This window comes from Erwinia psidii (assembly GCF_003846135.1).
Lineage (GTDB): Bacteria > Pseudomonadota > Gammaproteobacteria > Enterobacterales > Enterobacteriaceae > Erwinia > Erwinia psidii.
In genome coordinates, this window is record NZ_RHHM01000007.1 from 173,015 (window position 1) to 268,284 (window position 95,270).

81 protein-coding genes, 3 pseudogenes and 1 riboswitch (1 of these 85 cut by a window edge) are annotated in these 95,270 nt (G+C 53.8%); of the genes and pseudogenes, 38 read left to right on the forward strand and 46 right to left on the reverse strand.

The features are described from left to right. From EB241_RS10660 to ompX, 5 genes are all read right to left on the reverse strand, one after another. A protein-coding gene (locus EB241_RS10660; protein ID WP_124233155.1) for a DHA2 family efflux MFS transporter permease subunit crosses the window boundary here: on the reverse strand, positions 1–1,371 show its 5' portion. It extends 198 nt beyond the left edge of the window; only the first 1,371 of its 1,569 coding nucleotides appear in the window; its start codon is at positions 1,369–1,371; its stop codon lies off the left edge, out of view. Continuing rightward, positions 1,368–2,474, reverse strand: coding sequence for an HlyD family secretion protein (locus tag EB241_RS10665; RefSeq protein ID WP_407644268.1), 1,107 nt, complete (start codon positions 2,472–2,474; stop codon positions 1,368–1,370). Before EB241_RS10665 ends, EB241_RS10660 begins: the two co-directional genes overlap by 4 nt. Before the next feature lie 116 nt (positions 2,475–2,590). Beyond that, complete coding sequence (locus tag EB241_RS10670; RefSeq protein ID WP_124233157.1) at positions 2,591–3,706, reverse strand: SLC13 family permease; 1,116 nt, start codon at positions 3,704–3,706, stop codon at positions 2,591–2,593. Between the two features lie 25 nt (positions 3,707–3,731). Further along, complete coding sequence (mntR, locus tag EB241_RS10675) at positions 3,732–4,184, reverse strand: manganese-binding transcriptional regulator MntR (RefSeq protein WP_124233158.1); 453 nt, start codon at positions 4,182–4,184, stop codon at positions 3,732–3,734. A 337-nt stretch (positions 4,185–4,521) separates the two neighbouring features. After that, entirely contained in the window at positions 4,522–5,034 is a 513-nt protein-coding gene (gene ompX, locus EB241_RS10680) for an outer membrane protein OmpX (RefSeq protein WP_124233159.1), read from the reverse strand. A gap of 351 nt (positions 5,035–5,385) precedes the next feature. On the opposite strand from ompX, the gene rhtA reads away from it, so the two are divergent. From rhtA to glnQ, 5 genes are all read left to right on the forward strand, one after another. After that, positions 5,386–6,279: a threonine/homoserine exporter RhtA gene (rhtA, locus tag EB241_RS10685; protein ID WP_124233160.1), complete on the forward strand. Its 894-nt coding sequence runs from the start codon at positions 5,386–5,388 to the stop codon at positions 6,277–6,279. A 1,348-nt stretch (positions 6,280–7,627) separates the two neighbouring features. Next, positions 7,628–8,131 carry a DNA starvation/stationary phase protection protein Dps gene (gene dps / locus EB241_RS10690; RefSeq protein ID WP_034941403.1) on the forward strand — a complete coding sequence of 168 codons (504 nt, stop codon included), beginning with the start codon at positions 7,628–7,630 and terminating at the stop codon, positions 8,129–8,131. 377 nt (positions 8,132–8,508) lie between these two features. Beyond that, positions 8,509–9,255 (forward strand): glutamine ABC transporter substrate-binding protein GlnH, encoded by a 747-nt coding sequence (glnH, locus tag EB241_RS10695; RefSeq protein ID WP_124233161.1) that lies wholly within the window; start codon positions 8,509–8,511, stop codon positions 9,253–9,255. 76 nt (positions 9,256–9,331) lie between these two features. Beyond that, a complete protein-coding gene (gene glnP, locus EB241_RS10700; protein ID WP_124233162.1) occupies positions 9,332–9,991 on the forward strand; it encodes a glutamine ABC transporter permease GlnP in 660 nt (219 codons plus the stop codon). Next, positions 9,988–10,710, forward strand: coding sequence for a glutamine ABC transporter ATP-binding protein GlnQ (gene glnQ / locus EB241_RS10705; protein ID WP_124233163.1), 723 nt, complete (start codon positions 9,988–9,990; stop codon positions 10,708–10,710). Before glnP ends, glnQ begins: the two co-directional genes overlap by 4 nt. 844 nt (positions 10,711–11,554) lie before the next feature. Here the strand turns inward: glnQ and rlmF are convergent. Beyond that, positions 11,555–12,487, reverse strand: a complete 933-nt coding sequence (gene rlmF, locus EB241_RS10715) for a 23S rRNA (adenine(1618)-N(6))-methyltransferase RlmF (RefSeq protein ID WP_124233164.1) — start codon at positions 12,485–12,487, stop codon at positions 11,555–11,557. Between the two features lie 120 nt (positions 12,488–12,607). Between rlmF and EB241_RS21465 the strand changes: the two are divergent. The 4 genes and pseudogenes from EB241_RS21465 to EB241_RS10735 form a co-directional block, all read left to right on the forward strand. Beyond that, a pseudogene (locus EB241_RS21465) lies at positions 12,608–13,084 on the forward strand (flavin reductase family protein); the annotation flags it as partial. A 227-nt stretch (positions 13,085–13,311) separates the two neighbouring features. Continuing rightward, positions 13,312–13,833, forward strand: a complete 522-nt coding sequence (locus EB241_RS10725; protein WP_124233165.1) for a 5' nucleotidase, NT5C type — start codon at positions 13,312–13,314, stop codon at positions 13,831–13,833. Positions 13,834–14,146: 313 nt separating this feature from the next. Continuing rightward, complete coding sequence (locus tag EB241_RS10730; protein ID WP_124233166.1) at positions 14,147–15,304, forward strand: M20 aminoacylase family protein; 1,158 nt, start codon at positions 14,147–14,149, stop codon at positions 15,302–15,304. Positions 15,305–15,377: 73 nt separating this feature from the next. After that, a complete protein-coding gene (locus EB241_RS10735; protein WP_124233167.1) occupies positions 15,378–15,953 on the forward strand; it encodes a flavin reductase family protein in 576 nt (191 codons plus the stop codon). A 31-nt stretch (positions 15,954–15,984) separates the two neighbouring features. On the opposite strand, the gene ybiB is transcribed toward EB241_RS10735, so the two are convergent. The 4 genes from ybiB to EB241_RS10755 form a co-directional block, all read right to left on the reverse strand. After that, positions 15,985–16,953: a DNA-binding protein YbiB gene (ybiB, locus tag EB241_RS10740; RefSeq protein WP_124233168.1), complete on the reverse strand. Its 969-nt coding sequence runs from the start codon at positions 16,951–16,953 to the stop codon at positions 15,985–15,987. A gap of 32 nt (positions 16,954–16,985) precedes the next feature. Beyond that, positions 16,986–19,148 carry an ATP-dependent DNA helicase DinG gene (gene dinG / locus EB241_RS10745; RefSeq protein WP_124233169.1) on the reverse strand — a complete coding sequence of 721 codons (2,163 nt, stop codon included), beginning with the start codon at positions 19,146–19,148 and terminating at the stop codon, positions 16,986–16,988. A gap of 736 nt (positions 19,149–19,884) precedes the next feature. Continuing rightward, complete coding sequence (locus tag EB241_RS10750; protein ID WP_124233170.1) at positions 19,885–20,460, reverse strand: Ail/Lom family outer membrane beta-barrel protein; 576 nt, start codon at positions 20,458–20,460, stop codon at positions 19,885–19,887. A gap of 423 nt (positions 20,461–20,883) precedes the next feature. Then, positions 20,884–21,411: a GNAT family N-acetyltransferase gene (locus EB241_RS10755; protein ID WP_124233171.1), complete on the reverse strand. Its 528-nt coding sequence runs from the start codon at positions 21,409–21,411 to the stop codon at positions 20,884–20,886. Positions 21,412–21,599: 188 nt separating this feature from the next. Between EB241_RS10755 and EB241_RS10760 the strand changes: the two genes are divergently transcribed. The 7 genes from EB241_RS10760 (at position 21,600) to EB241_RS10790 (ending at position 27,120) form a co-directional block, all read left to right on the forward strand. After that, the gene (locus EB241_RS10760; protein WP_124233172.1) at positions 21,600–22,334 is read left to right on the forward strand and encodes a MerR family transcriptional regulator; all 735 of its coding nucleotides are present in this window, start codon (positions 21,600–21,602) and stop codon (positions 22,332–22,334) included. 8 nt (positions 22,335–22,342) lie between these two features. Beyond that, on the forward strand, positions 22,343–22,774 hold the full coding sequence (locus EB241_RS10765; protein WP_124233173.1) for a nuclear transport factor 2 family protein: 432 nt from the start codon (positions 22,343–22,345) through the stop codon (positions 22,772–22,774). Continuing rightward, positions 22,771–23,487: an SDR family NAD(P)-dependent oxidoreductase gene (locus tag EB241_RS10770; protein WP_124233174.1), complete on the forward strand. Its 717-nt coding sequence runs from the start codon at positions 22,771–22,773 to the stop codon at positions 23,485–23,487. The genes EB241_RS10765 and EB241_RS10770 overlap by 4 nt, the downstream gene beginning before the upstream one ends. Positions 23,488–23,489: 2 nt before the next feature. Continuing rightward, positions 23,490–24,767 carry an NAD(P)/FAD-dependent oxidoreductase gene (locus EB241_RS10775; protein WP_124233175.1) on the forward strand — a complete coding sequence of 426 codons (1,278 nt, stop codon included), beginning with the start codon at positions 23,490–23,492 and terminating at the stop codon, positions 24,765–24,767. Beyond that, on the forward strand, positions 24,764–25,477 hold the full coding sequence (locus EB241_RS10780; protein ID WP_124233176.1) for a DUF1365 domain-containing protein: 714 nt from the start codon (positions 24,764–24,766) through the stop codon (positions 25,475–25,477). Before EB241_RS10775 ends, EB241_RS10780 begins: the two co-directional genes overlap by 4 nt. A 3-nt stretch (positions 25,478–25,480) precedes the next feature. Next, entirely contained in the window at positions 25,481–26,713 is a 1,233-nt protein-coding gene (locus EB241_RS10785) for an SAM-dependent methyltransferase (RefSeq protein WP_124233177.1), read from the forward strand. A 302-nt stretch (positions 26,714–27,015) separates the two neighbouring features. Next, positions 27,016–27,120: a protein YohO gene (locus EB241_RS10790; protein ID WP_124233178.1), complete on the forward strand. Its 105-nt coding sequence runs from the start codon at positions 27,016–27,018 to the stop codon at positions 27,118–27,120. Positions 27,121–27,408: 288 nt separating this feature from the next. On the opposite strand, the gene EB241_RS10795 is transcribed toward EB241_RS10790, so the two are convergent. From EB241_RS10795 to upp, 6 genes are all read right to left on the reverse strand, one after another. Continuing rightward, positions 27,409–29,304, reverse strand: coding sequence for a methyl-accepting chemotaxis protein (locus EB241_RS10795; protein WP_124233179.1), 1,896 nt, complete (start codon positions 29,302–29,304; stop codon positions 27,409–27,411). A 125-nt stretch (positions 29,305–29,429) separates the two neighbouring features. Further along, the gene (locus EB241_RS10800) at positions 29,430–30,296 is read right to left on the reverse strand and encodes an oxygenase MpaB family protein (RefSeq protein ID WP_124233180.1); all 867 of its coding nucleotides are present in this window, start codon (positions 30,294–30,296) and stop codon (positions 29,430–29,432) included. Positions 30,297–30,391: 95 nt separating this feature from the next. Next, complete coding sequence (gene bglX / locus EB241_RS10805; RefSeq protein ID WP_124233181.1) at positions 30,392–32,689, reverse strand: beta-glucosidase BglX; 2,298 nt, start codon at positions 32,687–32,689, stop codon at positions 30,392–30,394. A gap of 572 nt (positions 32,690–33,261) precedes the next feature. Further along, positions 33,262–33,975 (reverse strand): HAD family hydrolase, encoded by a 714-nt coding sequence (locus EB241_RS10810; protein WP_124233182.1) that lies wholly within the window; start codon positions 33,973–33,975, stop codon positions 33,262–33,264. Between the two features lie 38 nt (positions 33,976–34,013). Next, a complete protein-coding gene (locus tag EB241_RS10815) occupies positions 34,014–34,946 on the reverse strand; it encodes an EamA family transporter (protein WP_124233183.1) in 933 nt (310 codons plus the stop codon). Continuing rightward, the gene (gene upp, locus EB241_RS10820; RefSeq protein WP_124233184.1) at positions 34,939–35,604 is read right to left on the reverse strand and encodes a uracil phosphoribosyltransferase; all 666 of its coding nucleotides are present in this window, start codon (positions 35,602–35,604) and stop codon (positions 34,939–34,941) included. Before upp ends, EB241_RS10815 begins: the two co-directional genes overlap by 8 nt. A 287-nt stretch (positions 35,605–35,891) precedes the next feature. On the opposite strand from upp, the gene EB241_RS10825 reads away from it, so the two are divergent. The 4 genes from EB241_RS10825 (at position 35,892) to EB241_RS10840 (ending at position 41,448) form a co-directional block, all read left to right on the forward strand. Continuing rightward, the gene (locus EB241_RS10825; protein ID WP_233592585.1) at positions 35,892–36,227 is read left to right on the forward strand and encodes a MarR family winged helix-turn-helix transcriptional regulator; all 336 of its coding nucleotides are present in this window, start codon (positions 35,892–35,894) and stop codon (positions 36,225–36,227) included. Positions 36,228–36,378: 151 nt separating this feature from the next. Further along, positions 36,379–40,269, forward strand: coding sequence for an amino acid adenylation domain-containing protein (locus EB241_RS10830; RefSeq protein WP_199737349.1), 3,891 nt, complete (start codon positions 36,379–36,381; stop codon positions 40,267–40,269). After that, on the forward strand, positions 40,259–41,197 hold the full coding sequence (locus EB241_RS10835) for a pseudouridine-5'-phosphate glycosidase (protein WP_199737350.1): 939 nt from the start codon (positions 40,259–40,261) through the stop codon (positions 41,195–41,197). The genes EB241_RS10830 and EB241_RS10835 overlap by 11 nt, the downstream gene beginning before the upstream one ends. A 17-nt stretch (positions 41,198–41,214) precedes the next feature. Then, positions 41,215–41,448, forward strand: coding sequence for a tautomerase family protein (locus tag EB241_RS10840; protein ID WP_124233187.1), 234 nt, complete (start codon positions 41,215–41,217; stop codon positions 41,446–41,448). Positions 41,449–41,582: 134 nt separating this feature from the next. On the opposite strand, the gene EB241_RS10845 is transcribed toward EB241_RS10840, so the two are convergent. The 3 genes from EB241_RS10845 to EB241_RS10855 form a co-directional block, all read right to left on the reverse strand. Next, on the reverse strand, positions 41,583–44,021 hold the full coding sequence (locus EB241_RS10845; protein WP_124233188.1) for a DUF3772 domain-containing protein: 2,439 nt from the start codon (positions 44,019–44,021) through the stop codon (positions 41,583–41,585). Positions 44,022–44,120: 99 nt separating this feature from the next. Then, positions 44,121–45,062 carry a D-alanyl-D-alanine endopeptidase gene (pbpG, locus tag EB241_RS10850; RefSeq protein ID WP_124233189.1) on the reverse strand — a complete coding sequence of 314 codons (942 nt, stop codon included), beginning with the start codon at positions 45,060–45,062 and terminating at the stop codon, positions 44,121–44,123. Positions 45,063–45,420: 358 nt separating this feature from the next. Then, a complete protein-coding gene (locus EB241_RS10855) occupies positions 45,421–45,867 on the reverse strand; it encodes a hypothetical protein (RefSeq protein ID WP_124233190.1) in 447 nt (148 codons plus the stop codon). 1,028 nt (positions 45,868–46,895) lie between these two features. Between EB241_RS10855 and EB241_RS10860 the strand changes: the two genes are divergently transcribed. From EB241_RS10860 to EB241_RS10870, 3 genes are all read left to right on the forward strand, one after another. After that, a complete protein-coding gene (locus tag EB241_RS10860; protein WP_124233191.1) occupies positions 46,896–47,486 on the forward strand; it encodes a DedA family protein in 591 nt (196 codons plus the stop codon). Positions 47,487–47,551: 65 nt separating this feature from the next. Beyond that, positions 47,552–49,366 carry a glycoside hydrolase family 15 protein gene (locus EB241_RS10865; protein ID WP_124233192.1) on the forward strand — a complete coding sequence of 605 codons (1,815 nt, stop codon included), beginning with the start codon at positions 47,552–47,554 and terminating at the stop codon, positions 49,364–49,366. Positions 49,367–49,550: 184 nt separating this feature from the next. After that, positions 49,551–50,759: a L,D-transpeptidase family protein gene (locus tag EB241_RS10870; protein ID WP_124233193.1), complete on the forward strand. Its 1,209-nt coding sequence runs from the start codon at positions 49,551–49,553 to the stop codon at positions 50,757–50,759. A 102-nt stretch (positions 50,760–50,861) separates the two neighbouring features. Here EB241_RS10870 and EB241_RS10875 read toward each other — a convergent pair. The 6 genes and pseudogenes from EB241_RS10875 to EB241_RS10900 all read right to left on the reverse strand — a co-directional run. Beyond that, positions 50,862–50,972: pseudogene (locus EB241_RS10875) on the reverse strand (IS200/IS605 family transposase); the annotation flags it as partial. Positions 50,973–51,237: 265 nt separating this feature from the next. Next, positions 51,238–52,812, reverse strand: coding sequence for a methyl-accepting chemotaxis protein (locus EB241_RS10880; protein WP_124233194.1), 1,575 nt, complete (start codon positions 52,810–52,812; stop codon positions 51,238–51,240). A gap of 436 nt (positions 52,813–53,248) precedes the next feature. Next, positions 53,249–54,430: an MFS transporter gene (locus tag EB241_RS10885; RefSeq protein ID WP_124233195.1), complete on the reverse strand. Its 1,182-nt coding sequence runs from the start codon at positions 54,428–54,430 to the stop codon at positions 53,249–53,251. 163 nt (positions 54,431–54,593) lie between these two features. Continuing rightward, entirely contained in the window at positions 54,594–55,541 is a 948-nt protein-coding gene (gene dusC / locus EB241_RS10890; RefSeq protein ID WP_124233196.1) for a tRNA dihydrouridine(16) synthase DusC, read from the reverse strand. A gap of 60 nt (positions 55,542–55,601) precedes the next feature. After that, entirely contained in the window at positions 55,602–57,008 is a 1,407-nt protein-coding gene (gene rhlE / locus EB241_RS10895; protein WP_124233197.1) for an ATP-dependent RNA helicase RhlE, read from the reverse strand. A 277-nt stretch (positions 57,009–57,285) separates the two neighbouring features. Then, positions 57,286–57,675, reverse strand: a complete 390-nt coding sequence (locus tag EB241_RS10900) for a YbhQ family protein (RefSeq protein ID WP_124233198.1) — start codon at positions 57,673–57,675, stop codon at positions 57,286–57,288. A 182-nt stretch (positions 57,676–57,857) separates the two neighbouring features. Here EB241_RS10900 and EB241_RS10905 point away from each other — a divergent pair, with 182 nt between their 5' ends. From EB241_RS10905 to EB241_RS10915, 3 genes are read left to right on the forward strand one after another with little or no spacing between them, the layout of a single operon-like run. Further along, positions 57,858–58,619, forward strand: coding sequence for an endonuclease/exonuclease/phosphatase family protein (locus EB241_RS10905; protein WP_124233199.1), 762 nt, complete (start codon positions 57,858–57,860; stop codon positions 58,617–58,619). A gap of 2 nt (positions 58,620–58,621) precedes the next feature. Beyond that, positions 58,622–59,857, forward strand: a complete 1,236-nt coding sequence (clsB, locus tag EB241_RS10910; protein WP_407644269.1) for a cardiolipin synthase ClsB — start codon at positions 58,622–58,624, stop codon at positions 59,855–59,857. Then, positions 59,857–60,819 carry a lysylphosphatidylglycerol synthase domain-containing protein gene (locus EB241_RS10915; protein ID WP_124233201.1) on the forward strand — a complete coding sequence of 321 codons (963 nt, stop codon included), beginning with the start codon at positions 59,857–59,859 and terminating at the stop codon, positions 60,817–60,819. The genes clsB and EB241_RS10915 overlap by 1 nt, the downstream gene beginning before the upstream one ends. A 54-nt stretch (positions 60,820–60,873) precedes the next feature. On the opposite strand, the gene EB241_RS10920 is transcribed toward EB241_RS10915, so the two are convergent. From EB241_RS10920 to moaA, 7 genes are all read right to left on the reverse strand, one after another. Next, positions 60,874–61,584, reverse strand: a complete 711-nt coding sequence (locus EB241_RS10920; protein ID WP_124233202.1) for a Bax inhibitor-1/YccA family protein — start codon at positions 61,582–61,584, stop codon at positions 60,874–60,876. Positions 61,585–61,709: 125 nt separating this feature from the next. Next, positions 61,710–62,801 carry a DUF1615 domain-containing protein gene (locus EB241_RS10925; protein ID WP_124233203.1) on the reverse strand — a complete coding sequence of 364 codons (1,092 nt, stop codon included), beginning with the start codon at positions 62,799–62,801 and terminating at the stop codon, positions 61,710–61,712. A gap of 56 nt (positions 62,802–62,857) precedes the next feature. Continuing rightward, positions 62,858–63,310 (reverse strand): molybdopterin synthase catalytic subunit MoaE, encoded by a 453-nt coding sequence (gene moaE, locus EB241_RS10930; RefSeq protein ID WP_124233204.1) that lies wholly within the window; start codon positions 63,308–63,310, stop codon positions 62,858–62,860. A 1-nt stretch (position 63,311) separates the two neighbouring features. Continuing rightward, the gene (gene moaD / locus EB241_RS10935; RefSeq protein ID WP_124233205.1) at positions 63,312–63,557 is read right to left on the reverse strand and encodes a molybdopterin synthase sulfur carrier subunit; all 246 of its coding nucleotides are present in this window, start codon (positions 63,555–63,557) and stop codon (positions 63,312–63,314) included. Then, positions 63,550–64,035: a cyclic pyranopterin monophosphate synthase MoaC gene (gene moaC, locus EB241_RS10940; protein ID WP_124233206.1), complete on the reverse strand. Its 486-nt coding sequence runs from the start codon at positions 64,033–64,035 to the stop codon at positions 63,550–63,552. The genes moaD and moaC overlap by 8 nt, the downstream gene beginning before the upstream one ends. A gap of 3 nt (positions 64,036–64,038) precedes the next feature. Continuing rightward, positions 64,039–64,554, reverse strand: coding sequence for a molybdenum cofactor biosynthesis protein B (moaB, locus tag EB241_RS10945; RefSeq protein ID WP_124233243.1), 516 nt, complete (start codon positions 64,552–64,554; stop codon positions 64,039–64,041). 17 nt (positions 64,555–64,571) lie between these two features. Then, positions 64,572–65,561, reverse strand: coding sequence for a GTP 3',8-cyclase MoaA (gene moaA / locus EB241_RS10950; protein ID WP_148089645.1), 990 nt, complete (start codon positions 65,559–65,561; stop codon positions 64,572–64,574). Then, a riboswitch (molybdenum cofactor riboswitch) is annotated at positions 65,548–65,680 on the reverse strand. Its footprint overlaps the gene before it by 14 nt. A 181-nt stretch (positions 65,681–65,861) precedes the next feature. On the opposite strand from moaA, the gene EB241_RS10955 reads away from it, so the two are divergent. Together EB241_RS10955 and EB241_RS10960 are read left to right on the forward strand one after the other, a co-directional pair. Beyond that, positions 65,862–66,770 (forward strand): gluconeogenesis factor YvcK family protein, encoded by a 909-nt coding sequence (locus EB241_RS10955; RefSeq protein WP_124233208.1) that lies wholly within the window; start codon positions 65,862–65,864, stop codon positions 66,768–66,770. A 278-nt stretch (positions 66,771–67,048) separates the two neighbouring features. Next, positions 67,049–67,276 (forward strand): hypothetical protein, encoded by a 228-nt coding sequence (locus tag EB241_RS10960; RefSeq protein WP_233592586.1) that lies wholly within the window; start codon positions 67,049–67,051, stop codon positions 67,274–67,276. Between the two features lie 151 nt (positions 67,277–67,427). Here EB241_RS10960 and EB241_RS10965 read toward each other — a convergent pair. Together EB241_RS10965 and uvrB are read right to left on the reverse strand one after the other, a co-directional pair. After that, positions 67,428–68,594: pseudogene (locus tag EB241_RS10965) on the reverse strand (IS4 family transposase). 107 nt (positions 68,595–68,701) lie between these two features. Then, positions 68,702–70,726, reverse strand: coding sequence for an excinuclease ABC subunit UvrB (gene uvrB / locus EB241_RS10970; protein WP_124233209.1), 2,025 nt, complete (start codon positions 70,724–70,726; stop codon positions 68,702–68,704). A gap of 464 nt (positions 70,727–71,190) precedes the next feature. Between uvrB and EB241_RS10975 the strand changes: the two genes are divergently transcribed. Together EB241_RS10975 and EB241_RS10980 are read left to right on the forward strand one after the other, a co-directional pair. After that, positions 71,191–71,469, forward strand: a complete 279-nt coding sequence (locus tag EB241_RS10975) for a hypothetical protein (RefSeq protein WP_124233210.1) — start codon at positions 71,191–71,193, stop codon at positions 71,467–71,469. A 145-nt stretch (positions 71,470–71,614) separates the two neighbouring features. Next, on the forward strand, positions 71,615–72,334 hold the full coding sequence (locus tag EB241_RS10980) for an ABC transporter ATP-binding protein (protein ID WP_124233211.1): 720 nt from the start codon (positions 71,615–71,617) through the stop codon (positions 72,332–72,334). A gap of 264 nt (positions 72,335–72,598) precedes the next feature. Here the strand turns inward: EB241_RS10980 and EB241_RS10985 are convergent, their stop codons facing one another. From EB241_RS10985 to bioB, 5 genes are all read right to left on the reverse strand, one after another. Continuing rightward, positions 72,599–72,976: a hypothetical protein gene (locus tag EB241_RS10985; protein ID WP_124233212.1), complete on the reverse strand. Its 378-nt coding sequence runs from the start codon at positions 72,974–72,976 to the stop codon at positions 72,599–72,601. Between the two features lie 414 nt (positions 72,977–73,390). Then, positions 73,391–74,065: a dethiobiotin synthase gene (gene bioD, locus EB241_RS10990; protein ID WP_124233213.1), complete on the reverse strand. Its 675-nt coding sequence runs from the start codon at positions 74,063–74,065 to the stop codon at positions 73,391–73,393. Then, positions 74,058–74,816: a malonyl-ACP O-methyltransferase BioC gene (bioC, locus tag EB241_RS10995; RefSeq protein WP_124233214.1), complete on the reverse strand. Its 759-nt coding sequence runs from the start codon at positions 74,814–74,816 to the stop codon at positions 74,058–74,060. Before bioC ends, bioD begins: the two co-directional genes overlap by 8 nt. After that, positions 74,800–75,954 carry an 8-amino-7-oxononanoate synthase gene (bioF, locus tag EB241_RS11000; RefSeq protein ID WP_124233215.1) on the reverse strand — a complete coding sequence of 385 codons (1,155 nt, stop codon included), beginning with the start codon at positions 75,952–75,954 and terminating at the stop codon, positions 74,800–74,802. The genes bioC and bioF overlap by 17 nt, the downstream gene beginning before the upstream one ends. After that, positions 75,955–76,986: a biotin synthase BioB gene (bioB, locus tag EB241_RS11005; RefSeq protein WP_124233216.1), complete on the reverse strand. Its 1,032-nt coding sequence runs from the start codon at positions 76,984–76,986 to the stop codon at positions 75,955–75,957. Between the two features lie 88 nt (positions 76,987–77,074). Between bioB and bioA the strand changes: the two genes are divergently transcribed. The 4 genes from bioA to EB241_RS11025 all read left to right on the forward strand — a co-directional run bounded on the left by bioA (position 77,075) and on the right by EB241_RS11025 (position 81,234). Continuing rightward, positions 77,075–78,361 carry an adenosylmethionine--8-amino-7-oxononanoate transaminase gene (gene bioA / locus EB241_RS11010; protein WP_124233217.1) on the forward strand — a complete coding sequence of 429 codons (1,287 nt, stop codon included), beginning with the start codon at positions 77,075–77,077 and terminating at the stop codon, positions 78,359–78,361. Positions 78,362–79,007: 646 nt separating this feature from the next. After that, positions 79,008–80,051, forward strand: a complete 1,044-nt coding sequence (locus EB241_RS11015) for an NADP-dependent oxidoreductase (RefSeq protein ID WP_124233218.1) — start codon at positions 79,008–79,010, stop codon at positions 80,049–80,051. Between the two features lie 10 nt (positions 80,052–80,061). Beyond that, positions 80,062–80,742 (forward strand): type 1 glutamine amidotransferase domain-containing protein, encoded by a 681-nt coding sequence (locus tag EB241_RS11020; RefSeq protein WP_124233219.1) that lies wholly within the window; start codon positions 80,062–80,064, stop codon positions 80,740–80,742. A 15-nt stretch (positions 80,743–80,757) separates the two neighbouring features. Further along, positions 80,758–81,234, forward strand: coding sequence for a kinase inhibitor (locus EB241_RS11025; protein ID WP_124233220.1), 477 nt, complete (start codon positions 80,758–80,760; stop codon positions 81,232–81,234). An 80-nt stretch (positions 81,235–81,314) separates the two neighbouring features. Here the strand turns inward: EB241_RS11025 and pgl are convergent, their stop codons facing one another. Continuing rightward, positions 81,315–82,310 (reverse strand): 6-phosphogluconolactonase, encoded by a 996-nt coding sequence (gene pgl, locus EB241_RS11030; RefSeq protein WP_124233221.1) that lies wholly within the window; start codon positions 82,308–82,310, stop codon positions 81,315–81,317. Positions 82,311–82,454: 144 nt separating this feature from the next. On the opposite strand from pgl, the gene EB241_RS11035 reads away from it, so the two are divergent. Continuing rightward, positions 82,455–83,273, forward strand: coding sequence for a pyridoxal phosphatase (locus EB241_RS11035; RefSeq protein WP_124233222.1), 819 nt, complete (start codon positions 82,455–82,457; stop codon positions 83,271–83,273). Between the two features lie 5 nt (positions 83,274–83,278). On the opposite strand, the gene modC is transcribed toward EB241_RS11035, so the two are convergent. The 5 genes from modC to EB241_RS11060 form a co-directional block, all read right to left on the reverse strand. Beyond that, entirely contained in the window at positions 83,279–84,337 is a 1,059-nt protein-coding gene (gene modC / locus EB241_RS11040; protein WP_124233223.1) for a molybdenum ABC transporter ATP-binding protein ModC, read from the reverse strand. Continuing rightward, positions 84,331–85,026, reverse strand: coding sequence for a molybdate ABC transporter permease subunit (modB, locus tag EB241_RS11045; protein ID WP_124233224.1), 696 nt, complete (start codon positions 85,024–85,026; stop codon positions 84,331–84,333). Before modB ends, modC begins: the two co-directional genes overlap by 7 nt. After that, positions 85,023–85,796, reverse strand: coding sequence for a molybdate ABC transporter substrate-binding protein (modA, locus tag EB241_RS11050; RefSeq protein WP_124233225.1), 774 nt, complete (start codon positions 85,794–85,796; stop codon positions 85,023–85,025). Before modA ends, modB begins: the two co-directional genes overlap by 4 nt. A 147-nt stretch (positions 85,797–85,943) precedes the next feature. After that, positions 85,944–86,099: an AcrZ family multidrug efflux pump-associated protein gene (locus EB241_RS11055; protein WP_124233226.1), complete on the reverse strand. Its 156-nt coding sequence runs from the start codon at positions 86,097–86,099 to the stop codon at positions 85,944–85,946. Positions 86,100–87,059: 960 nt separating this feature from the next. Further along, entirely contained in the window at positions 87,060–87,374 is a 315-nt protein-coding gene (locus EB241_RS11060) for a hypothetical protein (RefSeq protein ID WP_124233227.1), read from the reverse strand. A 932-nt stretch (positions 87,375–88,306) separates the two neighbouring features. On the opposite strand from EB241_RS11060, the gene macA reads away from it, so the two are divergent. From macA to EB241_RS11075, 3 genes are read left to right on the forward strand one after another with little or no spacing between them, the layout of a single operon-like run. Then, on the forward strand, positions 88,307–89,425 hold the full coding sequence (gene macA / locus EB241_RS11065) for a macrolide transporter subunit MacA (protein ID WP_124233228.1): 1,119 nt from the start codon (positions 88,307–88,309) through the stop codon (positions 89,423–89,425). After that, positions 89,422–91,386, forward strand: a complete 1,965-nt coding sequence (locus EB241_RS11070; protein WP_124233229.1) for an ABC transporter permease — start codon at positions 89,422–89,424, stop codon at positions 91,384–91,386. Before macA ends, EB241_RS11070 begins: the two co-directional genes overlap by 4 nt. Further along, positions 91,383–92,777 (forward strand): TolC family protein, encoded by a 1,395-nt coding sequence (locus tag EB241_RS11075; RefSeq protein WP_124233230.1) that lies wholly within the window; start codon positions 91,383–91,385, stop codon positions 92,775–92,777. The genes EB241_RS11070 and EB241_RS11075 overlap by 4 nt, the downstream gene beginning before the upstream one ends. Positions 92,778–93,679: 902 nt before the next feature. Here EB241_RS11075 and EB241_RS11080 read toward each other — a convergent pair. Continuing rightward, a complete protein-coding gene (locus EB241_RS11080; protein WP_124233231.1) occupies positions 93,680–94,672 on the reverse strand; it encodes an ADP-ribosyltransferase in 993 nt (330 codons plus the stop codon). Positions 94,673–95,270: the final 598 nt, after the last annotated feature.

The following is a 95,270-nucleotide window of genomic DNA, read 5'->3' on the forward strand; positions in this document are numbered from 1 at the left end:
CCCCTGTGCCCACCGTTCCACCGTCAGGTTAAACGGCTCATTCAGCGGCGTCATGTTATGGATCATATGCGCACTGCGTGCCTGGGCACGTTCGGTAATCATCGCGGTGGAGAGTGATATGCCGATTGAACCAGCCACGTTACGACACATGGTGAACAGCGCCGACGCATCCGCATTCAGCCGCTGTGGAATGGTGACAAACGCGATGGTGGTCAGCGGCACAAACAGGAAGCCCAGCCCGATGGTTTGTGCACTGCGCATCAATACCAGCGTGGTAAAGTCGGCATTGGGCGTTAACGTTGCCGAATAAAGGAGAGACAAAAACAGGCAGGTAAAGCCAAAGGCGATAATCCAACGCGTCTGTACCACCGGCATCAGCTTCAGCACCAGCGGGATGGTCAGGACTATCAGTACCGCACCGGGCGAGAGCACCAGCCCCGCCCAAGTCGCGGTATAGCCAAGATCCTGTTGCGCCAGCTGCGGGATCACCACTGAGCTGCCATAAAGTATCATCGCCATGCCGGACATCAGCAAACAGGCTACCCAGAAATTACGATCCCTGAGCACGTACAAATCCACCACGGGCTTTTTGGCATACAGCAACCAGTAGACCGCCCCAACAAGGCCAATGATCGTCAGAATGGCAAAGGTAATAATGAAATGGGAGCTGAACCAGTCATCGTCCTCACCGCGATCCAGCATCACCTGCAGGCAACCCAGCCCCAGCGTAATCAGACTGATACCAATGTAATCAATCTTCAGTGTGCCTTTCGCCCATTTACGCTCCCAGGGTGGATCTTCCAGCAGCTGATAGATGGCCAGTACACTGATGATCCCGACGGGGATATTAATAAAGAAAATCCAGCGCCAGCTGTAATTATCAGTGATCCAGCCGCCCAGCGTGGGACCGAGAACCGGCGCCACAATAATCGCAATGGAAGAAAGACCAAATGCTTTGCCGCGGTCTTCAGGTTTGAAATAATCCAACAGCACCGACTGCTGCACCGGTTGCAGGCCACCACCAAAAAATCCCTGTAATACCCGGAACAAAATAATCTGCCAAAGCTCAGTGGCGATCCCGCACAGGAAAGAGCAGACGGTAAACATAACAATACAGATCAGGAAAAACTGTTTGCGACCAAACAGTCGGCTGAAGAATGCCGAAATGGGCAGCACGATCCCGTTAGCCACCAGATAAGATGTCAGCACCCAGGTAGATTCATCGTAGCTGGAAGAGAGTGAACCAGCGACATGGGGTAAGGCCACGTTAACAATGGTGGTGTCGAGAACCTCCATAAACACCGCCAACGTGACCGTCATGGCCACCAGCCACGGATTGCTGGCCGGTCGCCAGCTTTCGCTGTGGCTCATTCAACCGTCACCTCAGGCTCGACTGACAGCCCCAGCGGCAGCGGTCTGTTTGGATCCAGCCCTTCATCAATAACAATTTTCACCGGAACGCGCTGCACAATTTTCACAAAATTGCCGGTGGCGTTTTCAGCGGGAAAGGTGGAAAAGCGCGAGCCTGAACCCATTTGGATGCTGTCCACATGACCATGCAGCTTCCTGTCCGGCCAGGCATCGATGGTTATCTCAACTTTGTTACCCGGCTTCATGCGGGAAAGCTGGGATTCGTTGAAGTTCGCCGTGATCCAAATCTGTGGCGACACCAGCGAGAACAGAGAACTGCCCGCCTGTACCAGGGTGCCCACCTGCACATTACGTTTAGTAACAAACCCATCGTAAGGTGCACGTACTTCGGTATAAGAGAGATTCAGATTGGCGGTGTTCAGCTGTGCCTGCGCCTGCTGCACCTGCGACTGTCGCGCTTCCACATTGGTTTTTTGCTGACGGATTTGCAGTGCAATCTGCGAAGCGACCGCAACCTGGGCTTTTGCGCTTTCCAGCTCGGCTTTGGCACTGCGGAGCTGCGCGCTGGCGGCATCAATGTTGCGCTGCGATGTGGCACGGGGATCGACACCACGCTGACGCTTATAATCTTCCTGTGCGTTAAGCAGGTTAGCCTCCGCTTTCGCCTGCTGAGCCAGGGCCTGATCTTTCTGTGCCGGATACTGAACCTGCGACAGCGACAGCTGAGCCTCTGCCTGATGCAACTGGGCTACCGCCAGGGCCAGCTGCGCCTGCGCCTGATCGCGCTGTGCACTGGCATCACGCGGGTCAATCACCACCAGCAGGTCCCCTTTCTTCACCCGCTGATTATCGCCCACCAACAACTGGGTGACGTAACCGGATGCCTTGGGGGCGATAGTTACCGCATCTGCTTCGGTGAAAGCATCATCGGTGGATTCGATATTGCGGGTACTAAGCCAGAAGCAAAGCGCAATAATCAGGGTAATCAGCACAACGATTGCCAGGATCACCAGCGGTTTTTTACCGGGCCGCTGACGTTCAGATTGTTCAGAATTGTCCTGCTGCTGTTTATCATCAGGGTGGGAGGTTGAATGGTTGTCCATAGTTCTCATCAGTTTGCTGTGTAGGCGCGGCTGGCCCACAGATTTGCACAGCACTAACAATAAGACGTAAACTGACAAAATCCAGTATTACTTTACCAACCACCAGAATAATTCTTTTACGCCGCATTTAATGCTAAAAGCAGTCCCCATCCCACCAGCACCGCCCAGACCAGCAACGGCAGGGAAAAGAGATGGAAATGCCACCAGATCGCGCGATCCTTCGCCATCCGCAATGCAATCAGATTGGCCAGAGAACCAGGCAACAGACCAAAACCACCAATATTTACCGCCCATGCCAACAGCGTGCTGGCAGGCAGGCTGTGAAGCAACAGTATCGTCGCCGGCACATTACTGATGACCTGTGACAGACCAATCGCCACCAGATAATGTGCGCCAGTGGGTAGCTGAGTAATCTGCTGCAAAAGATGCTGAAGCGCCGGTATTTTTGTCAGCAGAAAGACATCAACAAACATAACGATAAACACCGCCAACAGGCTCCAGTCGATAGTCAGTAAAATCCGTCGCGCCATGACCAGCATGACCACGGCCACCGCCAGCAGTCCCCAGCCAGCAAACTTCAGCTCCAGGGCGACAATAAAAAGTACATACAGTAGCACGCTGGTGAACAGTAACGGGCGCCGCCAGCGCTCTGCCTGCCGATCGGATGAGAGTTCAATTTTACGACGGGGAAAGCAGATGAGGGTTAACAGCATCAGGCTCAGGATCAGTACGGCCGCCAGTGGCAACATTTGCCAGACAAACCCACCAAAGCCCACTGCACCATGCCGCCACAGAAGAATATTTTGTGGATTGCCAATCGGCGTTAACAGTGAACCGGCATTGACCGCCAGCGCTTCAAAGATAATCAATCTGGAAAGGGGCAAATCTGAATACTGACGCAATGACAGCGTAAGTGGCACCAGAATAAACAGCGCCACATCATTGGTTAAAAAGGTGGAAAGCGCCGCCGCCGCCGCGACAAAAAACAGCGCCAGCCCTCGCTGATAATGAAAATGCTGCACCAGCCGTCGCCCCAACACATCAAAGTAACCGCTGGCTTCAATCGCCTTGGTCAGCATCAGCAGCCCACAGAGTGTCATCATGGTCTGCCAGTCAACGGCTCCGGGCAGTTCAGTCAGTGAAAATGGCGCAAAACAGGCCAGCAACAGGCCAAGTAACACTAACAGATGCAGAAAACGATCGTGCAGAAAGGATCTGAGCAAGGTTGTCATTTGAACTCACAGAAATCAGACAGTGTTATTGTCGGCTTTCATAAAACTGCTGAAAAATGGCCAGGGTCTCGTCGCTGACGTGATGCTCCAGCCCTTCGGCATCACGGCGCGCCGTATCCGGGCTTATTCCTAACGCCAGCAGGAAAGTTTCCACAATATAGTGGCGCTTGCGGCTCTCTTCAGCCAGCGCTTCACCCTCAGCGGTCAGAAAGACGCCGCGATAAGGGACCTGCTCAATCAACCCTCCGCCGGCCAGCCTTTTCAGCATTTTAGCCACGGTGGGCTGAGAGACACCAAGGCGTGCCGCCATATCAACCTGGCGGGCTTCACCAAACTCACGGATCAAATCAGAAATCAGCTCAACATAATCATCAATAAGCTCCCGGCGATGCGCTTCACGCACCTGGCGGAAACCTTCGACATGCTCTTCGATATCTTTCAGTGGCGTGGATACTGCCGTTTTTGCGCGACGACTCATTCAGCTTCCTCATAATTATCACTGACGCACAGACACAGCCGCATCAACCTGGTGGTGCCATATTGTAAACGAAGCTCAAAGAAGCACAAATTTTCACGCAACAGCACTGGCTATGAAGTATAGCCTGTGCTATATGTGTGGATAAAGTGAACGGAGGGATTCACCATGAACAAGCCAATTTTGTTGCGACTGCTCTGCCGGTCACCGTTTACTTTGCGGCTTCAGCTGCTGGAAATGCTGACCGCCAGGTCAGCTGTGCCACCAGACAGCCATAAAAAAATCCGCCACTGAGAGCGGATTTTTTTCTGCCAGCCGGAGCTGGCAAAGCCGGAGCTGCTTAGAAGCTGTAACCTACGCCAGCAATCCAGGTGCCAACGTCAACGCTACGAATGCGGCTCTGCTCATAGCCAACGTCCAGTGCAACGTTTTCGATGCCTGGGTTGAACTGCATACCTGCACCATAAGAGAAGCCAACATCGCTGTTATCCGATTTGTTACGATCGATGCTGTTAGCCTGGTACTTGCCGTAACCGATACCGACCACGCCGTAGATGCTTGCCCAGTCGTTCAGACGGAACGCAGGACCACCGGTCACACCGTAGTACTGAGCTTTGTTGTATACGCCGGCATCGCTGTTGTTTTTAGCGGTGTAAGTCAAAGAACCGATCCAACCCAGTGGGTTGCTACCGTCTTCATAACGGTATTTCAGGTTGAAACCGTTAGCTTTGTTCATTACGCCCTGCATATCGCTCTGAGCGTAGCCACCGGAAACAGTGCTTTGTGCCATTGCTGAACCAGCAGTTAAGGCCAGCACACAAGCCAAAGCGGAAAGACATGCAATTTTTTTCATAACCACCTCAAATGTGAAAATATTTATTCTCCTGACAACCCTGAAAATATAACAAAAATCAGAAAGAAACTCTGCCCCGATTTTGTTGTCCAACACAAAGTTTGGTGTAACAGGACGTTAATGAAGTTTCGTATGTCATTATTTTAACTTATATTTTGAGAGTTCAATCCAGTTTGAATGAGAATGTAAAAAAATGTTCATCAGGAAAATTCCTAATTGATATTGACGCTTCTTTACTAAAAAAAGCCTGTTTCTGACTTTTTTTCAGCTGATCCGAACCGTTTGTCTGCGCTCTCCGTTACACTGTAGACATATTTCTGCCAATGGAAAAAAATAAGGTTGGTCTACAGGATGTTATCTTCTTCACGTTCCCCACTTTGGCTGTCTGTTCTGGTTTTGCTCATCGCCATGACCTCAATTCAGGGCGGTGCTGCACTGGCTAAAACCCTCTTCCCCGTTGTCGGCGCACCGGGTATAACCGCACTGCGATTAGGGCTGGGTACGATAATCCTTTGTATTATCTTCAGGCCCTGGCGTTTACGTTTTCACCGTCAACAACTTCTGCCACTGCTATTTTATGGTGTTGCCCTGGGCGCGATGAACTACTCCTTTTATCTGGCGATCCGCACGGTTCCGTTGGGTGTTGCGGTGGCGCTGGAATTTGTCGGACCACTGACACTGGCACTGGCAGGTTCACGCCGACCGTTGGATTTTGTCTGGGTATTAATGGCATTGTGCGGACTGTGGTTTTTGCTACCGCTGGGAAATAACATTTCCAGCATTGACCCTCACGGTGCATTGCTGGCGCTCCTCGCGGGTGCCTTTTGGGCAGTTTATATTTTGTGCGGCCAGCGCGCCGGTGCCGGGCATGGCCCGGCGACAGTGGCGGTCGGTTCACTGATCGCCTCACTGATTTTCGTTCCTCTCGGGCTGGTTTTTGCCAGCAGTAGCGTCTGGAGCCTGTCGCTGTTGCCTGCTGCACTGGGGATTGCTTTGCTCTCCAGCGCGCTGCCCTACTCGCTGGAAATGGTGGCGCTTACCCGCCTGCCGGCCAGAGTTTTTGGCACGTTGATGAGTCTGGAACCAGCACTGGCGGCACTTTCTGGCATGCTGTATCTGGGGGAAATGCTGACACTGGTACAGTGGCTGGGATTACTGGCCGTGGTGATCGCCTCCGCCGGTTCGACGCTGACCATGCGACCAGCTAAAACGACAGTTGCTCCGGTCAGTGAGTCGCAGGAATGACCTTCAGGCTGGGTATAACATACTGGTATAATTAATTTAACTCTGCATCATCAACCTTGTATCTCACAGGTTGCCACTTCGCTAACATTCCGTTCACGGCAAGAAATGCGGCAGAACGGTGGCTGCCACCACGATGCAGCCACCACCCAATGCCGGATTTTCCGATTGGCTGCCCGTTTTGGCATGGCTGTTTCCCTCTCCGACGGTGCTTCACACCAATAATTTTACGCACTAAACCAGGCAGCGCTTGCAGGGCACAGCTCCGTGCCGAAGTTTTAAGGATTGCGCCCTGTGTCACATGAACAGAATAACAACACTTTCAGCTCATGCCGCCGGTTTATTTCTGTTTTTAATCCCTGTAACGCGGTATGAAATGACAACGGCCGCGACCGTGCTGCCAGTCAGACAGGCACTGCGTCGGTGGATACTTTTTTAAAATTAAATCCATGGCAATTCGGATTACCATTACCCTTGTGACCGGTCTGATTAACGGTATCTTGTTACATAGTCTGAATAATAAATTATTATCAGCCAGCTGATAAACCGCAAAAAAAATATTCAACGAAAGTTAAATGCGTATTATCAGGATATGATTTTTTGCTTTGACGGAATACGCCTCTGAAATACCCCCCAACAGGCACTGTATTATCTGTGAATCAGCGGGTAAAAAATAGAAAAATATTAATGAAACAAGACCGTTTTATGGTGATTTTCTCACAACATCAGGGTTCACCGCTTTCCTGCAGGCTATTCTCCCGGCAATTAAATTAAACGCGGTATTGATATCACAGTAATTATGCGTAACTGTGTCAGTTACCTGCCGGTGCCCGTTCTGGAATAGTGCCAACGAGGCAGCAAACACTTATAAGGGCAATTTTACAATTATTTATCATGGTATTTTCTGCGAAGCAGCATAACGAATGGGACAGGCTTTGGTTGCCATGCCCTCATCACCGCAGCCAGTCGCATGGTGTCGATTCTCAGCTGGCAGCGGGACATAAACAAAGTGATATGACCCAGCACATGTAACCGTTCCGCTCAGTTTCGTTAATTAATCACACTGCTGACGTCATTTTTATCGTTTTATCATCATATAGTTATTAACTGGAAGGAAAAATATTTTTAAGCAACCGCCCGATAACACCACAAATCAGTCAAATGCCGGGAAAAATTAAGTGATAATTCTTATCATTATTATTTACATTGCTCAATAAGTCAGAGTTTTTTTACAGAAAATTCAAAGAGAAATGCTATTCGACCAATAGGCAGTAACTTTACAGCAGAATTAAAAACCAGTGCTATACTTAATTTCTCTTTTCAGGACAACGTTTATTATGAGGACAAAACCATGAGTACCGCTAAACTGGTTAAAACGAAATCTTCTGATTTGATTTACACCCGTAACAACGTGGCTGACGATGAGAAAAGAGCCACCATTGAGGTGCTCAACCGTCTGGTTACGGAATTTATCGACTTATCCCTGATTACTAAGCAGGCGCACTGGAATATGCGCGGCGCAAACTTCATCGGTGTCCATGAAATGCTGGATGGCTTTCGCACCGCCATCACTGACCACCAGGACACCATCGCTGAACGCGTGGTGCAGCTGGGCGGTGTTGCGCTGGGTACCACTCAGGTCGTTAATGACAGAACGCCACTGAAAAGCTATCCACTTAATATTCACACCGTGCAGGATCATCTTAAGGCTCTGGCGGAACGTTATGCCGTGGTCGCCAATGACACCCGTAAAGCGATCGGTGAAGTGGAAGACGAAGATACGGCAGATATCTTTACCGCCGCATCACGGGATCTGGATAAATTCCTGTGGTTTATCGAATCCAATATTGAATAATGCCCCGACAGGCCCCCCACAGTGGCCTGTCATCAAATTTTCGACGGCAGAGGATAAATATTCTCTGTCGTCGAGGATTTATTGTCTCACCATTGCCGTTTTTTATACCCAAAGCCGCCTTTATCTATTCAACCCTGCCCAGCCCTGGGCAAAAAATATCTCTTTATTTTGTTCCTGGCTACGACGCATTTGCACCGTAGTGAAATCCACGCAGGCGTCTCTTACGGTACAAAACACTTCCTTCGCCAGCCTATTTCAGAGGAAAATTGACTTAAAGTGCGATTTTAAATATATTCCGAAGCAATGGCATAATTTTTTCATATGGACAATGACATTCAATTGGGTGCCATTCCTGCTTGATATATAAGGATAAAATAATGAATTCGATTGTGAAATGCTCTCTTGCAGCGCTGACGCTGGCGTTTGCCCTCTCTTCCTCTGCCGCAGAAAAAAAACTCGTTGTTGCAACAGATACCGCTTTTGTCCCTTTTGAATTTAAGCAGGATGGTAAATATATTGGTTTTGATGTCGATCTGTGGGATGCAATCGCCCGGGAGCTGAATATCGATTACACCCTCAAACCAATGGATTTCAGCGGTATTATTCCGGCCCTGCAAACCCGTAATATCGACGTGGCAATGGCAGGTATTACTATTACCGACGAGCGTAAAAACGCCATTGACTTCTCTGATGGCTATTACAAAAGTGGCCTGCAGGTGATGGTTAAAGCCAATAACGATAGAATTAAAAGCATTGATGATCTGAATGATAAAGTGGTGGCGGTGAAGAGTGGCACCGGTTCCGTTGACTATGCAAAACAGCACATTAAGACGAAAAGTTTGCGTCAGTTCCCAAATATCGATAATGCTTATATGGAACTGGGTACCGGCCGTGCAGATGCCGTGCTGCACGATACGCCAAATATTCTTTATTTTATTCAGACAGCTGGCAAAGGCCAGTTCAAAGCAGTAGGTAAATCACTGGAAGCCCAGTACTACGGTATCGCCTTCCCGAAAGGCAGCGATGACCTGCGGGAAAAAGTGAACGGCGCCCTGAAAAAACTGCATGAAAACGGCACCTATAACGCACTGTATAAAAAATGGTTTGGCGCTGAACCTGAATAATCTTTTGTGTTGACTTCGCAGGCTTTGCGCCCGCTTTTGTCGATGCCTTAAATATTTTTGAACCGGAGAAACAATAATGCAGTTTGACTGGAGCGCTATCTGGCCTTCAATTCCAGCCCTGCTCGAAGGTGCAAGGCTGACGCTGTGGATTTCAGTGCTGGGCCTGATTGGCGGCCTGCTCATTGGCCTGCTGGCGGGCTTTGCCCGCGCCTATGGCGGCTGGCTTTCCCGCAATATCGCCCTGGTGTTTATCGAACTGATCCGGGGAACCCCTATTGTTGTGCAGGTGATGTTTATCTACTTCGCTCTGCCCATGGCCTTCAACAGCCTCAGGATAGATCCTTTCAGTGCCGCAGTGGTCACCATTATGATCAATTCCGGCGCTTATATTGCGGAAATCACCCGCGGGGCCGTTCTGTCAATCAACAAGGGGTTCCGTGAGGCGGGTCTTGCTCTGGGACTGTCCCGCGGTGAAACCCTGCGCTATGTGATCATGCCTCTGGCCCTTCGCCGTATGCTGCCCCCATTGGGTAATCAGTGGATCGTCAGTATTAAAGACACATCGCTGTTTATTGTGATCGGCGTGGCCGAACTGACCCGCCAGGGCCAGGAAATTATTGCCGGTAACTTCCGTGCGCTGGAAATATGGAGCGCCGTGGCCGTTATCTATCTGATTATCACGCTGGTACTGAGCTTTATTCTGCGCCGCATTGAAAGAAGGATGAAAATCCTGTGATTGAATTTAAAAATGTTAGTAAGCATTTTGGCCCGACCCAGGTATTACATAATATCGATCTGACTATCAACGAAGGTGAAGTCGTGGTCATTATCGGCCCTTCAGGCTCCGGCAAATCCACCCTTTTACGTTGCATTAACAAACTCGAAGAGATCTCCAGCGGCGAGCTGATTGTGGATGGTCTGAGGGTCAACGATCCAAAGGTTGATGAGCGCCTTATTCGCCAGGAAGCAGGGATGGTGTTCCAACAGTTTCATCTTTTTCCACAGATGACCGCGCTGGACAACGTGGCATTCGGTCCGATCCGGGTCCGTGGTGCAAAGAAAGAGGATGCGCAACGGCTGGCAAAAGAACTGCTGGGCAAAGTCGGTCTGGCTGAACGCGCTCATCATTTTCCTTCTGAATTATCGGGAGGACAGCAACAGCGCGTGGCAATAGCCAGAGCGCTGGCGGTGAAACCCAGGATGATGTTATTTGACGAGCCAACGTCAGCCCTCGACCCGGAACTGCGTCATGAGGTGCTGAAAGTAATGCAGGATCTGGCGGAAGAAGGCATGACGATGGTGATCGTGACCCATGAAGTTGGCTTTGCAAAGAAAGTGGCCTCACGACTGATCTTTATCGACAAAGGGCGTATTGCTGAAGACGGTCACCCGGATCGGCTGATTGATGACCCTCCGAGCGATCGTCTGCGGGAATTTTTGCAGCATGTTTCTTAAATAAACGGCCTGTCCGGGATCCTCCGGTCAGGCTTGTTCGGCGGCTGGCGTTGTCGCCGTCAGTCAGTCAGTCAGTCAGTCAGTCAGTCAGTCAGTCAGTCAGTCAGTCAGTCAGTCAGTCAGTCAGTCAGTCAGTCAGTCAGTCAGTCAGTCAGTCAGTCAGAAAATAATCCCCCACGCTGATGGCATGTCATTGACCTTTTACCGCAGCGATAAAACTGCCGATATTCACTTCTGCATCAGCCATAGCCCCACCAGCACACCGCATAAAAAATGAACCGACGGAGACAGAGAAGACCGCTGCCAGGCCCGCCCTCAGCGATCTTTTGCAGGACGACAGATTATGCCCGCAGTTAACTGCCCCGTGCACAACGCTGCTGACTGGCCAGACTCCTTTCCGACCCCGCAGAAGATAAAACCGTGCCGTAGAGGGTCACCGACATTAGCTGACATTTTCCATTGGCTAACTTGCCAGGCGCTATCACCGCTTTCGCGTCGTTCTGGTGCTGATTCCACCAGTTCTGTTTACCGGTCAGATATCGGTCGCCGGGTTAACGCCAGGCTCCAGGTGGTAGATGGTGAACTGATGCAGGATAAGAACATTCACGGGATGGTATCGGTAAACCGTCATTTGCCGGGCTGGTCGGGCTGACCAGCCCGGACTTTACCGTGCGCGCCCTCTGCATCACGCCACCGCTAAAGAGTAGGCGAAAGGTTTTGCGCTGGACAAGATGGTGAAGCGACATTCTGACGCCGCCGGGATCAAAGCCCGGCATCAGACCGTGCAGGTGAGGCAAACCGGCAGGGAAGCTGACGGGGCGCCCGGCGCATTGTCCGCACCAGGTTAAATATGGGACATCCGTCGCTCACGCTGCGGTTTTTCCTGAAAGGTCCAGGCGATAAAACGGCTCTGCTTCTGGCCCTGGGCCATATCGACAGTGCGTACCGCGGTAGCCCCGGCCTGTTCCAGCATTCGCCAAAGCTCCGGCAGGTTTTCTTTCCGCGAGACCAACGAGGTAAACCAGATGCACTGACGGGCAAAGCGCACGCTCTCGGTAATCATCCGGGTGATAAAAGCTTTCTCACCACCGTCGCACCAAAGTTCAGACTGCTGGCCACCAAAGTTGAGTGGGGCATGGCTGTTCAGCCCAAGATTACGCACTTTACGCTGACTGCCCTGCTCTGCCTCGCTGGCAGACGCGTGAAACGGCGGGTTACAGATCGCCGCATGATAATGCTCGTTTTTGTGGATGATACCGCTGAATATTGCCTGCGGATCTTTTTGTCGACGCAGACGCACGAGGCGGTTCAGCCCCGGATTAGCTGCAACAATGGCGGTGGCTGAATGCATGGCCACTTCGTTAACTTCGCTACCGGTAAAACGCCAGCCATACTCATGCTGGCCTATCAGCGGATAAATACAGTTAGCACCACAGCCGATATCAAGCACACTGATATTGCGTGGCGGCACTGAGTCGTTATCTTCAGCCAGCAAATCCGCCAGATGGTGAAGATAATCAGCCCGCCCCGGCACGGGAGGACAGAGGAATCCATCGGGAACAGACCAGTGCACAATCTGGTAGAAGTGACGAAGCAGTGCCTGATTGAGCGCCCGTACCGCCGCCGGATTGGCAAAGTCAACGGACTCATCGCCATACGGGTTAACTGCCACGAACGCTGCCAGCGGAGGATGACTGGCGATAAGCGCAGCGAAATCATAGCGGCCACGATGGCGATTGCGGGGATGCAGCTGGTTTTTTTCGGCGGTGTTTTTCATGGAAGGCTCTCTTGTCTGAAGGCGCGTAAGATACCTGCTGTACCATCAATCGTAAACCACTGTTGTTTTCCTCTTTCTGACATTTAACGCCGGGTTGAGCGACCCCACTGAGGTGCAGGCATGACACCATCCCATTATTTTTATCAGACCCGGCCCGGTCACGGTCTGCCCCACGATCCGCTGAATGCTATCATTGGTCTGCGGCCAATTGGCTGGATCAGCTCACAAAACGATCGGGGCGATCGTAACCTGGCCCCCCTGGAGTTTCTTTAACTGTTTTAATTATCATCCCCAATCATCGGTTTTTCCCGCCAGGGATGGAAGCACAGCGTGGCCTATATTGCCCAGACCGGCGAATTTGTCTGGAATCTGGCGACGCGGGATCTGGCCTTAGCGATGAATGAAAGCGCCGCCTCAGTACCGCACGATGTAGATTAATCTGAACTGACGGGGGTTACCGCCATGCCCGCCAGTCAGATTAACGTCAGTATGGTGGCAGAAAACCCGATAAAGGTTGAGTGTCGGCTGAGCCAACTGATCCAGCTACAGGAGGTGGCGGGAGCCCTGCTGGATCAGTGGCTGGTCCCTGGAGAGGTTTGCCATTGCTACTGACAAAATACCAGACGGTATAACCGCATCAGCAGACAGCACCGAATGATGGACAAAAACACGCGGGTTATTATTTCTGCATGTCCGTATCGCAGCACCATGGGATCCCCGCCAGGATTTGCTGACGCTTTCTACGTTTCCCGGCGGGATCTGTCAGGATGGCCGCCATTATCTGTTATGATGCCGACTCTTTTACGTCAGTCATGGAGAGATTAATGAAAAGGATAGCCATCGACATGGATGAAGTTATTGCAGACTTTCATCCCAAAATGGTCAGAACGGTTAACCAGCACTTCAACGCCACATTCAGCGATCAGGATCTGAACCTGTTCAGTCTGCGGCAAGAAAAACCGGAGATGACACAACGGATCATGACGCTGCTCCACGACCCGGACTTTTTTGCCGATCTTGACGTTATTAGCGACAGCCAGGCAGTTATCACCGCCTTAAGCCAACGCTATGAGATATTTATTACCACGGCGGCAATGGAGGTTCCCAGCGCCTTCAATGCTAAATTTCAGTGGTTAAAACAGCATTTCCCGGCGATCGAACCCGCCAACATCGTGTTTTGCGGTAATAAAAGCATTATCAATGCTGACTATATGATCGATGATAACGCGATAAATTTTAAAGATTTTTGTGGCGAAGGTATTCTTTTTTCTGCCCCCCACAACCAGCAGGTAACCGGTTACCGGCGGGTGGAAAACTGGCAGGAGGTCGCCGGCCTGCTGCTCTGAGCAGGCTTCGTTGGCAAAACAACGTCGCGGCGTCCCTTCCCTCTCTCCGGCGGCTGGCAGGACCGACATAAAGAATGCCGTCTTTTGCACCATCAGGCACGGTCGCAATCTGCATATCGCGGGCGTTTGCAGGAACCGACCTTCAGCGGTGTCGGGTCAAATACCGTCGCAGCTCCCGTGCTCTTTGCCAGTACGGCCAGCGAAAGAGACGCTGCTGATACCGTCCGGTAAAGCGGTTGGCGTATTCCCTCTTCCTTTTTATGTTATTTTAAGACACCTGTTTTCCTGAACAGCCGTCCGAAGAGGAGAGAAGATGACTATTCCCGTTTCGCTGATTGAAGAAGCTATCGGCTGGCGCCGGGCGTTTCATGCGCAACCTGAACTGGGCTATCAGGAACATTCCACCTCATGCCGGGTGGCGGATCTGCTGCGGACATTCGGGCTACAGGTCCACACCGGACTGGCGGGCACCGGCGTGGTGGGCACGCTGGTTAACGGTGCGGGACCGACCATCGGTTTTCGTGCCGATATGGACGCGTTACCGCTGACTGAGCTGGGTGATGCGCCGTGGCGTTCAACCCGGCCGGGGGTCATGCATGCCTGCGGTCACGACGGCCACACTGCGATGTTGCTGGCAGCAGCCTGCCATCTCAGCGCCACCCGTCATTTCAACGGCACCTTGCATTTTATTTTTCAGCCTGCGGAAGAAAACCTGGGCGGCGCACGCAAAATGGTGGCCGACGGCCTGTTCGAACGTTTCCCAATGGATGCTATTTATGGCATGCACAACTGGCCAGGACTTCCGGTGGGCCATCTGGCAGTAAACAGCGGCGCGATGATGGCTTCGCTGGATGCGTTCTCCATCACTTTACGCGGTAAAAGCTGTCACGCCGCGATGCCAGAAAACGGAGCCGACCCGATTGTGGCGGCCGCACAGCTGATCCTTGCGCTGCAAACCATCCCGGCGCGACGCCTGTCGCCGCTTGCCTCGGCGGTGGTCAGCATTACGCAAATCAACGGCGGTGAGGCCATCAACGTGATCCCGGAAAAGGTGGTATTGCACGGCACGCTGCGCTGCCTGCAGAGCGATGTACGGGTGAAAGTCCGTAAGATGATCGACGCGTTTGTCACCACGCTGACCGCACCGTTGGGCGTAACCGGCAGCATCACTTATCTGACTGATTATCCGGTCACCTGCAATCACGCCGCAGAGGCGGAGAACGTTCGGGAGTGTGCCCTCGCGCTGTTGCCCGCCGAACAGGTACACCGGGAAGTCAAACCTTCAATGGCCTCAGAAGATTTTGCCTGTATGCTGGAGGCCTGTCCCGGCGCCTATTTCTGGATTGGTGCCGATGGCACTACCCCTTCCAACCCGTTGCATAACGCGCATTATGATTTCAATGATGAAATCATCGCGAACGGTGTGGCCTTCTGGGTATCGCTGGCAGAACGCCTGCTCGCTGTCAAATAACGCCCACGCCGTATCAATCGTTGCCACAGCACGGAATAACACCTCAGCAGGATAATGACGTGAGGATAAATCAATGAACACCATTGCCCCGGTTGAACTGGCAAAAGCGTACCGTCTGATTAATCACGGACCGACCATTTTACTCTCAGCGCGTGATAATGGTTGCGACGACGTAATGGCAGCAGCCTGGGCATGCGGGCTGGATTTCTCTCCGCCCAAACTCACCGTGGTTATCGATAAAATGGCGAAAACCCGTCAGCTGATTGAAGCCAACGGAAGCTTTGTTATTCAGGTGCCCTGCGTGGCACAGATTGAGCTGACCCACGCGGTTGGCACCCGAAGTCTGTTCAACGAGCCAGACAAACTGGCTGCCTGCGGCGTGGAACTGTTCAGTTTTGATGGCTTTGATCTGCCCTTTGTCAGTGGCTGTACAGCATGGCTGGCCTGCCGCACGCTGGCGGAGCCTGATAACCAGCAGAGACACGACCTCTTTATTGGTGAAGTGGTGAGCGCCTGGGCTGACACCCGGGTTTTCAGCGACGGGCACTGGCATTTTGAACAGGCAGATCCGTCGCTACGAAGCCTGCACTATGTGGCTGGAGGACAATTTTATGCCACCGGTGAATCACTGAACGTGCTGACGCCATAGCGATACCCCTCCACAGCGAGGTATCAGGCGCTCAGTATCCCTGCTGTTCCAACAGGTCCACCCCCTCTGCCACGCTTGCTGCCCGACCGGTTGCCACACAGCAGCAGGCAATTTGCAGGCGCAGCGACTGAGGCACGGCCACTTCGCGCCGCATGCAGCGGACAATCCACGCCGCGGTAGTCTGTGCATCTTTCCCTTCCGGTAGCCCGCCCGGCGGAAAAGCGCACTCCGGCTGGCGAGGCAGCAGCTGCTGGGGTTGCGCACCGGCGATCAGGCTGACTGAAGGGCAACGCTGCGGACTGGCATAGACCTCACCTTCCGTGCCATTGAGCAGAAGCGCACGGCCCGCAATGGTCTGGAAAAATTTCCCTACGCGGGGAATGTACTCCGGGTGCGATACGCTGGAGAGACGAAGCGCGGCATCTTCCGCAAAGGGCGTGAGCAGTTTCGCCAGCGTGTGAGCACTGTTGCGCACCCCCATCCGCCAGCGCAGCGCCAGCTGTTTCTCCAGCGGCGGACAGAGAGAACCAATCGGGATAAACACCGGTTCGCCGAGATCGAGCCGGGCCTGTGCCTGATGTGTATCGGTGGCCTGAATACCCAACGCGGCAAAAATCGCTTCGCTGGTTACCCGCGTTGGATCGTCACTGACACCATGTACCACTACCGGGAAACCCAGTGCAGACAGCAACAGCGCCAGCAACGGCGTCAGGTTACCCTGTTTACGTGCCCCATTGTAGCTGGGGATCACCACCGGCATCGGCAAACCGGCTGGCGGTATGAGCTTCAACACCCGCTCCTGCATTGCCCGGTAGAATCCGGGCATCTCCTCTTCACCCTCGCCTTTAATGCGCAGGGCAATCAGGATACTGCCCAGCTCCAGCTCCGGGACATCGCCGTCCAACAGGCGCGCATAGAGCCGGTATGCGGTATCGAAATCAAGATCGCGGGCGTGATTTTTTCCGCGCCCGACTTCTTTAATGATTTTTTTGTATTCCATCGCCTTGCTCAGTCAGAAAATGAGTGACGGGTTCAGCGCCGTCGTCGGGGGGATGCTTTTTTCCCTGAGCCAGCAACGCTGGCCGTGGGCAGTTCACCCTCTGGCAGCGGCGGTTGCTCAATCGGGAACACCGGCAGTGCCTCAAGCAGCCGTGCACCGTAGCTTTTACTCAGTAAGCGCCGGTCATAAATCACAATTTCGCCAAAACATTCGTGGCTACGGATCAGCCTGCCGACCTGCTGAATCAGATTGAAAGAAGCGCTCGGCAAACTTTGTACCTCAAACGGATAACGCTTAAGGCTTTTCAGCCACTCACCTTCGGTCAGAATAACCGGGCTGTCCACCGGGGGAAACGCTATTTTATGAATATGCACCTGCGACAGCAGCTCCCCTTTCAAATCCAGCCCTTCAGCAAAAGATTGCAGGCCAACCAGAACGCTGGTTTTCCCCTGCTCAACCTTTTTGCGGTGCAGGGCAATCAGCGCCGGACGGGGTTTATCCCCCTGCACCAGCATGATCAGCCGCTGATCGGGCAGATAAGCAATAAACTGCTGCATCGCCCGCCCGCTGGCAAACAGCACCAGAATACCCTTGTGCATGTTGGCTTTCATCTGCTGACGAAAAAAATTCGCCATTTCAGCAAGATGTGAACTTTCACTGGCCAGCGATGGCTCATGACGCATCTGTGGAATAATCAGTTTGCCCTGTGCCAGGTGGTTAAACGGCGAATCCAGGGCCACGAAGCGGTCTCCCTCTTTTTCGCTTAACCCGGACATCTCCTGTAAACGTTGAAAACTTCTGAGAGAGCGCAGGGTGGCTGAGGTTAATACCACATGCGGGATTTTGCGCCACAGCAGCTTTTCCAGCTGTTCGCTGACGCGAATGCCGGCACAGTGAAACATCAGATGCGCCGTTCCCTCACGACTATTCCGTGTGACCCACTTGGAGACTGGCGCACCGGAGGCCTGCTCCATCTCCGCCAGCCGCCAAAGCCTGCTGCTGGCCTCAAACCAGCCCAAAGCACGGTTCATCTGCAACAGGGTGCGGTGCAAACGTACCACGTCGAACTGCCCGGTTTTGTCGCTCAGATCGTTGACCAGTGCTTCCGCCAGACCGCGCAGGGCATCACAGAGTCTGAACAATCTGGCACAGAGTAATTGAACCTCTTCCGGCAAACGCCCCATTTCAAAACGGTATTCCCCTTCCTCGTTGCCAGACGGCAGCCACTGCGTGAGGATCTGCGACAGCTGCCGGAGTTGCTCCCGCACGTCCTCGCAGTGCGCTGTCAGCCGCGCTGACTGAGCCAACGGCGGCGGCCTTTTGGGCCGGAACTGGGCCATACACTGTTCAACCAGACGACAGAACAGATCCAGCTGCACACCGCACCAGTCGGGGGTGATATCACCGTTCATCTCCAGCGCATCCCGCGCCACGTCGGGCAGATGGTGCCCTTCATCCACCACCAGCAACAGGTTTTTCGGCGGCGGTAGCACCGATTCCGTTTCCAGCGCCGCCATCACCAGCGCGTGGTTCGCTACCACCACGTCTGCGTGCTCGATTTCACGCCGCGCCACAAAAAATGGGCATTCCCGGAACCAGTGACAATTGCTGCCCAGACAGTTCGCCTTATCGGTGCTGAGACGCTGCCAGAGCGAGTCCTCTATCGACTCTTCACAATGATCGCGCAGGCCGTCCCACTGGTAGCGTTTCAGATCGCTCTCCAGCCGGGTACAGCGCTCCCGTTCATCCTTGCTGGCCGTCATCGCATCGTCATAAAACAGCAGTAAATCTCCCTGCTTTTCCTCATCGGTTGCCAGCGCCGAGAGGTTGCGTGGACAAACATAGCGCCCACGACCAAAGGCAGCGGTAAAGCGCAGATCGGGAATAATTTTCTTCAGCAGCGGCAGGTCTTTACTGTAAATCTGGTCCTGTAACGCCACATTGGCAGTGCTGACCACCAGTGGCTTCTCCTGTGCACGGCTGATCGCAATGCCGGGGATCAGATAAGAGAGGGTTTTGCCCACGCCGGTCGGTGCTTCAATCGCCAGATGCCGGCCATCGTCCCCTGCCAGCGTCTTCGCCACTTCGGCGATCATCTGCCGCTGTGGCGCACGGGGAATAAAATCCGGGATCTGCTGTTGGAGGGCTTTGTACCAGCCTGTTATTTGCGCTCTCAACGCGGTATTCAGCGCCATAAAAACCACTTTTGATTAAAACGGCCTGTATTTTTACACAGTATTCTGTCTGCGTCAGCCTGTTCCGCTTAATCTTACGGCACGGCGCGCAATTTGATCCGGTTGCACAAAGCAACGATCGGCGTTTACCGGTAGCGACCAAAACGAAAAATCAGTGAAAACAGTGTCCATATTGATGCCCTTCCCGACCGCAAGGATGAGATGTTCAGCAAAAAATGGCGCCTGGGACACGGCTGGCGGGTGATTAGTGGCTGTCAGGCACATGATTCTTACCGGCCGGGCAGGCACAGGGCTACGTCAGTGAGAGGTCATATTGAGCGCCGGGCAGGGTTCTCATCTGCTTGCGGCAAAAATTGCTGGTATCCGTGGCGCCCCCCCTGATGGTTTAACCTGCGTTAGCGAATGGGCCATCCGGTCTGTTTCTCTGATGCGCTCAACGGTGTCCGGTCTGGACGCCGGGATCGGGCGATACTCCCCCCGGTTCAGGGACTGCAAATCGTACAGGGTTGCCGTGACCTGCATCTGGTCGGGGCTGATTCAGTTGACGTTAACTCCGTCATACGATTTCAGCGGCACCCCCACGCAACTGTGCCTGCTGAAATGCACGACGTGAACGACAATTGACGCCATGGGGCGACAGCCAGATGAAAACCGCAATCAACCGTGTAGCGATTCAGTGTGGCACGACATGACGCATGCCGATCCGGCGGTTATTCTGTACCGCCAGCGGCCCCGATCAAAACGAGTAGCCCATGCCGATATTGAAGCCGCTCATAGTGTATTGTTTGCCGTGAATGCTGCCACGTGTTCCTTCATAGCCCAGATCCAGCACCAGATAATCGAGCGGATTAATTTGCAGGCCACCGCCCCAGGCAAACCGGGTTTTGTGCTTCATCATGGAGAGAGTATCGTCACCGGCATAGGGACGCCTGAGCGATTCATCACGCAATGGAGCGTAGCTGACCTGGGCATTATTTACCCCAACCAGCCCGTAAATACTGACATGGCGGTTTATCCGATAAGCGGGGCCGGCCAGTATGCTGGTGGTTTTCACCCGGAGATTGTTTTTCACCGTATTGCCCGTGCTGCTGAGGGCCTGGTAAGGGTCGCTACCGGAGATAAAACTGAATGAGCCAATCAGGCCATATCTGGCATTGAATTCGTAGCGGTATTTCAGATTAATACCCGCGAAGTGGTTGAAATGCTTTACTTCCTGATAAGCGTAACCAGCTGAAAGAGAATGCGTTTCTGCCTGAGCAGCCCCCACCAGCAGAGTGGCAGAAAGTACGGCTCCTGAAAGCGTCTTCAACATGTGCAATATCCTTATTCTTTAATCCATTCATCCGGGCTGCATCCCCTTACCTGAGGCAATACAGCACTGTGCTGCCAGCAAGGTTAAATAACTGTCCCGAATAGCGCTACACCTGAACAAACTGATTATAAATCAACCAATTTAATCAACTGAATGTCATGCCCTGGTATGCCTGCACTCCATGGCGGTCATGAGCAACGCCTTATGTGGCAAGGCCAGATACAAAGTGAAGCACGATCAGGAACGCTTATTTAATAAACGGTCATCGCTGACCGCGGTGCGGGAACTCTAGGGAATATATTCGATTCACGCAATGGTTTTTGCACATTTTTCAGACAACAGCCCACTAACCCAGTCCCGCGATACTGCTTTGGATGAAGGCGTGAACAGGCGGTTTACAATGCACACAGGGCTTAAGCCCTGTTACACCGGGGCTAATTGCTTGAACATTACCGTGGTGGCATCGAGTGCGCCTTCAGTGGAAAGCGCATAGGCGGGGATGCTGCCACTCATCTGCCAGCCCTCAGTCAGGTAAAGCTGTTCTGCCACATCACCACTACGCGTATCAAGCACCAGCAACGTTACGCCCGCCGCTTTCGCCAGATCTTCAGCCCGCTTCAACAGCTCTCTGGCGATCCCCTGCCGCCGTGCATCAGGATGCACCAGCAGTTTACAAATTTCAGCACGGTGCTGGCCATTGGGCGTCATCACCCGCGCCACAATAACCGTGCCCACTACCGTGCCGTTCTGGCGGGCAACCAGCAGCTGTTTTTCTCCACTGACAAGACTGTCAATCGCACCCAGCCAGAACTGGCGCATAGGTTGCGGATCCATGCTGATAAATCCCACGCTGGCCCCTTCCTCAACACAGCCGCCGAGCACATGGAGCAATGACGGAAGTTCGTTTTGAGCCTGGTCAGTATCCAAACGTTGATAAGAAAGATCACGCATTATTGAGCCTCATAGCAGATGGTATCCTGTGTTAAGAAAACGAGGGGTTGACGGCTCGGAGTGAAAGCACAGCATGCCAGTTATATCCTGAAATTCTGCTGCTGATAACCTGTACACAAAAATAATAGTTGTACACTTTCATCGAGTCGGCTACGGTTAAAACAGTAATCTGAGTTCAGAGGATTTTCATGACACTTTACAGTATTGGCGATGTTGCCGAACGCTGTGGCATCAACCCGGTTACTCTTCGCGCCTGGCAGCGCCGCTACGGCTTGCTAAAACCTCAGCGCACTGAGGGTGGACACCGGCAATTTGACGATGAGGATATTCAGCGCATTGAAGACATTAAGCGCTGGATCGAAAGCGGTGTCCCCGTTGGAAAAGTAAAAGCCCTTATCGAGGGAGAAAGCATTAGCAGAAGTGATGAATGGGTAAAAATCCAGGATGACATGATCACCGTTTTACGTCATGTCAAACCGGCCAAACTGAGAGCCAAAATTGCGTCACTGGGCCGTGAAACACCGGCAGATTTGCTTATTGACCGTGTTTTTATTCCTGTAAGACAGCGCCTTGGGCTGGATCAAAAGACTGCCCGTATGATGTGCAGTTTGTTTGATGGTGCTTTAATTGATTATGTCGCCTTTTGTTTAACCGGCAGCAGGAAAAAGTCCGGTCAGGATGCACTGATTATTGGCTGGGGTACAGAAGACAGGACGCGGATCTGGCTTGAAGCATGGCGTCTCTCCCAACAGGGGTGGCGAATGGACGTTCTGGCTGAACCACTGGAACTTCCCCGACCTGAACTGTTTCCGGGCCAGCATGTTTTCATTTTTACAGGAAAACCGCCGACGCGACGTCAGGAGGAACAGCTCAGCCAGTGGCAGGAACAAGGGCTACAGGTGGTATTTCAGGGTACTCCCTGAGGAGAAATATGACGCAGCAGGCAACATTAAACAAACTGGTGGCATTCTATCAGTCTCTGGACACTGTTGACCTCTCGCGGCTGTCGGAAATTTATCACCCGGATATCTGCCTTACCGACCCCGTTGCTGAACACCACAGTCTGCGGGTTGTGGAAGTTTATTTCACTTCGCTGTTGAAAAACCTTCATTACTGCCGGTTTGAGGTGGACGAATGTCACCTTTTTAACGGAACCGCATTACTTATCTGGCAAATGATTTATGCCCATCCTGCGTTACAACGTGGGCGACAGCAGAAACTGGCTGGCAGCAGTCATCTGCTGTTTCGCGACGACAGGATCATTTTTCAACGGGATTACTATGATATGGGCGCGATGTTGTACGAAAAAATTCCGGTGCTGGGCGCGGTAGTCAGACAGCTTAAAAAGAGGTTACAACCATGAAAAGAGTTCTGATTACCGGTGCAAGCTCCGGGATCGGCCATCAGCTGGCCCTCGACTACGCCAGCGAGGGCTGGCACGTCACCGCCTGTGGCCGCGACAGTAGCAAGTTACAAAGCCTGCTTGAAAAATTCAGCAGCATCAGAGTGTGTGAATTTGACATTACGGACCTTACAGAAACTCGCAGGGCGTTAAGCAGCAAAAGCGCCGATTTGGTGATCCTCTGTGCAGGGACCTGTGAATACATTGATCATGGCGAAGTGGAAGCAGAGAAAGTGCATCGGGTGATGAACATCAATTTTAACGGGCCGGTCAACTGTCTTGATGTGCTGCTACCGCAGCTTTCACCGGGTAGCCGGGTTGCGCTGGTAGGTTCCAGCGCCAGTCTGGTGCCCCTACCCCGCGCCGAAGCCTACGGCGCATCCAAGGCCGCGCTGGCTTATTTTGCCCGCAGTCTGGCACAGGACCTGAAACGAAAACAAATTGCTGTCAGCCTGGTACTCCCCGGTTTTGTGGATACGCCGCTTACCCGGCGCAATGACTTTGCCATGCCGATGATAATGAGCGTTGAGCAGGCGTCGCGCTGCATTCGTCGGGGGCTGGCTAAGGGCAAAGCCGAATTTGCCTTTCCGCGTCTCTTTTCAATTATTTTGCGTATTACTTCGCGGCTGCCCTATGCCTTACAGCGTCTTCTCACTCAGCAGATAGCGAGGTAATAGTGAAAATAGCTATTATCGGCAGCGGTATTGCCGGGTTAAGCTGTGCATGGAAGCTGGCCTCGCGGGCAGATGTTCACCTGTTTGAAGCAGATGCAAGACTGGGAGGACATACTGCCACGGTGGATGTCGACGTTGATGGCCATAGCTACGCCATTGATACCGGGTTTATCGTTTTTAATGACCGCACCTATCCACATTTTCGCGCCCTGTTGGCCGAGCTTGGGCTGGAAGGCCAGCCTACCGAAATGAGTTTTTCGGTTCGTAATGTTGAGAGTGGTCTGGAATACAACGGTCATTCGCTCAACAGTCTGTTTGCCCAGCGCAGCAATCTGTTGCGGCCGCACTTCTGGCGATTTCTGGCCAATATCATGCGCTTTAATCGCCGCGCGAAGCAGTGGCTACAGCAGCCGGAAAGCCCCCACGCACATCAGCACACCCTGGAAAACTTCCTGCAAACAGAGTGCTTTAATTCTTTTTTTACCGATCACTACATTCTGCCAATGGGGGCGGCTATCTGGTCATGCTCACTCAGCGAGATCCGTCAGATGCCGCTGACGCTGTTTTTACGCTTTTTCGATCACCACGGCCTGCTGGATATAACTCATCGTCCGCAATGGTATGTGATCCCCGGCGGCTCCCGTGAATATATCCGCAGGCTGATGGCGCGGATTGATGACAGGCTAACCGTTAACCTCAACACACCGGTTCTGCGGGTTGAACGCCATGCCAGTGGCGTGACATTGCATAGCACCGCGGGCAGTGACACTTTCGATCAGGTGATTTTTGCCTGTCACAGCGATCGTACTCTTGAGTTACTCAGCGATGCCAACGACGAAGAGCGGCAGATGCTGACCGGGGTTCTCTGGAGCGCCAGCGAGGTTGTGCTGCACACTGACACCCGCCTTCTGCCAGAAAATCCACGCGCCTGGGCCAGCTGGAATTACCATCTTGATACCGCGCAGCCGGAGTGCGGTCATGCCGGCGCGACAGTAACCTACAACATGAACAGATTACAGGGCCTTGACGCGCCAACAACCTTCTGCGTCACGCTGAATGCCACCCCCTTGATTGACGCTGATAAAATTCTCGGACGCTATGTCTTTCATCATCCCCAGTTTGGTTTGCAAAGTCTGCTCGCACAGCGCACACGCCTGTTACTGAATGGTGTCAACCGTAGCTGGTACTGCGGCGCCTGGTGCTACAACGGTTTTCATGAGGATGGCATACGCAGTGCCCTGGACGTGGTAGCAGGGATGGAGCGGGCGGGTCTGCTGTGAACAGCGCCATTTATTGCGGCCATGTTCGGCACCGCCGCTTTACGCCTGTCGATCATCAGTTCAGCTACCGTATTTTTATGTTAATGATCGATCTCGACGAACTGCCTCTGTTGAAAAACGTGGGCATCCACGAAGGCAAATTTTCCGCTGCCTCCTTCTGTGCCGCCGACTATTTGGGCGGCACCGAGATAAAACAGCGCGCGCAGGCACGTATCGCCGCGCTGACGGGCGAACACCTCACCGGTCGGGTGATGCTATTAACCCAGCTGCGTTATTTTGGCTGCTCGTTCAACCCGGTCAATTTTTACTATCTCTACGATGAACACGATCGCCTGTGCTGGCTACTGGCCGAAGTCCGCAACACCCCCTGGAACGGGCGTCATACCTATGCCGTCAGGCCAGACGGCAGTGAAACCACCCAAAAAGCCTTTCACGTTTCACCGTTTAACCCACTGGATATGGTTTATCACTGGCGGCTGTCAGCACCGGGTAAATCCCTTTCGGTACACATTGAGAACCACCGGGCAGGCAAGGTGTTTGATGCCACATTGCATCTTCGCCGCCAACCGCTGAACAGGAAAACGTTGCGCCATCACCTCTGGCGTTTTCCGCTGACAACCTTACGCACCTTGCTGGCTATCTACTGGCAGGCATGGAAGCTTTGGCGCAAGGGCGCGCCGGTGTATCCCCATCCCGAATCGGAGAAATAACGGATGTATCAACCTGAACTGACCTGCACATCCCGTCCGCGGAAGGGTAAAAGATTGTCTGGCTCACGACGCTTAATTTTTTCACTGTTACAGCATATTCAGGGAGCGGGTCTGCATCTTGACGATCCCCACCTGGGCAAGCGTTTTTTTGGCGATCCGCTGGCAACATTACAGGCTGAAGTCAGGGTACATCATTCGCGGGCGTATCGCCGGATCCTCACCGGCGGCAGTATCGCCGCGGCGGAAACCTTTATGGCGGGCGAGTGGGACACCCCCGACCTCACCGCAGTAATCCTGACGCTGGCGAATAACGGCAAGGTGCTGGATAAACTTGGCTCGCGCTTTAGCATAGTGCCCGCCCTGCTGAATAAATTCCGACACCTGCTGCATCGTAACAGCGTGCGTCAGGCACAGCGTAATATCGCGGCACATTACGATCTGGGTAATGATTTCTACCATACCTTTCTCGACGGTGACATGCTCTATTCCAGCGGCTGGTACTCACAGCAGGACATGTCGCTTGAACAGGCGCAGCAGGCAAAGATGCGCCGGTTGTGCGACAGCCTGATGCTCTCCCCGGAAGACCATTTACTGGAAATCGGTACTGGCTGGGGGGCAATGGCGGCGTTTGCCGCACGGGAATACGGCTGTCGCGTTACCACCACCACCATTTCGCAGGAGCAGTATGACTACAGCCGCCGTCGGATTGCCATGGCCGGACTGAGCGATCGGGTAACGGTGTTAAAACAGGATTACCGTCAGCTCAGCGGACAGTATGACAAACTGGTGTCGGTAGAGATGATTGAAGCGGTGGGCCAACACTATATTCCGCTGTTTTTTGCCCGCTGCCGTCAGCTGTTAAAACCGGGCGGACGGTTGGCCTTGCAGGCGATAACCATCAGCGAGTCGCGCTTTGACCGCTACGCCCGTAGCGTCGATTTTATTCAACGCTATATTTTTCCCGGCGGTTTTCTTCCGGCGGTCAGTATGCTGAAAAACAATCTGGCTGCTAACCGGTTTATGCTCAACGATCTGTTTGAAATCGGGCCGCATTATGCCCGCACCCTGGAGGCATGGCGAAACCGTTTTGAGGCCGCCTGGCCGCATCTGCAAAACGGACGTTTTGACGAACATTTCCGCCGGATGTGGCTGTTTTATCTCTGCTACTGCGAGGCTGGCTTTCTCGCCAGAACCATCGGCACCGTGCAGCTGATCGCTGAAAAAACCGGGGATTAATCATCTGAAACCAGCGGACAGCGTTAGCCTGTCCGACAATCGGGTTGAAAGAGGCGGCGGGGTTATCTCCCACCTGAAAAGGGTCAAGGTCGCCAGTAACAGGGAATAAACAGACCTCCAATGGTCGACCCCAAACAGAGCAGGCTGTCGCCTCAAATTGATGTTATCTGATGAAAAAATGCGGCGCCGGCATGACACTGTTCTTTAACCGGGGGAGGATCCAGGGCAATAAATCTTAACCCCGTGCACGGATTACGGCTATAATTCGCCCTCTTTCTGCTTAAGACTGAACGGGCAACAACATGAACTGGCAAAAAATTGCGGTGACTTTTCTTTTCCTGATGATGGCACTGGGCGGCATAGGTGGGGTAATGCTCACCGGCTACACTATTCTGATCCGCTCTTAAACCGCCACGCAAGGTCGCTGACAGAGCCAACACGGTGACACATAAGGCCCGCTGGTAAGCGAGACAGAGCTGAGCGTGCGAATGGACTCAACCACTTGCGTGTTCATCCGCCACCAGAGCACTCCTTACCCACGCCGCACTGTTGCAGGCAGCCTTCGGATACCAACAGGCATTGATGTCCTTATTCTGCCAACAACGGTGGCACAGGTTGTGTCTGCTCAGGAGGTGAGAGCGCATGGCAGATTGTGGGCAGTCAGCCCGACCCGCATCACCGGGTCGGGCTGGATGTTACAGTTTGAAACTGCTCACCACGTGGGCCAGTTGAAGAGTCTGTTCTTCCATCGCCTGCGCGGCAGAAGAAACCTGCTCCACCAGCGACGCATTTTGCTGTGTGCTGTTGTCAAGCTGGTTAACCGCCGTGTTGATCTGATCGATCCCCATGCTTTGTTCACGGCTGGCGGACATGATTTCGGCCATCAGCGTGGTGACGCTGCTTACGCCGTTCATCAGCTCGTCCATGGTGCTACCCGCTTCCTGTACCAGCAGGCTCCCGTGATCGATATTCGCCACGGATTCTTCGATCAGCTTTTTAATCTCACGGGCAGAGTTGGCTGAGCGCTGAGCCAGGTTACGCACTTCTGAAGCCACCACGGCAAAACCACGTCCCTGCTCTCCGGCGCGCGCCGCTTCCACGGCAGCGTTAAGCGCAAGAATATTGGTCTGGAACGCAATACTGTCTATCACCCCGATAATATCAACAACTTTACGTGAAGAGGTGTTAATTTCACCCATGGTGGTAACCACCTGTTTCACCACGTTGGAGCCACGCTCTGCCACACGGGAAGCATCCCCCGCCAGCTGGTTTGCATGGGTCGCATTATCCGCATTCTGCCGGACGGTTCCGGTCAGCTGCTCCATCGAGGCCGCCGTTTGCACAATGGAACTGGACTGATCTTCGGTACGGGCGGAAAGATCGAGGTTGCCACTGGCAATTTCTTTCGATGCGGAGGTAATGGCTACCGCACTGTCACCCACCTGGCGTAACAGCCCCTGCAAATAGCTGATAAAGTTGTTAAAACTCTGAGCAACCGCATCAAACTCCGGGCTGCCGCTGGCAGGCAGACGCTGCGTTAAATCGGCCCCACCGGAAGACAGTGCCAGAATGTTATTGTTTAATCCGCTCAGACGTTTCATCAGATTGCGGACAAAAACCAGCAGTATCAGCAGCAGCAAAATCGCCAGTGGGATCTGTACCAGACCAAGCCGGGTCAGAATTGCGTTACTTTGTTTTGACAGTAACGCGGTGGGAACGTCGCTGGCGATATACCAGGGGCTACCGCTAATTTGCTGCACAAACAGCGTATGCTCACCATCTTTGCCTTCATAACTGCCTTGCGCTGGTCCTGAGGAGACGTCCCTGAGCATGGCGCGCAGCGGTACTGACATCGGCACAGAAAGCTCGCTCAGATTATGCAAGGTTGGCGCTGCATCCACCAGGCTGGCATCCCCGACGACCTTACCGTCAGCTTCCACAATCAGCACCTGCCCCTGAATTGCCCGGCCCATTTCTTTCGCCAGGTGGTTGAAGAAGCCCAGGGTTACGTCGATGGTGGCAACACCCCATGCGGTGCCATTACGATAAATTCCCATGGCACAGTTGGTGCGTGGCTGTGGGCTGGCGGCATCCTGATAGGCTTTTGCCCAGGCGCACTGCCCTTTTTGTGCCGCCATGCCGTCTTTATACCAAGGCTGCTCATAATAATTGGGTGCTTCGGCGGAGTTCCAGAAGGTATTCACCTGCAAAATATTGCTGCTGTTACGGGCAAAAAAGGTACTGAATTTATCTTTTGCCGGATCGCGCTGTTTGGGCAGAGGCCAGATCCCGCCGCCAAACACATTGACATCCTGATACTGGTTAACCAGCGCCGGTAAAACCCTGTCAATACTGTCGCTGTCCAGCACGGCGACAGTTTCGGTAATGCTCCGCTGCTGAGCCTGGATACGGTTCATCATATCAGTGATACGTGAGCCAATCGTATCAACTTCATAGCGCACAAGCCTGCTCTCACTGGTTGTCAGTTGAGGCGCTACAAATATTTTTATTACCACTACAGTGATCATCAGCAACAAAATAAAGAAGCCGACGATCAGTAGGGTAAACCTGCCCTGGGTTGTTTTTAGCATGGAGAGCCTCACCGATAACTCTATGGCACAATTGCCTTATGAAATTAACGGCTACGGCTTCTGAAACTTGAGGCGATCAAGCTCACAAACTGAAAAATATCCTCGTCCCAGTTTTGACGCCCCTCTCAGCGCCCCATCCGTCGCATCGCACGGTAATACGCCCCCTGACGAACAGACCAGCGAAGTAGCCGCGCCAGCAGGTGAAGACGCTGGCGTACAGCATAACGGCGTAACGGAGAAAAATGAAAACCGAACTTCCGCTGTGCCCACTCCGGTAACAGTTCAATCCCGGCCATCATCATCAGGCGCATTGCGGGTCGCACCTGCCAGCTGGAGGCCGGGGCATTGAGCAACAGATTCATCACCTGCTGAGTGCGTTCGTCACATCGCAGCTGCGGCCTCATCGCACACAGATAATCCTCCACTTGCTGTGCGGTTTTCGGTACGTTCTCTGCACCCAGCGCCTCTGCCACCACAGCAGCCTCAGTGTAGTAGCGGTCCTGCTCTGTCAGACTGAGCTGCGGATTCCTGTAGCGCAGGTAGGCGGCCAGAAAACGGCTGGTTTCAGCCACATGTACCCATGTCAGTAATAGCGGATCGCTGGCTGCATAGGCAACCCCGGTGGCATCCGTGCCGGTTACCTGCAAATGGATATGTTTCACCCGTGCAATCAGGCTGTGGGCATCAGCGGTATTGCCAAAAGTGGTCACCGCAATAAACTGACTGGTCCGGCGCAATCTGCCCTGCATGTCCTCGCGAAAGCTGGAGTGATCCCAGACGCCGGCCAGTGCCAGAGGATGCAACATTTGCAACAGTAACGCAGAAATACCGCCGCACAGCATGGAAGAAAAGTCACCGTGCACGCGCCAGATCGTGCTGTCCGGGCCATACAGGCCGGGATCACCCGCAGGCTGGCTAAGGTCGAACTCACTGCCAGCCAGTCCGTTGAGGCGGAAAATTTGCTGCTGTATACGTTCACGCACCGAAAACATAGCGGTTGCTGCTCCACCCTCTCAGAAAAAAAAGGGGCGAACAGATCGCCCCCTGATATAAAACCCAGGCTTAACCGGTAAACAACACCAGCCGCCTACAGATATTCAAACTCCGCGCTGTTGGTGCGTGCGGAATCAAGACCAATCATCACCCTGAATTTACCCGGTTCTGCCACCTGCTGCATCTTCGCGTTCCAGAACATCAACGCGTTCACGTCAATGGGAAAGGTGACCGTCTGCGTCTCACCGGCCTTGAGCATAATGCGCTTAAAGCCTTTCAGTTCTTTCAATGGACGGCTGATGCTGGCCATTTCGTCGTTGAGATAGAGCTGAACCACCGTGGCCCCGTCGCGGTGGCCGGTATTGGTCACGGTCACGCTGGCATTCACCCTACCGTTGCGCGGCATGGTTTTTGACGACAGCGTGACAGGCGATACCTGGAAGGTGGTATAGCTCAGACCGTAACCAAACGGGAACAGCGGACCGTTGGCAGCATCATAATAGTGCGAGGTGTATTTATTGGGTTTATCCGCATCATAAGGCCGCCCGGTATTCAGGTGGTTGTAATAAATCGGAATTTGTCCAACGGAGCGCGGGAACGACATCGGCAACTTGCCCGATGGGTTGTAATCACCGAACAGCACATCGGCAATGGCGTTACCGCCTTCGGTACCGCTAAACCAGGTTTCCAGCAGCGCATCGGCATGCATATTCTCCTTGACCAGCGCCAGCGGACGGCCATTCATCAGCACCAGCACCAGCGGTTTACCGGTGGCCTTCAGTGCATCAATCAGCGCCAGCTGACTCGGTGGGATGGTGATATCGCTGCGGCTGGAGGCTTCATGTGCCATGCCCTGCGCTTCCCCCACTACCGCCACCACCACGTCTGACTTCTTCGCGGTGGCCACGGCGTCATCAAGCATCGCCTGCGGGGAGCGCGGATCGATAATCACCGCTTTTTCGTAAATATTGAGGAAATCCTGAATACCTTTATTGTCGGTAATATTCGCCCCCTTCGCGTAGAGCAGGGTGGCTTTACCGGCGGTGGCATTTTTCAGTCCCTGCAACACGCTGACCGACTGCGAAGCCACGCCCGCCGCCGACCAGCTGCCCATAATGTCACGCTGACTGTCGGCCAACGGACCAATCACGGCAATGGTGCCAGACTTTTTCAGCGGCAGCGTCTCCAGACGGTTTTTCAACAGCACGATACTTTTGCGCGCCACATCACGTGCCTGCTCACGATGCAGACGGCTTTCGGCGTTGGTGTCCTGAGGATCGCTCGTCGGCGCGCCCAGGTGGCTGTAGGGATCGTTAAACAGGCCCATATCGTACTTGACGTTGAGTACGTGACGGGTGGCATCATCAATTTCCTGTTCGCTGACCGCACCACTTTTTACCAGTCCTGGCAGATACTTACTGTAAAATTCGTCACTCATGCTCATATTGACGCCAGACTGGATCGCAATCCGCACCGCATCCTTTGGATCGCTGGCAACACCATGCTTGATCAACTCTTTAATCGCGCCATGGTCGCTGATGGTAATGCCCTTAAATTTCCAGTCATCGCGCAGCAGATCCTTCAGCAACCAGCTGTCTGCGGTGGCCGGCACGCCGTTAAGCGAGTTAAGCGCCACCATCACCCCACCGCTACCTGCATCCAGCGCCGCTTTGTAAGGCGGCAGATAATCCTGTGCCAGTCGCTGTGGGCTCATATCGACGGTGTTGTAATCGCGTCCCCCTTCCACCGCGCCATAGCCGGCAAAATGTTTAACGCTGGTCATCACCGAGTAGCGATCCGCCGGGCTTTTGCCCTGCATTGACGTCACCAGCGTGCGGCCCATTTGTGAAACCAGGTAAGTATCTTCACCCAATCCCTCAGATACCCTGCCCCAGCGCGGTTCACGGGTAACATCCACCATCGGTGCCCAGGTCATATTCAGGCCGTCATCGGCAGCTTCATAAGCAGAGATACGCCCCACTTCTGCCACGGCATCCAAATCCCAGCTGGCGGCGAGCGCCAGTGGGATAGGAAACACCGTGCGATGACCGTGCACCACATCGTAAGCAAAAAAGAGGGGGATTTTCAGGCGACTGAGCTGCATCACCTGGTCCTGCATTGCACGGATATCCTGCCTGGTCACGGTGTTGAAAATCGCCCCGACCTGCTCATGCCGGATCATCTCACGGATCGCCTCCTTCGGGTTATCCGGCCCCACGCTGATTAATCTGAGCTGGCCAATTTTTTCGTCCAGCGTCATTTTTTTCAGCAAATCCGTTACAAACGCATCACGGGCTTCGGGGGTTAATGCATGGGGAACGGGGTGAGTTTCAGCAAAAGCTGGCTGCATGATCAAAGCGGCAGCAAGACTGACAGAGCAAATCCATTTCATCAGATTGGTTTCTCTCAAATAACGGCAAAAAACGGGTCAGAGTGTTACAGAGTTGTAAGACGCTCAGTGTGCCATAAGTTGAGGATAGCAGATAGTTTTCAACGCATGACAGCAAAAAGGATCGGTTTTTTAACGCCAGCCAACTGCCGGCCGCAGCATGCTGAGGAGGGGACAAAATACAGCTGTTTGATGGCAGCAAACCGCTACCGGTATTTCCGGGCGGTACAATTATACTCACAGAAAAAAGCCTCAGGCCGGTGCCCCTGTTAATCTTACGCGTTAAATCACCGGTGTCTGTACCCCGTCAGCTTTTTATGCAACCGGTAAATTTCTTTGATGTAGAAAGAATAAAAAACCGGCATCAGCAGCAGCATGGAAAAAACATAACCCACGCTGTCCCTATATGACACCAGATCCGCGGCGTGGCCAAATATATGACGCCCGGTGAGAATAAACATAATAATAACCCACAGCGCAATTAAATAGCCCATTTTTATATAGACTGAAAAAAAACCGGAGATGATCTCCTGCATAATTACCTCAGCATGACGAAAGCGCTGACAACAGGATCGTTAGCGCGTGATGTTAACAGAAGATTCACCGGCAACAGCCCGTGCGGTCATTTCATGGCACTGTTTCACCACATCATCAAAGCTGTCCACCAGAATACCTGGCCTTGCGGCAATTAAGGTGTTTTTATCATGAATACCATAACTTACCGCTATCGATGCCGAGCCAAGATTGTTGGCCATCAGGATATCGTGAGTGGTATCCCCCACCATAATGGCCTGTGATTTATCGGCCTGAAAAAAATCGAGGATTTTCTGCCCTGATTCAGGATGTGGTTTTTTCGACGCGACCTCATCAGCGCCAACCACAATATCAAAAAAATGCGCAATGCCGGCAGCCGATAACAGTGTATTGGCACTGTGAGAAAATTTATTGGTGGTCACCGATAAACGAAAACCCGACGAGTGAAGATGTTCAAGACCGGTGGCCACGCCGGGGAAAAGCAGATCTTTCGCCGCGGGCAGAATAATCGTTTTGAACTGACGCTGATATTCATTCACCGCGCAAATAACCTGTGGATGATCCACCGCCAGATTCATCAGATCAGAAAATGCTTTTTCCAGCGGAAGTCCGATAGTAACTCTTATTTCATCAGCGGAAAACGCAGGCAAACCCAGCGCACGGAAAGCAGCGTTAAAGGTAAGGGGAATAGCCTGTGCCGTGTCGAACAGTGTCCCATCGAGATCAAACATCACGATGGCCTGATTATCTTTCATTATTTAACTCTCAACGGTTTATTTGTGCGGGCAAATGATTAACACCGGCGTTTAACTGAATTGGTCAAATTTTCCTGCCGTGACCCGCTTACTGCCTGGGGTTCAGCCTTATTTCGCCGCGACGGACGGGCAAGATATATTGATGTAATAATCGCCAGGCAGCCCACCAGCTGTAAGTGAGTAAATGTCTGCCCCAAAATCACATAGCCGAGCACACAGGCCGACAGAGAACTCATAAATCCCAGAAACGAGGTGGTTACCGGCGGCAGTTTCTCTATGCCCCGGAACCAGATAAAGTAGCCCAGAACGCCACCGGCCAGCGTCAACCAGCCGTAGCCTAAAAGATTGGTGAAGGTCAGGGCAGCCGGCAACTTCTCCAGCGTCAGCGCGGCTGGCAACAGCATTAATCCACCCATCGTTAACTGCCAGCCGGTAAATGCCAGTAAAGACATATTATGCGGCCTGCCCCAGTATTTGGTCAGCAAAATACCCATCGCCATACTGGTGGTGCCGACAAGCCCAATAGCAACGCCCTGAAAATTTAATGTCACGGCACTGTTTAATACCAGAAGGCTAATGCCCGTTACGCCAATCACCGCAGAGATAATATGTATCGCTCTGAGTTTATGCCTGAAGACCACCGCACCAATCACCATCACGATAACCGGCTGGCAGGACATCACCAGCGACGCCAGACCACCGGGCAAAAAATAAGCGGCGGCAAACAGACAATAGAAAAACAGGCCGATATTAAGAAATCCGAGGATCGCTATACGTAGCCACCAGATACCGTAAGGCCGCACGCGGCAAACCAGTAATAAAATCAGTCCGGCCACCAGCGCCCTGATTACCGATGCCAGCAAAGGCACATGAGGAGGAAGCGTTTGGGTGGTGACAATATAGGTGCTTCCCCAGATAACCGGGGCCAGGGCAGTAATAAGAATATTACCAAGCGTTGATAACTTATTCATGTGATGCTCCAGGCCAGGTCCCAAAGTAACGATCGCCAAAATCCCCGATACCAGGACGCATAAATGCCGCCTCGGTCATCCCCTGCTCTATTGACGAGGTGACCACGGTCAACGCCGGCCATGCTTTTGTGACGTTCTCAATACCCGATGGCGACGCAAGCAGATTGACCACAATAATATTGTCAGCCGCCACGCCGCTTTCCTGCAGCACGTCTATGGCTTTCAACACAGAACCGCCGGTTGCCAACATCGGTTCAAACAACATCACCGACATCTCCCCCACCGTGGCGGGCAGATGCGAATAAAAGTAATGCGGCTGTTTTGTCTCTTTATCCCGTTGAATAAGAATTTTGCCGATGGGCTGTTCAGGAAACATCTCCCTGAACGCCACCTCCATGCTCTCTCCGGCCCTGATCACCGAAACGCCACAAACGCCATTTTTTAATGATTTCCCGTGAAAAACGTCACCTATTGGCGTGGTGACCACCTCGTCCCGGTAAGGCAGATAGTGGGCCGCATGTTGTAATAGCAAACGGATCAGCTGATTGGATGCATATACAAATGTCTTCAGACTTGCCGCACGGTTGCGCGCCTGAAGCTGCAAACTGGATAGCCACGGCGAATCAGGTAACACATGAACATTTCGGTAAACAGGCATAGATGTGTCCTTGAGAAACAACCATAAGATGTTAAGATGATTATATCTTTTAGATTTATATCTTTTATGAAAGATAATTAAGAGAAAGATAATCAGATGCACGGCTTTTTTCAAGTTTCTTTTTTATGAGGAAGACTATGCAGTACGACCATGTAGACAGGCTGCTTGTCCAGTGGCTTCAGCAGCGCCCCGATTTGGATTGTTCTCCCATGGGGGTGCTTGGACGACTTAGCCGGATGAGCCGCCTTGTAGATAAGAGCCTGGAAAAAACATTCAGGAATAACGAATTGAGTCAGACAGAATTCGACATTCTGGCGACGCTAAGGCGGCTTAACACACCAACCACCCCTACTGAACTCTATCAAACCTTAATGCTGTCATCAGGCGCCATGAGCACCCGCGTCGAGCAACTGGTCCAGCGCGGCTTTATTGAGAGAGTTTACAGTGAAGCAGACAGACGCAGCTGCAACCTGTCCTTAACGGTCAAAGGCAAGCAGCTTATTGATAAAGCAATTTCTGAACATGTGGCAAATGAAGATGAAATATTGTCACCTCTCAGTGCCCAGCAGCGTGAACAGCTGGCATCAATTTTGCGTATCTGGCTGTTAGATAAAGAAAAATAACCATTCCACCGGCCAATCCTGGCCGGTAAAACCGCTGCTTTTTAGATCCATATCTCACCTGCAAAAATACCCTACCAAAAAGAAACTTGACATTGATTTACACAAAAGTATCTTCCTAGTGAAATATAAAATCCAGAAAGATTACATCATCATGACTTTTAAACGCCTTGTTTCTTCCTTTATTACCTCACCAGATCCCGGTTCCGCTACTCATTTTCACGATCTTTTCGCCATGCTTGTACGCTGTGTCCGCACCAGACCGGCGCATATCGCCGTAAAAGATCAGAATACCTCGCTGAGTTATCAACATTTCCTGCAATCAATAGCGCGAAGTGCAGATAGCCTGCATGCGTTGATCGAGGAGGATGTGCAGTTTATAGGGCTGTACTGCGATCCCTGCGTTGAGATGATTTGTGGCGCATGGAGCATTCTCGCCGCCGGGCGCGCCTATCTTCCCCTTGCGCCGGATTATCCCGCCGATCGTCTGCGTTATATGATCGAAGATTCTGGCGTGACCATCGTGTTAACCCAGCCAGCCCTTAAAGCACAGCTGATGGCTATCGTTGGCGAAAAGGTCACCATTATCACCCAGGACGACCTTGAGAAAGTCAGCGTGGCGACCACTGATGCTGTATTAAGCCGCCCGCAGGAACGCCTGGCGTATATGATTTACACCTCCGGTAGCACAGGAAACCCCAAGGGGGTAATGGTGAGCTGGCGCAATATCTCTCATCAGATAGCCTGGTTAAAAGAGCAGTTTGGTTTTGATCAAAACGACAGGATTTTACAGAAGACACCAATCAGTTTTGACGCGGCACAGTGGGAAATACTGGCGCCGGCTTTTGGCTGCGAGGTGGTGGTCGGACCCAAAAACTGTTACCGCGACCCGGATGCCCTGATTAATACATTGCAACAACAAAACATTACCGTGTTGCAGTGTGTTCCCACCCTGCTTCACGCGCTGGTTGAACATCCGCTGTTTCCTGATTGCCAGGCGTTGAAAAAGGTTTTCAGCGGCGGGGAGATCCTGACACGCCCTCTTGCCGCGGAGTTTTTTCAGCACCTGCCGCACGCCAGACTGACCAACTTATACGGTCCAACCGAATGCACTATTAATACCTCCAGTTTCACCCTGGAGGCAGAGTCGGTGGCGTCTTATCCCGATGCGATTGCCATCGGTAAACCCGTAGCGGATACCTTCTACCATGTGCTGGACAGCGCCGGAGCGCCGGTTTTATTGGGAGAAACCGGCGAGCTGTATATTTCAGGTGTACAGGTTGCCAGCGGTTACTATCAGCGACCCGAGCTGACCCGTGAACGATTCATTCCCGCTTCAGGAACTCCCGTTCCTGGCCACGAGTTGCTTTACAGGACCGGTGATTTAGTCCGGCAGGATCAGACGGGAAATACCTTTTTTGTTGGCCGCGCTGACAATCAAATAAAATTGCGTGGCTATCGTGTCGAGCTGGACGAAATTCGCCTGGCAATTGAAAAGCATCACTGGGTTAAACACGCGGCGGTTATCGTGCAGCAGGCTCCGCGATCCGGCCAGCAGATCCTGACGGCCTGCATTGAGCTGGACAGGCGGCAGGCGGCGTTAATGGACCAGGACAAGCATGACAGTCATCATATTTCCAAATCCAACAAACTGCAGGTCAAAGCACAGCTCTCTAACGCGGGCTGTCGTCAACTCTCAGCAAAGCAGCTGGCTGACTGCATTCCCCTGGCCTTTAAAACACCCGACAGCGGGCAGTTGGAAACCGCCTTTGGCCGCAAGACCTATCGGTTTTTTGAGGGAGGGCCACAGGTAAGCCAGCAAACGCTGGTGCAGGTGTTACAACGCCAGCCGGAAACGGGCGATTTACTGGCCGGAAAACCGGCGTTAGCGCCCGAAAATATCGGGAAACTGCTGCGTCATTTTGGGCAGTTTATCAGTGAAGATCGTCTGTTGCCCAAATATGCCTATGCCTCTCCCGGCGCGCTGTACGCCACACAACTCTACCTTGAGTTAAACGGCGTGGCAGGACTGCCCGCAGCCATCTATTACTACCACCCGGCCAAACATGCTCTGGTGCCCATCGCCCCTGTTGCTGGCACATGTCATCAGCTGATAAAACTACATTTTATCGGCGAGCGTGATGCCATAGCGCCGGTATATAAAAATAATCTGCGTGAAGTGCTGGAGATGGAAACCGGCCATATGCTGGGGCTTTTTGATGAACTGTTGCCCGCCTATGGCTTACATGCCGAGCGCTCAGCATCGCAAAGAGGGCCACTGCCTGACTGGTATGACGGTCATCACTATAACGACTATCTCGGTGGCTATGTTGTCAGCCAGGCGCCGGTAAAACCGGACAGAGCACAAATTCAACTCTATCTGCAAGTCCACCGGCATGTCGAAGGACTGGCAGCGGGCCTCTATGCTTTTCAGCAGGGAGCGCTGCATTTTATCTCTGACAGCATGTTGCAGAAAAAGGATGTTATCGCCATTAACCAGCGGGTTTTTGAGCAGGCATCGTTTGGTATTGGCGTGGTCTGTAACGGAGCAGATCCTGATGAACACTATGTGCTTGCCGGTCGTGAAATGCACCGGCTACAAAGTAATAAACATCTGCTGGGGCTGATGTCATCCGGCTACAGCTCCAAAAGTCATCACGACCTGCCGGCGGCAACGGAAATGCGTAACATACTGGCACAGCATCACTTGCCTATGGACTGTTTTTATTTTTGCCTCGGTGGACCGGTGAGCAAAGCGCAGTATCTGCATACCGGCATGAATGAGGATCGTATTCATATACAGGGTCCCGTTGAGTTGCTTAAAGAGGATCTGGCTGCACAGCTACCGAACTATATGATCCCAAATAAAGTCATCATTGTTGAGCGCCTGCCTCAAACCGCTAACGGAAAAATCGACACTCTGGCATTAAAATCCTTACCTGAATTAAACGAAACCGATAATTGTGGCGAGAAAATAGCGCTCAACTCCCCCCTGGAAAAGACCATCGGCGAGATTTGGTGTGCGGTGATGAAATGGGAAGAAGTATTTGCCGCCGATGATTTCTTCGCCGCCGGTGGAAACTCCCTCAGCGCCGTGGCGCTGATTAATCGCATTAATAACATGTTTGCGATAAAACTTCCGCTACAGGTGATATTTCAAATGCCTACCGTACGGGGCCTGGCGACAGCCGTCGAAAAATGCCGTCATGCTGCCGTTCCCTGTTCGCGTTTAATTAAGCTCAATGCATTTACCGAACGCCCGATCTTCTGCTGGCCAGGCCTGGGTGGCTATCCATTGAGCCTCAGGCAACTGGCTGAGAAACTGCCCGGTCAGCGCGCTTTTTTTGGTGTACAGGCCGAGGGGATCAATGAAGGTGAAGTGCCACGACAAAATGTCACAGAAATGGCGCGGGACGATATTGAGCAAATCAAGGCCATACAGCCAGACGGGCCTTATACCCTGTGGGGATACTCCTTTGGTGCGCGGGTTGCTTTCGAAACCGCGGCACAGCTGGAAGCACAGGGAGACACGGTTGCAGCGCTGTATTTGCTGGCTCCGGGCGCGCCCATGACTCAGATGGAACGCGAGCAGCGCTATGAACACCGGGCCGCGTTTGATAATCCGGTGTTCCTGGCCATTTTATTTTCGGTATTTGCCCATCAGATTGAAGGTCCTCTGCTTGAGCGCTGCCTGGCGCAATGCACCACGCGCCAGGCATTTATTGCCTTTATCTGCCAGCGTTTTCCTTTACTGCACGCTGACACCGTTGAACGCATTATTCGTATCGTCGAAACCACCTACGGTTTCAGTTATGCATTTCATGAGCTGGAAAATCGCCGGCTCAACGCGCCGGTGACGATTATTAAAGCACGGGGGGATCATTACTCCTTTTTGGACAATGCCCCGGAATTCAGCCGACAACGCCCGCAGCTGATTGAACTTAGTGTCGATCATTTCACGGTGTTGAAACCCAAAGGGATCGATGAGCTCCTGCAAAAATTGTCCCCTGCTATCAGTGACAAGGATGAGAAACATGCGAAGTAAAGAATTTGAGCTTGAGTATCTGCCTGAAGTTAAAGATGCCCTGCAACAGGGTCGTCCGGTTGTGGCGCTGGAATCCAACGTCATTACTCATGGGCTTAACTATCCTGACAACGCGGCAACCGCGCTGAACGTTGAAGCGGCGGTGCGGGCCAGCGGGGCTGTTCCTGCCACGATAGCGATTGATAACGGAAAAATTCTGGTGGGGATGGATCATCAGCAGATAGAAAAGTTCGCCACGACCGCTGATATTGCAAAGGTATCAAGTCGCGATCTGCCTTTTATTCTGGCCACGCGATCGATGGGTGCCACCAGCGTCGCCTCTTCTCTGGTGATTGCCGAGCTGGCCGGTATCCCGTTTTTCTCTTCAGCAGGATTAGGTGGCGTACATCGCGGTGCGGAAACCTCAATGGATATTTCCGCCGACCTTATCCAGCTGACACGATCAACAGTAACGGTAATTTGCGCGGGTGTTAAAAACATTCTTGATGTGGGTTTAACGCTGGAATATCTCGAAACCCATTGCGTTCCGCTTGTCACCTGGCAGTCTGATGATTTCCCTGCTTTCTACTGCCGTAACAGCGGCTTCAAAAGCCCAATGCGCATCGATTCAGGCCAGCATATCGCCCGCGCGATTGAGATCAACCGCGCATTACCGGGTTCTGCCGGGCTGGTCATCGCCACCCCCACAAGGGAAGAGGATGCCATTAACAGTGAAGAAGTTCAGCAGGCAATTGCAGAGGCGATATCGCAGGCAAAACACCATGGCATTACCGGCAACGGGGTCACTAAATTTATCATGAAAGCCGTGGAAAAAATGACCGATGGCCGTTCCGCCGAGGCCAATAAGGCGGTGCTAATCAATACAGCACGCGTGGCGGGAGAAATTGCCATGGCCCATTACCTTTACCGCCAGAATCTCAGTGAATAATCAGGAGCAGAGTAACCATGCCGCATATTAACGTAAGTTTTCATCAGGGTCCTGAAACACAGGTGGATCTTCAGGCACTCTCCTCAGCGCTCACCGAGGTTATCGTTGAAAAACTGGGGATTAACAGCCAGTTTGTCTCTGTCACCATCGAACCGGTGGATAAAAACAACTGGGCAGAACAGGTGCTGAAAAAATATATTCATCAGCCAAATTATCAGGTGATAAAACCCGTCAGCTATAAATATAAATAAGCGCCCGCTGGACTATGGGCGCGAAAATGTCACTTCTCTCAGCCTGAAGGCCACTTAAGCAATACAACCACCGCCGGGTTTAACGCCCGGCGGCGGCGTGCTACGACATACGGTGCCCGGCGATAGTAACGGCGTTATGACTCAACGCTGTCATCCACCATCACCCGCTGGCCATTACGCTGCTCAAATATCATCGTCTGTGGCGAAGAGAGCGCCACGCCCTCTTTGCGCAAACGGGTAAGGATATCAAACAGCAGGTCGCTTTTCGCCCCTGAAACCTGACGCGGACTGGCAACGTTGCCCGTCACCGACAGCACAATCCCGGCAGGGATCAGATCCTTGAAGGTCACCGACGGCTCCGGCGTATCCAGAATGCGTTCGTTCTCAGTATAAACATCAAGCAGCAGCTGCCGCACCAGAACCGGATCGATATCCAGCGGGAAGGTGAGCGTGATCGTGGCAACCCCCTGGGCATTCCCCATGGTGGCATTGCGCACATTCTGCGAAATAAACTGTGAATTAGGGACGATCACTGTCGAACGATCGCCAAGCTGAATTTCCGTGGCACGCACGTTGATACGCCGGATATCCCCTTCAATACCGCTGATACTGACCAGATCGCCCACTTTCACCGGCCGTTCCGTCAACAGGATCAAACCGGAAATAAAATTCTTCACAATCTCCTGCAAACCAAAACCGATACCTACCGACAGCGCACTGACGATCCACGCCAGTTTGTTCCACTGTAGTCCCATGATGGAAAGCGCCAGCAGAAACACCAGCACATAACCCAGATTGCTGAACAGGGTAATAAGCGAAACGCGCATCCCCGCGTCCATGGTGGTTTTAGGCAGAAAATCCTGATCCAGCCAGCGTCTGGCGGAGCGTAACACATAGATGCCCACAATCAGACACAGCAGCGCATTCAGCACATGAGCCGGCACGATATTCAGCGTTTCCAGCCCCTTACCGCCCCAGAACTCAATGGCTTTCTGTACCAGTTCGATCGGCGTCCCGCTGCCAAAAGTGCCGTTCAGCAGGGCCATTGCCGCGACCAGCACCAGCAGGGTTTTGCCTGTTGCCCCCAACAGCGTCGCCACCTGCCCCAGATGCCGCGCATCCACATTCAGTGAACGCTGAATACTTTTACCAGAGGCGTTATTGACGGAGAACAGGGTTTCACAGGCGTCTGCCACCAGCTGACTGAGAATATAGAAAGAGCCAAAAACGATGCCCATCCAGATCAGTTCATAACCCAGAAAACGGGCCAGTGCGATATAGCCAACCACCAGCGCCAGTAAAATCGCCACCCCGAAAAGCGTGATGGCCATCTGGATCAACCCAACCAGGGTAGAACGGGCTTCCGACTGCCCCCCGGCAAGAATGATTTTGCGGCGAACGCGCTTGACGCGAAAGCTGATTGACAGCGCCGTTGCGCCGATAAAGAACGCGGTCACGCCACTCGCCAGCACCGTGGTGCCAACGCTGGTATTGGCGCTGTTATTAAGGATTTCCAGCATCTGAAAAACAAACACCAGCCCGGCCGTCAGGGGAGGAAAGGGTTTCAGCGCCAGCGCCACCTGGTTGGAGATATTCGGCAAGCGCCAGGAGGGGCGCCGCGTGGAGAGAAACGCCCTACCCAGTCCGGCAATCAGCCCACAGAAAATACTGAGTCCAACCAGTTTGTCGACAAAGGAGCGAACATCATCCACTACTTCGTCATGTCGGGTGAAGGCCAGACTCAGGAAATTAAAAGCCAGCACCACCGCCGCCAGCGTGGTCATCGCCACAGCAGCAGCAAGGAAGCTACGGCGCAGGCGACCTTCCGGCAGCAGATGGATCCCCACCCAGGCGAGAAATTCTTCCAGATAACGCCGCCCCTGAGTGGCAACCAGGATAGCCAACATCACCCAAATTACGGTACCCAGACGCCAGCCAGGCTGCCAGGAGAGCACCGCAGCACTGCCAATTTCGCTAATAAAGCCACCGATTCTGACGCCATCATCACTCTCGGTGTTAAACATCGGTGACCAGAAACGGGGACCAAAAATACTGCCGGCATTGAGCGCCAGCTGCGTTTTCAATCCTTCGCGGCGGAGATTAATGATTTGCGCGGAGAGATTGACAGCCCCACTTTTGATCGACTCAGCCTGCTGGATCTGATCGTCCATTTTCGCTTTCTGGCTTTCCAGATTTTTACGCTTGCTGGTGACCTCAGCGGTTTCTTTGACGCCACTGTCGGCTTTAGGTGCCGGCCCCAGCACCCCCAACTGTGCCTGCAACTGTGCCAGCTTAGGCGTAATACCCTGTATCAGTGTGTCGGCGTCACCGGAAAGTTCGAGCGCCATATCATTGAGCGACGAAAGACGGCTGTCATTGGTTTCGCCTGAGACCTGCTGCTTTATTTTATCCAGGACTTTCTGCATCTTTGGCAGTTCGACCGACGCATTGACCTTCACCGGGGCTTCACCGGTTTGCTGGCTGGCCTCTTCGCTGGCAGCCTGTACCATTCCCGGTGAGAGGAACATCAGGACCAGCAAACAGAGGCGAAAGAAGTTTCGTAAATCAGACATGAAAAGTTCCGAATAAAAACAAGATCGCTAAATGCCCACACCCGAAAACCGGGTGCCCGTTGCCGTGCTTATCCTGCCTGGCAGGACAGGAAAGATGAATTATTCAATGACATCGGCGGCACCGTCATTACTGACCATCTCGGCCGCCTTTTGCTTTTTATAGCTCAGTGCGGCAGCCGGAACCGGAGATATTTTGCCGGTTTCCAGCCAGTTACGCAGACGGTTGGCGTCAGCAAAATGGGTATATTTTCCAAACGCATCCATCACCACCAGCGCCACCGGGCGCTGATTAATCACCGTGCGCATCACCAGACAATGTCCCGCCTGGTTGGTGAACCCGGTCTTGGTCAGCTGGATATTCCAGTCCGGCCGGTACACCAGATGATTGGTGTTACGGAATGGCAGAGTGTAGTTCGGCGTTCTGAAAGTCGCCATCTGCTCATGGGTGGTACTGAGTTGTCCAATCAGCGGGTAACGTTTGGTGGCAATCAGCAGCTTCGTCAGGTCCCGCGCGGTGGAAACATTCAGGGTCGACAGTCCGGTTGGCTCCACATAGCGGGTATTTTTCATCCCCAGCGCATGCGCTTTGGCGTTCATCGCGCGAATAAAAGCGTCATATCCTCCCGGATAGTGATGGGCCAGACTGGCCGCCGCACGGTTTTCCGACGACATCAGGGCCAGCAGCATCATATTTTTACGGCTGATTTCGCTGTGGAGCCGCACGCGGGAATAAACGCCGCGCATCTCCGCCGTGTGGCTGATGTCGACATTCAGCATCTCATCCAACGGCTGGTGCGCATCCAGCGCCACCATTACCGTCATGATTTTGGTAATGGACGCCATCGGGCGGACCAGATCGGGGTGGCTGGCATAGATCACGTTATTGTTGTTCAGATCGACGATCATTGCGCTGCCAGAGGCGATCTCCGGCTGGCTGGCCGGCGCCGTCTGACGCGGGCTGGCGATGGCCTGGTGCAGGAAAACAGCACCAAAGACAAGTAAAATCAGATTGAGAAGCGACAGGTGAATTTTTGCAGGCATTTTAAAAAACTTAACCGGGTAGTGAGTCATGTGCAGCCTGGCTGCACGCCGCCACCGCACCATTGAGGTTCCACGGGGCTGACCTGCGCATCATACGCCGGATATTCAGTAAGTTCCTAAAGGTTATTCGTTTCTGAGCGTTAATGGACTGTTACTGACAGGACGCAATGAGGCAGACAACCCACCCCGGTGCCGATCGGCGAACTCAAATTCTGTCGTGTTGCTGACAGAACAGAATAAACGTTTTTCCCCAATAAATAGCAGACCTTGGTCTGGTGGCCAGATCGTCCATTTAATTTTCAATAAAGGTTAATGCTGAAAAAAAATAATTATGCGGCCCTGAGACCGCGAGGTAAGTTTAGTGGGGTTGAAATCTGAAAATAAAGCGAGTTTCTCCATCATGTAAAGGTACTAATATACAGCCGACCTCTCCAGACTCTTTCGCGTTATTCCTGAATTTCAGATCAAAGTGGAAATTGCTGTCAATGCGTCCGGTAATGGTAAATTCTGAATCAACAACTTCTGAGCCATTCTCCAAAACGTCCTCAATAAGGTATTCAAACTGCTGTGCCGAAAGGGGGTGGCGAGCGCGGTTGCCCCGGACATCGACAAATTCAACCATTGAGGCAATCATTCTGAACCGGGTGGTTTTCGCCTCCCGAAATTTCGCAATGATGCTGTTAAAAAAATCCTGAGTAACTCTTTTCATCAATGGCTGCTGACGACCAATTAAATTGGCAGATATTTTACCGAACTCAGACATAACTTCAAATACAGGTGCATTGCTTTTAGTATTTTCTTCCATTTTTATTGCCCCTTCATGTTGAATTAATTACTTTCTCAGACATATTCAAATCGCGCGTAAAAACACCGTAACCGGTATAAAGCTGGTTTGCCTGGTATTATTTCCTGTATATAAGTGTAAACTTTTTAAGCGAAACGATTTCTATTTCAGAAAACCCTCAGAGCCTGTCCCACCAGACGTCATTGCCGTAGGCATTGCCCCTCCCTCGCGGACAGCGGAATACAACCTGCATTTAAACGCCCCAAACAGGTGAGCGGAGCGAGCAGACCGAGGCGGACAGCGCGCAGATGAGGATGTCGGGCGCTGCTCTGGGCCAAAATGGCAGGTAAACAGGACCTGATGGGACGGGCGTCAGGCGCGCGTGACTGAACCGCAGCGGAATGAAAAGGGCCTCTGATAAGGCGTTGTTTAGCAAAACAAACCAGGCGGAAACAACAGGCGGGCGGTTCTGCTCATTAACCGGTTGAAACAACACCCGACGTTCCGGGCAATCAGCCTGATGCTCCGTAGTGGATTCATCACGCAGAACCGTTTTGGCCGTTGCTCCACGCCAGCATTCACAACATCATCAGTGCCGTTCACGGCTGGCATGTACCGGGCATTTTATCAACATCACCATTCTGTTTCCTGTTGGTCCACAGGCACTGAAAAAAGTGCAGCGATATCAGGCGCATTTATTGGGTAGCGGTCTATGATATTTATGGACATGACTCACCTGCAATAAAACCAGGGTGTCGTATTCTCCCGCACTCAGAATGCGCCAGACCTCTCGCGGCCGCAGGCATACCCGCGGCGACAAAGGCGGTAACAGGCGGACGGTTTGTTTATAAAAACGGCTAAACCGTTCATTTTTACGCTGCCATAACGCCGGACAATCAGCTTAATGTCCCTGAAATTACCGCTGCCTGCGCATTTTATACCCCGGCGTTGTCTGGTGAATACTTTGCAGTAAAAAAGATCGGGCGGCAGGAGAAACGGCAGAGTTCACAAGCCGGAGCGGCTTTCCAAAGCCACAGGAGAAAGGACGAATGGATGTTAATCATCTGATTACACAATATGGTTATCTGGCACTGTTTCTCGGCTGCCTGGCAGAGGGTGAAACCTTCACTCTGCTGGGCGGCGTGGCAGCCCATCAGGGACTGCTGAAGTACGATCTGGTACTGCTGACAGTCGCCCTGGGCGGTATTCTGGGGGATATCGCCCTGTTTTTTGTCGGCCGCTATTATGGTACAGCCGTTCTGAAGCGGTTCAGGAAACATCAGCCACAGATTGCCCGCGCTAACAGGCTGATTCGTAAACGGCCAGCGCTGTTTGTCACCGGCGTACGTTTTATGTACGGCCTGCGCATTATCGGACCGGTCATTATCGGTGCCAGTCGGCTGAAGCCGCAAAAATTCCTGCTGTTTAATCTGATTGGCGCGGTTTTCTGGGCGTTGATTTTTGTCTCACTTGGCTATGTGGGTGGACAGGTCATCGCTCCCTGGCTGCACACGCTGGACCAGCATCTGAAACCGCTGTTCTGGCTGGTACTGATAGGGGTGCTGGTCTGGCTGATACGCCGCTATGTTAAGCATCGTTCAGACCGTCGGGAGGATGAACAGGACAGCCAGACGGGGTAAACCACGCGCTGCGTCTGTCCGCTATATCTGTCCGTCATCTGTTGCACCAACCGGGAGAGAAAAGCATGAGTGAGATAATACGTCGGATTGACGATCACGGCGTCATTGGCGACCTGCGCACCTGTGCATTGATTGCCAGCGATGGCACCATTGATTATTTCTGCTGGCCCAATCTGGACAGTCCAGCAGTGTTTACCGCACTGCTGGACAGCGATGACGCAGGCATGTTTTCGGTGGCACCGCACTGGCAGGAGGTCCGCCGTCAGCAAATCTATCTGCCAGATACCACCGTGCTACAAACCCGCTGGCTGGCAGAACAGGGCGTGGCAGAAATGACCGACTATATGCCGGTATATGCCAGTGAAGATTCCACTCCGTGCATTGTCCGCCGGATCCACATGGTCGATGGTGAAACAACCTTTACCCTGCGCTGTGCGCCGGTACATGACTATGCCAGAGCCACCACCGTGGCCCACCTGCAACAAAATAGCGTTCTGTTCAGTGCCGACCGGCAGCCGGTCCTCAGGCTTTACGGTGAAGTGGATTTTACGGTACAGGGCGGCGTCGCCACCGCTCAGTTTACGCTGAAAGCGGGCGAACGGCAGGAATTCATTTTTGGCGCTGCCGACGGGAAGCACCCGGATCGGCCCAGCAGCGAAAAGTGCTTTCAGGAGACATTGCATTTCTGGCGAAGCTGGAGCGCCCGCAGCACCTGGCGCGGTCGCTGGCGGGAGATGGTCAACCGCTCTGCCCTGACGCTGAAGCTGTTAACCTCCCGCCGGCACGGTTCGGTCGCGGCGGCGGCCACTTTTGGCCTGCCGGAAACATTGGGAGGCGAACGCAACTGGGACTATCGTGCCAGCTGGATACGCGATGCTTCATTCAGCATGTACGCGCTGATGCGTCTTGGCTATGTCGATGAGGTGCGCGATTTTACCCGCTGGGTGGGGCGTTGCGTTGAAAACAGCCACCATGAGGTGCAAAAATTACAGGTAATGTACCGTCTGGACAGCGGCACCGAGCTACAGGAGAGTGAATTACTGAATCTGTCTGGCTACGCCGGTTCCGCGCCGGTGAGGATCGGTAATGACGCCTCGCGGCAGTCGCAACTGGATATTTACGGCGAACTGATGGACGCCATTTATCTGGCCAATAAATACGGGGAGGCCATCTCCCACCGGGGCTGGGATCACATCTGCAAAATGATCGATTATGTCAGTGAAAACTGGCATCAGGCCGATGCCGGGATTTGGGAGATGCGGGGTGAGCCTCAGCATTTCCTGCACTCCCGGCTGATGTGCTGGGTGGCGATGGACCGCGCTATCCGGCTGGCGGGTAAGCGCTCCCTCCCCTTTCCCCACCAACGCTGGTGCGAGGTACGTGACCGGATAAGCGAGGATATCTGGCACAACTTCAGGAACCCCACGCAAGGGCATTTTACCGCCACCCGTCACGGTGATTCTGTCGATGCCTCAATGTTACTGATGCCGCTGGTGCGCTTTGTCAGCGCAACCGATCCCGACTGGCTGGCCACGCTTGATACCATTGAAGCGCAGCTGGTCAGCGGTGGTATGGTGCGGCGATATAAGCAGGATGAAACCCCCGCTGACGCGCTGTCTGGTGAGGAAGGCGCTTTCGTGGCCTGCTCGTTCTGGTATGTCGAATGCCTGGCGCGGGCGGGGCGGGTACATGACGCGCACGTTGAATTCGCAAAGCTGTTGAGCCATGCCAGTCCGTTGGGACTCTATGCGGAGGAGTTCGATCATCAGGGTTATGCGCTGGGTAATACCCCGCAGGCATTGAGTCATCTGGCCCTGATTAGCGCGGCCTTTTTCCTCAACCGTAAGCTGGACGGCGACGACCCGCTCTGGCAACCCTGAAGACAAAATGTCCCTATTTACCGTGCCGTACCAGTTTTTACAGAAAATTCTGGGTAAATATAGGGCCACAGAGGCAAATCACGGTTTATTCCTGTCGGATTATGACCATATAATGTGCATCCGGTCACACCTGCCGGTACAGGTTTATTTATCCACCGATCACATGGCGCTTTACCTGAAAAATATGAAAAAGAGCATCCGCGCATTAGCCGCTTTAGCCCTGGCCGTGACGGCATACAGCCAGTCAGCCTCAGCCATTGTTTACTCCCTGCCTGCGGCAAACAGTCGTCTGATTGGTGAGAATATTGAAATCACCCTGCCTCAGGACAACAAATTGCCGCTTGAGGCCTTCGCTGCCCAGTATCAGATGGGCCTGAGCAACATGCTGGAGGCCAACCCAGGCGTGGATGTTTATCTGCCGAAAGGCGGATCCAAACTGGTTATCCCCCAGCAACTGCTCCTGCCTGACGCCCCGCGCGAGGGCATCGTGATCAACAGTGCGGAAATGCGCCTTTATTACTATCCGAAAGGCACCAAAACCGTGGTAGTACTGCCAGTTGGCGTCGGTGAACTGGGTAAAGATACGCCAATCAGCTGGACCACCAAAGTAGAGCGGAAAAAAGACGGTCCAACCTGGACGCCAACCAAAAAAATGCATGAAGACGCGGCAGCAGCAGGTGCACCACTACCCGCCTACTTCCCGGCCGGCCCGGATAACCCCATGGGCCTGTATGCGCTCTATATTGGTCGCCTGTATGCCATCCACGGCACTAACGCCAACTTCGGTATCGGCTTGCGCGTCAGCCACGGCTGTGTCCGCCTGCGTGCGGATGATATTAAATGGCTGTTTGACAATGTTCCTGCCGGTACCCGGGTGCAGTTTATCGATCAGCCGATCAAAGCCTCCGTTGAGCCGGATGGTTCCCGTCTGGTGGAAGTGCATAATCCCCTTTCCCAGACTCAGGAGCAGTTTAACTCCCGTGAGCCTGTTCCACTGAGCATCACCCCGGTAGTGAATAAAGTGGTCAGCGATGCGAGCGTCGACAGCGCCACGCTGGATAATGCCCTGAAGACCCGTAGCGGTATGCCGGTTAAACTCAATACCGGCGCTGACGACCGCTTTGGCAAACCGGTTGCCGCACCGCAGACACAAGGTGCTCAGCCCGGCGAAGAACCGATGACTCCGGTGACTGGCCAGGGAGCAAACCCGGTTGAAAACAGTGCGCCTGCGGACAGCCAGGCTCCACAGGCCACCGATGGGCAACAACAGGCTCCGGCCGCGGCCACGCCAGACGGTAGTTTTGTGGCCCCCAGCCAGCCTGGCCCGGTTTACGAAAGCACCCCTGACGCTGACAGTTCCAAAACCACCACCGGCACTGACGGCCAGCAGTAAGACAGCCCTCAGGTAATCCGTTGGTTAAAAGTAAAAGCCACCTTCCCCGGAAGGTGGCTTTTGACAATGCCCTCTGAAAGGGGGTCTGTTGTCAATTTTCGATTACCACACTAACCATTCCATCGGCTGCTCATCTGTTTGTTTCGTTTTCTCCTGATGCCTCACATACCGTCTGATAATTTCCCCGTTCACCCCGACAGTATCTGCAAACCAGCAACAGTGCCCTTTTAGGGACGACAAAGAGAAAGGCTGCTGTTTCGCATGAAACAGCAGCCTTTCTCTTTGACTCTCTGCACCGAAAATCCTACGCGGCGTTTATCGCATTACGCAGGGTGCCGTCACCAACCTCGTGCCCCTGCGCACTGCTTTTCCGATGGAAACGGCTTTTGCATGACAGGTTCAGGAAGAGTGGCGTTAGTGAGCCGTACCCGGCAGATCATTTTCCACTCTGTCCTGACATCCGCAAGAAAGCCAGCGTTTATATCCTGAAGGTATTGACCGTTTCACGTAACGCGTTAGCCTGCTCTGAAAGAGAATGCAACGCAGTGGACGACTCTTCAACCAGCGATGCATTATTCTGCGTTACCCTGTCCATCTGCGTCACCGCAATGCTGACTTGCGAAATTCCCTGCATCTGTTCAGAAGAGGCCAGCGAGATATTATCCATTGCCTGAGCAAGATCGCCCACCATACCGACGATTTTCAGGATGCTCTGGCCAGTGCCTGCTGCCACCGTCACCCCACTTTCCACCTGCGTCACCGCCTGTTCAATCAGCTGTTTAATGTCTCTGGCCGCCGTGGCACTGCGTTGTGCCAGCGTCCTGACTTCCCCCGCAACGACGGCAAAACCACGTCCCTGCTCACCGGCACGCGCGGCTTCGACAGCGGCGTTAAGCGCGAGAATATTGGTCTGAAAAGCAATGCCTTCAATCACCGACGTAATATCCCGTACCTTCACGGCACTCAGTGAAATGTCATTCATGGTCTCTGACATGTGCTGCATATCCTTTTCGCCAGCGCGTGCAAATACGGCGGCCTGGCGTGCAGACTCCGCCGTATGCTGCGCACTGGCCGAATTGCTTTTTACCGTGGCAGTAAGCTGTTCCATACTGGCGGCCGTTTGCTGAAGGGCGGCGGCCTGCTCCTCGGTACGGGAAGAAAGTTCGGTATTCCCCTGAGAAATCTCTCCGGCGGCCAGCGCCACGGAAGCAGAAGAATTCTTGATTTGCGACACCAGTCCACGCAGATGACTCTGCATACTGTCCAGCGAGGCCAGCAGGCTGGTGGTATCGTTATGACGCAGTGGAATCGTGGTGGTGAGATCGCCTGCGGCAATCGTGGCGGCAAGCACCTGTGCCTGCAAAGGTTCGCCGCCCAGCTGCCCTTTGATTCGGCGGGTGATCAGCCAGCTCATGGCAAATCCCAGCATCACAAACACCACCGTTAATGCCACTAAGCTCAGATAAACCCCGGACAGCGCCTGAGTAGACGTCTGAGCCGTTTTCAGCGTAACGCGCGCCTGATAAGCCACCATATCATTGACAGCAGTGCGGTACTGAGAAAGTGCAGGAATTAACCCGGAATTAAGCTTGTCCACGACAGGAATATCATTTTGCTGAAATACGGCCTGTGCGGCGGTGTTAAAAGCCGGAGAGGTTGTTTCAATATTTTTTAACAGGCCGGAAGCTTCTTCAACTTCGGCAATATTGATACCGGGAATTTTTTTCGCGCCGTTAATCAGCGTGCGAAAATGTGCTGTGGTTTCGTCGCTGTTTTTCTGTAGTGAAAAAAACTGTGCGTTAAGGTCATTCAGCGCCGGTTGCTGATTATGCCCTGTCAACGCCAGCAGCAACGTGGTTTGCTGATTTAAATTGTCTTTCAGCGTCTGAAGGACCTGTAAATCGGTCAGTCGTGCACGCGTCAACTCCTGTTGGTCGCTGGCAGAGCTGAGTTTATACCCGGCAAAGCCGGTCATAAAAACGCCCATGAGAATAACACAAAGGAATGCCATTGTGAGCATGGCGCTGAGCTTTATTTTTCCGTGACTAAACATATTTTTACCTTCCGGTTCAGTGTGCACTCGCAACACTTACGCACCACGCGGCACGTAGGCAACTGATACTTTTATCGGCATTCATCCTGTAAAATTCAGTACTGAATCCTAATCGTGCCCATTTTTCAACTCCGTACAGAATTAAATACATTCAAATTGCGATATTTCAAGCCATTTATATCTCGCGGGTATTAACTCACCGACATTAACTAACTGACCAACTCGTTTGCCGATCAACCGACATGTTGGCAGGATGGCGCGGGCGAGCCACGTCACCATATCCTGCAATACGGTCGGAAAATTACCGGCAGGTCAGCACTAGCGTGTGGCCTGATATGGGTATTACTTTGAGCTACCGCGAGAAAATAGCGTCGGTGCAAATGACAGACAGGGGCGGCAGCCGTATTACCACCGCACCAAAACAGGTCAGATGGTATTACGCTTGGTGGCTGACATGTCGCCGCAGAATAATGATAAAAGCTAACAGCACCACCAGTGCGGCTACCAGATAAATGGCGTCCACGCCCTGCCAGCCAATCAGCAACCCGGCCAGCGGCCCGGTGATCCCCAGCCCGAAATCAAGAAAGGCGGAATAGAGTCCAAGCGCCGCGCCCTGATTCTGCGGCGTCACCTGCCTGATCGCTTCGACGCCCAGCGCCGGAAAAACCAGCGAAAAACCTGCCCCGGTGAGGAATGCGCCAATATCCACCATCAGTGGCGAGCTCCCCTGCCAAATCATCAGCAGGCCAGCGCTTTCAATCATCAGCGAAAACAGCGACACGCGCACGCCGCCAAAGTGGCCAATCATGTTACTGAATACCAGACGTACTGCCACAAAACCAAGACTGAACAGCGTCAACGAAAAGGCCGCACCGTCCCAGTTATGGCTGGAAAAATAGAGGGTGATAAAGGTTGCGATGGTGCCAAAACCGACGGTTCCCAGCCCCAGGCATAGTCCATACAGCCAGATACGCGAAAAAACCTTATGAAACGGAATGCGCTGCCCCACGGTGACAACGACAGCGGGCCGATGGGTAGCCAGCCAGAAACCAAAAATCGCCATCAGCACAATCAGCACGGCAAATCCCGGTATGCCAAAGGCAGTATTCAGCATCACGCCCAGCGGTGCGCCCAGTGCCATCGCCAAATAGGTCGCCACCCCGTTCCAGGAAATTACCCGTGCGCTCTGCGTCGCTCCCACGATATTGATACCCCACAGCATCGACCCTGTTGCGGTCAGACTTTCTCCCATGCCAAGCGCTACCCGGCCTGCTGCCAGCAGGATCAGACTGGCTGATGGGCGGGTCGTCACCAACACCGCCAGTAAAGTGAGCAGCCCGCTAACCCCACAGAGCAGCAGCCCCACCAGCACCACTTTTTTCGGACCAAGCAGATCGGCATAGCGTCCTGCCTGCGGCCGACTGACCAGCGTGGCGAAATATTGCAGGCTGATAATCAGTCCGGCGATAAAGGAGCTGTAGCCCAGCTGATGATGCACATAGGCAGGCAGCACCGCGAGAGGCAGCCCGATTGACAGATAACAGAAGAAGGTAAAAACCACCACGGAAATAATACGTTTGTTGAGCTGCGCACTGGATAATGCAGGATCAGAAGACATGTCATGACCGGAAAGTTGATGCAGGTAGCTGGCATCATACTATCAGCACAGCGGAAGATCCCGCGAATGGGCGGCATAAAAGAAATCTCTGCCTGTTATTTGCGCGTGAACGGCCATGACAATCACACTTATTGATAATCATGGCAAAAAAAGCGCGCCATTTTCAGGCCAGTGTCTGTACCTGACGTTCGATAAAAGCCGCGATCTCAGAGGACGTTTTCATTGCCCGGATATGGCTGAACAGATCGCTGGCCTGCGTATAGGTTTTACGCAGATAGCCCAGCCACTGCTTAATCCTCGCCACGTGATATAACCCGGTATCGCCCCGCTTCTCCAGCTGAATGTAGCGGTGCAACAACATCAGCACCTCTGCCCACGGCATCAGGGGCGCATTGTGTTTAATCACCCGGCTGAGGTTAGGAACGCACAACGCACCACGTCCAACCATCACCGCATCACAACCGGTCATCTGCAGGCATGCCTGGCCGCTTTTCCAGTCCCAAATCTCACCGTTGGCGATCACCGGGATCGTCAACCGTCGGCGGATCTCGCCAATCGCCGCCCAGTTAATCCGCTCTGCCTGGTAGCCATCCTCTTTGGTACGGCCGTGCACCACCAGTTCAGTGGCCCCGGATTGCGCCACCGCATCGGCAATCTCAAACTGGCGATCGCCGGAATCCCACCCCAGCCGCACTTTTACCGTCACCGGCAGAGGTGATGGTACTGCGGCGCGCATCGCGCTGGCCGCACGGAAAATCAGTTCCGGGTCTTTCAGCAGGGTGGCACCGCCGCCGCTGCCGTTAACGGTTTTTGACGGACAGCCACAGTTGAGATCAACGCCATGGGAACCAAGCTCCACCGCACGGGCAGCATTTTCCGCAAGAAATGAAGGGTGCTGTCCCAGTAGCTGAATACGCACCAGCGTGCCGGAAGATGTGCGGCTGGCATGATAAAGCTCAGGACAGAGCCGGTAGAAGGATTTGACCGGCAGTAACTGGTCAACCACCCGCAGAAATTCCGTAATGCAGAGATCGTAGTCGTTAACATCGGTGAGCAGTTCACGCACCAGTGAGTCCAGCACGCCCTCCATCGGGGCCAGTAAAACGCGCATGTTACAACCGTCCACTCCCCCTGGAGACGGGGGATCGGTCGATCCCCAAAGTAAAAAACGTTATGCCGGATTGGCGCGGCGCTGGCGGGTTTTATTGCGGGGTGCGCCGTTGCCGCTGGCGGCCGGTTTTGCCCCCTGTGCCGCACCGGAACCCTGGCGACGCTGACCGTCAGACGGGCTGCGTTCCCCAGCAGACGACGCACCGCGATCGCCACCACCGTGACCTCGGTTAGCGCCAGGACGACCGCCGCCACGTTGGCCCTGCGGCGCACCACTGCGTCCACCGCGCTGCTGACGACCATTCTGAATGGGCTCTGCTTTGATCGAAGGGTCCGGTTCAAAACCTTCCAGCGCAATCCGTGGGATCTCACGTTTCAGTAAACGCTCAATATCACGCAGCAGTTTATGTTCATCAACGCACACCAGCGACAGCGCTTCACCGGTGGCCGCCGCTCGTCCGGTACGGCCAATGCGGTGCACGTAATCTTCCGGCACGTTGGGCAGCTCGAAGTTCACCACGTGCGGCAGTTCAGAAATATCAATCCCCCGGGCAGCGATATCGGTGGCCACCAGCACACGGATTTTATTCTCTTTAAAATCGCTCAGTGCGCGGGTACGTGCACCCTGGCTCTTGTTGCCGTGGATCGCGGCGGCGGTGATGCCGTCTTTATTCAGCTGTTCTGTCAGATGGTTAGCGCCGTGCTTGGTACGGGTGAACACCAGCACCTGCTGCCAGTTATCACGGCCAATCATCAGCGACAGCAGTTCCCGCTTGCGTTTCTTATCAACAAAATGCACATGCTGTGTGATCTGTTCTGACGCAGTGTTGCGGCGCGCAACTTCCACCTGTTCAGGATTGTGCAGCAGTTTTTCTGCCAGCGCCTTAATCTCATCAGAGAAAGTGGCGGAGAACAGCAGGTTCTGACGTTTGGCGGGCAGCTTTGCCAGAACGCGACGGATATCGTGAATAAAGCCCATATCCAGCATCCGATCGGCTTCATCCAGCACCAGGATTTCCACTTTGGAAAGATCCAACGCATTCTGATGTTCCAGATCCAGCAGGCGTCCGGGGGTGGCAATCAGCACATCAACACCCCCGCGTAACTTCATCATCTGTGGATTAATACTGACGCCGCCAAATACCACCAGCGAGCGCAGATTAAGGTATTTGCTGTAATCCTGAACGTTTTCACCCACCTGGGCCGCCAGTTCGCGGGTTGGGGTGAGGATTAATGCCCGCACCGGGCGACGGCCTTTCGGGTTCGGTTCCGCAGCGTTAAGCAGCTGCAACAGCGGGAGGGTAAAGCCGGCGGTTTTGCCGGTTCCGGTCTGAGCGCTGGCCATCAGGTCACGACCCGCCAGCACCACCGGAATAGCCTGACGCTGGATCGGCGTAGGCTGGTTGTAACCCTGTTCTGCAACAGCACGCAAAATATCGGCATTCAGGCCGAGAGAATCAAATGACATAAAATTGACTGACTCCGGTTTCGCCCCGACCGCCTGTGGCAGTGTAGTTTCCGGGGCGAAAATAGGACGCCAGGCTCTGCCTGACGCTTGAAAGGGGGCACAAACTACGGTGCGTAAGGCGCGCATTATAACAGAGGTTGTGTTATTACAGAGAGCTTTTCTTTTTTGACCGGGGCGGCGGGCGTGGACAACACATCATGCTGCCATTAGCCAGGTTACGTTTGGGGAAGGACAAATACAGAGAAGGACGGACCACTCTGGCGTGGTCCGTGGTGCATCAACGCTGGCGCTGACGAGCGCGAGCCGTCTCTTTCGCCAGAAGCGAAACCACTGCGGGTCCGGTTAGCATCAGCACACCCGCCACACCGAGTAGCAGGTTGTTCTGGATCACACGGGACAGCAGGTAGAGCACCAGCATGGCAGCCCCGAAATAATACGTGGTAGTCACGTCTTCAAGGAAGTCCCCGGTCCGACGAAAGCCACTGAGACGCTGGGTAAGTAACATAGCGGCAAACACGCTGGCATAGAGCGTCAGCAAAACCACGCTGACCTGCAACAGCGCCTGATGTTTCCATCCGAACACCAGTGCGGTAATCAGCATCAGGTGTAGCGTTATGTGTACCCAGGTTTGTCCGGTGACAATCTGCACACGATTAGACCATTTCATTATTTTCTCCTGGCAAACCCGACCGGGGCCTGCCCAGCTTTGTTTACACAATCAGTGAAAACGAATTCCTCAGATTAACGCAATTTTCGGATAATGCCGCAAATATCGCGGCCCGTCGCCACTCTTTTGTGACAAAGACTACACTTTACTGTTCCCCTTTCGAAAAGGACAGCGCGCACAGTATGCCACAAAAGCCGCACGGATTTTCATTAAAAGTCCTGACAATCAATACACATAAAGGCTTTAACGCCTCAAATCGCCGTTTTATCCTGCCAGAACTGCGTGATGCAGTCAGAGCGACAGCGGCGGATATCGTTTTTTTACAGGAGGTTATGGGTAGCCATTGCGTTCATCAGCTTAAGGTGGCGAACTGGCCTGATAAACCTCATTATGAATTTCTTGCTGACACCCTCTGGAATGATTTTGCCTACGGTCGCAATGCTGTTTACCCGGAGGGCGATCACGGCAATGCGGTACTCTCACGATTTCCCATCACGGCGTTTGAAAACCGGGATATCTCGACAGAAGGTACGGAAAAGCGTGGCCTGCTGCATTGTCAGGTGGCGCTGCCTGACCACCCGGTTTCACTGCATGTCATCTGCGTTCATCTTGGACTGCGTAATGCACAGCGCGCGCAACAGCTGTCCATGCTGTGTGCGCTGATCAACAGTCTGCCGGCGGAGGCACCGGTGGTGGTGGCTGGCGACTTTAACGACTGGCAACTGAAAGCCAATGCGTTCCTGCTTGAGGGCGCGGGGATGGAAGAAGTATTCAGCCGCAAGTCAGGCCGGCCAGCACGCACCTTCCCTGCCCGCTTTCCTCTGCTGCGCCTCGATCGTATCTACGTGCGCAACGCCGGGATTAACCATCCACAGACCATTCCTACCCGGCCCTGGTCTCATCTCTCCGATCACGCGCCGCTGGCGGTGGAGCTTTACCTGTGAATATGCCCTGGCGTGACGGCAACCGACTGCAATTGCTGATTAATGGCGAAGCGTATTTCCCGGCGGTTTTTGACGCCATCGCGCGTGCACAACAGACGGTACTGCTGGAAACCTTCATCCTGTTTGAAGATGACGTAGGCAGACAACTGCATCAGGTGCTGCTTGCGTCAGCCCGGCGGGGAGTGAAGGTGGAAATGATGGTCGACGGCTACGGCTCCGACGCGTTGTCTGAAGCGTATATTTCCAGCCTGACGTCGGCTGGCGTGCGCTTTATCAGTTACGATCCCCGTCCGCTGGTTTTTGGTATGCGGACCAATATCTTCCGGCGTCTGCACCGTAAAATTGTGGTCTGCGACGATCGGGTCGCCTTTGTCGGCGGTATCAACTTTTCTGCGGAACATAACGTCGGTTTTGGGCCAGAAGCCAAACAGGATTATGCCGTGGAGGTGCATGGGCCAGTAGTCGACGATATTACCCGCTATGTGCGACAGGCATTGAGCACTCAGGCTGCGCGCAAACGCTGGTGGCATGGCCGCTCGCGTCGCCGGACACAGAACGCAACGCCGGGTGGCGCACAGGTGATGTTTGTCTGGCGCGATAACGCAGAGCACCGGGACGATATTGAACAGCACTATATCAGGATGCTGCGCACGGCCAGGGAGGAAGTGATCATTGCCAACGCCTATTTCTTTCCGGGTTACCATTTACTACATGAAATGCGTAACGCGGCACAACGCGGCGTTCGGGTTAAGCTGATTGTTCAGGGCAAGCCGGATATGCCTGTCGTTAAGGTCGGGGCTGAGCTGCTCTACAACTATCTGGTCGGTGGGGGCGTGCAGGTGTATGAATATATCCGTCGGCCACTCCATGCCAAAATCGCTCTCCAGGACAGCGCATGGTCAACCGTGGGCTCCAGCAATCTTGACCCGTTAAGCCTCTCGCTTAATCTGGAAGCCAATCTGATGATCCATGACCCTGATTTCAATCAGGTGATGCGCGATGAACTGAACCGCTTGCTGGCTTCGGAGTGCCGCCAGGTGATGGCCGATGAACTGCCACCACAAAACGGATGGCAGATGGTGAAAAACGTGGTGGTGTTCCATTTCCTGCGTCACTTTCCGGCGATTGCCGGCTGGCTGCCTGCACACACGCCAAGGCTGACGCTGGTTCATCCGCCGGTACAACCTGAAATGGAAACCCAGGATCGCCCAGGGTCTGAAGAGAGGATGGGATCCTGATGGCTGAAACACATTTCCGCTGGAAAGGGGTGAAGAAAGTCCTCACCTGGCTGTTTTTTATTGCCGTGACGGTACTGCTGGTGATTTATGCCAGCAAGATAAACTGGTACGAGGTGAGCGAGGTTATCATCAGTTATCGCCGTTCAGTCATCGCTACCGCCGCGGCGCTGGTGGTGGTCAGTTATCTTACCTACGGCGTTTACGATCTGATTGGCCAGGTTTACTGTGGGCACCGGCTACAAAAGCGCCAGGTGATACTGGTTTCATTTATCTGCTATGCCTTTAACCTGACCCTCAGTACCTGGGTCGGTGGCGTGGCGATGCGTTATCGCCTCTATTCAAGACTGGGCCTGAACGGCAGCACCATCACGCGTATTTTCTCACTGAGTATCGCCACCAACTGGCTGGGTTACGTGCTGGTGTCCGGCGTGGTGTTCAGCTTTGGATGGGTACCGGTCCCTTCCGGCTGGTTTGTCGGCGCGGGGACACTGCGTCTGATTGGCAGTGCACTGCTGGCTTTTGTGTTTTTCTGGCTGGCGCTGTGCACTTTTTCCCGCCGCCGCCGCTGGACGCTGAAAGGCCATCAGCTTGCGCTCCCCTCTTTGCGAATGGCGGTGTTACAGTTTACCGTCTCCGGCGCCAACTGGCTGGTGATGGGCACCATTATCTGGTTGCTGATGGCCGAAAAAGTGGACTACCCGCAGGTCCTGGGGGTGCTGTTGATCAGCAGTATTGCCGGAGTGATTATTCATATCCCGGCGGGCATTGGCGTGCTGGAGGGGGTCTTTCTGGCCCTGCTCAGCGGCGAAGCGCTCTCTCATGGCGCGATTATTGCCGCCCTGCTGGCCTATCGCCTGCTCTATTTCATCGCCCCGCTGCTGCTGGCGCTGGTGCTTTATCTGTGGCTGGAGAGTCGGGCAAAAAATCTGCGAAGGAAAAATCTGCGCGAGATGAAACGGTGACCATGCCTGACCGTCTGCTGAAACAGGGCGGCAAAAGCCGCCCTGTACGTCCCGTTAGCGACGGTTGCCAAAAATCCGCAACAGCATCAGGAACAGGTTGATAAAGTCCAGATACAGAGTGAGCGCCCCCATAATTGAGTAACGACGCAGATCCTCCCTGTCATCAACGTTAATCCCTTCACCGATTTTTTTCAGCTTCTGCGTGTCGTACGCGGTCAACCCGACAAACACCAGCACTCCGATATAGGTCACGGCCCACATCAGTGGGGTGCTTTTCAGCCAGATATTTACCACGGAAGCCAGCAAAATGCCGATCAGCGCCATAAACAGTATGCTGCCCATCCTGCTCAGATCGCGTTTGGTGGTGTATCCCCAGAAACTCATCACCCCAAACATGCCGCCGGTGACGACAAAGGTACTGGCAATGGAGGAGTAAGTATAAACCAGGAAAATACTGGCCAGCGTCAGACCGGTCAGTGCCGAGTAGAGCATAAACAACCCGGTAGCCAACGCGCCGCTGAGCCTGTGCACCATGCCTGAGAGCACAAAAACAACCCCCAGCTGGACAATCACCAGGCCATAAAAAGTGATGCGATTGGCGAAAACCAACTCCATCACGGCGGGCGTGTTGGCAGCAAACCATGAGACAAAAGCGGTCAGCAGCAGACCGCAGGTCATCCAGCCATACACCTGGGCCATATAAGTCTGTAGCCCGGTACTGGCTGGCGAAACGATCGAACCGCCGGAACGTGGATATCGGTCCATGATGCCCCCTTATTAAAAGTGAATGAAATAAGAACCGTTAAACTCTGAGTCTGGCACACTCTGGTGAGGCGAGACCAGCCCCCCTGCGTTTTTTTTCGCTGCGGATGCGACCCCCGGCGGACCGCTTACTCACGGGCAAGGCAGCTCTGGTAACGGCCATCAACCCGCTGAGCGAACCAGGCGGTGGTCAGATTTCGGGTGATTTTCGGGCTTTCCAGCCTGATCCCCGGCAACATCTCACGCGGCAGGCGCTTACCGGCGGCGTTATCCGCCAGGGTGAACACCTGCTGCCACAGGGTTGTTTTCTCAAACGCCAGCGTCTGGCTCTTTTCCAGCGCACGGCGAATCGCGCTGTCGCTCATATCCAGACGTTTACCCAGGGTGCGCACCGCCAGTTCGGTCGAACCGGCGGCATCGGAATTGTACTGGATAAGATCGCCATCGAGCGCCAGTCTGATACCGCTCAGGCGGGCGACCGCAGCCTGAAAAGCCGCGTTGCGGCTGGAATACCACCCGGCATTGAAGTCAGCAAAGCGATAAAGAGGACGGCTGTAATCGACCGGGTAGCCCAGTAAATGCAGGGTACCAAACCAGATGCCGCCCCGTCGGGTAAAGACTTCACGACGAAGGCTGCCCTCTGGCGACCAGGGATAACCGCTGGCGTGGGTTTCGGCAAAAGCTACACTGACCTGCATCGGGCCACCGGTATGGACCGGATTATAATTGCCGAACAGCCTCTGTCCCATTGGCACCCGGTCAATCACATCGTCAAAGATGGCGCTCAGTTCTTTTTCATTCTTCACATGATCCAGCCGGTCAGCGTAGCTCCTGCCATCGGATGAGTTGATCATCAGCGCCGCGCGCACCAGCATCGCCGGAATATGCAATGTCGCCGCACGCTTTTCAATTTCGCCCCAGGCAATCCTGGGCAGGCCCGGTACACTGGCATCAGCATTGAAACCCGATTCCTGGTCAATAATGGCAATCACCGAGCATAAATTACTGACCGAAGGATCGATGCCCTGGCCGTCAAACGCGGTCAGAATGTCATGACTCCAGCCCTGGCGATCGCTCACTTTCGGCGGCAGTAACCGGTTAAGCTGTGCTTTAACTTCCGCCGGGCGTCGCGGCGATTTTTCACGGGCAGGGTTGCTGCTGCATCCTGCAAGCACCAGCACAGCCAGCAACGACAGGCGTTTCAACGTGGAATAATTCATTGTTTTCCTTATCAGTCCGGGGATTCAGCACCACGGAAATGTACATCGTGCTGCCGCTATTTCCAGCGTGCAGCAGCCTGCTGGTCACTGTCCCGGGATGTTACCCAGCGCTCCCCTTGTGCGGTTGCTTCCCGCTTCCAGAAAGGCGCACGGGTTTTCAGATGATCCATAATAAATTCCGCCGCGGCAAAGGCAGCCGCGCGATGCGCACCACTGACGCCGACCAGTACGATCGCCTCTCCTGGGTACAGTTCACCGGTGCGATGTTGAACGGTGACACGCCGTACCGGCCAGCGCTGGCGAGCCTCAGCCACAATTGCTTCCAGCACCTTTTCGGTCATCCCCGCATAGTGTTCCAGGGTCAGTGCGGCGACGTCATCACCCTGGTTATGGTTGCGCACCTTACCGGTAAAGGTTACCACCGCCCCGTCTTCATCGCTGGCCGACAGCCAGCGATACTCTTTCTCCATCTCAAAGGGGGCGGTGCCGACAACGATCCGTGTTTCCATCTTAACCTCCGGTCACCGGGGGAAAAAAGGCAACCTCATCCCCACTGGAAAGGGGATGATCGGCCGAAACCAGCGTCTGGTTTACCGCCGTCAGCAGCCTTTCCGGTGCCAGCGCCAGCGCCCAGCGATCGTTTTTTGCCGCCAGAGCAGCCCGCAGCGCTTCCACGGTGGCGTAGGATTCAGTCACAGAGAAGCTGGCAGTCCCTGTCAGCTCACGCACCTGAGCAAAAAACAGTACCTTAACCATGCTGCTCCGCCTGAAAATCACCGGATTTTCCCCCCTGCTTGCTCAGCAGGCGACAGGATTCAATGCTGATGTCTTTCTGTACCGCTTTGCACATGTCATAAATGGTTAGCGCCGCCACCGACGCCGCCGTCAGTGCCTCCATTTCCACCCCGGTTTTACCGGTCAGGCGGCACAGCGATTCTATCCTTACCCGACTGTTTTCCACTTCAGCACGTAAGGAAACCTCCACTTTGCTTAATAACAGTGGATGACAGAGCGGGATCAGTTCCCAGGTACGTTTCGCCGCCTGAATGCCGGCGATACGCGCCGTGGCGAACACATCCCCCTTATGATGGCTTCCCTCAATAATCATTTGTAGGGTGGCAGGACGCATCACCACGAAAGCCTCTGCCCTGGCTTCCCGGATGGTGTCATTTTTTGCCGAGACGTCTACCATATGAGCCTCGCCCGCGGTGTTGAGATGGGTCAGTTGCGACATAATTCAGGGCTTCCTGAGATGAGAAACAAAGTTACAGGGGCGGGTACGGGCATCCAGCTGGGGACAAATAATCTGTTCCCACGCGCTCTGGCAGGCACCGGTTGAGCCGGGAATGGCGCAAATCAACGTCTGGTTGGCTATTCCGGCCACCGCCCGCGACTGTAGCGTGGCGCTGGCAATATCCTCCCAGGAGATCATGCGGAACAGTTCACCAAAACCGTCAATTTCCCGATCAAACAGCGGCAACAACGCTTCCGGCGTGCTGTTTTTACTGTAGAAGCCGGTGCCACCATTGACGATCACCACCTGCACACTGTCGCTGGCAACCCAGCCAGAAACCACCGCGCGGATCTGATAGCGGTTATCCGTCACCAGCGCGCGAGCGGCCAGCAGATGCCCTTCATCGCTCAACGCTTCCTGCAACCAGTCACCGGAGCTGTCGCTGGCCGCATCACGGCTGTCAGAGACGGTAAGAAGCGCGATATTAAGCGGCATAAATTCAGCCGTGGATTTTGCCATCATTGATGTCCCTGAAGTTAACCACCGATAAAAGAAAGATTCTGCGTCATGCCGGTGTTGCCCTGATGCAGAAAATGCGTCTGCTTTTTACCGAGCAGGGCACCGGTGATACGCGCCTGTAACGCGCCCAGCTGATCGTCATCTGCCAGTAAATCTCGCAGCGGCACGCCTTCCTCGCCAAACAGACACAAATGCAGCTTACCCGTCGCTGAGACGCGAAGGCGGTTGCAACTGATGCAGAAATCCTTTTCATAAGGCATGATCAGCCCCACTTCCCCCTGATAATCTGCATGATGAAACACCTGTGCCGGACCGTCACTGCGGCAGCGTGGCTGGCGGACCCAGCCCTCCCGGAGCAGCCTGTCACGGATAGCCGTACCGGCAATGTGCTGCTGACGGAACAGTTCACCGCCATCACCGGTTTCCATCAGCTCAATAAAGCGAAGCTGAACAGGTCGGCAACGGATCCATGCCAGAAAAGTGTGCAGGCTGTTGTGATTGAGGTGGCGCATCAGCACGGTGTTAACTTTGACCTTGCTGAACCCGGCCGCAAACGCCGCATCGATACCACGCATCACCTGTTGAAATTTGTCCTGCCCGGTAATAGCGTGAAACTGTCGGGCGTCCAGACTGTCGATGCTGACGTTAAGCGAATTCAGCCCGGCATCACGCCATGTGGCGACGTCACGCGCCAGCCGGTAGCCGTTAGTCGTTACCGCCAGCTGGCGAATGGCAGAATTTTCGCGCACGGCGGCGATGATATCGGTAAAATCACGCCGTAGCGTAGGCTCACCCCCGGTCAAACGGACTTTTTCTGTGCCCGCCGCCGCAAAGGCACGGGTAACCCGCCGGATTTCATCCAGTGACAAAAAGCTTTTATTGGCTACGCCATGCGGTTTATAACCCTCAGGCAGGCAGTAGTTGCAACGGAAATTGCAGACATCAGTGATCGACAAACGCAGGTAGTAAAAGCGGCGGTCGAAGCTATCAGTAAATTGTTGCACCAGTACACCTTTCCAGAGACGGGAGATGCAGGCATTTCTTTCTGCATCCAGGCCAACCTGTGTTGCGGCCGGGGCACCTTATCCCAAGACTCAGGTGCCAGGGCTAAGGATGGCTTACCGCACGCCGGCAAGCCTTGGTAGCCTGATACTAACGCTATTGTTCAGCCCTTGCCAGTTCCGGGTGGCGCTGTGCATTTTGATATATAAAGATTTTCCCTCCGCGCCACACCAAGAGGTCAGCGTGGAATAATCAAATGGCGTTGGGCCATTTCCAGTAACGCCTTAACATTTGGATAAAATTTTATGCGTAACCGCTCGTTAACCGATTTTGATCGCGTCGTCGCTCTGGGCGGCGGCCACGGCCTGGGCCGCGTTTTGTCGGCACTGTCTTCATTGGGATCACGCCTCACCGGTATTGTCACCACCACCGATAACGGCGGTTCTACCGGCCGTATCCGGCGCTCTGAAGGCGGTATTGCCTGGGGAGATATGCGTAACTGCCTGAACCAGCTGATCACTGAACCCGGCATTGCTTCAGCGATGTTTGAATACCGCTTTTCCGGCAACGGCGAGCTGGCAGGACACAACCTCGGCAATCTGATGCTGAAAGCGTTGGATCATCTTAGCGTGCGGCCTCTCGAGGCGATCAATCTGATCCGTAATCTGCTGAAAGTGGATGCGTTTCTGATCCCGATGTCTGAACAGCCGGTTGATCTGGTGGCTACCGACAGCGAAGGCAACCTGATTTATGGTGAAACAGAAATCGACCAGTTACAGCTGCCGCCACAGGAGCTGATGCTGTCGCCGGTGGTTAACGCCACGCGGGAAGCGATTGAAGCCATCGGCGAAGCAGACCTGCTGCTGATAGGACCCGGCAGTTTTTACACCAGCCTGATGCCGGTACTGTTAATGCCGGAGATGGCCCAGGCGCTGCGCCGCACGCCCGCCACTATGGTGTTTATAGGAAATCTGGGAAAAGAGCTAAGCCAGGCAGCAGCACGACTTACGCTGGCCGATAAGCTGGCAATGATGGAAAAATACATTGGCAAAAAAGTGATTGATGCGGTGGTGGTCAGCCCGCTGGTGGATACCCGTCATGTTACTGACAGACTGATTATTCAGCAGCCGCTGCAGGCCACAGATATTCAGTACCGTCACGACCGTCAGCTACTGCACGCTGCGCTGGAGCGTGCCGTTCAGTCATTTGGCTAAAGCGTTGCCCTGAGGACTACTGGCATATTGCGAGCCATAAAACGGCCCTTCTGACGGGGATAACGCGTGCGGTGTCCGGGCCAGGCAACACCAGTACCGCCTCAGGCTGATCGGTATCCGGGGTCACTTTGTTCAAAAACGACAAGCATAAAAATTATCAGTATTCATGGCGACAGCAGCAAACATCCCGATTCAGCGTCCAACGGCTGCATCATTCTCCCCATGCAGGTACGACAACAAATATGGGCAAGCGGTGACAAACAGATTGAGGTTATACGATGATGAAAAAAATTATATCACTGTTTATATTTCTCCCGTTTGCAGCACTGACAAAAGCCCCTGACAGCCAGTCCTGGCCGCACAACATGGCTGAAGCGTGGATGAAAAATACCGGGATCGTCGATATAACTAAACTCGATGAGGCAAAAACAGACGTTAAGCGACTGGCACCTGAAAAAAAGCAAAGACCTTTACACCCAGGTTTATCACTTTGTCTTTCACGATAAAGACGGTGGGCGTTATGAAGTGATTACTCAAAGCAATGCTTCAGACAATGAGTGAGGTTAACAGCTTTCTCGTCTCTCGTCGTGATGTAAACCACTAACAAGGATCACCCGAAGAATGACCGATGCGCTGAAAGATCGCCATAAATCAGCGCTAAAAAACTAAAACCATATTCCGCCAGGTTCGCACGAGGTGATTAACAACGGTGCCCAGCACCGTTCGAATTAAAATTGCTCCGCTAACGTCAGAGACGGGATTACCCGCCGCGTTTTAATGCTGTTGGCCTGATATCCAGGAGATGACCCTTTATTTTCACCCTCATAGCCCACAAGCCACTGCACGGTTGTGCTCAGTGTCGCCAGCAGACTCCGTATCCGCACTCTTCCTGCCGAACAGTTGTAAATGGCACGCAGGCCGAACCCAACGCGCTCACTTTTTTCATCCCTGAAGTCCTGCTCAACCTGCATTCACCGACTTTAGAAATTAATGACTTCAACAGACTTAAAGTCATCTGCGCTACTGAATATTAACCACGGTTCTTTTGCCGTCAGCCTGGCATTTTTTATCCGTAATGGTCTGGCTATACCACAACGCGAGCGTTTATTTTTCCGTCCTTTCGGCGCTTTTTTACGCAAAAAATGACTGTCACACTGGCCATACTCCGATCGGGCAAGCACTCCCGGCCCCAGATATTCCGGTTTACTGCTGGTCTGCAATGCCTGACGTCTGAACCAGTATTTGCCTTTGGCCTCCAGTCGCCTCTGGATATGTCCCCTGATGCGTCCAGTAAAATCCCGGCCGGGTGCTTCTGTGCGCCGAAACCAGGCATGCCTGAACCCCGCACAGGTGACGATGATCGCCCTTGCTTTTGGGATTACCGCTTCGGCAGGCGTATTAAGAAAGACTTGCTGTACCTTTGCTTTTGCTGTTTTTTTGAAGAAACGATCCAACTCAGCAAAGGTATCGAACGTCCGTCGCAAATCAGGCTGGCTGAGAGTATATGATGCTCCTGAGAGGGATATCCACTCCAGTCAATGGCGATGACACACAGTGATAGCTGGCCCGTCAGCATGGAAATAATATGTCTGAAAATCAGGGAATATCGTGATAAAGAGAGTCATCACCGGGCAGACGATCTACGCGTTTTATGTTGTTTTTGACCTGAGCAGTACCGGGTAGATAACGTCCGATGCTGGTCAGCGTCAGAGATGCGCCATTGATAAGTGCAATGGTGGCATCCAGCAAAGCATTTTGTCGATATTGGTGAAACGGTGCTAAAGCATCACGGAAAAAATTCTGACATACCTGGCGAGCAGCCATCGCAGTTATGTCATTGAATTGGCTCTACAAATCAGTAATTCACAACATGCCAGTGCCTGTCTTTTTTACCCCCGTTGCCGGGGATCGCTCAGCGCCCTGGCGGGTTTTCAGGAAGCGGCAATAAACAGCTCTCGCATATGATGCAGCTGGTCGCGAACCTGGGCGGCTTCTTCAAACTCCAGATTTTGCGCATGCGTCTGCATTTTTGCCTCAAGTTGTTGAATTTGCTTCTGCAATCCTTTCGGTGACATATCCAGCGGCATCGCGTCATCTTCCACCACGGCGCGCGATGATTTGCCACGGTTTTTACTTTTACTCTTGTTGGTCCCCTGCCCCAGCTCAAGAATATCAGCGATTTTCTTGTTCAGCGCCTGCGGGACAATGCCGTTCTGCTGATTGTAGATTTCCTGCTTCTCACGGCGACGCTCGGTCTCGCCTATGGCCCTGGCCATCGACGGCGTGATTTTGTCGCCGTAAAGGATCGCCTTACCGCTGACGTTACGTGCTGCACGTCCGATAGTCTGAATAAGCGAACGCTCAGAACGCAGAAAACCCTCTTTATCCGCATCAAGGATAGCCACCAGCGATACTTCCGGCATATCCAGCCCTTCTCGCAGCAGGTTAATACCCACCAGCACGTCAAATTTACCCAGTCTCAGATCGCGGATAATCTCGACCCGTTCAACGGTATCGATATCCGAGTGCAGATAGCGTACCCGTTCACCGTGTTCTTCCAGATATTCGGTCAGATCTTCCGCCATTCGTTTGGTCAGAACGGTAACCAGTACCCGCTCGTTGATTGCCACCCGTTGACGGATCTCCGACAGCAGATCATCCACCTGCGTACTGACCGGTCTGACCTCGATCAGCGGATCGAGCAACCCGGTCGGGCGCACCACCTGATCGATGACTTCGCCACCCGACTTCTCCAGTTCGTAATTGCCGGGTGTGGCAGAGACGTAGATCGTCTGCGGTGCCAGGGCTTCGAACTCCTCAAATTTCATCGGTCGGTTATCCAGCGCTGACGGCAGGCGGAAGCCATACTCCACCAGTGTCTCTTTCCGCGCCCGGTCGCCGCGATACATGCCACCAATCTGTGGGATAGTGACATGGGATTCGTCAATAACCAGCAGGCCATCGGCAGGCAGATAATCAAACAGGGTTGGCGGGGGTTCGCCCGGTCCACGACCCGACAGATAGCGCGAGTAGTTCTCAATCCCTGAACAGTAGCCCAGCTCGTTCATCATTTCGAGGTCAAACTGGGTGCGTTGGGACAACCGCTGTTCCTCCAGCAGTTTGTTATTTTCCAGCAGCGTCTTGCGGCGATCCACCAGCTCCAGCTTAATCTCTTCCATTGCCTGAAGAATACGTTCACGCGGGGTAACATAGTGGGTTTTCGGGTAGATGGTATAACGCGGGATCACTGCGTCAACCTGACCGGTCAGGGGATCAAAGATGGATAAACGCTCCACTTCTTCATCAAACAGCTCCACCCGCAATGCGTAGTCGTCAGATTCAGCCGGGAAGATATCAATCACCTCACCACGCACGCGGAAGGTGCCGCGTTGGAAAGCCTGATCGTTACGGGTGTATTGCAGCTCCGCCAGTCGACGCAGGATGGCCCGCTGATCGATAACCATCCCACGCGTCAGGTGCAGCATCATCTTCAGATACAAATTTGGATCGCCCAGTCCATAAATGGCTGACACCGACGCCACCACGATCACATCCCGCCGCTCCAGCAGGGCTTTGGTGGCTGACAGCCGCATCTGCTCAATATGCTCGTTAACCGAGGCATCTTTCTCAATAAACGTATCGGAACTGGGTACGTAGGCTTCTGGCTGATAATAATCGTAATAGGAAACAAAATACTCCACGGCGTTATCCGGGAAAAACGCCTTCATTTCACCGTAAAGCTGAGCTGCCAGAGTTTTGTTGGGTGCCAGCACCATTGTGGGGCGATTGAGATCGGCAATGACATTCGCCACGGTAAAGGTTTTACCCGATCCGGTTACCCCAAGCAGCGTCTGATGAGCCAGCCCGTCTTCGAGGCCCTCTTCGAGACGGCGAATGGCTTCCGGCTGGTCACCGGAAGGTTTGAAATCGGAACTGAGTTTAAAAACTTTGCTCATTGCATGGCTACTCGTTGAAGGGTCATACCAACCGGTAACTGATTTTACTCCGCCCTGACAATTTTTCCAGCGAAAAATACTGGATATAATTACAGTAATATTCCATACTGCTGCTGTAAACGATAGGGATGCCTTGTTGAGAATTGGGAGGTTATTACGCTTCCCTCTGTGCGGCAAACTATCCCCAGGCAGCCTGGGCATTTAACATTTGTCAATATGTTCTGACAAAATGTCGCGCCAGATTGTCACCAGGCTCAGGATGGCTTGATTTTAGATAATTAATTGAATTTAAGATGATTTTAATTTGTGAGATCTTTAGGAGCAATCTAAGCTCAGGCCGCGTCCACCCTCGTTTTCCGCAGGTTTTCAGTTGTTCATACACAAGTTTATCCACAGGAATAGTGGATAACTGATTACAGCGCCTGAGCCGTCTGATGTGTATAAATCGTCATTGCGTCATTAATATGGCCGCAAATATTTTTTTTGGATTTTTTTTTGCCCACGGCACAGGGAAATCCGGCCCTGGAATGCATATTTTCTGCATAAGCGCTACGTTTTTTACGGCGGAAATTATCCCCCCAGACCGCATGTCTTTGCAAAAAGTAATAAACACAGGCACCACAAAAGTGCAAATGGAAATTACCCAGGGCAATTGTTTAACATTTCTGACTATTTATGCGGCTGTTTTGTCGCCTGATTGCCCGCTTGTGGCACTTTCTGGAACTGGCACTGTAATTGCATAAAATTATTCACCGCCTCCTGCTGAGACACCGCAGCGTGGAAGGTAGACAACCACAGGCGTTTTGCAATCAGGACCGTTTGTCATACAGCGGAAAGCGGATGCATTCAGGTGCGATCTTAAACGGTATTTATGAAGGAGAGTGTCAGATGCTCAGCTTACGTTCAGTCAATCAGTTCTATGGGCAAAACCATATTCTGTGGGATGTGGATTTGGATTTAGCTCCCGGCACCTGTACCGGGGTGCTGGGACAGCCGGGAATGGGAAAAACAACCCTGGTCAACTGTATTATGGGCCATCTGCCCATCAACAGCGGTTCAATGACCTGGCAGGAGGCCGACCTGCCGCCGCAAAACCTGCTGCTGCAACCGGTGGAGCAACGTGCCGCGCTGGGCATTGGCTACGTACCGCAGGGGCGTCAGATTTTCTCGCAGCTTAACGTCGAGGAGAATCTGCAAATTGCCCTGCTGGCCGGTGCCGGACAGGAGCGTCATCGCGCCATTCCACAGATGATCTACGAACTTTTTCCGGCGCTTTATTCCAGGCGTCACCAGCGCAGCGGCGAGCTGTCACTCGATCAGCAGCAACAGCTGGCGCTGGCCAGAGCGCTGGTGTTAAAGCCAAAACTGCTGATCCTGGATGAGCCAACGGGAGGGATGTCGCCCTGGCTTGAAGAAGAAATGGGCAACCTTATTCACCGACTGAATAATGATTTTGGCCTGACAATCCTGCTGCTGGAACAGCGGATATCATTTATCCGCCGCGTCGCCGACTATTTTTTGCTGCTGCACCGTGGGCGCAATGTGGCGCATGGCAAAATGGCGCAACTGGATGAACAGATTATCAATACCTGGCTGACGGTAACCTGATCGCCCGCCGTAGCACTGAGTAGGGGTTGACGGGTTAACGTAACGGGTGTGGTCAGTATTGTGCGCTGCCGTTCAGGAGCTGAGGCGAATATTTATTACTGACCAACAAACGTCACTGATGTCTGATCCTTTTGGCATATATTGTTTAATTTTATGGTATGCCAGATTGTAAATGATTATTTTGGCACAGGTTACTCCTGCTGCTCGGGGACATATTTCCGGCACGTTACCACATGATCAATCTGACTGCTCCCGCTCTCCTTTTTACCGTGCTAACCTAAACGGCCACGGTGTAAACGCGGCGGAGCCTTTCTGGTCATCAGACACCCTGATCATATGATATGTTTTTCCATCCTTAAGAAATAAACCCTGGTCTTTTTCGCCATCAGATATATTCCTGTCACCTGCCTGACTGCTGCAAAAACAGGATTTTATTGATTTCAGTAATCCAAAATTTTGCTCCCCACCGCCGTCAGGAACCGCCGCAGGATCTGAGAGCTTCTGTACCATCTTTTCTGCATTCTCATTTTTGACCGATGACAATTTACCTGGAATACCGGATTTGTCATACTTATCCGTTGAAAGTTGATTATAAGGTGACACAGTTGAATAAGGTCTTATTACAATAGGGTCCAGCGCCATCTTTCGGCTCCTTTTATATAAAATAATGATGCTATTTCTGCTGGCTAAACAACGCGCCAAAGAGGCTACAGTATCTGATAAATGAAATATTTCAAAAAACGGTGATTAACGACACGGTTAAAGAAAACAGACGACCACAGTCCGTCACCGCATCCGGCTACAAAATTTACATAAGAAATAAAAAAGAGGCCCCGCGCAATTCGGCCTTATTATCACCAATAAATAAGAGAAAATCGCCAGCCATCCAGAAGCTGGCCCAACGGGCGTAATTGCGTAAGCCTGTAAATATAAAGAACGGACACGATCGGTGCATCACCACTGGAGAGTACCGTTGTACGTCAGGATGACAGGCACTGCCCCTGACCTGGAGAGCAGGGTAAAATAGCCTGACGGAACCGACCGTTGTTACCGGGGTTATTCCGGGAGCGTGACAAAGTGCCCCAGTCGCTCAAACTGCGTGCTGTCAGAAAGATGCGGAATTTCGCCCAGCATGGGTGCCGCCAGCCGCTGTTGCAGGCTGGCCAGATATTCAGCGTGTCGCCTGCCGGCAGGCTGTACCACATTAGCAATCCATCCTGCCAGCCGCAGTCCGCTGGTCTGAATTGCCTGTGCAGTGAGCATCGCATGATTGATGCAGCCAAGTTTGATTCCCACCACCAGCACGACCGGCAGTTGTTCCTGTACCACCCAGTCAGCAAAGGTGGTGCTGGCCGACAGCGGTGTGTACCAGCCTCCTGCCCCTTCTGTTAATACCCAGTCAGCCTGACGGCTCAACGCTGCCAGCCCGGCCGAAAGCCGGGAAAAAAGAATGGGCCGCTGCTCCAGTTCACTGGCGATATGGGGTGAAGTCGGCTCCATAAATGCCAGAGGATTAATATCCTCATAGGGCAACAACAGTACACTGTTGCGCTGGAGGGCCAGCGCGTCACTGTTACGAACACCTTCCGGCGTCAGCTCACAGCCTGATGCCACCGGCTTGTATCCCACCGCGCGAAAACCCGCGGAGCGTGCAGCCTGCAGCAGTGCCTGACTTGCCACGGTTTTGCCAACTTCAGTATCTGTTCCGGTAATAAACCAGCATTTAGTCACAATCGATTACTCCATACACCAGATGGTAACTGAGCAGAAATCCGCGCCTGTCGCGCGGCCAGTGCTGCGTTAATTGTTGCAGGTGACGACGACTGAGTATCATCCCATCACGCCCCTGATGCAGATGAGTAGCGCCGGTTCCCTTCAGTGAACGCAGCGTGCTGAGCAGGTCCGGGAATGCCAGCGTCAGCGTTTGCTGATGCAACTGTGCCCCCAGCGATTGCCCCGCCTCACGTATGGCATCAACCGTCAGAAAACGATTAACCGGCGCATTTAAATCAAGCACCTGCCAGGCGGTATTCAGCTCACTGAGCGAGCCGGCTGCAAGCGTGGAGAACAGCACCTGACCTCCCGGCAACGTCACCCGGCGCAATTCCTGCAGGGCCATGCTTAAGTCACTGCACCATTGCACGGCAAGGTTGCTCCAGCACAGATCAAACTGCGGTTCAGCGAAGGGTAAAGCTTCAATGTCCCCCGGCTGGTAATGGTCGGCAGCCTGTTGTGACCTGGCCTGAAACAACATCTCTGCTGATAAATCGAGCGCGGTCACCTGATTTCCGGCGCGACGCCAGCGCTGGCTGAACCAGCCGGTACCACAGCCGGCATCAAGAATTTTCCGGCCCTGACGCCACCGGGCATAGCTGGCCAGCTGTTCACCGCTTCTGCGTTGCAGTTCAGCGTACTGGTCATAGCCTGATGCCGCCCGACCAAATGCCCTGGCAATGGCCTGTTTATTAACGGTTTGCAGCATACAACGCCTCCAGTAAGCCCTGAATATCTTCTGCATGGTGACGTGCCGTCAGGGTGATCCGTAGTCTGGCCGTGCCCGGAGGCACCGTGGGCGGCCGGATAGCGGTCAACCAGTATCCCTGCTGTCGCATCGTCGCCGCCATCCGTAATGCATGATGTTCAGACCCCACGATCAGCGGCTGAATGGCCGTGGTTGACGGCGGTATTGTCAGTCCCAGCTGCTCCGCTCCGTGGCGGAACAGGGCAATATTCTGTCGCAGCCGTTGCCGCAGTTCATCCCCCTGCTGAATGCGGGACAAGGCGGTTTGCAGGGCGCAAACCTGTGCCGGAGGCATGGCGGTGCTGTAAATCAGGTGGCGGGCAAACTGCAACAGATAATCAGCCGTGTCATTAGCACACAGTACCGCCGCCCCGCTGATACCGAATGCTTTACCAAAAGTGACCACTAACAGCTCCGGCTGAACCTGTTGCTGCCAGCAACTGCCCTTGCCCTGCTCACCGCAGGTGCCAATACCGTGGGCATCGTCCACCATCAGCCAGCCACCGTGAAGACGGGTAAGCCGGTGCAGTTCAGCCAGCGGAGCGCTGTCACCGTCCATACTGAACACGCCTTCGGTCACCACCAGGGTTTCGCCCTGATGCGGTGAAGCGGCAAGCAGTCTGGCCAGCGAATCAGGCTGATTATGGGTAAAGCGTCGTAGCAGTGCCGGACTGAGGGCGGACGCCTCCAGCAGTGAGGCGTGAGACAGTTTATCGGCGAAGATCCGATCATCTTTTCCGTTCAGCGCCGCAATCACCGCCTGATTGGCGGCAAAGCCGGAAATAAACAACAGCGCCCTGGGGTAGCCAAGCCAGTCCGCCAGCTGCTGTTCAAACTGCTGATGTGGCAATCTGTAGCCAGTGACATGGCCGGAGCCTCCCGCGCCAACGCCGTATCGCTCCGCGCCCTGCCGCCAGGCGTTGATGATGTCTGGATCGTGGCTCAGACCAAGGTAATCATTGCCGGAAAAATTAAGATAGCGCCGCCCGTCAATATCAAGCGTGCGTGCATCCCCCCGTTCACTGACACAGCGCTGGCGAAACTGCCCCTGCTCCCGGCGATTTTCCAGCGCCAGGCTGATACGTTGTGACCAGCTCATTTACAACGCCGCGTTGTAGAACAGTTCGGTATCACCCTGCATCAGCTGACTGGCCAGCGCCTGTTGCTGTTCGTTATCACCAAATCCGGTGGTGGTCTGCTTCGGATTCAGCCCCAGTTTACGGAACAGTTGCAGATCCTTGTCTTCTTCCGGGTTTGGCGTGGTCAGCAGTTTGCAGCCGTAGAAAATGGAGTTCGCCCCGGCCATAAAACACATCGCCTGGGTCTGTTCACTCATCGACTCACGACCTGCGGAAAGGCGGACATGGGAAGCCGGCATCATAATACGGGCAACGGCAATGGTGCGGATAAAATCGAACGGATCGACGTCATCGTTATCTGCCAGCGGCGTGCCTTTTACCTTGACCAGCATATTGATGGGCACGCTTTCCGGCGGAGTGGGCAGATTGGCCAGCTGCACCAGCAGGCCGGCACGATCGTTAACCGTTTCACCAAGGCCAACAATGCCGCCGGAGCAGACTTTAATTCCGACATCCCGCACTTTGCCCAGCGTATCGAGGCGTTCCTGATAACTACGGGTGGTGATGATGTTGCCGTAAAATTCCGGCGAGGTATCCAGATTATGATTGTAAAAATCCAGTCCGGCACTGGCCAGACGCGCCGCCTGGTCACCACTTAGCGTACCCAGCGTCATACAGGTTTCCAGCCCCATGGCTTTCACCCCTTTCACCATCTGTTCAAGGTACGGCATATCGCGCTCATGAGGATTTTTCCACGCCGCCCCCATACAAAAACGGTCCGAACCGGCTGCTTTCGCTTTACGGGCAGAGGTCAACACCTCTTCCACTTCCATCAGCCGCTCCGTTTCCAGCCCGGTTTTGTAGCGTGCGCTCTGCGGGCAGTATTTACAGTCTTCCGGGCAGGCGCCGGTTTTGATCGACAACAGCGTACTGACCTGAACCTGGCGGGGATCGAAATGCTGCCGGTGAACCTGCTGCGCCTCAAACAGCAGTTCGAGAAAAGGCTTATCAAACAGGGTCTGTGCCTGCGCGATCGTCCAGCGATGTGCCATTGCTTGCTCCAAAAAGGTCTGTCATTTGTGGTTATTACCTGGTTATCGCTGTAAACTAATTTTTTTGAAATTGGTTTACAAGACATTTATGACCCCTTCCGATCTGACGTTTGACCGTGAGCATATCTGGCACCCCTACACTTCAATGAGCAAACCGCTGCCGGTTTATCCGGTGGTGGCCGCACGGGGAACATCACTCTTTCTGGACGACGGGCGTGAACTGGTTGACGGTATGTCTTCCTGGTGGTCGGCCATTCATGGCTACAACCATCCTCGTCTGAATCAGGCGATGTGCGCACAGATTGAACAGATGTCACATGTGATGTTCGGGGGTATTACCCATCCGGTAGCAGTGGCACTGTGCCGCAGGCTGGTGGCGATGACGCCACCGGGGCTGGAGTGTGTTTTTCTGGCAGATTCGGGGTCAGTGGCAGTGGAAGTGTCAATGAAAATGGCGCTGCAATACTGGCAGGCGCGCGGCGAACGCCGCCAGCGCTTCCTCACCCTGCGTAACGGCTACCACGGTGATACCTTTGCCGCGATGTCAGTATGCGATCCGCAGAACGCCATGCACAGCCTCTATCAGGGCTATCTACCCGACCATTTGTTTGCCCCTGCACCGCAGTGCCGTTTCAGTGACAGCTGGCAGGAGAACGACATTGATGATTTCGCCCGCCTGGCAGCACTGCACGCCGGTGAACTGGCCGCCGTTATCCTCGAGCCTGTCGTACAGGGCGCTGGCGGGATGCGTTTTTATCATCCTCACTATTTGCAGCGGGTGCGCGAACTCTGTGATCGCCATGGTTTGCTGCTGATCGCCGATGAAATCGCCACCGGATTTGGCCGTACCGGCAGGCTGTTTGCCTGTGAACATGCGGGGATTGCCCCTGATATTCTCTGTGTCGGCAAGGCGCTGACCGGAGGCACCATGACACTCTCTGCCACGCTTACCACCCGGGAAGTGGCCAGCACCATCAGCAACGGCGAAGCGGGCTGCTTTATGCATGGCCCAACGTTTATGGCCAATCCGCTGGCCTGTGCCGTGGCCAGTGAAAGTCTGGCAATATTGCAGGAAAACCACTGGCAGCAGCAGGTTGCCGGTATTGAGGCGCGGTTGCGCTCTGCCCTGCTACCGCTGAAACAGAAGGCCGCCGTCGCCGATGCACGCGTGTTGGGAGCTATCGGGGTAATTGAAACCCAGCGGCCGGTAAATATGGCGCGCATCCAGGCATTCTTTGTCGGGAGAGGCGTCTGGCTGCGCCCCTTTGGCAGACTGATTTATATGATGCCACCTTATTTGATTGCGCCAGAAGCACTGATGAAGCTGGTGGAGGCCATTGCCGACGCGCTGGATGATCCCTCACTGTTCCACTGAGCCACCGTTAAATCGCAGCGTGGCAGCCGGACGCTGAACGGTTTGTCAATATTCCACGCCCGGCGGGAGGATGCAGGCGGCACCGGGGTGCACCTGGCGCTAACGGTATTGTGAACAATAAGCGCGTAAAAACTGCCGTTCGGTTGATATTACGGCGTCCGCCATGCTGTTTGTCAGAACCGCATTTACACCGGGTTTACGATCTAAGGCACCTGAAAAAATATAAATGCCAGTCATGCTGCCTTTAACCAAATGAACGCACACGAAAATCAATAAACCGTATTTTCACTGTCACAAGATAATAAAAAACGGCCTGTCCACATTTTTGTACAACCCGTTATACCAGCTTATTTATCAATGGTATTTATGGTGACTCCCACCCGCGCCTTCCTGTGTAGGCGCCATCCGACAGATGCCTTTTAATATATTGATAAAAAACAATTTTATTCCAGATAATTGATGACCAAAAACCGTAAAGTATTTCACCTGAAACGCAACACCCCCCGCAAAAAAATACAGTCCCGTTATTTTCACCTGCCGAAAAATAGGGTTATCAGACAGTCCTGATTTACCGCAATATACAGCACATAAGTACCGCGAATGCACTACGCTTTTAAAAAGCTGGTTGCGAAATAAGAAGGAAAATATGCCACAAGATAAACAGACTAACCGCCGTATCGTACTGGCGTCACGGCCGCAGGGTGCACCAACAGGTGCCAATTTCCGTATGGAAACAGAACACCGTCCGGCCCCGGCCAGCGGACAAATCCTCCTGCGCACCGTCTGGCTTTCACTGGACCCCTATATGCGTGGTCGTATGAGTGATGCCCCCTCTTATGTTGCTCCGGTTCAGATTAACGAGGTGATGAGCGCCGGGACGGTAGCTGTCGTTGAGCAATCCGCCCATGATGATTACCAGCCGGGTGACTGGGTGGTCAGCCAGAATGGCTGGCAGGATTTCGCCCTCTCCGATGGCAAAGATCTGTTCAAACTGAGCGGCCCGGTGCTGAAACATCCTTCGTGGGCACTGGGGATGTTGGGCATGACCGGCTTCACCGCATATATGGGACTGCTGGACATTGGTAATCCACAACCCGGTGAAACTGTGGTGGTGGCTGCCGCGACGGGGGCGGTGGGTTCAATAGTGGGACAAATCGCCAAACTGAAAGGCTGTTACGTGGTCGGCATTGCCGGTGGGGCGGAAAAATGCCGCTATGCCGAAGCCGTGCTGGGTTTTGATCGCTGTCTCGACCACCGCAGTGCCGATCTGGCGGCATCGCTCAAGCGCTATTGTCGTGATGGTATCGATATCTATTTTGAAAGCGTTGGCGGTCAGGTTTTTAACGCCGTATTGCCGTTAATGAACACCAGAGGACGCATCCCGGTTTGTGGTCTGATTGCCGATTACAACCGTACAGAAAAATCGTCTGCCCCTGACCAACTCGCGCAATTTCAAAGCGCTATCCTGCGTAAACGGCTTCGCGTGCAGGGCTTTATCATCAATCAGGACTATGGTCATCGCTTCGGTGAATTTTTCAGGCAAATGAGCCAGTGGGTGGCGGAAGATCGTTTCATCTTCCGTGAGGATATTGTTGAAGGGCTGGATAACGCCCCGGAAACCTTTATCGGCATGTTGGAAGGCAAAAATTTCGGCAAGGTGCTGGTAAAAGTCGCAGGCGATAAGCCATGAGGAAAACAGAATGAAAATAGTAATGGTGCTGACCTCGCACGATCGACTGGGTGATACCGGCAAAAAAACCGGATTCTGGTTGGAGGAATTTGCGGCACCTTATTATGTCTTCCGTGATGCCGGAGCCAGTATTGTGCTGGCGTCCCCGGCAGGAGGACAGCCGCCGCTCGATCCGGTGAGTGACCAGCCGGATGCGCAAACAACAGAGACGCAACGTTTCCGCCAGGATATGGTCGCACGGCAGGCGCTGGCCAATACACAGCGGCTGGCCACCATCGACAGCAGCAACTTTGATGCGGTGTTTTATCCGGGTGGCCACGGTCCGCTGTGGGATCTGGCAGAAGATCGGCACAGCATTGAACTGATCGAAAACTTCTGTGCCAACGGTAAACCCGTCGGGGCGGTCTGCCACGCTCCAGGCGTACTGCGGCAGGTGAAAAATGCCGATGGCAGTATGCTGGTGGCCGGTAAACACGTCACCGGTTTCAGTAACAGCGAAGAACGCGCCGTTGGACTGACAAATGTGGTACCTTTTCTGGTCGAGGATGCGCTGATTGCACTGGGTGCCCACTACGAAAAAACCGTCGACTGGGGCGTTTTCACCCTCACCGACGGGCTGCTGGTCACCGGGCAAAATCCGGCATCCTCCGCCGCCGCAGCTAAAGCGCTGCTAAAACTGCTACGCTCATAAACACCAGGAGGTGGAATGAAACTGTTTAGCCAGGATTTTAACGATGGCGATAAGTTGCCTGAACGGCAGGTTTTTAACGGCATGGGCTACACCGGAGACAATCTGTCTCCGCATCTGATTTGGGACGACGTTCCGGCCGGTACGAAAAGTTTTGCGATAACCTGCTACGACCCCGATGCACCGACAGGCTCCGGCTGGTGGCACTGGGGTGTGGCAAACCTGGCAGCGGATACCCGCGTACTGCCACAGGGAGCCGGTTCCGGCGTGGCTGAACTGCCTTCCGGCACGGTACAGACCCGCACGGATTTTGGTAAGGCGGGCTACGGTGGCGCAGCACCGCCCAAAGGAGAAAGCCACCGCTACATCTTTACGGTGTATGCCCTCGACGTGGAAAAGCTCGACGTGGATGAAAACGCCAGCGGCGCTTACCTCGGTTTTAATATTCATTTTCATCAGCTGGGCAGCGCGTCAGTGACGGCAATCTATAGCTGAGCATCACCTTACCGGCACAAAGGGGCGAATATCGCCCCTTTTTTCTGCCTGTTATCCACGACCAGGATGTCGCTTAAGCATCAGATTGCCGCGATGGTCACCCACATTGGCCCCTGGCCAACGGCATAGCGCGCCAGCGGTTGCAGTAATCCCTGCGCCGCGCTGATTTTACTGACTTCAATATGATGTGACTTCTGCCCGGCAGCCACCAGATAGTTGCCGCTGTGGTCAATGTTAAACCCGCGCGGCTGGGTTTCCGTAGGCTGATGCCCTGCTACCGTCAGTTGACCACCGTCGTCGCTCACGTTGAACACCGTTATCAGACTGGCAGTCCGGTCGCAGCTGTAGAGATGGCGACCATCCGGCGTCAGATGAATATCTGCCGCCCAGCGGGTGCCGCTGAAGCCGGCGGGCATCATATCAAGGCTCTGCACCCGCACCACCTCACCGTTCCCGTTGTTCAGCTGCCAGACATCCACGCTGCTGTCCAGTTCATTGACACAGTAGGCGAACGCTTTGCCGGGATGAAACACCATATGACGGGGACCCGCGCCCGCGGCGGTGGTCACCTGCGACTGCGGGCGCGGTTGCAGTGTGCCGTTCTCCTGCAAATCAAACAGACAAATGCGATCCTGTTTCAGCGCGGGCACAAACAGAATGTTGTTATCAACATCGATATTCGCCGAATGGCAGCCTTCCAGCCCGCTGATTACCTGTAGTGGCTCACCCGGCAGGCCGTCGGCGTTGACCGGAGAAACACTGACGCAGGCATCGTTATAAGAGCCGACAAAGATAAAGCGCCCCTGACGGTCGAGGGAAATATGGGTCGGACTCCCCGGCAACGCCGCATGACCGGCTTCCTGCAGCTTGCCTTGATCATCGATCCTGAAGGCGACAATGCGAAATTCCGGGCGCACGCCAACATAGAGAAAACGTTTGTCCGGGCTGACCACCATCGGCTGTACCTGCCCCGGCGCATCCACCACCTGTAACAGCGTCAGCGCGCCTTCATGGTCAAGCTGCCAAACGTGGATCTGCTGGCTTTCCGGGCTGGCGGTATAAACGACCTGTTTCATCAGTACTCCTTTTTCGGGATTTGCTTTGCCGCAAAGGGTAGCGTGTTTTTCCCCGTCGCGTGGAGGGATTGTTGCGGCGGTTTTGTTGGGCCGCCCGCAGGTGTACACTCAACCCTTTCTGTTCAGTCAATTTCGGAACCGTTTATGAGTTATCGCATTATTGCTTTGGACCTCGATGGCACCCTGCTTACCCCCGCCAAAACCATTCTTCCTGAGTCGCTGGTCGCGCTGCAAAAGGCCCGCGAGGCGGGTGTAAAAGTGATTATCGTCACGGGTCGCCATCATGTTGCTATCCATCCTTTTTATCAGGCACTGGCGCTGGATACACCTGCAATCTGCTGTAATGGCACCTATTTGTATGATTATCATGCAAAAAACGTCCTGAAATCCGATCCGCTGCCAAAACCGCAGGCGCAGCAGGTCATTACGCTACTGGATAAAGCGGGTATCGACGGACTGCTGTATGTGGATAATGCCATGCTCTGGCAGACCGAAACCGGCCATGTCAGTCGCACCATTCAATGGGGCCAGGGGCTACCTGAACATCAGCGCCCGGTGTTCGTCAGGGTGGACAGCCTGGCAAACGCGGCTGAGCAGGCTGACAATATCTGGAAATTTGCCCTGTCCCACCCGGATACCGTTGCCCTGCAACACTGCGTTAATGAGGTGGAAAAAACGCTGGGACTGGCCTGCGAATGGTCATGGCACGATCAGGTGGATATTGCCAACGCCGGTAACAGCAAAGGAAAACGTCTGGCTGAGTGGGTGGCAGCAGAAGGGTTGCAGATGAGCGACGTGCTGGCTTTTGGCGATAACTATAACGACCTGAGTATGCTGGAAACGGCAGGGCTTGGTGTGGCGATGGGTAACGCCGACGAGGCGATTAAAGCCCGGGCGGGCCGGGTTATCGGCACTAATCTGCAGCCGGGTATCGCAGAAACCATCTGCCGCGAAATACTGTGAACCCGTCAGGGGGTGATGGCCACGCTTTTGATCTGTGCATAGAGCCACATTCCCGGTTTGATCATCAGTTCATCTTTCGCCCACGGGGTGATCCTCGCCCAGATTTCGCTTAATCCCACCAGCAGTTTGACCTCAATCTGCTGGCCAACTTCCACCAGTTCAGCGACCTGTGCCGGAATAACATTACGAATGCTACTGTTGGCAGGCGGTTGCAGCACCAGCGAAACATCGGCGGACTGAATACGGATGCGCATCGGCGTTTTCAGCGGTGCATCCACCCGACTGACCCAGATATGCTGATCGCCCAGCGAAAGTGCGGTCATCGCATAGTGCGGATGCTGCTCCAGCACCTGCACGCGCAGTACGCTGCTCAAATCTGCATACGGTAACCAGGGCCGCATCGCGCTACTGGCCCAGACTTTCTCCAGCGTATCCAGCGCTTTTACCTCGCCATTGTCCAGCAGCAGGACATTATCCGCCAGATGTACAATTTCATCCAGACTGTGGCTGACATAGAGAATGGGGATCTCTACCTGTTTCGCCAGCGATTGCAGATAGGGTAACAGCTCCCGTTTGCGCAACAGATCCAGCGACGCCAGCGGTTCATCCATCAGCAAAATTTCTGGTGCGGTCAGCAGCGCCCGACCAATGGCGACCCGATGTTTTTCACCACCGGACAGTGAGGCAGGAAAACGATCCAGCAGATGTTCAATCCCCAGCAGCCTGACCAGCGGATCAAACTGTGACCGCATACTCCTCGTCATACCGTAGGCAAGATTACCGCGCACCCGGTAGTGGGGAAACAGCCTGGCGTCCTGGAAAACATAGCCCGCACGCCGTTTTTCCGGCGGCAGATACACCCCGTTCTCAGCATCGCTGAGCACTCTGCCATTCAGCACAATACGCCCTTCCTGCGGCTGCGATAAACCGCCGATGGCGTTAATCAGCGAGGTTTTTCCCGCGCCGGAGACGCCAAAAATAGCGGTAATCCCCTTCGACGGTAGCTGGGCATTAATTTTAAGCAGGTGATCCCCAAGACGCTGGGTGAAATTTAACGCTAGCATCCGCCCCCCAGTCGCTTACGGCCCCAGCGGGCCAGCCATTCCGACGCCCACAGCGACACCAGCGCCAGCATAATCGCAATCACACAAAGCCGTGCCGCAGCGTTTTCTGCTCCCGGCGTTTCAATTAAGGTGTACATGGCGGAAGGCAGGGTGCGGGTTTCGCCGGGAATATTGGACACAAAGGTGATTGTGGCACCAAACTCTCCCAGCGAACGGGCAAAGGCCAGCACCATTCCTGCAATAATTCCCGGCAGCATCAGCGGCAGCGTGATGGTAAAAAACACCCGCCAGCGGCCAGCCCCCAGCGTGCGGGCGGCCAGTTCGATTCTGCCATCGACCCCTTCCAGTGCCAGACGGATCGCCCTGACCATCAGCGGAAAAGCGATCACTGCAGAGGCCAACGCCGCTCCACGCCAGCTGAATGCAAAGGTAAAGCCAAACCAGTTATACAGATATTCACCAATCAGACCACGACGCCCAAACCCCAGCAGCAGCAGATATCCCACCACTACCGGCGGCAGCACCAGCGGCAGGTGAACCAGGCTGTCAAGCAGGGTTTTGCCGGGAAAACGGCAGCGCACCAGCAGCCACGCCATCGCGATCCCGACCGGCAGACTGCACAGCACCGCCACGCCGGAAACCTTGAGACTGAGGGCAACAGCCTGCCATTCGGGGTCAGTAAGGATCATGATTTAGGTGTAAATCCATAGCGTTTGAACACGGCGGCAGCCTGTGGGCCTTTCAGATACTGATAAAAGTCTGACACGGCGGCAGAGTGATGCTCACCCGTCATCGCCATCGGGTATTCCACCGGCTTATGGCTGTTTTCAGGAAACACCCCCACTACGGTAACTTTTTCACTGGCTACCGCATCAGATCCATAGACGATACCGTAAGGTGTTTCATTACGTTCAACCAGCGCCAGCGCGGCACGCACGCTGTTGCCCCGCGCCAGTTCAGGTTCCAGCTCAGACCAGGCCCCCAGCTGTTGCAATGCCTCTTTGGCATAGATCCCGGCGGGAACATGATCCGGGTCACCCACCGACAAACGCTGGCCTTTCAGCAGGCTTTTCCAGTCGGTGGAGGCAGAGAGGGTCACCTTCTGCGGCTGACTTATCGCCGGGGCCACCAGCACCAGATCGTTACCCAGCAAGGTAACCCGGCTGGAGGTATCGATACTCTTTTTTTGCGCTGCGTAGTCCATCCACTGTTGGTCGGCAGAGATAAACAGATCGGCAGGCGCGCCCTGTTCGATCTGACGGGCCAGCGTTGAGGAAGAAGCAAAAGAGGTTACCACCTTCACTGCTTTGCCTTTCTGATACTGAACCGCGATATCTTCCATCGCATTGGTCAAAGACGCTGCCGCAAAAACGGTGATGTTATCTGCCGCAAGGGCATGTGTAGCCACACCGGCACTGAGCGCAGCACCAACAAAGAAATGGCTTAACTTCAAAGACATGGTGTTCTCCATTAGGTGTCGTTATCTGCCTGATACTGTAACGAGACAAAAAACACTGTCACCGGAATTATCGGCAGGAATAGCAGGAAGTTGAGGCCGTTCGGAAAAACAAACGCCCGGCATATCCGGGCGTGAAGGGAAATGGTGTTACCGGCGGTTTTTCGCTGGCTGGTCATCACGATGACCTATTTTAGAGATAACGTTAAATACTTCACCCAGTCCGTAAATCAGTCCCAGAATGATCGCCATCACCACGGGAACCATGAGGATAGCTTCCCCAAGACCAATCAGTAATTCCAGCATGATTGTCTCCGCTGCCAGATATAAAAGCGTCATTGTATCGACAGCCCAAAAAACTGCACTGACCTTTTGTGCGTTTTTCGTAATTTTCGCCAGCGAACGCCAGGGGAATGACTGTTTTGGACGGTGAAGAGCCAGGCAACAGACGGTGAGCGCTGCTCACACAAGCCACGTCGCTCTCCGGCGGCATCGTTTCGCACCACTGACAGAACTCAACGCAGTCCGGCATGATGACCAACCGCGCTGCGACACAGCCCCATCGCCCAATAATACGCGGCACAGGAAACGATCGGTCGGTACTGTTCAGCACGCCTGTTACCGGTCCGGGTCAGACGTCGCGCCTTCAGTACTCCATGCAGGGCAACCGTTTCACTGCACCGGACCACGCCGCAGGATGGCGGCTGACAATATTCTGCTCCGGCACAGCACCTTATGTTACATCGCAAGCGTTCAGTATGGCTTTGATCGTCATATTCTGCATGGTGTACAGCGACGTGCAGAGGGTAAGAGCTCCCGCCCCGGCGGCAGGCGCCATCCTGACGCAGCGTGACACACACCTGTTGCTTTTCGCCATAATACTCAGCCAGGCGACGCCACTTCCGGCAATGAATTGCGGGATATTCCTCAGGAAATGAGCTGGTCTCCCCGCGCCGCGCTGGTACGCGGGGATCGGCGGGTCTGTTACTTTTGGTCCGGGTGACAGGGAATTATTGGGCAGAACCATTCCATGCAAAAGAAGGCTGAAAACATACCCAGCTTATCTCATTTTGTTGGCGCGGTTTAGCCCAATAAGGCCTCCTTATGATATGGCAATGCGTTATTCTCAGATATCCGCAGGCGTATACACTCTGGCAACAATGGCATGGCCATAAATATATCTGCCGGACGCCAGCTCACAGGATGTTGGTAACATTCAGCTACCTGCTATCGGTGCTGCAAAATATCTGACGATTATCAACGCAATCAGGAATGGCACTCCCACAAACTCGATATTTTAAGGTAGGAGTGCGGTTTTTGATCGAAAAAGGGTACCCATTCCATTAAGTTGACAGACTTTGTTTTGCTGTGGGATGTTTTACATTTGTCGTAGGCCGCTCCCCAGTGCGCCTGCCATACCTGTTGATAAGTCGGGTTAAGCGGAACATTGCCGTCAACGGTAACCTGCCCCAGATAATCACACCAGCCGGGCGTCGTTGACGCTGAGAAAATGAATAAGAAGAGAAATGCTTTTGATAATAATGAAATACGAGATCGAATATAAAGATATATTTTATGCATAAAATCCACCTTGTTCTTAAATGAATACGAAAACATAAGGAGAGCCGCCCCTATCTTACAATTGATTTTCGCGAGTGAGGAAAAATCAGAATATTCCAATTAATAGTAAAAATAAGAAGCTGTTTAAAAGGCATTATTGCTGATAATATTTCCTGATTATTAAGCACGGCATGCCCTGTACGGGGGTATTCGGTGGTTATTTCACCGTTAATATTATTCTGCGTATTGTGCATCGGTACGGTAAATAAGCCGTCCGTTATTATCAACGGCGTGGGATGCTGGCTGAACCCGGTGTTAATAGCAATATGATCGGGATGGTATAACGTTGAATGGCCGGTGGACTTGCCTGCTCCGGGCACTTTCATTGCGCCGCGGCAGGAATAATTCCTACGCCCGGCAGCATATTATGCCCTGCCTGGCGGGAAGAGGTATAAGAACCTATCCCACCAGGCGTCATTGTCGCCGGCAGTCTGGACAAGGCCAGCGCGCAAAAACCGGAGCGTACACGAACTACGTGAGGATGTTGAGCACTGCCCATCAACAAACTGGCAAATAAAATAGCCTGATGGGATAGGCTCAAGGCCCGACTTAACAACATAACTGAATGATTTTAAAAAACTTAAATTCGAAGCATTATCGAAACAGTACAGGCTGAGGTCCCTGCCGGGATCACCAAACTCAGGCAGGCCATAAGCCGCAGAATCACTGACAATAACGGAAAGCGCCTCGTTTTCTCTAATTCACTCAATATGCTTAAAAAATATAATTAATATGCGATTTTGTACGGTTCGACTGCAACCTTCTCAGAATAAATATTACAGGCATCAGACCTCCCGTGATGGTGACGCCGGCATCTGCCGCGTCAACCTGTTATTCGCTATTATCCCGACGCGGATAAAACTCACCGCTATCCGCAACCGACAGGAAGCCGAATGACACTGCTGCGAAAAATGGGACTTTTACTGATACTGGCTCTGGCCGTGGTGGCACTCACCGTCTGGGGGTATCACGCCCATCGGGCTGACCCGCCGCCCCTCACCACAACGGTGGCTCGCGGTAATCTTGAACATGTGCTTTCCGTGTCCGGCATCCTGCAGCCTGTGCGCCGGGTTGATGTCGGCTCTCAGGCCTCAGGTCAACTGAAAAATCTTTACGTCAGCCCCGGTGATACGGTTAAGCAGGGGCAACTGCTTGGCATTATTGATCCCACCCTGTCCGAAAACACCCTCAAAGAGGCTCAGGTGGGGCTGAACAGTTTGCAGGCGCAGAAGCTGGCTGCCCAGGCACAACTGAAACGCGCCCGCCTGGCCCTGCGACGCACCCAGGAAATGTATGCCGAAAAGGCAGCTGCCCGTCAGGATATCGAATCGGCCGAAGCAGAGCTGCAGGTTCAGCGCTCGCAGCTGGCGGTAATTGACGGGCAGATTGAGCAGCAGCAAATCAGCGTCAGTAACGCCAACACCAACCTGGCTTACACCCGGATAGTTGCCCCGGTAAACGGTATGGTTCTTTCCGTTACCACCCAGGAGGGGCAGACCGTGGTAGCGTCTTATCAGGTGCCGGTTATTTTGCAAATTGCCGACCTCAGCACCATGCGCGTACGCGCGCTGATACCGGAAGCGGATATCAGCGAGGTGCGCACCGGACAGACCGCCTGCTTCACCACGCTCGGCACGGACACCCGCTCCCGCTGTGGCAAGGTCAGAACCGTGGAACCTTCACCGGAAAAAATCAACGACGCCTGGTTCTTTCACGCCCTGTTTGACATTCCCAACCCCGAGGGAAGCCTTCGACCTGACATGACCGCCCTGGTGACGCTGGTCCTCGGACGGGCGGAAAATGCCCTGATACTCCCGCTCACGGCGCTGGACAGAGCGCGGGGCAGCGATCGTTATGAGGTGACCGTCCTGCAACCCGACGGTCGTCGGGTGACACGGGAGGTGGCCGCAGGCATCAGTGACGCCAGTCATGTGGAAATTCTCAGCGGCCTGAAAGTGGGCGAGAAGGTGGTGATACCCGGCGCGATCGCGCCCGAAGGTGGACAATCATGACCGACGTGCACACGCAGGGTCCGCTGCCGCTGCTCTCACTGCACGGTGTCGGGCGGCACTTTACCACCGGGCGCGAAACCGTCCGGGCGCTGACGGATATCAGCCTGACCATTCACGCGGGAGAAATGGTGGCCATCGTCGGTCCCTCCGGCTCCGGGAAGTCAACACTGATGAATATTCTGGGCTGCCTCGATGTACCGGATACCGGCAGTTATCGCGTGAACGGCTGCGAGGCAAGCCGGTTAACGCCGGATGCGCAGGCCGCACTTCGCCGGGATCGGTTTGGTTTTGTCTTTCAGCGCTACCATCTGATCCCCACCCTGCCAGTTGAGGAGAACGTCGAGCTTCCGGCGCTGTATGCCGGAACGCCGCCCGAACAGCGGAGGGCACGCTCGCAGCGGCTGCTGGCCTCGCTGGGGCTGGAGGGGAGCGGCCCACGCGCCGTTACCCGGTTGTCCGGCGGACAACAACAGCGCGTCAGCATAGCCCGGGCGCTGATGAACGGTGGTGACATTATTCTCGCCGATGAACCGACCGGCGCACTGGACCACACTACCGGACAGGAGGTAATCAGCCTGTTGCAGGCGCTGAACCGTGACGGCCACACGATTATCATTATCACCCACGATCCCCTGGTGGCCGCCTGCGCCCGGCGGGTCATCACCCTGTCGGATGGCCGGCTGGTATCCGATACGCAGACCACGCCAGTTGCCCCCTCACCCTCGCGGGTCAACCGGTCTGCGAAGGCGGTGTCAGGCTGGCGAGGCCGCCTTCAGGATCTGTCTGGCCTGATGCGTGGTGCATGGCGCTCACTCAGCGCCCGGCGACTGCGCTCCGCTCTGACGCTGCTTGGCATCATGATCGGCATTATCTCGGTGGTGTCCCTCAATGCCGCCGGCGAAGGCACCCGGCGCTACGTGCTGGACAATATGAAATCACTGGGAGGGAATATCATCACTCTGTATCCCGGCGCAGGCCCGGGAGATGACCGGGCGGGGAGCCTGCATTCCCTCACGCCACGGGAACTGTCGGTACTGGCCGCACAACCGGCGGTAAGCGCACTGTCGCCCACGCTCAGTCTGAACCTGCGCCTCCGCTGGCAGCAGACTGACGCACAGGGTATGGTCAGCGGCGTAAGTTCTGATTTTTTACAGGTCAGCAATCTGACGATCATCGCCGGACGAAGCCTGTTGCCAGTGGACATTATCCGGCGACAGGGCGTGGTCGTGATTGATGAAAGCCTGCGGGACCGCCTGTTTTCGCCCGGAGTCAGCCCGCTGGGACAGGTCATTCTGGTGGGAACTCTGCCCTGCGAGGTGGTGGGGGTGGTGCGCACACCGTCCAACCAGGCGGGTAACAGCCTGCCACTGTGGCTACCCTGGAGCACAGCCCTGTACCGTCTTCAGGGGCAGTCGTGGTTTGATTCGGTGTCCATCTCGGTGGCGGACGGCGTGTCGCCTTCTCAGGCGACGCAGGCCCTGACAACGGTGCTGACCCGGTTACATGGCAGACAGGATGTCTGGATGCGCAACAGCGAGGATTTTCTGCGTTCGCTGGGCACGGTCAGTTCAGCCCTGACGCTCTTTCTGCTGGCCATTGCCCTTGTCTCCCTGCTGGTCGGAGGTATTGGCGTGATGAACATCATGCTGGTTTCCGTCACCGAGCGCACACGCGAGACCGGGATCCGTATGGCCGTTGGCGCCCGGCGGCGTGATATTCAGTATCAGTTTCTGGCTGAGGCGGTAATGCTGTGCCTCGCCGGTGCAGCAGCGGGTATCCTGCTGTCGGTTAGCGGCGGCCTGCTGCTGTCGGTGCTGATTAAGCCGTGGCGGATGGTCTTTTCTCTACAGGCGCTGCTGACAGCCACCGGTTGTGCAATGCTGACCGGACTGCTGTCAGGCTGGCTTCCCGCCCGACAGGCGGCGGGCCTTAACCCGGCGGAGGCGCTGGTACGCGAATGAAAATACACCGCCACTTCGCCCTTGCGGGCGGTGCGCTTCTGCTGGCGGTGATGCTCTGTGGAGGATGCAGCCTGCTACGTGATACGCCACCGCCACCGCCGCAGGTGCCGGAACGCTGGCTTACCAGCCCCCAGGCCGCCACACCGGGGTACAGGGAATTCTGGTCAGCCTTTAATGAGCCGGACCTGATGACCCTGCAGGCAAGGGCGCTGCGACAGAACAACAGCCTGAAGCTGAGCGCACTGAGCCTGAAGCTGTACCGCATCCAGGCGGATCTCTCACGCCTCAACCTGTCACCGGATGCCGCCCTGAGTGCCACCGCCGGCACCTCCCGACCGCTGACCACGGAAAACGGCATCGATCCGGCAATCAGCCGTTCGGCGGGTGCCAGCGCCTCACTTATCTGGCAGCCCGATATCTGGGGGCAGTACGGGGCCTCTGCGGAGGCTGCCGCGCTGGATGCACAGGCCGGGGAAGCCGACTGGCGCGCGGCGAGACTGACGCTGCTTGCTGCCGTGGCACAGGCTCACTGGCAGACGGGACTACTCAACCGGGTGCGCACTGACAATCTCCACAATCTTGAGGTAGCTCGTGAAACCCTGCACCTGGCTGAGGTGCGCCATCAGGCCGGTGCCACTGACATGGCGGATGTGCTGCTGGCACGCCAGCGCGTGTCTGAAGCACAGGGAACGTTGTCGCAGACGGAGCAACAGCTGGCGGCGGCGCGGACCACGCTGACACAGCTGACGGGCGACACGCCTGAAACCCACCTGCCAGAGCTACAGGCCGTCCCGGATACGCCCCTTCCGCTGCCAGCCGCCGGTCTGCCGGTGAGCCTGCTTGCCCGTCGGCCGGATGTACGGGCCGCGGAGCTGCGGGTTCGAAGCAGTGTGGCGCGGGCGGATGCCACCCGGCTGAGCTTTTATCCGGCGTTCAGCCTGACGGGCAGCGTCGGTACCGCCAGTCAAACCCTGACCAACTATCTGAGCAACCCGGTCGGTTCACTGGCACTCTCACTGAGTTTGCCGTTTATCCAGTTCCGCACCGCACGGCTGAGTAATGAAGCGGCCGGGGTGAACGCACAGATCGCAGCCGTGCAGTTCCGTCAGACGCTGTACGCCGCCCTGCAACAGGTGGAGAACGCCCTGTCGGACCGGACGCACCTGGACGAGCAGGCCGGCTGGCTGCGGCTTCAGCTGACGCAGGCACAGGAATCAGAACGGCTGTCACAGGCCCGCTGGCTGGCTGGCGCGACGGACATACAACCCCTGCTTGACGCTCAGACGGCACGTCAGCAGACAGAGTTGAGTCTGATGCAGAATAACCTCCAGCGACGTAGCAACGCCGCGGCACTGTATGTGGCACTGGGCGGGGATTACACCGCGGAGTGACACGCCCCCGGAGGGCGACGTGCATGCCCCCCGGTTGAAGTGAGCGAGTATTCATATTGCCGGACTGTCGACTGGCATTGCTCTCATCAAGGCAGGCGAGATAAGACAGGGTGATGGCGGCTCCAGAGTCTGCGGCATCATGGTTGGTTTTTCTGAAGTATTCGATACCAACATCGCTCAGGTGCTGATATTTCAACCCGCTTATTATTTACCGTTATGGCATGACCTCTTATTTTAAGTGAGGCGAAATGACTGCTGAGCGACAGGGTGAGTCTGACAACGCGCTGCAAAATAAAATCATGCGCTAACTGCAGAAGAAAAGCGACAGCAGCAAACTTCAGTGCATATGCTGGCTTCGGGCGCGGACGGAGGTAAAGCGATCCGGCATCACACTGAACGGTCGGGATTACGAGGCCACGGATGCTGCCTTCGTGGTGCGTCCCGATCGCTGCTCCTGTCTGCAGCCTGAGCAGCGTAAGGGCGTCAGGAAGGTTTTGGAAGGGATATCCTGCAGATGGCGCGGGACTGAGCCCGGCGGGACTGCCCGTGCGCGTCCTGGTCAACGAGGACACCCCGCTCAGGATGGTCGATGTAAAATGGGACCGACCTGTAAACAGGAAATATCGTGGTTCAACGCTTAAGGGAACGATTTCACACCTTGACTCTATTTCAGGGTAAAGGCCTGATAGCGGCGCTGAAAATTGCGTGCGTCATACCGCATAAGCGGCTGGATAACCAGGTGGTAATGAACCTGACAAGCCGAAAAGGACCTGGATTAGATCCGCCACTGAAAATGAATCCGGTAAAGACACTCACAGAGGTAACCACATACATATTTCACCGCCTGATTGACATTTCACATTTCTGAGATTGTAAGCGGGAGCCGCCAAAATTTTGCAATGTTATTTCGGCATTTTAGTTGAAGTTCCCGCCTTTTTGGCAGATGCCAGGTCAAGTGCGGCAATTAACCTTTCCTGTTTTCCTGTGACAGAAGGCAAAGAAGATTCATGCAGAACTCGTTTATTAACACCATGTTTATCCACTTCTGCAAATAACACATCCATTTCAGTATTGCTTTTGTACAGGATTTCATCTTCATCTTCACCTTCAATTGATAACTCACTAACATCCAACCCTGAATTCCCAAAAACTATCGAGATATTCCTGTCAGAATTTTTAGCGGGAAAATCATCACCTTTACTAAATAATGTTGCCACGTCTAATTTTTTAGAGGTGGAAAGATAGCCGGCATCATGGCCTGAACTGTTCTCTGAAATATCTGAAAAAGCATCGCGTGAATCTGTACCCCGAAAAGTTTTAATCAGTTTATTATTGGTATGCATATCAAAATAAGAAGACATACCGCTATGAATCAATGAATCCCCCTTATTCATCTCTTCGTTATTTCTGAGTGCCTTATTTAATCCGACATAACTCCCATTAGTATAAAGCCCCATAGCTAACTTCTCTCCGTCTGGAACACCAACCAGTGGGACTGAGAGATATTGCTCAGCCTCCAACCCGAAATGTTCAATTAAGTCATTGCTTAGTTTCATTGATTCTTTTGAGATGAATTCAACACTATGCACGGATGATGAGTTATATTTTTTTTCGATATCACTCAGTTCTGCAGAATTAACCAGATTCGATATTTTGGAGATTTTTCCCAAAAAAATATCATATTTTTCCGAACGTTTCATTTCGTTTTTTTCATACTTAACAATGTGATTTAACTTAGGGTTGTTTGATGAGTTTTTTATTTGCAATAACTTCATTGCAAATTTAATATCAGTAGGTGAGTGATTTTTTTTAGCTAATTCAACTGCTGATTCAGTACTCTTAAATATACGCGATTTTATGTAAAGAGCCAGGGAGGAGTTTTCTAAACTAATCATCGATTTTACCTTTTAAAGAAATGTTAAGATAAATATATTGGCTATTTTATAAAGACCTCTCCTTGATTTCATACAAAAAAAGCTTTTTTTGTATGAAAGGATAGTGAAACGCTCAGTTTTTTTTGGAGACTACATTCTTTGAAACAAAGGAAAACAGGATCGTCATGCCGGACAATTGGGTCGCTTGCCCAGGCTCCAACAACCGGAGAACGCCCATTCAGTTTTATTATGCAGGTTATCCATATGCATCCTGATATCTGTAACCATCATAAAATGCAGGTAATTTACTACTATGTAAAATAAAGGACGTTATATTGTAATCTGGTGATGACAGTGTATACCCATTGGGTATTCGACGCACCGCTGACGGTGCTGATTGTTACACACGCCCTTTTTGCAGGGCTGACAGAATAATTTGTTCCGGGATCCGCATATTCATTCCTTATGATTATGTGAAAGTGTCCGCTAAATAACTTATATGGACACCTCTCCGATGCAAGCACCGGCAGGTCTCTTTCTGACAAAGTAGCCACACACATATATCCGGCTTCGTGAGCCCCGATGAACATCCGTACTCTCTGTCCTCATTAGTGCCATG

What these genes read in the sequence shown, in the direction of transcription:
- EB241_RS10900 (WP_124233198.1), bottom strand. Translation starts at nt 57,675, where the DNA reads ATGAAATGGTCTAATCGTGTGCAGATTGTCACCGGACAAACCTGGGTA.
- EB241_RS10725 (WP_124233165.1), top strand. Translation starts at nt 13,312, where the DNA reads ATGAAAAGGATAGCCATCGACATGGATGAAGTTATTGCAGACTTTCAT.
- EB241_RS11075 (WP_124233230.1), top strand. Translation starts at nt 91,383, where the DNA reads ATGAAAATACACCGCCACTTCGCCCTTGCGGGCGGTGCGCTTCTGCTG.
- EB241_RS11035 (WP_124233222.1), top strand. Translation starts at nt 82,455, where the DNA reads ATGAGTTATCGCATTATTGCTTTGGACCTCGATGGCACCCTGCTTACC.
- moaD (WP_124233205.1), bottom strand. Translation starts at nt 63,557, where the DNA reads ATGGTTAAGGTACTGTTTTTTGCTCAGGTGCGTGAGCTGACAGGGACT.
- EB241_RS10865 (WP_124233192.1), top strand. Translation starts at nt 47,552, where the DNA reads ATGAGTGAGATAATACGTCGGATTGACGATCACGGCGTCATTGGCGAC.
- dps (WP_034941403.1), top strand. Translation starts at nt 7,628, where the DNA reads ATGAGTACCGCTAAACTGGTTAAAACGAAATCTTCTGATTTGATTTAC.
- EB241_RS10770 (WP_124233174.1), top strand. Translation starts at nt 22,771, where the DNA reads ATGAAAAGAGTTCTGATTACCGGTGCAAGCTCCGGGATCGGCCATCAG.
- EB241_RS10855 (WP_124233190.1), bottom strand. Translation starts at nt 45,867, where the DNA reads ATGGAAGAAAATACTAAAAGCAATGCACCTGTATTTGAAGTTATGTCT.
- modA (WP_124233225.1), bottom strand. Translation starts at nt 85,796, where the DNA reads ATGTCTTTGAAGTTAAGCCATTTCTTTGTTGGTGCTGCGCTCAGTGCC.
- EB241_RS10880 (WP_124233194.1), bottom strand. Translation starts at nt 52,812, where the DNA reads ATGTTTAGTCACGGAAAAATAAAGCTCAGCGCCATGCTCACAATGGCA.
- EB241_RS10860 (WP_124233191.1), top strand. Translation starts at nt 46,896, where the DNA reads ATGGATGTTAATCATCTGATTACACAATATGGTTATCTGGCACTGTTT.
- EB241_RS10840 (WP_124233187.1), top strand. Translation starts at nt 41,215, where the DNA reads ATGCCGCATATTAACGTAAGTTTTCATCAGGGTCCTGAAACACAGGTG.
- bioB (WP_124233216.1), bottom strand. Translation starts at nt 76,986, where the DNA reads ATGGCACATCGCTGGACGATCGCGCAGGCACAGACCCTGTTTGATAAG.
- moaC (WP_124233206.1), bottom strand. Translation starts at nt 64,035, where the DNA reads ATGTCGCAACTGACCCATCTCAACACCGCGGGCGAGGCTCATATGGTA.
- EB241_RS11015 (WP_124233218.1), top strand. Translation starts at nt 79,008, where the DNA reads ATGCCACAAGATAAACAGACTAACCGCCGTATCGTACTGGCGTCACGG.
- EB241_RS10730 (WP_124233166.1), top strand. Translation starts at nt 14,147, where the DNA reads ATGACTATTCCCGTTTCGCTGATTGAAGAAGCTATCGGCTGGCGCCGG.
- EB241_RS10785 (WP_124233177.1), top strand. Translation starts at nt 25,481, where the DNA reads ATGTATCAACCTGAACTGACCTGCACATCCCGTCCGCGGAAGGGTAAA.
- EB241_RS10830 (WP_199737349.1), top strand. Translation starts at nt 36,379, where the DNA reads ATGACTTTTAAACGCCTTGTTTCTTCCTTTATTACCTCACCAGATCCC.
- EB241_RS10765 (WP_124233173.1), top strand. Translation starts at nt 22,343, where the DNA reads ATGACGCAGCAGGCAACATTAAACAAACTGGTGGCATTCTATCAGTCT.
- EB241_RS10800 (WP_124233180.1), bottom strand. Translation starts at nt 30,296, where the DNA reads ATGTTTTCGGTGCGTGAACGTATACAGCAGCAAATTTTCCGCCTCAAC.
- ompX (WP_124233159.1), bottom strand. Translation starts at nt 5,034, where the DNA reads ATGAAAAAAATTGCATGTCTTTCCGCTTTGGCTTGTGTGCTGGCCTTA.
- dusC (WP_124233196.1), bottom strand. Translation starts at nt 55,541, where the DNA reads ATGCGCGTTTTACTGGCCCCGATGGAGGGCGTGCTGGACTCACTGGTG.
- macA (WP_124233228.1), top strand. Translation starts at nt 88,307, where the DNA reads ATGACACTGCTGCGAAAAATGGGACTTTTACTGATACTGGCTCTGGCC.
- EB241_RS10810 (WP_124233182.1), bottom strand. Translation starts at nt 33,975, where the DNA reads ATGAAAGATAATCAGGCCATCGTGATGTTTGATCTCGATGGGACACTG.
- rlmF (WP_124233164.1), bottom strand. Translation starts at nt 12,487, where the DNA reads ATGAAAAACACCGCCGAAAAAAACCAGCTGCATCCCCGCAATCGCCAT.
- EB241_RS11080 (WP_124233231.1), bottom strand. Translation starts at nt 94,672, where the DNA reads ATGATTAGTTTAGAAAACTCCTCCCTGGCTCTTTACATAAAATCGCGT.
- EB241_RS10960 (WP_233592586.1), top strand. Translation starts at nt 67,049, where the DNA reads ATGATGAAAAAAATTATATCACTGTTTATATTTCTCCCGTTTGCAGCA.
- moaE (WP_124233204.1), bottom strand. Translation starts at nt 63,310, where the DNA reads ATGGAAACACGGATCGTTGTCGGCACCGCCCCCTTTGAGATGGAGAAA.
- moaB (WP_124233243.1), bottom strand. Translation starts at nt 64,554, where the DNA reads ATGGCAAAATCCACGGCTGAATTTATGCCGCTTAATATCGCGCTTCTT.
- EB241_RS11055 (WP_124233226.1), bottom strand. Translation starts at nt 86,099, where the DNA reads ATGCTGGAATTACTGATTGGTCTTGGGGAAGCTATCCTCATGGTTCCC.
- EB241_RS10985 (WP_124233212.1), bottom strand. Translation starts at nt 72,976, where the DNA reads ATGGCGCTGGACCCTATTGTAATAAGACCTTATTCAACTGTGTCACCT.
- pgl (WP_124233221.1), bottom strand. Translation starts at nt 82,310, where the DNA reads ATGAAACAGGTCGTTTATACCGCCAGCCCGGAAAGCCAGCAGATCCAC.
- EB241_RS10955 (WP_124233208.1), top strand. Translation starts at nt 65,862, where the DNA reads ATGCGTAACCGCTCGTTAACCGATTTTGATCGCGTCGTCGCTCTGGGC.
- bioF (WP_124233215.1), bottom strand. Translation starts at nt 75,954, where the DNA reads ATGAGCTGGTCACAACGTATCAGCCTGGCGCTGGAAAATCGCCGGGAG.
- EB241_RS10815 (WP_124233183.1), bottom strand. Translation starts at nt 34,946, where the DNA reads ATGAATAAGTTATCAACGCTTGGTAATATTCTTATTACTGCCCTGGCC.
- EB241_RS10975 (WP_124233210.1), top strand. Translation starts at nt 71,191, where the DNA reads ATGGCCGCAAATATTTTTTTTGGATTTTTTTTTGCCCACGGCACAGGG.
- bioC (WP_124233214.1), bottom strand. Translation starts at nt 74,816, where the DNA reads ATGCTGCAAACCGTTAATAAACAGGCCATTGCCAGGGCATTTGGTCGG.
- modC (WP_124233223.1), bottom strand. Translation starts at nt 84,337, where the DNA reads ATGCTAGCGTTAAATTTCACCCAGCGTCTTGGGGATCACCTGCTTAAA.
- EB241_RS10665 (WP_407644268.1), bottom strand. Translation starts at nt 2,474, where the DNA reads ATGGACAACCATTCAACCTCCCACCCTGATGATAAACAGCAGCAGGAC.
- EB241_RS10795 (WP_124233179.1), bottom strand. Translation starts at nt 29,304, where the DNA reads ATGCTAAAAACAACCCAGGGCAGGTTTACCCTACTGATCGTCGGCTTC.
- bioA (WP_124233217.1), top strand. Translation starts at nt 77,075, where the DNA reads ATGACCCCTTCCGATCTGACGTTTGACCGTGAGCATATCTGGCACCCC.
- EB241_RS10750 (WP_124233170.1), bottom strand. Translation starts at nt 20,460, where the DNA reads ATGTTGAAGACGCTTTCAGGAGCCGTACTTTCTGCCACTCTGCTGGTG.
- dinG (WP_124233169.1), bottom strand. Translation starts at nt 19,148, where the DNA reads ATGGCGCTGAATACCGCGTTGAGAGCGCAAATAACAGGCTGGTACAAA.
- rhtA (WP_124233160.1), top strand. Translation starts at nt 5,386, where the DNA reads ATGTTATCTTCTTCACGTTCCCCACTTTGGCTGTCTGTTCTGGTTTTG.
- EB241_RS10670 (WP_124233157.1), bottom strand. Translation starts at nt 3,706, where the DNA reads ATGACAACCTTGCTCAGATCCTTTCTGCACGATCGTTTTCTGCATCTG.
- EB241_RS10790 (WP_124233178.1), top strand. Translation starts at nt 27,016, where the DNA reads ATGAACTGGCAAAAAATTGCGGTGACTTTTCTTTTCCTGATGATGGCA.
- EB241_RS11070 (WP_124233229.1), top strand. Translation starts at nt 89,422, where the DNA reads ATGACCGACGTGCACACGCAGGGTCCGCTGCCGCTGCTCTCACTGCAC.
- clsB (WP_407644269.1), top strand. Translation starts at nt 58,622, where the DNA reads ATGCCCTGGCGTGACGGCAACCGACTGCAATTGCTGATTAATGGCGAA.
- upp (WP_124233184.1), bottom strand. Translation starts at nt 35,604, where the DNA reads ATGCCTGTTTACCGAAATGTTCATGTGTTACCTGATTCGCCGTGGCTA.
- pbpG (WP_124233189.1), bottom strand. Translation starts at nt 45,062, where the DNA reads ATGCCTGCAAAAATTCACCTGTCGCTTCTCAATCTGATTTTACTTGTC.
- mntR (WP_124233158.1), bottom strand. Translation starts at nt 4,184, where the DNA reads ATGAGTCGTCGCGCAAAAACGGCAGTATCCACGCCACTGAAAGATATC.
- glnH (WP_124233161.1), top strand. Translation starts at nt 8,509, where the DNA reads ATGAATTCGATTGTGAAATGCTCTCTTGCAGCGCTGACGCTGGCGTTT.
- EB241_RS10920 (WP_124233202.1), bottom strand. Translation starts at nt 61,584, where the DNA reads ATGGACCGATATCCACGTTCCGGCGGTTCGATCGTTTCGCCAGCCAGT.
- EB241_RS10845 (WP_124233188.1), bottom strand. Translation starts at nt 44,021, where the DNA reads ATGTCTGATTTACGAAACTTCTTTCGCCTCTGTTTGCTGGTCCTGATG.
- EB241_RS10925 (WP_124233203.1), bottom strand. Translation starts at nt 62,801, where the DNA reads ATGAATTATTCCACGTTGAAACGCCTGTCGTTGCTGGCTGTGCTGGTG.
- EB241_RS10735 (WP_124233167.1), top strand. Translation starts at nt 15,378, where the DNA reads ATGAACACCATTGCCCCGGTTGAACTGGCAAAAGCGTACCGTCTGATT.
- bglX (WP_124233181.1), bottom strand. Translation starts at nt 32,689, where the DNA reads ATGAAATGGATTTGCTCTGTCAGTCTTGCTGCCGCTTTGATCATGCAG.
- EB241_RS11060 (WP_124233227.1), bottom strand. Translation starts at nt 87,374, where the DNA reads ATGCATAAAATATATCTTTATATTCGATCTCGTATTTCATTATTATCA.
- EB241_RS11020 (WP_124233219.1), top strand. Translation starts at nt 80,062, where the DNA reads ATGAAAATAGTAATGGTGCTGACCTCGCACGATCGACTGGGTGATACC.
- EB241_RS10980 (WP_124233211.1), top strand. Translation starts at nt 71,615, where the DNA reads ATGCTCAGCTTACGTTCAGTCAATCAGTTCTATGGGCAAAACCATATT.
- EB241_RS11025 (WP_124233220.1), top strand. Translation starts at nt 80,758, where the DNA reads ATGAAACTGTTTAGCCAGGATTTTAACGATGGCGATAAGTTGCCTGAA.
- EB241_RS10755 (WP_124233171.1), bottom strand. Translation starts at nt 21,411, where the DNA reads ATGCGTGATCTTTCTTATCAACGTTTGGATACTGACCAGGCTCAAAAC.
- ybiB (WP_124233168.1), bottom strand. Translation starts at nt 16,953, where the DNA reads ATGGAATACAAAAAAATCATTAAAGAAGTCGGGCGCGGAAAAAATCAC.
- EB241_RS10835 (WP_199737350.1), top strand. Translation starts at nt 40,259, where the DNA reads ATGCGAAGTAAAGAATTTGAGCTTGAGTATCTGCCTGAAGTTAAAGAT.
- EB241_RS10870 (WP_124233193.1), top strand. Translation starts at nt 49,551, where the DNA reads ATGAAAAAGAGCATCCGCGCATTAGCCGCTTTAGCCCTGGCCGTGACG.
- EB241_RS10905 (WP_124233199.1), top strand. Translation starts at nt 57,858, where the DNA reads ATGCCACAAAAGCCGCACGGATTTTCATTAAAAGTCCTGACAATCAAT.
- uvrB (WP_124233209.1), bottom strand. Translation starts at nt 70,726, where the DNA reads ATGAGCAAAGTTTTTAAACTCAGTTCCGATTTCAAACCTTCCGGTGAC.
- EB241_RS10885 (WP_124233195.1), bottom strand. Translation starts at nt 54,430, where the DNA reads ATGTCTTCTGATCCTGCATTATCCAGTGCGCAGCTCAACAAACGTATT.
- EB241_RS10915 (WP_124233201.1), top strand. Translation starts at nt 59,857, where the DNA reads ATGGCTGAAACACATTTCCGCTGGAAAGGGGTGAAGAAAGTCCTCACC.
- EB241_RS10760 (WP_124233172.1), top strand. Translation starts at nt 21,600, where the DNA reads ATGACACTTTACAGTATTGGCGATGTTGCCGAACGCTGTGGCATCAAC.
- modB (WP_124233224.1), bottom strand. Translation starts at nt 85,026, where the DNA reads ATGATCCTTACTGACCCCGAATGGCAGGCTGTTGCCCTCAGTCTCAAG.
- rhlE (WP_124233197.1), bottom strand. Translation starts at nt 57,008, where the DNA reads ATGTCATTTGATTCTCTCGGCCTGAATGCCGATATTTTGCGTGCTGTT.
- glnP (WP_124233162.1), top strand. Translation starts at nt 9,332, where the DNA reads ATGCAGTTTGACTGGAGCGCTATCTGGCCTTCAATTCCAGCCCTGCTC.